We start from the raw sequence: 115,343 nt of genomic DNA on the forward strand, positions 1-115,343 counted from the left end.
ATTTGCTATGTGAAAGTAGGACATTACCAGGCTCCAAATAAGAGAAACCCGTTACAGCGATGTGACGGGTTTTTTGGTGTTTGGGATTTAATAAAAAAACCAAGACCCCATGCCGAACTCAGTAGTGGCCGCTCTCGTACATCCTATGCTCCATGGCATTCGTATTTCTATACATCAAACAAAACAGCTCGAAGGCGAGCCCCGCACAAGGCCGCCCCGACACAATAATATTATCCCATTTGCTATGTGGCTCTCTAGCGCTTTGGGCACTACGACATTCTACTGCGTTGTCGCTACGAAGTAGCGCACCGACTCCAAATACAAGCAAGCCCGACTCAAAAGAGCCGGGCTTTTTTACGTCTGCAGAAAAGTGAAAATACGGGTTCGAGGTATAAGGGTAAATGTGAGCCTAAGGCTTAACGATGATCCTTAGCACTTTCTTATTTCACGTGCTGGATTGCCGGCAACCACGGTATTTGATGCAATGCTCTTAGTTACCACTGAACCCGCACCAACAACAGTGTTATCACCAATGGTAACACCAGCTAACACAATAACTCCCGCGCCAATCCACACGTTATTGCCAATGATTATCGGTGCTGCAAAGTTTTCTTTATTGAGCCGCTCTATGGGGTTCACAGCATGCGAAACTGCTAATAGCTGAACATTGGGGCCAATTAAGCAGTCACTACCAATCGTAATCACACCTTCATTAATTGGTGCATCTAATACAGTGCAGTTAATGTTTATAAAAGTACGATCACCAATTTGTATTTGACTACCATAGTCACAATGAAAGCCCGCTTCAATAATTACTCCATCACCACAGTGTGAGCATAATTCTTTTATTCGCTTTAAATTACCTTTACTGGGGCTTTTATTAAATAAGCGGCAAATTTCGTGCACAGTTTTACGCTGCGCTAGATTCTCTTTACTAATACTATTAAATGACTGCATATCAATTTTGTTTAACTTAAATAATGGTGCCTAGCTTAACCTACTTTAAGCATGATGATAATTTGAATAAAACTGCTTTATTTTTATGCATTCACTTGCCATTTATTATGTTTCGTTTAAAATCCTCTAACTTTCGAAACGAAACTTAATGGCAGTTACTTAATGACCAAACGAAACACCCAGCAACGCCGTCATCTGATCCTTAGCCAAGTAAATGAGCTTGGTGAAGTGGCCGTTGAGACTCTTGCTGAACAGTTTCAAACATCAGAAGTAACCATTCGAAAAGACTTAACCGCGCTTGAGAAAAGTGGCTTGTTGCTGCGCCGTTATGGTGGAGCTATTGCGCTACCAAAAGAGATAGTAAGCGATGAGATCGATTCTAAGCGCAAAGTAGCAATTGCTAAGGCAGCAGCGGCGCTTATAAAAGATCATAACCGCATTATTATTGACAGCGGCCGGACTACTGCAGCGATGATCCCTGAGTTGGCTACCAAGCAGGGGTTAGTTGTTATGACTAACGCAATTAAAGTGGCAACACGTTTATTAGCACTTGAAAACGAGCCAACCCTTTTGATGACAGGTGGCACGTGGGATCCGCATTCAGAATCGTTTCAAGGGCAAGTAGCCGAAAATGTACTATGCTCATATGATTTTGATCAGCTGTTCATTGGTGCCGATGGCATTGATGTAGCGCGAGGAACAACCACGTTTAATGAACTTGTTGGGCTAAGCCAAGTGATGGCTAAAGCGGCGCGCGAAGTTATTGTGCTGGTTGAGTCAGAAAAGATTGGCCGAAAAATACCAAATTTAGAATTACCGTGGCAAACAGTTACCACATTAATAACGGACAGTGGCTTAGCGCATGATAAACGCGCGGCGATTGAGGCATGTGGTGTAAAACTAATTTGCGCAGAGATTATGGAATAGCAACTACATCGTGAGTTGCTAGAATTAAAAAATTAATGGAGACACTATGTGTGGAATCGTTGGGGCTGTTGCAGAACGTCCAGTAAATAAAATCTTAGTTGAAGGCCTTAAGCGTCTTGAGTACCGTGGTTATGACTCAGCAGGTGTAGCTTTACTTGAAGGCAATACTCTTAATACAGTTAAAGCAGTAGGTAAGGTTGTAAACTTAGAGTCAGCACTTGAACAAGCTGGTGTTAGCGGTCACACAGGTATTGCACACACTCGTTGGGCAACTCATGGCGGTGTAACTGAAGCCAATGCTCACCCACATGTTTCAAGCAATCAATTAGCGCTTGTACATAATGGTATCATTGAAAACCACGCAAGCTTGCGTGCAGCACTTAAAGGTGACGGTTACGAGTTTTTATCAGACACCGACACTGAAGTCATGGTGCATTTAATTCATCAGTTACGTCAGCAGCACACGACTTTATTAGCGTCAGTTCAAGCAGCTGTTAAACAGTTTGAAGGCGCATTTGGTACCGTTGTGTTTGATAAAGCGAATGATAACGAAATTATTGTAGCGCGCTCAGGCAGCCCGTTAGTTATTGGTTTAGGCCTTGGTGAAAACTTTATTGCCTCTGATCAGCTTGCATTATTACCGGTGACTCGCAGCTTTATTTTCTTAGAAGAAGGTGACGTAGCGCGCATTACGCGCGACACCGTAGAAATTTTTGATGCCGATGGTAACGCGGTTGAGCGTGAAGTTGTTGAATCAAACATCACACAAGATGCATCAGGCAAAGGTGATTACCGTCACTACATGCTTAAGGAAATTTATGAACAGCCACTTGCAGTACGTAACACCCTTGAAGGACGTTTAAACGACGACCGCGTAGCGATTGATGCCTTTGGCGACAGTGCACAGCAAATATTTAAAGACGTAAAACACGTACAAATTATTGCCTGTGGAACGTCATACCACTCAGGTATGGTTGCTCGTTACTGGCTTGAGCAATTTGCAGGTGTTAGCTGTAACGTAGAAATTGCCTCTGAGTTCCGTTACCGTCAATCGTTTGTACACGAAAATAGTCTGCTAGTAACGATTTCACAGTCAGGTGAAACGGCTGATACTTTAGCTGCACTGCGTTTAGCTAAAGAGCAAGGCTATATGGGGTCAATGACTATTTGTAACGTACCAGGCTCATCGCTTGTACGAGAATCAGACCTTGCCTTTATGACCAAAGCTGGTGCTGAAATTGGTGTAGCCTCTACTAAAGCATTTACTACGCAGCTTGTTGGTTTGTTAATGCTTACTGCGTCTATTGCGCAAGAAAAAGGCTTAGATCAAAGCACGATTGTTAACGCTATTAAACTGCTACCAGCTAAATTAGAGGAAACGCTATTGTTGGCTGATGGTATTGCAGACCTTGCAGAAGAGTTTGCTGATAAACACCACTCACTGTTTTTAGGTCGCGGGTCGCAATACCCAATCGCGATGGAAGGCGCACTTAAGCTTAAAGAGATTTCATACATTCACGCTGAAGCATACGCAGCAGGTGAGCTTAAACACGGCCCATTAGCACTCATTGATGCCGACATGCCAATTATTGTTGTAGCACCAAACAACGAATTGCTTGAAAAGCTTAAATCAAACGTAGAAGAAGTACGTGCACGTGGTGGCATCATCTATGTATTCGCTGATAAAGATTCACACTTTGAGTCAGACGACACCATGCGTGTGATCAACGTAAACCACGTAGATGACGTAATTGCCCCTGTTGTATATACAATTCCACTACAGTTACTATCGTACTATGTAGCGGTCATTAAAGGCACTGACGTTGACCAACCACGTAACTTAGCAAAATCGGTTACAGTTGAGTAAAATCAACAGGTTATAGGTTTTGATTAATGTTAAAAAAGCGCTTAAGGCGCTTTTTTTGTGCCTGAAACTCTGTTAGCTTAAGTAACTTATTATCTTATTCTCTAAGGGATTAGTCATGCGCTTATTAACCGTTATTTGTTTTGTTAGCTTTTTTGCTTTTAGTTCACAAAGTGCCTTTGCACAATCTGACACTAAACAGCAAAGTACAGATTACTCTGTGCACACGCACACTATTAAATCGGCTGTTTTAAACGAAGAACGCACAGTTGTCGTGCAATTGCCTAAAAGCTATCAATCTGAGCCAAATAAGGTATATCCAGTTATTTATCGCTTAGATGGAGCGGGTAATATACCGCTTGCTAGTGCTGTCATTGAGCGCTTGCAAAATGCTAATCGTGCGCCTGAGGTAATTATTGTCGCTATTGAAAACACTAATCGACTTAGAGATATGTATCCTACAGTGAATGAGGAGCCACAAGGTCCTGTCGGTGAAGGGGGCGGCTCCGCAAAATTTTTAGCGTTCTTTGAACAAGAGCTCATTCCTTTAGTTAATAAAAACTATCGCACGCATGACTATAAGGTTATTGCTGGCGCATCTGCTGGTGGTGTATTTGCGTTGTATGCTTTGCAGGCAAAGCCCGAACTATTTCAAGCGCATATTGCATATAGCCCTGCGGTTTGGTGGAACTATGGCGCAATGGTAAAAAGTACAAAATCGTTTATAGCTAAAACGAAAGGCCTGAATAACTACGTTTATACTAATATCGGCGAAGAAGCCGGCATAATGCGTGAAAGGTACGATGAATTACAGCAATCACTGCAATCGTCTGAAGTACGGGGCTTACGCTTTTTTAATGATGCGTTTGATGGCATCTCGCATGGTTTAACTTCTGCTGCAGGGGCATTTAATGCCTTTTACAACCTGTTTTTACCTAAACATATGCCCATAAGTGCTTTAACTGACGATGTTGCCTCTATTGATGCTTATTACCAAAATTTATCTCAACAATGGGGCGATCAGGTATCTCCACCAGATCGCGCTGTTAGATTACTTGGTTACAACCTAACGGACAGCAAGCAGTTTAACCGCGCTATAGAGGTGTTTAAATACAATATAAAAAACCACCCAAAATCAGTTAGTGCGATCTCTGCTTTATCTTATGGCTATGAGATGCAAGGTAATATTAGTCAAGCGCTGGCTCATATGGAATCTGCTTTAGCCATTGCAGATGACTCATACCCTTATATAAATTACTTAAAAGAAACAAAAGCTAGGTTACAGGTAGAGCTAGATAAGCGTAACTAGGGTTTTTAGTTACTGTTAAATAAAAATGACGCGCAAGCGTCTTTTTATTACCTGTAGCTAAATATTATTTAAATCACTAACCTCTACTTAATAGTTGCTAAATACGCTAAAATTACAGGCTATTTTTAGCAATGAGCCCGCACCTTTTATGACCTCAGCCGCAAATCCTAGTAATTTCAACGAACTTGGCCTTATTCCAGAGCTAATTGCTCGTTTGTCTGATCTTGAATACTCGCAACCTACGCCGATTCAGGCAAAAGCAATTCCAAGTATCTTGGCGGGGAGTGACTTAATTGCGGGGGCAAATACCGGCTCAGGTAAAACAGCAACCTTTGCTTTGCCTATGCTACAAACGCTATTTTTAGCAAAAGGCGCGAATAAAACGCCGAGCAAAGGTAACTTTGTTTCAGGGCTAATTTTAGTGCCTACTCGTGAGCTGGCAACGCAGGTGGCTGATAGTGTTAAATCATACTCTGCAAACTTTAATGGCGCGATTAAAACGGTAGCGGTGTTTGGCGGTGTATCGGTTAATACCCAAATGCAGGCACTACGTGGCGGTGCCGATATTATCGTGGCAACCCCTGGACGTTTGCTTGATTTGATCTCAAGTAATGCCATTAAGCTGGATAAAGTTTCAACCTTAGTGCTTGACGAAGCTGACCGCATGTTAAGCCTTGGCTTTACTGAAGAGCTTGCTGAGCTATTGGCATTAATGCCGGCTAAAAAGCAAACCATGTTGTTTTCAGCGACTTTCCCAGAGCAAGTAACGCTTTTAACGCAAGAGCTGTTAAATAATCCGGTTGAAATACAAGTTCAAAGTAAAGACGAAAGCACCTTAGTACAGCGCGTATTTACAGTTAATAAAGGCGAAAAAACCACGGTTTTAGCGCATTTAATTAAGCAGCACAAATGGCGCCAAGCGCTGATATTTGTCAACGCTAAAAAAGATTGTGAGCACTTAGCCAGCAAGCTTGAAAAGCGCGGCGTGAATGCGCAAGTGTTCCATGGTGATAAAGGCCAAAGCGAGCGTTCTCGGGTAATAGAAAAGTTTAAAGCGGGCGAAATAGAAGTACTAATTGCCACCGACATTGCAGCCCGTGGTTTAGATATTGAAAAGCTACCAGTAGTAATTAACTTTAACTTACCACGCAGCCCCGCTGATTACATGCACCGTATTGGCCGAAGCGGCCGTGCCGGCGAAGTCGGTTTAGCGTTATCGTTAATTGATTATGAAGACTTCCATCACTTTAGAATTATTGAAAAGAAAAACAAACTACGTTTAGAGCGCGAAGAGGTTACAGGCTTTGCAGTAAATCAAGCCAACCTTGATGCCGCACAAGCACTTAAAAATGATAAGCCAATGGCAAAGCCTGAAGGCACAGGTAAGAAAAAGAAGAAAAACAAATCCAACCAAGAAGATGACGTATGGAGCGGCTGGAGAAAAAGATAAGCCTTAATACATATAAGTCATTAAACTCGAATTATTAAAAACCCTGCAAATTTGCAGGGTTTTTTATTGGTATTAGCTTGTTTAGCTATGCAGCAAATTAAAACTTAGAAGGTGCTGGTGGTATCACTAAGGGTTGTTTAGGATTTTCTTTAAGCTCCTTTAATAACTCTTGTACAGCACGCTCTATTGATGGGTCTTGGCCTTTATAAATAAGCTCAGGACGATCGATTACTTTAATATCTGGTGCAACACCTTCGTTTTCTATGATCCAGTTACCTTTTGTATCTAAAATACGGAATGTAGCAGCAATTACTTGCCCGCCGTCTACAAGGCTTGGGTTACCAGAAATACCAATTAAACCACCCCATGTACGGGTACCAATTAGCTTACCTAGACCAGCTTGGCGGAAGTAGTAAGGAATTGCGTCACCACCAGAACTTGAATAGCCATTTATTAGCATGGCTTTAGGACCATTGTGTGCAAACTGCGGTGTTTTAGTTGGTTCTACACCACGGCGTTTCCAATAGTTAAGCGGTTTACGCGCAAGCCAGGTGATCATATGCTCAGGAATAAAACCGCCGCCATTGTAACGGTCATCAATAATCATGGCGTCTTTGGTTGTTTGCGGCATGTAGTTTTTAAACATGGCGCGGTTACCCTCATAGGCTGTATTTGGCAGGTGCACATAGCCAATACGCCCACTTGATAGCTTATCAACGTAGGCTGCACGCGAATTAACCCAGTTTAAATAACGTAGGCCTTGCTCACTTGCTATCGGTTTTACAGTTATTTGCCATGCGCCTTTGCTACGCGGCTTGTTGTTTAGCACTAGCTCTACTTGCTCGCCTTGGGTGTTTTCAAGGAGTTCGTAAAAGTTAGCAACGTCTTTTACTGAGCGGCCATTTACCGTAATAATGTAATCGCCGTTATGTGCTTTTACACCTGTGGTGCCAAGCGGTGAACGGAAATCGTCATGCCAGTTTTCACCTTTAAAGATTTGTTCTATTTTTACATAACCAGATGGGTCGCTTGCAAGCTTAGCGCCTAATAAACCATGGTTTTTACGCTCTGCTTTAGGCATATCACCCGACTGCACATAAATATGGCCAGAGTTAATTTCACCGGCAATTTCGCTAAGAACATAATCAAGGTCGCTACGATGGCTAATGGCATCAGCCATAGGTTGGTATTTAGCTAAAATAGCATCCCAATCTTGTCCGTGATGGTTTTCGTCGTAGAACCAATCGCGCAGTGTGCGCCAACCTTCTACATACATTTGTTGCCACTCTGCTTGCGGATTAATTTTAAGCGTCATTTTGCTTAAATCGAGCTTATTTGCGTCTAAATCTTGTTTTGGCTTAGGTTCAATTAAGCTGTAACCGCCATCTGTATGTACAAGTAGGTGTTCGCTATTGCTTGAAATGGTGTAATTACTAACGCCTTTGGCGACTATTTCTAGCTCACTGTTGTGATCGGTGCCTATTAGCTGTAAACCGCCATTAGCAAGAGTCAGTACGCCGTCTTTTACTGCGGTTAAGCCACGGTAATCGCCCGCAGGGGCATTAAGTGCGGTAACACGTTGCATAAAGTCATTGCTTTGCAGTGCATTTTTAACTTTTTTGTCGTCTTCTTTTTCATCTTCTTTATCTTGGACAATCGTGGCTTCGTCACTTTGTAAGGCAATAAGCGGTTTAACACTATCGTTTACTGCAGCTGCATAAATACGAGTTGCACGATTAAACATGTAATCAAACTCGTAGCTACTAAATGCCAGGTTAAAGTCGCGCTCTGAGCTAAAGTAAAGATATTGACCATCAGGCGAAAAAGTAGGGTTTTGCTCATTACTCATTTCGTCTGTTAAGCGCGTTACCTTTTTCTTTTTAAGGTTGTAGTGCCATAGCGAGGTATAACGGTTTTCATTATTTTTAACAAATACAATGTCTTGGCTGTTAGGCGACCAAGTATATTGAGTAATGCCGTCTTCGTCGTAAATACCGGTATCAATTTTGTGTTGCTTGCCCGATTTTGCATCTAACCACCAAAGTGTGTTGTTTTTATCTGAAAACAACAATTTAGAGCTATCTGGTGACCAAATAGGCGTAAAGCGCCAAATAGTGCCATTGCTAGTGAGTTGCTTAATAGCATTATTTTTACTGCGATCTTTTAAGTAAATTTCGTACTCGCCGCTTTCATCGCTCATGTAGGCTATGTAGCGCCCATTTGGTGACCAGCTTGCATCTATTTCGCGGCTTTTTTCTGTGTAAGATAAGTTGCGTGTAGGCCCTTGTTTAATTGGTACACTAAACAACTCACCACGGGCAGTAAATACAGCACGTTTACCATCGTGAGAGAGCGACATAGAATCAATAAAATCGCTAACATTTTTGCTATACGGCATTGCGTATTGGCGCACGCCAGCAATGTTAATGCTTAGCTTAGCGCTTTTTTGTGTTTTTGCGTCAAAGCGATATAAATAACCGCCGTTTTCATAAACAATCGCATTTGGGCCAGCTGAAGGCCAAAGTACGTCAAAGTTTTTATAGTTGGTAAGTTTTTTTGGTTCGCTGCCTTTGCGGTACTGGTAAAGGTTTAGCGTGTAATCACGGTCAGACACAAAGTAAATATTGTCACCAACCCAAGTTGGTTGCTGGTCGGTTGCACGGTTTGTAGTTAGTTGTTCTGAGGTGTTTTTTTCTAAATCATAAATCCATACATCTTGCGCACGACCACCACGAGTACGTTTCCACGTACGAAACTCTCGGTCAATTGGCGTATAAACATACTTGCTGCCATCTGGAGATAGCATGCCGCCACCAGTTTCTGGAATCGCTAATGGCTGTTCAAGTCCGCCATCTGCAGGAACCATGTAAGGGCGGCCCATACGTTTTCCCCATGGTGTGCGGTTAGCTCTAAATACCACATTTTTACCATCGGCGGTCCAATCTAAAACGCGGTAATCAAAACCTCCACGCGGTGGCATTGGGCCAACGTCATTATAATAAGTAAGTTGCTTTAGGTTTGAACCGTCACTGTTGATCACATAAATTTGTCGGCTACCGTTATACTCGGCTGAAAATGCAATGCGCTTACCGTCAGGGGAAAACTTAGGAAATGTTTCAAAGCCAATATGGTCGGTTAAGCGTTTGCTTTCGCCTGTTTGCGTATTCGCAATATAAATATCGCCACTGTAGACAAAGGTAACGGTTTGGTTATGGATATCTGGAAAGCGGAGTAAACGAGTGTCTTTAGTCTCATAGGCCGATACACCCGGCGCGATTGCTGCAGCCAAGGCAAGAGCCAATGTTGTTAGTTTTTTCATGGAATTACATCCTATATTAATAGCTATCCCATCATAACAATAAGGTGAAAAATAGCGATGCACTTACGATAAAAGGTCTGTTACAAAATGTGAATAAAAAAGGTTGGCAAAAAGCGCCAACCTTTAAGTAAATACAGATATAAAATTAATGTTCGTGTGCGTGTTCTTCCTCTTGTGCAATACCTAACCAAGTGATCGCGGCTGGTGGGAATGTAAGTTCTAGTTCACCTTCAATTTCTAAGTTTTCTAGGTGTACTTGCACAACGTGTTGGGCTATTGGGTCGGCTACGTAAGCAAACTGACCATTTTGCGCTACTGTCATACTAAACTTCATGCCTTCAGGCATTGTTGTTACATCTTCTTGTGTAATATCAACTTGACCTGTTAGCTCCCAGTGTATGTGATCGTCGTGCGCATGCGCCTCAAGCACGTTTAAAAAACCAAGGCTGTCTAAAACTAAAAAGTGCTCACCGTTGGCAGAAAAAGAGTAAGAAATAGCGCTTGCGCCATCGGCTAGTTGCCATTCAAATTCTTCCATTTCAGCTTTCGCAGGATTTATACTCACAATCACAGCAGGGCCGCCGCCGTGACCTGATGCAACACCAATAAAGGTTTCGCTGCCCTCATGGCCGTATATACTACCAATGCGTAAGTCGCCGACGGCATCAATATTTATTACTTTTTCAGCGTGGTATTCGTCATCATGCTGGTGGGCTAATAGCACACCGTCACTACAGCCGAACGCTACGTAATCATGGTTTTGTGCTGCGCCGTGCAAATCAGGGCATGTTAACTCTAACGTTTGTTCAAGTTCGTATTCGCCATCATGAAAGTGATAAACACCTACCTGATCCGGCAAAATTTTAGCGTTTGATGAGCTCTGTGCATCATCGCGACGAATGGTCGCTAATAAATGCTCTCCACGAGGTTCTGCTACACCATGCATATTAATGTCGTAACTAATACCAGGTAAGGTCGCTGTTGCGTTTGTTATGTCGTTATCTGTTAATACTTTAACAGACGCAGTTGTGCCTGATGCTGCATCACCATCGTAAAATACCGCTAATTTACCATCGTGCTTTACCAAGTGAGTAGGGCGACTGCCGCTAGTTAGCTCATAACTGCTAAACTCAGGGCTTTGTTCGTAATCATGAAGGTGTGCGCCGTGATCTTCACGCCATAAGCCACCGTCTATAAAGCCGAGGTAATCTTGAGCGCGGCTAGCAATCACGGCATAACGAAAGTCAGGCGACGACGATAGCGTGTTTGAATCATTAGTAAGAGTGAATGTATCAAGAAGCTCATTGTCGTCTAAGTCGAAAAAGTTCGCTTCGTTGCTATCGCCAGCAAGTATCGCAAGCCTACCTAATGAATCAATAGTGTATTCATCACCGTGGTCGCCACCATCGCCATGATCGTGGCCGTCATCAGGTACTTCTATTGGGTCTTTTTCGACAATGTTTGTTTCTGCATCACCACAAGCGGTGATTAATGTGCTGCTTATTGCCAATGCAATTAATTTTAATTTGAATAGTTTAGTCATGTTAATTTCCTTTATTTATAATTTTTTAGCGCTTAAAAGTAACCGCGAATACCTAGTGCAAAGCTACGACCTGGACGTGGCGCTATACTCTTTAAAAATGAGCTATGCACGCGCGCTTCTGTGTCTGTTAAGTTAGTGCCTCGTAGATACACAGACACATCTTGATTTAGCACTGATAAGTCATATGAAACGCTGGCATCAAGCATGGTGTAGCCGTTTGTGGTTGTTTCTTCTGGCGCGGTACGGTCTTGCTCTTGATAACGAGTTGCGTGAAGGTGCGCACTCAGCTTATTTGTTTGGTAGCTAAACTCAGTACCGAATCGCAATGGTGGTGTACGGGGTAAATCGCCACCGTCTTTAAGGCGTGCACGAACGTAATCTGAGAATAAATCTACTTTAAATTCATTGGTTAACTGCCATGCAAATTGGGCTTCAAAGCCATGCAAAATTACGTCATCTGTTTTAAATAAATAAACAGGGAGTTCAGAAGAGTGGTCGTGTTCGTGGGCGTGATCATGGCCGTCTTCATCACCGTGGTCGTGGCCGCTTTCGGCGAATAGGCCTGTGTCGATTTGGTAATAATAATTGTCTACTTGGTTGTAGAAAGCATTAAGAATGAAACCGATATCACCTTGGGTTTTACGAAACGTTAAATCAATATTGTTTGCTGTTTCTAGGTCAAGCGCTTGCTCAGATAAACCAAAATGGCCGTCTTCATGAATATCAAATAGTGCGCCTACTTCATAAGTACCAGTTCCAATGTGAGGGCCGAATGATAATAGCTCAGACACCGAAGGAGCACGCTCAGAACGAGATACCGACAAGCCTAAGTTGTAACTAGGTGCGAAATCCCACACAACACCTGTTGATAAACTGACAGGAGTGAATTCTTGTTCTACGTCAAATACGCGAGTATTGCCGGCATGTTCTTCATGAGCATGATCGTCATGAACACCGGTGTCATCGTGTGCGTGTGCATCAATGTTAGGTAGTAACACGTTATCAGCATCGATGGTTACCCGTTCAACTCGGCCACCTAATTGCACTAAAAAGTCACCAAAGTGTTTTTCTTCCATTAGTGCTATAGCAAAGCTTTGTGTTTGTGACGGTGGTGTGAATGCCTCTGAGCCTTGCGCTTCAACATCACTGTGTTTGTAATGAAAGCTCAAACCACCATTCCACTGCGCAAACGGGTTATGCATTAAGTCTACGCGTAACTCATTGGTTTCATTTTCAAACGTGGTACCCACTGCGCCATGTTCAATTTCAGCATGTTCGTAATCTGTAAAACCTGCGCGCAGGTTTACTCTATTAAGCCATTTGTTATCAAGGTTATATTCACCTAGCAACTGCACTTTAGTTTGCTCTAAGTCGGCATATACGCTTTCCTCAGCGCTATTAACATCTTCGCCACCATGGGTGTGGCCTGGAATGCCGTATTGACGATTAAATTGCTCAACAGCTATACCTACAAAACCTTGGTCAAATAGATAGCTAGTACCTAAGGTAAAGCCGTCAGACTCTTCATTACTATTTGCAACGGTGTAATCGCCACTATGTTCTTCATGGTCATCGTGGGCTAATTCAGCGGCCACGGGTATTTGATAGTCATCAGCTTCACGCCAAAAGGCATCAGCATAAAATGCAAAAGAATCAGTTCCTGTAGTGGCGTTAAACGAGGCGATTTTTTGATTATCAACAGAGTTGTGCTCTACATTCCACTCACCGCGAGTAGTGCTATCTGTTGGCACGCGATCATCAACTACATTAACCACACCACCAATGGCGCCGCTGCCATAAAATAATGTGGCAGGACCACGTAATACTTCGATTTGCTTTGCGGTTGATGCCTCTGATGCGACTGAGTGATCAGGGCCAACGCGCGAAACATCACTGACATCAAGACCATTTTGAGTAATTAGAACACGCGGCCCACTTAAGCCACGAATAATAGGTGTACTGGCTACTTTTGCATGAAAGTTAGTATTAACCCCCGGGAGTTTTTCAAGGCTATCGCCAAGGGTTGCAGCTTGCTGCCGTCTTAATTGTTCGCCAGATAATACGCTAACGGGAGACGCGGATTCCATTGCCGACATGTGAATAGGCGTCGCTTCAATATCAATTACTTCAATAGGTGAACGTTCTAAGTTAAAGGTAATTGATTGGCTTTTATCATCACTAAATGTGATATCTCGATGCAGATGGGCATAACCAGGGGCGGTAATATGAAGTTCTTTTAAACCACTTTTTAAATCAGTTATTACGAACTTACCGCTTGCATCTGTTACTGCTGTTATATCTGAGCCTTCAACTTCTACAGTTGCGTTGGTCACCACTTTACCTTGGTTGTTTAGAACAACACCTTCGATGGTATTTGCAAGCGTATTTGTTGGTAGTAGGGCTGCTATAAACAAAGCTAATTGAGATTTTCGTGTCATTTGAATTCCTTTACGAATGTTATATTGTATCAATTGTGCTTGAAATGTTATACTGTATCAATAGTTAATTAACTAAAAATCACTCAGGATATATAATTTGGCTGCTTCATCTACATAATTTAAATTAAATTTATTTAAATTCAGTGCTTTAAGTGTTTCTGTCATTGTTTAGGTGTTGTTCGTGGGGGATCTGTTTGCTGTAAAGCAAAAGTTAGTTGTTACATTTATTTAGCTCTAGTTAATAAATTTTTAGGTAAAACCACAGCGGAGGCATTGAGCAACAAGGATGGCAAAGTTAAAACATCAGCCCACTACATTAGAGTGGGTAATATGAATAAGCAGCAATTTAAAGAGATGATGGGTTTTGCGATAAAAAGATGTGAAGCTTTTGAAAAAAAATTAACGCCAAAACGTCAGCAGGTATTTGAAATTCTATTGAAAGCAAATAAACCTTTGTCTGCTTATGAGTTAACAGATCAATTTAATAAGCAAATAAATACACCGATTTTGGCAATGTCCGTTTATCGGATATTAGGTTTTTTAGAGTCGGTAGGTCTGGTACATAGATTAAAGTTAGAAAATAAGTTTATACCGTGCAGTCACGTTAATGATGATAGAGAGCATCAACTATCGATGTTTTTAATTTGTAGCTCTTGTAATAAAGCAAGTGAGGTGAATGACCTTAACAATTCGGTTAAATCTTTGTTTAGGGAACTGAAAATGAAAGGGTTTACGCCAGCAACTTCGCAATTAGAAATCTCAGGTGTTTGTTTTGGGTGCCAGCAAAGTACCGCTAACACAATTAAAAAGAAGGATAAATAATGAAGCTGACTCAAACGACAGCAGACAAGTTTGCCATTGGGCTTTCGTTAATGTGCACGGTACATTGTTTTGCAACACCGGTTATTTTAGCGCTGTTGCCAAGCTTTGCTGTACTACAAATAAATGGTGAACAGTTTCACTTATGGGTTCTTGCTGCAGTATTACCAACAAGCTTATTAGCTTTAAGCTTAGGCTGTAAAAAGCACAAACGTACACGTTATATGGCGTGTGGAGTTGTTGGTTTAGCTTTTTTGATAATTGCAGTATTGCTAGGTCAAGAAGAGGCCGAAAAAGTGCTCACTTTAATTGGCTCCGCTTTTATCGCATTAGCCCATTGGTTTAACTACCAACAGTGTTTTAAAAAAAATAACGAAAAATGCCGCTGTTCAGGTGATAAATCAGACCAACTTGTTTAACACTGCCAGTGTTAAACATAGCGACTATGTGGCATTGTAATTATAAATATCGTTTTTTAGGTAAACTAATTTAGTGAATACTGCTTTAAAGCTTTTGCTGTTACTTTGTGTTTTCATCTGTTTTAAATTAAGCGCAAATACCCCTTACGAAATCCCTAGAAGCAGTGTTATTGAACTCACCGATCCTGCTACCAAGCGGGTGTACCCTACTTTTATTCAGCTACCTAAGTCATATGCAAAGGAGCCTAATAAAACATATCCAGTTATTTACTTAACCGATGCGCCGTACACGTTTCCTATAGTGGCAGGGGCTACACGGTTTCCTATGAATAGCGGCAAAATGCAACAGGCTATTATTGTGGCGATTGGCTATGAAAAAGACTCGAGAGGATCTAATAGTCGAATTAGGGATTACACACCGACTCAATCCCTGAGCTGGAAAAAACAAACCGGTAACGCTAAAAATCATGCACTGTTTTTAAAAAATACTGTGCTGCCGTTTATCGAAAAAAGTTACCGAGCAAGCAATACGCAAAGAACGTATATAGGTAACTCGCTAGGCGGCTTATTTGGCGCGACTATTTTATTTATAGCACCTGATTTATTTAGCAATTATATTATTGGCAGCCCGTCAGTTTGGTTTGATAACAATGCACTGCTAGCGTTAAAAGTGAATAAGCCCCAAATGCCAATAAAGGTTTATGTATCTGTTGGGGCAAAGGAAACTCTAGCCTTTGGTGAAGGGCAAAATATGGTTGAAGGCGCAGCGCAACTTGTGCAAAAAATTAACGCGCTTAATAGTGATAATATAAAATTAAAAAGTGTTGTTATTGAGGGAGCGCAGCATGCCACCGCATTCCCAACCACCGCAATACAAGGGCTCGATTGGGTATTGGGAAGCAGTCAATAAGCTCAAAAGGGGTTCTCGATACTTTTGTAGTTAAATAAGCGATATTAAAGCGCTTTAATATCGCTTTTCCACTTTACCAGCGCTTTTATGAATTCGGGGCCAATACCACAGCAGCCGCCAATAATTGTTGCGCCTAGGCTATGCCATTGCTTTGCAAACGCTACATACTCTGCGGGTGATAAGTCGCGGTAACCTTGCGAGCCTTCATTGGCTTTATAATCGCTGGCGATTGGTGTAAAACCATTTGCAAAGACCCCTAAATCAACATTTTTATTCTGCTGTTTTAGTACGCGATTAGTGTCGCGTAGCGCTTGTTCAATAACCTCAGGGATAGAGCAGTTAAAGAATATGCCCGCTATATTATGTTCGAGTAATGCTAAGATAGCGTCGGATACTAATTCACCAGAGCGCAATGTCGCTTGTTCGCTTACTTCATCATTTAAGGTAAATGCGTAATAACATGGTTTGTTTGAATTCTTAAGCACCCTTGCCATAACCCGCGCTTCTTCAATGTTTGATATGGTTTCACCAATCCAAACATCGACATATTCGTCTTGTGCTTTATACAGGGTATTTAAAATAGTAAATGCGCGTTCACTTTGGAAAAAATCAGCACGGTACGATCCAAATGCGGGTGGCAATGAACCCGCAACTAGCACGTTTTGATTAGTGTTTTGAGCTGCTTTTTTTGCAATTACAGCAGCTTGCTGTGCAAGTGCTGCACCTTGTGCTTGGTAAAGCGTTTCACCTAAATGAAAGGGGACACACGCATAGCTATTTACCGTAATAATTTCTGCCCCCGCATTTATAAAAGCTTGATGCGCTTGAGTTACGCATTGCGGTGCTTCTATTAAAGCTTGCGCACTCCAAAGTGGCTGTGAAAATGGCGCGCCCATGCGTTTAAGTTCACGCCCCATACCGCCATCTAATATTATTAACTTGCTCATAATGGACTTCTATACGTCTAAATAATTAAAGCTATTCAAACATACTTTTTGAAAATTCATAATGAAACTTCATCAGGTTGAGTATGAAAAAAGTTCAACATGTTAAAGCTGTTTTTAAAAGGCACAAAAAAAGCGACTACCCAGTAAGGTGTCGCTTTTCTTTTTACAAGTAAGCTATTACTTGTAAAACGCTTCTACAGTGCCTTTTACTTTCATAAGTAATGGCTGGCCGCGACGGTCTAGCGCTTTAGGTGCCGCTACTTTTATCCAACCTTCGCTGATGCAGTATTCTTCAACGTCAAAACGCTCTTTACCGTTAAGTGTAATACCGATTTCATGCTCAAATACTTCTTCTACATAAAATTTGCTACGTGGGTTGATAGACAGTTGATTTGGTAATTCTGGTTTGTTTGTATCAGTCATATTGGTGATCTGCGTTGAATTAATTATGCGCTATTGTAGGCAATAGCTGGCTTATGCTCAAGCACGACATTCATAAACTGAGCGGCTTTTAGTTTTATCGTTATATGTTTGAGCTTATTGCCTCAGCGGTGCTGTGAGCCAGCTCTATAAAAGCGGCTGTTGCGGCACTTTGGTAAGCATCTTGTCGCTGTAATAACACAGCGGTACGTTTTAATAATGAAGGTGCAAGAGTAATGGCAACTAACTCTTCGTGTTTACTCGCTATGTTAGAGGGAAGCAAAGTAGCTAGTTGTGTATGGCGCACTATTTCAATAACGGCACTGAGTGAATTGGCTTCCATAAGTACATTAGGCTGCACCTTGTGTTGGCGACAATGACGTTCAATTTGTTCGCGAGTTGCAAACTCATTACTGAGCAGCACCAGTGATTGTTCATTTAAAGTGCTCAGGTCAATACGGTGTTTGCTAGCTAAAGCATGGTGTTTATTTACTACTAAAGCGAGTGTCTCTTGTAATAAAGTTTGGGCGTGTATGTCTGCACTATGGTTGCCTTCAAAGGCTATACCTACATCAAACTCATCATCTAACAAACGATTTTCCATGCGTTCTTGCGACATCTCTTCCATGCTTAAGGTGATGTTGGGGTAGTGCTGATGAAATGCGTTGACTAATGGCCCAATAAAATAAGTAGTAAACGTCGGCGTAATAGCCACTCGCAATGACCCCCGGCTGAGGTTTTGTACATCATGAATCGCCCGCTTACCTTCTTCTAAATCCTGCAAGGCTCTGTGTGCATAACGAGCATATACCTCACCCGCATCGGTTAACTTTACGCTGCGCCCTGAGCGGTCAAATAAAGGTGCACCGAGGGTTTCTTCAAGCTGTTTAATTTGTTGCGACAACGCAGGTTGAGACACATATAAGGACGCTGCTGCTTTGGTGAAGTTTTTGTGCTTGGCAACGGCCAAAAAGTAATTGATGTGGCGAAGTATCATAGTTAACTATAAGTATTTCTTATCGGCATCATAATATACCAGTCTTTTACCTTATTAAAAAGCGGGCGTAATATTCATCTCATCGACAATATAGAGACACCCGTTATGAAAGATATCATTGAAGGTTTTTTAAAGTTTCAAAGTGATGCATACCCAGAGCGTGCCGATTTATTTAAAAATTTGGCTACTAAGCAAAATCCACGGACTTTGTTTATTTCATGTTCTGATAGTCGTTTAGTGCCTGAGCTCGTAACACAACGTGAACCTGGTGGATTATTTGTTATTCGCAATGCCGGAAACATCGTCCCATCTTACGGGCCTGAGCCTGGCGGGGTTTCTGCATCAGTTGAATATGCAGTTACTGCACTGCAAGTAACCGATGTGGTTATTTGCGGCCATTCTGATTGCGGAGCAATGACGGCAATAGCAACCTGTAAGTGCATGGATCACATGCCTGCTGTTGGCAGTTGGCTGCGTTACGCCGACTCAGCTCGCATTGTTAATGAAGCGCGCAATCACGCAAATGAACGTGAGCGCATTGAAGCTATGGTACGCGAAAACGTTATCGCACAACTTGAAAACATTAAAACCCATCCATCGGTGCGTCTTGCGCTTGGCGAAGGTCGCTTGGCATTACATGGCTGGGTTTATGATATCGAATCTGGCGGCATTGAAGCTTTAAATGGCGCAACGAATACGTTTGTTTCCCTTGCCGAACATACCGATGTTCGTGCATATCCAATTCAGCTTCCTGTAGCTGTTTAACCAACCATTGTAAGAGGTACTATTATGATCCAATCTCAAGTGAGCAACACGGCGCGCCTAGCATTAACCGATATAATTATTGCTGCAAAAGCAGAAAAAAATCTGTCGTTTGAACAAATTGCAGAGGGCACAGGTTTAAGCGACGTTTACGTGACGGCGGCTTTATTAGGCCAGCACCCATTGCCTGCAGAAGCCGCTGAAAAAGTGGCACAAACGCTGGGCCTTGATGCAAGTGCGGTTGAGTTACTTAAAGCTATTCCACTACGTGGTAGTGTCGAAAACAATATGCCAACTGATCCGACTATTTACCGTTTTTATGAAATGATGCAAGTATACGGTACAACGTTTAAGGCATTAGTTCATGAGCAGTTTGGCGACGGTATTATTAGTGCAATTAATTTTAAAGTAGATATGAAAAAAGTTGAAGATCCTGAAGGTGGCTCACGTGCTGTAATTACGCTTGATGGTAAGTTCTTACCTTACAAGCCTTTCTAAACGCTTTATAATATTTTGTATATAAACAGTCGGCGCTAAGCGCCGGCTTTTTTTGGTTATTAAGGATGGTTTTTATTGATGAGTAATCACAGCACTTCTACTTCTTCTTATGCATCGGCGCTTTCGCTTTTTTGGCCAATGTTAATCATTGCTGTGCTCGCAATGACCTTACGACCCACGCTTACCTCTACCGGCCCATTACTTGAAGAAATTCGTTTAAGCACTGGGCTTGGTTTACAAGGGGCGTCTTTGTTAACCGTACTCCCTATGTTTTGTATGGGCGTGTTTCCATTATTGCTTCCTTGGCTTGGGCGTTATTTAAGTGAAAATGCGTGGATTGCTGGTGGATTGTTTGCAATTGCATTAGCTGGTTTTTGGCGTTTGTGGCTTGGCAGTAGTTGGGCGTTAATAATCAGTGCGTTATTAGGCGGTACAGGCATTGCAATAGTGCAAGCGATGGCTCCAGGAGTGGTTAAACGTTGGTATCCACAGCGAGTTCCTTTAGCTATGGGGGTATATTCTGCCTCACTTATGGCAGGCGGTGGTATAGCTGCAATATTAACACCGCGAGTGGCGGTGCATTATGGCAGTTGGCAAGCAGGGCTTGGAGTGTGGCTTATCATTCCTGTTATTGCTCTGTTGCTTTGGTGGTTAAGGCCGCAGGAGCCGATGGACGCAAAGCATAATAGTATTAAGCTTAATTTATTTTTTAACCAGCGAGCATGGTTACTTGCTGCCTATTTTGGATTCGCTAATGGCGGCTACGCGTGCATGATTGCTTGGTTACCTAGTTACGCTCAGGATTTAGGATGGAGTGCACAAAATAGTGGGGAGCTTATTGGCGTTATGACTGTTTTTCAGGTAATTGGTGCATTGGGCGCACCGGTACTTTCAGCAAACCGCTTAGACAGGCGACCTTGGTTATTTTTTGCTGTTGCGATTCAGCTAATAGGTTTTATAGGATTAATATTGATGCCCGACTCTATGATGAACGTTTGGGTGGGGATGATAGGGTGTGGTTTAGGTGCTTGTTTTTCGCTAACACTCACCGTGGCGCTCGATCACTTGTCTAATCCAAAATTGGCAGGTGTACTCACTGCGTTTGTCCAAGGTGTTGGTTTTATTATTACCGCTATCGTACCTTATATAGCAGGTGTTTTACTCGATGTTACTGCACGCTATCAAGCATCTTGGTTTATGTTGGTGATAACGCTAATTGCAATGCTGTTTATGACAATCCGATTTGCTCCTGCAACGTATGCAAAGGCTATAAATATTACCCATTAACTTTTTAATGGGATTTAAGCTTTTTTAAATCCCATCCCCTTTCACTTTATTCTGCGTTTTATTGCCACCGTCATTTTTTCTTCATCAAAATTACCTTTATTAGTCATATCTCTTTTTTAGAGTACAGCGGTTGATGTTTTTTGTGTTCACACTTTTAAAAATAACCACTACATAATGGGAATTACGGATGAAAATTAAAAAAGTTGCTGCGGCAATCGCACTAACCTGTGCGTTTAGTGCCGTTAGTCATGCCAATGTTTTACCGCAAAGTCAAAAAGACAGCAGCTGGTACAGCGCTGCCCAAGCAAAACTAACAACAAAAACAACGCAAGCGCAGGCAATTAAAAATACTAAAGCTAAAAATGTTATTTTATTTGTAGGCGATGGCATGGGTATTTCTACCTTAACGGCAGCGCGTATTTTACAAGGTCAACGCAATAACCAGCTTGGCGAAGAAGGCTATTTAAGCTTTGAGCAGTTCCCTTATTCTGCGCAAGTTAAAACCTATAATGTGGATGCACAAACGCCAGACTCTGCAGGCACCATGACGGCCATGATCTCAGGTGTAAAAACCGATGTGGGTGTTATTGGTGTTGATGAAGATATTGAGCGCGGTGAGTGCTCAACGGTGGCTGGTAATGAGTTACTTACAGCCACTGAGCTTGCTGAAATTAAAGGCCTAGCAACAGGAATTATCTCTACTGCCCGCATTACCCATGCAACGCCTGCGGCAACCTATGCTAAATCGGCTGATCGCAACTGGGAAGATATCTCAGACATGCCTGAGGCAGCAGTGAATGCTGGCTGTGAAGATATTGCCTCACAGCTGGTTAATTTTGAAAAAAACCTAGAAGCACGCTTTGTCGGAACCGATGTTGATGGCTTAGATTTTGTGATGGGTGGCGGCCGTCGTCACTTTTTACCAAAAGAGGCCGCGGCAAATTCTACTGACGCTATGAGCGCCGTAGAAGGCGATCGTACCGATGAGCGTAACCTTGTTACTGAGTGGCAAACACAGTATCCAAATGGCACTTATGTGATGGATGAAGCCGGTTTTAATAGCATTGCCGATGACGCCACTAAAGTATTTGGTTTATTTAATGAATCGCACATGCAATACGAAGCTGACCGTGCAAACGATATAGCAGGCGAGCCATCGCTTACCGATATGACCACCAAAGCCATTGATGTGCTGGGTAAAAACGAAAAAGGCTTTTTCTTAACAGTTGAGTCGGGGCGCATTGACCATGCTCACCATGCGGGTAACGCATACAATGCACTTAACGACACCATTGAATTTGCAAAAGCAGTACAAGCTGCCGTTGATAACACCAATCCAGAAGAAACCCTTATTTTAGTTACAGCTGACCACAGCCATGTATTTACTATTGCAGGGTACCCTAAACGTGGTAACCCAATTTTAGGTAAAGTGGTTGCTGTAGGGCAAACTACACCAACGCTAGCTGCTGATAACATGCCATACACCACAGTAGGTTATGCAAATGGCCTCGGTTTTAGAAACTTAATCGATGAAACGGATGCGGACGCAAGCTATGAAACAGCTGCGGTTGCAGGACGTGTTGAGCTAAATGGTGTTGATACAACAACGCCAGGTTTTCACCAAGAAACCACGGTACCACTGAGCTCTGAAACACACGCAGGTGAAGATATTTCACTGCATGCAACCGGACCGGGTGCTCACCTAGCTCAAGGTGTTATTGAGCAAAACGTTGTATTTCATTTAATTAATCAAGCTCTTGAACTAACTCAGCAATAATGGCGGCTCACATGAATAAATTAACAGTACTTTCTTTAGCAGTAATGGTCGCATTAACGGGGTGTTCGAGTGATGACGACAAAAACAGCAATAATATTTTAGCGGTAGATAACCAAATCGCAGTAGGCTCAGCACAGTGTGTTAATGGCGGCGTAGAAACACAAAGCGGTGTTGATACCAATACAAACGGGCAATTAGAGAGCAACGAAGTAACGCACACTAACTTAGTCTGTAACGACCCAGCCACCTCATTAACGAGTGAGCAGCTGGCGTCTCTTAGCAATAACGTATGGTTTAGTGATGCACAAACTAAGCTCGCCGGCGCGCAAGATGCTGCAAGTAAAGTGGTAACTGAATCGGGTAAAGCTAAAAATGTGATCTTGTTTGTTGGCGATGGAATGGGTATTTCTACTGTGACAGCTGCCCGTATTTTAGCGGGGCAATTACAGGGTGAAATGGGTGAAGATCACCAATTAAGCTTTGAAACCATGCCGTACTCTGGGTTTGTAAAAACCTATAACGTGGATGCACAAACGCCAGATTCTGCCGGTACAATGACGGCAATGGCCTCAGGTGTAAAAACCGATGTGGGTGTAATTGGTATAGACGAAGCGGTTGAACGTGGTAGTTGTGCATCAGGCAAAGGACATGAGCTTGTTACATCATTAGAGTTGGCTGAGATTGCCGGTAAGTCTACGGGTATTGTTTCTACTGCACGTATTACCCATGCAACACCTGCGGCAACCTACGCTAAATCGGCAGACCGTAACTGGGAAGATATTTCAGATATGCCTGCTTCTGAGTCAGCTAATTGTGAAGATATTGCCTCACAGCTGGTTAACTTTGAAAAGAACCTAGAAGCACGTTTTAGTGGTATTGATGTAGACGGAATTGAAGTGGTTATGGGTGGCGGGCGTCGTCACTTTTTACCAAAAGATGCCGCGTTTAACTCAGCTGATGCTGTTAGTGCTGTAGAGGGCGATCGTACAGATAATCGCGACTTAACCGCCGAGTGGAAAACGCAATATCCAAATGGTGCTTATGTGATGGATCAAGCGGGTTTTGCTGCTATTGATGCAACCACAACTGAGCGTGTATTTGGTTTATTTAATGAATCTCACATGCAGTACGAAGCCGACCGTGGCAATGATATTGCAGGCGAGCCTTCATTATCACAAATGACCGAAAAAGCGATTGATGTGCTTGATAACAACGATAAAGGCTTTTTCTTAACGGTTGAGTCGGGACGTATTGACCACGCGCATCATGCGGGTAATGCATACAACGCACTGAACGATACTGTAGAGCTGGCTAAAGCAGTAAAAGTAGCGATGGAAAACACCAACCCAGAAGAGACGCTAATTGTAGTGACAGCCGATCACAGTCACGTATTTACCATTGCGGGCTACCCTAAACGCGGTAACCCAATTTTAGGTAAAGTGGTTGGTGTAGGGCAAACAGAGCCCAGCCTTGCTGCCGACGATATGCCTTATACTACAGTTGGTTACACTAATGGTTTAGGCTACAGAGACCTAGGTGCAGAAACCGATGCTGATGCATCTTACTTAGCAGCACCCGTTACAGGGCGTGTTGATTTAAGTAATGTTGATACTACAACGCCAGGTTTTCACCAAGAGGCACTTGTGCCACTATCATCAGAAACTCACGCAGGCGAAGATGTAGGTGTGTATGCAATGGGCCCTGGGGCGCATTTAGTAACAGGTACTAATGAGCAAAGCTTTTTATTCCATGTTATGGACTTTGCCGCTGACTTTGTAAAAGCCGCGGATGAAAAAGTAGCGCAATAAACCTTGCGATATAAAACAACCCGCACACTGTGCGGGTTTTTTATGTCATTAAACTGCCATTATTTTTGGTTATGTTAAAGGCAATTAAGCTAAAAGCGATTAACTAAAGAGATAGCCCAATGAAAAAAGTATTTTTAATAATGAGCGCATTATTTAGCGCAAGCAGCTTTGCTGAGCAGTGCGATATAAATCCACAGGTATTAAAAGCCACTTACACTATTATTAATAAGGCTCCACAAGCGCTTAAAAATAATAAGGCAAACAGCCAAACTCTCACCCTTTGGCGAAATGAGCAACAAGTGGCGCACCAAAGCCAAGTTATAACAGAGCTTTGGCAGCATACGAGCAACAATCAAATACGGCCTATTCGTTATTTTAATGCGCAGCAGCGCGGTATTGAATATCAGCCCTCAGAGGTGCAAGGAGTGCAAAACTGGAGTGCAAAAGTACAGCTGGTAGATAATCATCTTATTGAAAAAATGACATTAGTGAGCACCGAAGGCGAAGGCTGCAACGAAATAAAAAATTACAGCTTAGAAGAAAATAACTCTCAGTATAACTTGGCATTTTTTACCCATTCAAAACTGGTAAAAACATTTAGTATTAGTAACCTAGCGAATAAAGCAAGCACGTCACTTAGCTTAGACGCGGTGCAAAATGACACACCAGCGATTAAGGCTCAGTTTGCAAAATGGGATAACTTTCAAACCACCGACTATGCCGACATTGGCGATAACGAAAGCGACCCATTTTTAGCAAAAATGATTAACCTAGGCTTTATAGAGCACGGCGCCACCGGTTTTTATAATCCTCAAGGTGAGGCTATTCAAGGTGGGCATCATCATTAGGTCGTTTTTTAGGCTTAGCAGAGTCTTCTGTTAAGCCATTTTCATAATCGTTTGCATCACAGGTATTTAAATTTTGCTGTGCTTGCTTATCTTGCTGTAATACCTGTTTTAAATCTTCCATACGTTGGCGTACTGCAACGCCGTAGCTGGCATCATCTCCCCAAAGCTCAGAAAGTTGTAACACAGATGCACGGTCATGATCCCTAAATAATTTACCAGCACGCTCAGCGTCTTCTTTGCTATTGCCAAGTAGCTGCAGTGACTCTATGGCTAAGTTAATGGCTGAGTCGACGGTTTCGCGGTTAAACGCATCCACTTTTAGATTCAGTAGTTGATACGCATGGCGACGATCGATTGCGCGCGCCACTATTTTTAATTGTGGGTAGTTTTTATGTGCAAGCTTAATAATTTCAATGGTTTTATCTGGGTTATCAATTGCAACAACCAGCATTTGTGCAGTATGCGCGCCTGCGGCTTCAAGCAGTTCTTGGCGAGCAGCATCACCGTAAAATACGGTGTTACCAAAGCGGCGCAGCAGTTCTATTTGGCTTGGGCTGTGATCAAGTACGGTAATTTCATAGCCTTGTGCATGTAATAAACGTCCCATAATTTGCCCAAAGCGGCCATAGCCCGCAATAATTACGTGTTTAGCGGTATTTATTTGTTCTGGTTTATCAAACTCAGGCTTAGTGCTACTACTGCGTTTTTGTATTTGCTCATACAGCATCAGTAATAAAGGAGCTATCAACATAGATACCGCAACCACTAAGGTCACTAGACTGGTTTGTTCTGGGGTTAAAATACTTAATGTGGTGGTCACGCTTAAAAGTACAAAAGCAAATTCACCACCTTGTGCTAGTGCCAATGTAAACAATAGTTTTTGCTTTGAGCTAATTTTAAATGTGACAGCAAGGGCAAACAAAATGCAGGCTTTAATGACAATTAATAAGGCAACTAAAGCAACCACGGTACTAAATTGATTAAATAATAGCTCAAAATTAATTGAAGCCCCTACAGTGATAAAAAATAGTCCTAGCAATAGGCCTTTAAAGGGCTCTATGTCGGCTTCTAATTCGTGTCTAAATTCACTTTCGGCCAATACTACACCGGCTAAAAAAGTACCTAAAGCAGGTGATAGGCCAATACTGTGCATTACAAGCGAAATAGCCACGACTAAAAACAATGCAAAAATAGTGAATATTTCACGCATGTGAGTTTGTGCGATGTATCTAAACAGTGGTGCCGACACATATTTACCGCCAGCAATGATAGCGGCAATAACGCCAACAGAGACGCCTACTTGTTGCCAAACAGGCCAGCCTGCAATGATTGAATCGCTAATTTGTTTTGAGCTACTTGGTGCAGCAAACGCGAGTAAGGGGAGTAGCGCTAAAATAGGAATAATGGCAATATCTTGAAATAATAAAACCGAAAATGCATTTTGCCCAGCTTCTTGCTTTAACCAGCCTTTTTCTTCGAGGCTTTGCAATACAATCGCGGTAGAAGAAAGTGCCAGCATTAAACCAATGGCCAATGCGGTTTGCCAATGCATGGTAAAAAACCAATAACAAAAGGCAAAAATAACCGCCGCAGTTAGCACCACCTGTAAGCCACCAAGCCCTAAAATAGAGTGCCGAAGCTTCCATAGTCGTGAGGGTTGTAGTTCAAGTCCGACCAAAAATAGCATCATCACTACGCCAAATTCGGCAAAGTGCATTACATCGGTTTGATCCCCTACGACTCCCAATGCATAGGGACCAATCATTATGCCAGCAATTAAATAACCCAGTACTGATCCTAAGCCAAGTCGTTTGGCAATAGGAACAGCCACAATGGCGGCGGCTAAATAAATTAAAGCAATTTCTAACACGCGTTTATCCTAATAATTTCAAGACATTTAGCATGGCTTAGGTGTTAGTAAAATACAATAACTGATGTAGTGAACAGCCATTTATTTCGCTTTATTAGTGTATTAGCGGTCTAATTTTACAGTGCCTGAAATATTATCAATACTGACATCACCCGAGCCTGCTTCTGTAATAGTTAGCGCTTTAGCGTAATTAACGCGAATATCGCCAGAGCCATCTTCAATCGTCACGCTTGAGCCAATATGTTCAATCAACATATCTCCTGAGTTATCGTCTACGGTGACTGCGCCTTTAATATGTTTAATAGTTATGCCGCCCGAGCCATCTTCAACATTTAATACGCCTGTTACGTTAGTCACTTGCATTTCGCCAGAGCCATCTTCAATAGCGACATTACCACTGACATTATCAATATCAATGCTGCCTGAGCCGTCATTTAATGCTAAGTCGCCGACCACATTTTTTACGTAAATACTGCCCGAGCCATCGTCAATATTTAGGTTTTTAGCACCATTGATAGATAAGCTGCCAGAACCATCTTTTACATCAATATTGCTTTGCATCTCGTTAATAACAATATCGCCTGAGCCGTCGTTAATATCTAAATTTAGGGTGTTAGGTACGGTAACAACTAAATTGATACTTGGTGATTGCCCGCTGTAAAAGCTAATCCCATTATTACTTTTATTTTGTGCAACAAGTTTTGCTTGTGTACCGCTTTTCTCAAGGGTGAGTTCGTATTCATCGTCAATGTCGTCGGTGTAAATGATGGCATCAACGCTAATATTGGTTGCAGTATTAGAGCCCTGAATATCGAGCGAACCGGCACCACTTAATATCGTTAAGTACTCAAGGTTATTGCTTGGTAGTGAAAGCTGCTGGGTTTGTTTAACTGATGCGACACTGGGCGATATGTGAAATACACAACCGCTGAGTAATAAAATGCCACTAATTAATGAAACGGGCTTAGTGAAGTTGAATAGAGTTGATGCGCTCATGTTTAGTCCTTTGATATTGATTATTTTAGTTAATATACAAAGTATAGAGCAAAATTGAGGCCGAAATGTAAGTTGTTGTTTTATATGAGGTGGCAGCAGTAATTAAAAAGTTAAAATGCCAAAATATGGTTAAAAATACTAAATGTTAATAAAAAGGATGCACACTGCATCCTTTTGTAATTACTCGATTGTTAATGGGCGTTTTACTTAAAAATTGTAAGTAATGTTACCGTATAAAAAGCGCCCATCTAAACTGTAGGGTGTGTAAGGCGTGTACGGAAATATTTGGCCAAAGTTAGAGTAGCCAATATTATCTACCGTTGCTTGAGGGTACTGATCGAACAAGTTATTTGCACCCACTGCAAATTTCCACGCTTCGTTAGGACGATAAGCGACTTCTAAATCAGCAATCCATTTAGCATCTAAATATTCATCACCCTCGCTGGTGGTTGAAATATCTGCCACTTCCCCATAGCGAGTTGCACGCAAGGTTGTTTGCAATTGGTTAAAGCTCCAAACAGCCGATAGGTTTAACTTGTTATCGGGTGTGCCTTGCTCAAAACGGCCTACTTCACGACGGGCAAATACCACGTAGTCATCGCCTAAAGAATTTAGCTCGCTCGGGTTTGCATCTACATGAGTCACTTCGGTATCGTTAATGTTTGCCGCCGCATTTAAGCGCACATCACCCAATGTATTTAAATCAAGTGTGTACGTTGCCACAATATCAACACCTTGCGTGCGCGAATTGATGGCGTTGGTAAAGTAACGAACACTTTCGGTATTTAGCTCGCCAGCATTAGCTAGAATTTGCTGCACAGCGTTACCGCTTAAGTTTTCAGAGAGTACAATCCGGTCATCAATATCAATGCGGTACGCATCAACTGTTAAGCTAAAGCCACCTTGAGTGTAAACAAATCCAGCGGTAACGTTAACTGAGTCTTCTGCATCGAGCTGTTTTGCACCTAACGCTTGCGCTGCAGGAGCAGAGCTTGGGAATAGACCAACTTCAAAAGGCTGGTTATTTTCGAGAATAGTCGATATTTGACGGTACGAGCTTTGTGCAAGTGACGGCGCACGAAAGCCAGTACTTGCCGCACCACGTAACGATAGGTTGTCGTTAATACTGTAACGCGTGGCTAATTTTGAAGTAAATGTGTTACCAAAATCGCTGTAATCTTCATAGCGACTGGCTAAAACAACATTCCATTTATCAGTTAAGTAAGTATCAAATTCAGCAAATACAGCAACATTATGACGACTTTTATTGGTTGCGCTTTGCGGCCCAAACCCAGGAAGCACTTGCGCACCGCCAGCAGCAATTGGGTTGCCGTTGTTATCAAGCGCAGTAATATAAGAGGCTTCTTCGCCTTGCTCTATTTTATAGCTTTCACGGCGGTATTCAGCACCAATAGTGAAAAACACATCATCGGGTAAACCAAAATCAACGCTGGTATAGGCATCAAAGTTAACTAAAAACTGATCGTAAACCATGGCGCCGTTATCAAACTCAGTTTGGCTGTTAGTACCTAACGAAGTATTTAGGCTATTTACAACCCCTAAACCAAAGTCATTTCGGCCGTAGTTGGTGCTTACATCCCAAGTCCAGTCGCCACTATCGCCTTGTAAACCAAGTGCCAGCGAGTAATCTTTTACGTCGGTAGCAATTTGTGGCAAAAAGCCATTAGGGTATAGCTCTAAAACATTGCGGCTGTCTTTTGCACGACGGTAAAATCCGCCCGAGTTACCTTCACGCTCTGAATAGCTACCAAACGAATAAACATTAAAGCCATTCTCTAAATCGTATCCCATATTGTAAAACAAAGCGTAGTCTTCCAACGCTGCTTTACCAAAACGGTGATTGTAGCGATCAATTGTAAATTCGCGTGGGTCTAGGCTGCCATCATCTAGGCGGCTGTATTGTTCGCGCGGATCAAAACCAGAGCGTTGAGTTGAGTCGTTATCACGGTATTCAATTGATACATTTACAAAACCATTGTCTGTTAATGAAAAACCTGAGTTTGCGCTAATTGTGCGGGTATTACCGTCGTTAACGTGACGATCGTCGCCTAAATTAAATGCAAGGTTGCCGTTATCATCCGCATAAGTGCTATTTAGTTGCGGTACACCTGCCATTTGGCTGTCGTATTGGCCATAAGTTACACTAACACTGCCGCCTTCGGTGGCATCTTTTAAAACAATATTGATTACTCCCGCAATGGCGTCAGAGCCATATTGTGCTGCAGCCCCATCGCGCAGTACTTCAACACGCTTAATTGCAGAGGTTGGGATCATGTTTAAATCAACCGCGGTAGAGCCGCGACCAACCGTACCCCCTAAGTTTAATAACGCACCAGAGTGGCGACGCTTACCGTTAATAAGGACTAAGGTGTGATCGGGTGCAAGGCCTCTTAAAACCGCTGGGCGAGCATGATCGGTGCCATCAGAGAGTGTGGCACTTGGGTAGTTAAAGCTCGGGACTTGGTTAGCGAGCACTTGGCTAATTTCAAGTTGCCCCGTACTTGCCATATCGTCACTGCTAATAATATCTACAGGCACAGTACTTTGCGCAATACTACGCAAACTGCGACGCGTGCCTGTTACTGAAATTACTTCGATATTTTCTTCGACTTGGTTAGTTTGCTCAGCCGCATTAGCAGCTGAAAAAGAGGCGCTAAGTGCGGTGGAAATAGCCAAGCTAAGTGCTAATTTTTTATTAGCTGATAAATGCTGAAAAGTCATTAAGCGTGCCTTGAAGATTTTGAAAAGGGCGCATCATATATAAGCGGCTAGTGCATCGCAAAGATCTAAATTGACTAAGTTATTCAACTATTTTCATAAAAATAAGTGATCGGAATAATAGATTGAAACAGGAACAGACAAGGAGGCTAAAATATAGGATTATGCTTATTTAGGCAGCGAAAATGACTAACTTGGTTTAAAGCTTTGCTAAAGGGTTTAAATTATAAAGAAGCTACAGGCCAAACGATTAATGTGGCCTGTAGGGAATTAAAAAGTTATTCAGGTGCTACTTCAAGGGTGGTAAATAATACATAGCGGCTGGCGTCTACATCTTTTTCGTTTACTGTCACTTTTTGAGAGGTTTCGATTAGGTATAGGCCTGGCTCTTTCCACGTTGTGCTAAACATGCCGTTTTTGTCGGTCGTTACTTTTATTTCGCCACGTTCGTTACGGTAGCGTGTATCGCCTTTTAAAATGCTAACTTCAATGCCTTCGCCAACCGGCTTTCCATCGCTTATTAGCTGAAAGCGCGCTTGCTCGCCAACAAATAAATCGTTTGGATGCGTTGGGCCGCTAAGCTCTAAGCCTTGACCTAATTGTGCTGGTTTAGAGGTACCATTATGACTAACAAAGGTATCAACAGTAGAGATGGTTTTAATTGTAGTGATGTCGCTGGCGTCTTTAGGTAGATTGGCATCTGCTTTTTTGGCGAATACACGGCTTCGCTCACCTGCTGTATTTTTGTAGAATGTCATGTACATAGGTTTTTGCGTCATCGCAATATGATAGGTGCCTTGTTGCTGAAGTTTTACTGCAGTAGAGCTTTTGCGTTGTAGGTAATAGGCACGAATGGTATCGGTAACTTGCTCGCCATTTGGGGCAAGTGCCATAAGCAGAGTATCGTCGTATTCAGCGCCTTTTGTGCTTGGACGAAATGCTTTATCAGGTGCAAAAATTTCGTTAGAAATACTCGCATCAATCATTACATAATGGGCTTTATCCCCTGATAGCGAGGTATGCGAAGGTAGTAACCAGCGGCCATGTGCACTTGCAGCTGTTGATACCAGCGCTGATAAACTCAGTGCGCCAATGAGTGCTGTTTTTAATAAATTAACGTTCATTATTTTTCCTTTAAATTTGAATGATAAGTAGGGACTACCTAGCGGATACAGTGACAAAGCTGGTTGAAAATTCGTTTTTACCATCAATGGTTATTTTTCCTGATTGGGTTAAATCAAGCTCAATACGGCTGTAATCACGCCCGCCTTCTTCACGAACAACTTCAACATTTAACAGGTATTTTCCTGCGATAACTGATTTGCCATTAAGATCGTTTCCGTCCCAATTAATGGTATAAGTGCCTGCGCGTTTGGTTGCGCTACTAACCCCATCGAAGTTTGCATCACTTTTACCTGCTTTACGCCACCATTGGCGTAGGTCTTTAAACCATTCCGCTTTTTGTACCCAAAGCGCTAACGTTGTGACATGTTTTCGCTCTGGTGTTTCGAGCCAAACTGCAACATAAGGGCGATGATAGGGCTGCACATCTAACTCAGGTAGAGTTAATTCGATTTCTAATTGGGGCGATTGCGCTGCCACCGAAGTGTGAAAACACACGGCAATTAACAACAATACGGTGCTAATTAAAGATTTAAACTTGAACATTAAAACACTCCTTTAATTTGTGGAACCCAGCATAAATAAATAACCAATGGTGTTGCGATTCCTAATACGGTTATCCATATTCCTGCTAAGCGTTTTTTTCTGTTTTGAAATAAAATAATCATGCCGGTGATGGCAAATAGAATCATCAGCACCGCTGATATATCAATAACCCAGCTCCATACCTCTCCTGAATGACGACCTTTGTGCAAATCGCTGATAACACTTAAAAAACCACCGGTTTGATAATCGAGCAACAATTCGCCACTGATAAAATCAAACTCTGCGTAGGCATAGCCTGCTGGTAATGGGTAGTCGAGCATAACCAGTGAATCTTGCTTTTCCCATTCAATGCTTTTCACTTTATTAAGCCCATAGTGTTTGGCTAAGTAAGCTTCTATTTGTGGATAAATAGCAGGCAGGCTATTTAATTGTGTATTTGCTTGAGTAAGCAGATCTTGGGGGATTTGGACCGTAATTTGGCCATTGTTTTTATCGTTTTTTAACCAGTCAACATGGTTTAGCACTATACCGCTTACACAAAATAGAATAAGTAAAAAAAACAAAGCGGTGGAAATATAGATATGTAGAGTACGACTTGTACTATATAAAGTGCGTTTATTAACAAAGGGCATAAAAGGTACAAACTTATTTAATTTATACGGATGATAATGATTTGCATTAGCTGTTACAAATTTATTTACCAAACTTTACACTTTATTTTTTAGGAGGAGCTGAGGGCTTAGAAATTAAGTAAGCCATAACCAGCACTTCAACAACAGCCACTAGGGCAATAATCCAAGCTGGAGGGCTGTTGTATAATAAAAATATAAAGCCTATTAGCATACCTATACCCGCAGCATACTTTGCCTTTACAGGAACCACTTGATGGGCGCGCCAATGTTGTAATGTTGTGCCAAAGCGAGGGTGGTTTAATAGCCAAGACTCAAGCGCCGCGGATGAGCGAGCAAAACAGGCTAAGGCTAAAATTAAAAACGGCGTGGTTGGCATAACCGGTAGGGCAACACCAATAATGCCCAGTAATACACACAGTAGCCCCAGCAATTTAAAGCCGAAATTTTTATAATAAATAAAAACGTTTTTTATGCTCACTTTAGCTCTTTTTTAATTAATTAAACGGTAAAAGGGTAAGCTAATTAAAAGGTAAAATGAAGAGAAAATGGCTTAGTTGCATGTTATCAACTAAGCCATTTAGGGTTAGCAAAGGAAAAGAATTTCCTGATTGCACTACCTATTAAAAGTAATAGCCTAAATTAATATTAAAACGGCGCTCGGTATCGCCATCACCAATAATGGTACCGCCAATAAAGGGTTGATTGCGGGCTTGTACGAAATCAACATAACTAAAGAATCCGCCAGCAGTAATACTCATACCGGTTACATTCATCCAAGTATTGGCGCTATTATCTGACTTGTTGTAGATGATCCCATAGTCGTTATAAAACTGCAGGTTGGTAACTGGGCCCCACTCTATTGCGTAGTCATAGGCAATATTAAAGTTGGTCATTGTGGCTTGGCTCGATACACTGTCATAATAATCAAAAGCACCCACCGCAAAGCGGTTATTACCATCGTATAAATCGTAGTCATATTCACCGTGTTGCAATTGAATATTCCAGTTATTAATGTTGCTGTTTAAGTGAACAGCCCAAGCACTGTAATTACCAGCGCGGTCTTCACCGTCGTGAAGTCCGCCACTGAGTAACGATACCCCGATGTCAGTGGTGATATTTTTACTATGCTCAAGCTGATAAGTAGCGCGACCAGCAAAGGTGTTGTATTCACCAAGCTGCTTTGATGGTTCAGCATAGATGCCTTCATCTGCAGGACGACTACCAACAATATCATAAGAGTAACGATGATTTTTGTCTGATGCTGAGCCATCAACTCCACCCAGTTCATCATTTTTGAAAAAGCCTAAATCAAGTGTCCAGTTGTCTTTAAGTTTGCGCTTAGCAACCACACCTAAATCAAAATCATCTTCTAGGCCAACATAGTAGTTAGTGCTAAAAAAGTAGCTGTGAGAATTATAAGGACCGTTACCAAACGGCACGGCTGTTATGCCTGCCTGAGCTTCCCAGCCATCAATAAATTCGTACCCTAAGTAAGCGTACTTTACGACAGTCATATAATCGTAAAAGCGTATTTCACCATTGACTGAAATATCATTAATTTCGCCAGAGACATTTAACCGGAAAATATCAAAATCAAAGTCACCACCGCGATCTTCATTGTCTTCATCGTAAGAGTTTATACCGTAGTTAGCGCGAATAGCACCTCCTACCTTTATTCCAGATGATTGCTTTTCTTGCTGTGCAGTATCTGTAGAAGTAGCTTGCAACTGTTTACTAACTTGGTCTACTTGCTGAGACTTTTTTTCAGCGAGTTTGCTTTCAAGTTTATCTACTTGTTGCTTTAACTGCGTTAATTGGCTTTGGAGAGGTTGAAGATTTGATGCATAAGAATTGCTAGCAACACCACTTAAAATTAATGCGAGTGTTAGTTTTGAGAGTTTAGTCATAATAGCCGTTTTGATTGTGATTAAAAAATTAAAGGCGCAACAATGCGCCTCTTAGTGTGGAAAAAGGAGAAAATGGCAGACTAATTTAGTTTATTGTTTTTATACTGCGTTTTATTCTTTAGAAGTTTGAAACAGTGCGCCTACTTCTAAAAGAGGAGAGGCATCTAGCTTATCTGCATCCATCATTGCGGCAATACGTTGCATTGATGAAAGTAGTAGGCTCTGTTCCCATTCAGCAAGCGCTGAAAATTTTTCGATAAAGTGTTCTTGCAAGGGCTGGGGCGCTTTTTCGAGTAATTCTTTACCTTGTTCAGTAAGGTATAAGCTGACCCGGCGTTTGTCCATTTGACTACGAACGCGTGTTACCAAATTCTTGCTTTCTATTCGGTCAAGAATATTTGTGACCGTTGCCGGACTTAAATTGACGTTTTGCGCAATACGACTGGCGGTAATACCATCAGTTTGAGACACTTCTTGCATAATAAGCAGTTGTGGTCCAGTTAAACCCGCTGTTTTATTAAGTTGTTTTGAATGTAAGTCAATCGCACGGATCACCTTGCGTAAAGAAACTAGTAACTCGTCATATTTTTGCATTTGTTTGTCTCATGAAAGGCGAATCAGTTGCCGTAATCACGAAATGTTACACATCAAATAAATTGAATTCAAATGATATATGTTATTTTTGCCAGCTATTATTAGTTTTTATTGACTTTTATTAATTTGAGCAGTAATTAAAATGGCATTTATTATCTTTATTTTATTAAAAGTTAATAACACTCTGTTTGCTAAGGCTGCGCACCTTACGTAAGTTAAAAGCGATACGCAAGCCACAGGTTTAAAACTTTAGTCGTAATTGAGCCGTTGATATGGCATAAAAATATAGTAACTAACTCAATTTAAATAACTATTCTATGTAGCTTATGCTTTAAGCATGCATTATTGTTTGTGTACAGTAACCTGAACTCAGGTTAAGTACTAAAAAATTAGTCTCAGTGTTAAAGGAAATAAAATGCAATTATCACCCTCAGTATGTATTGAGCGTACACATAGCGGTTTGGAATTTATTAGTATTAATAGTCGCCAATGTAAGGCGAAGATATTTTTACAAGGTGGGCAAATAACTGAGTTTACACCCAAAGGTAAATTGCCACTATTGTGGGTGTCTGGGGATGAAACCTTTAGCGAAGGGAAGGGCATTCGTGGCGGTATTCCTATTTGCTGGCCTTGGTTTGGTCAACATGAAAATAAAGACTTTCCAGCACATGGTTTTGCGCGCACGCACGTATGGCAAGCCGATGAAGTGCATGAAACCGAGAACGAGATTACTGTTAGTCTTAAATTACCAATGAAGCAGATAGATTCTACCTTTTGGCCTCATCAATCTTCTTTAAGGGTTGAGTTTATTTTATCTGAGCAGTTAGAGGTGCGTTTAACCACCTGTAATTTAGGTAACACCCCATTTAGTTATACACAGGCGCTGCATACTTACTTTCCAACTGATGATATTAATAATACTCGCGTAACAGGGCTGCAAGGGGCGCAATACATAGAATTTGGCCAAGGGCCTTATCAGCAAAGTGATGTGGTTGGTTTTACCCGTGAAACCGATATGGTTTATACCCAAGCCGCGGCTGTGCAAACCATTGAAACTCCTCAAGGGATGATCAGCGTTAGCAGAGAAAACTCGCGCTCGTGCGTGTTATGGAATCCATGGATTGAAAAATCAAAGAGGCTATCAAATTTTGCCGATGATGATTATAAAAGCATGTTATGCCTAGAGGCTGCGAATGTACTTGAAGATGCGGTTACGCTTGAACCAAAACAAAGTCATACCCTAGTAACAACAATTAAGTGGCTTGGCTAAGCCTACCATACGCGTAATGGAGCAAAGTGTGTTTACTAATCAACAAATAACCGACCTACCGCAACATAAAAGCATAGTGTTTGAGCCGCTTGCGGACAAAGCATTGTTGCATGCACAATTGAATTGGTTGTTATTTTTCATTCCTTTTTGCTTAGTACTAGCGGCTGTTTGCTATTTTAATACAGACTTTGCTGCTATGGCGCAAGGTTACTTATTGGTTGCTGTTCCGCTATTAATTTTACTGTGTATGTTATATAGCGTGTTTAGCATAAAATTACAGGGCAGCGCGTTGCGTACCCACGATATTGCTTTTAAAAAAGGCATTATTTGGCAGCAGGTGACAATTTTACCGTTAGCGCGTGTGCAGCATATTGAAATACACCGTGGGCCCATAGAGCGAAAGCTTAGTTTAGCCAGTTTAAGACTTTATAGCGCCGGCGGTATGAGTGCCGATTTACAAATTAGCGGCCTGACTCACGAAAAATGCAAAAATATTCGTCAGTTTGTACAAAGCTATCGCCACGATGAAACCGCAAGCGAGGTAGCTGCCAGTGAGTGTTGATGCTGCGCAAATAACGTCACCTTCACTTAACTGGCAAAAAGTGTCGCCCTGGGCGCTGGCTTATTTTGTGATGCATTTTAGTGTGCGCTTCATAAAAGACGGCTTATTTAATTTACTGCCCGTGTTGGTGGTATTTGTTACCCAAGTAGAAAATAAACTATTTTGGGGGCAAGTTGGGCTCGCGGTTGCTTTGACTTCATTGCTTGCCTATTGTTTTTTGTATTACCGTAGTTTTCGTTTTTGTATTACTGACGAGCATGAAATTTTACTTAATAAAGGCGTATTTAAAAAAGAGCGACTTACCTTAAAATTTTCTCGAGTGCAAAACGTAAATATAGCGGAGCCATTTTACTTCACCCCCATAGGGTTAGTTAATTGTATTTTTGATGCGGCAGGCAGTGTTGCTCAAGAAGCTGTTTTGCCAGGGGTAACTAAAGATTACGCGCAACAAATGCGTAAACGAGTGTTTGACTATAAAGCGCAGCAGCAACCATCAGTAGAGCTCGCTGATACAGCGCAATCTCATATTGAAGAGCAGAGCGAAAATAGTTTAGTTATCACCAATAAAGAAATTGCTAAATTTGGTTTAATGTCGAATATGGCCATTTTAGCACTTGCGGCAATTGCCCCTTTTATGAATGTGGCCATCGACTTTTTAGAGCAGCAGTTCATAACAAGAATAGAGGGTTTTTATCAGCAAGAGCTAGGTATGATGGCTAATGCAGCGGTATTTGCAGTAATTACTTTGATTTTTGTATTGGTATTTATTGCGGTGTTTTTATCGGTGACTATGTCGCTCATTCGTTTTTATAACTATCAGCTTTACTTCAAAAATAATAAATTCAAACGTATTGCAGGGCTGTTAGAGCGTCATCAACTATCAATTAGTTTAGACAAAGTACAGTCAATCGTTATTAAGCAAAACCTAGTTGCTAGGCTATTAAAACGCTTTACTGTGGAGTGTTTGCAAGCCAGTAGCGGCGGTGCTGCAAGCATGGCGAAAAAGAATAAACAAACCTTAGTGCTGCCTGTGCTCACGCAGGAGCAAGTTGATAATGTGTGTCAGTGGATTTATCCGTGGTTTGACAGTAAAAAGCTGGCATTCAATGCGGTAGAAAGGGCGTTGTTATATAAAAACACGGTGTTTTATGCTTTGCTACCGAGCGTTGCTTCTGGTTTTTTTATTAGCTTTATGCAACTTAATATATTAATTGCATTAGCATTATTCTTGGTATTAGCCGCGTTAGTGTTTTTATCTTATAAACGTTATGGATATTACCTTCATCAACAAGATGGGCGTTTTTATTTGGTGGTACGCAAAGGTATGATTGGTGTGCATTACCGGGTATTTGAGCTGTACAAAGCACAAAGCGCTCGCAGTGTGAGCACCTTTTTTATGCGTCGTTCTGGCTTAAAAAGCCTGTATATACAACTTGCTGCGGGCGGTGCGTACGTCCCATATTTAAAACAGCAAGATGCTGACTTCATTATAGATTTTACACTTATGCAGGCTGAGTCAGACCCTCGCAGTTGGATGTAACTTCCTTTGTTCAAAACTCAGATTAAATAATAAAGCGGGTGTAAATACACATTTGCACATGCTTTATTACACTTTTTTACTGCCCGTTTTTTCCATTTGATAATACTCTAAACATTATCAAATGTACTATTTAAGGGATTATTGTGAAAAAGTCACTCATTGCATCAGCCTTATTATTGGCTGCACCTAGCTTTGCTGCTAATTGGCAAACCATTCATACCGAGCATTTTAATGTTCACTTTAGTAGTGAGCATACTGATTTTGCTAAATCGACTGCTGTGGAGCTGGAAATTGTTCGCACTAAAGTGCTTGAGCAACAAAACCGTGCGCTTGATAAAATCGTCGATGTGGTGGTGTTTGACCCTCTAAATGCAGCGAATGGCTTTGCCTTACCAACCTCTAATAATCCTGTTATGGCGCTTTTTACTACGCCACCGCAGTCGGATACCGTGATATCAAATTCATCGGGTTGGCAGCAATTGTTGGTGCTGCACGAATACATTCATTTAGTCCATTTAGCGCAGCCAACCCGTAACGACTGGCAGCAAAAGATTCGCGGTGTATGGGATATATACGATTTAACCTATGGTGATACACCGCGCTGGGTAGCCGAAGGGTACGCCACTTTAATCGAATCAAAAATGACAGGTCGAGGGCGCTTATTTGATAACTATGCTGAGGCAATACTTAGAGAGTTTGCTCAGCAGGGAGCGCTTCCCACCTATGGGCAACTAAATAGCGATGAGGGCTTTATGGCGGGCTCTATGGCATATTTAATGGGAAGTCGTTTTTTATATTGGCTAGAGCAAAATTACTCAGAGCAGCTACTCGATAATGTATGGGTTCGTATGCGAGCAGTGAAATCACGAGATTTTGACGACGCATTTTCTGGTGTATTTGGGCAAAGCGCTGCAAGGTTATATCGTCGATTTATTGCAGAGTATACCTATAAAGCGATGCAACAAGAGCAAACCGAATCACCACTTAATAGCAAGCTTTGGTTAGAACTTGATTTATACGCTAGCAATCCAGCTCTTTCAAATGATGGTAGCAAAATTGCGATAGTTGAACGTGATGAAAAGAGTAAAACAAAACTAATAATTTACAGTACAGAAGACAACACCAAAGCACGAGATAAGTTTACTAAGGTGCAAAAGGAGCTCCTAGAGAACGATAAGCAAGATGTTCCTGATACCCCGCCAATCGTGTTTAAGCGCGAACAAAAACAAGTACTAAATCAAATTAATCGCGCAGGTATTGCTAACCCGCAATGGGTAAATAACAACACACTTTATTTTAATGCCTACAGTAGTGAAGGATCGGGAACTTATAACAAAGTGTCTGACATTTTTAGCTACAACACCGACACTGGCAACATAGAGCAACTTACAGAGCTGGCCGGTATTCGCCGTTTTAGTGTTACCCGTGATGGTGAAACACTTTACGGTGAGCAAATAAGAGCTGGGTATTCTGAATTAGTAAAAGTCGATCTTAATACACAAACAATCACGCCATTTTTTACTAAGAGCTTAAAAACAAGTTATGATTACCCGACTCTGAACCCCGATGAAACAAAATTAGCTTACTTATCAGCATCATTAAACGAAAATTGGCAGTTGTATATACAAGACTTAAACGGTGATGCCAGGCGGTCAATCCCAATGCCTAACGGGTATCAGTATTTAAGTCAGCCGAGTTTCAGTCAAGATGGGGAATCTATCTATTTTGTTGCTGGCCTAAATAATAAAACTGATATTTATAATTATCATATAAAAAATAACACCCTCACACGCTTAACTAACGGGCAAGAAGCGCTCGCATACCCGATTGAGGCTGAAGATGGCTCACTACTTTATTTCTCTATTAATGCCGATGGCCCTGATGTAAAAACGCTAACAACAAAAAACCGCACAGCCGTGACTGATTTCGCTGTAAACAGTGAAGCTCCATTGTTGATGGTAAATAAGCATACCCTGCCACCGGCAAAAATATATACCGATGAGATAGCAGAACAAAGCGATTACGCAGTACTTGATCAGCAAGCGACGTTTGCCTTGGGATCTCAGTATTATTCAGCGTCAACCAGTTTGCTAAGTGTAGGTATAAAAAGTAGCGACCTATTAAAACAACTTGATTTACAAGCGGGTTATAACATTGATTTGCATGACGGTGCATTACATGGCGGCTTTATACAAGCAAAATACAATGCGTTAAATACAAAGTTTAAGCTTGCGCTATTTGATTATAATTTGGATACATCACATCAATATCAACCTAGCTTAAACGCTGATATTGAAGCCCGAGGTGGTTATGCTGCAGTAAGCCACCCATTGAAATTTGGCCAGTTACATTTAACCCCAGAATTGGCCTATAACTATACAGATTATAAAAATAGCCATAAAAATTGGACACGGTTGAGTATTGCTCAAAGCTGGCAACATGACCGCCAAGCATTTGCTATTGGGCAGAGTATTTATGCCAGCATTTATGATGGGCAGAATCACAGTAGTCATTGGCAAGGTTATGACTTGGCAGCAAAAATATTTGGTAAAGCGTTTGATATACCACTTTTTGTTAACTTTGAGCAAAAGCAAAGAGATGACAGTAGCCTGACATTAGGCGGCTTTAGTTCTAATTTAATTAATCAGCAGCAAAGTAGTGAATTTGTGCTTGCTGCTGAACTGCCTTTTTATAGTGCAACCACTGAGCGCTACCAAGGGTATGGTGGTGGCGTTAGCTTTAAAGAGGGGATGCCTTGGCTTTATTACAAACAACATCAATTAGATAGCAACGTTTATGCACAAAGTTACGGCTTAAAATACCAAGATGACTTTAGCTTTGGTATGGGGCCTGCGGGCGTTAATGACTTAACCTTTGATATGGGGTTGTCGCGAGTAGAAGGTGACAGCTTTGAAGATGAAATGCGCGCGTGGTTAAGCTTTTACTATTCATTGTAAAAGCCTATTTGACCTGAGTCCTGTTTAAAAGCGTTACTACCCAGAACTCAGGCTATTTAGCTAGGTTACTCATTGCCTCTTAAGGATAGTAACTTAGCTTGATAAAGGTTTAGCCTTTGTTCATTTCGTTCAAGCTTAATTGCTTTTTCAAGCAGAGTTTTAGTTTGTTGATAATACCCTTGCTGATGGCGAATTTTTGCAAGCTCTAAGTATAACTCAGCAATATAAGGTGCTTTTGTAATGGCTAGATCAATACGGTTTTTGGCTTTGTAAAGCTGCCCTGTATGCAAGTCATTTTTAGCCATAGCTAATAGCTCGTAAGGGTCTTTTTCTTTATAAAAAAGCTCTTTATCCAGTTGTGATATAAGTTGTTTATCACCTAATTGTTCAGCTAAGCTTTGATAATTGGTTAGTAGGTTAATACTTGTAAAATCGTTCTCTATCGCTGCTTGATATATACTTTTTGCGCTTTGCGAATCCCCTATTCTTCTATGTAACACTGCCGCTAAGTTAAAAAGCTCAGGATCTTTAGGTGTATACTTATTGGCTTTTAATATATTTGAATATGCTAAATCATAGTCTTTAACAGCTAATGCAGCTGCAGCTAAATTACTATAAAACTTAGAAATTAAATCATTGATGTCAGCACTGCCAGAATACATACTCCCTCTGCTTGGGAAATAGTCTATTAATGAGCCCGGCCTTACAAAGGAAATTATATTTGGATCTTTTTTAGTGTCATTTTCTTCTGGGGCATATACTTTAGTTCTAAAGTGTTTTGCTACATAAACGAGGTTATCTTCTTTTGCGTAAACAGGCTGGCTGGTTACTTCTTGAAAGCTTGTTTCTAAACCTAAAAGCTCAGCATAACTTTGTGTTAATACTGCTAAGCTTAAACAGTTGCCATGCCCGTGATCTAGTGCCTGCATTGAAGTTAATGTATCACCATGATAACTAAAGTCGGAGAGTTTATTTTCTAGATAGTTATAAACAATTATATCCATGCGTATTTTGGATGCTTGCTGCTTTGCAACAAAAGCTAAAAACTTTGATTTTTCAGCTTCAGGAAGCTTAAAAAGCTCATCCTTAGAGACAGTCTCTTGTGTTTTAAATAAGTTATGGTTTAGCAAAGGGGGAAGCTTTAGTTGAGGCTGAACTTGAGGCGCTCTTGTACTTGAGCATCCTGCTACCGATAAAAAACCTATGACTATCAAGATTGTTTTTATTTTCATAAACCACTCCATTGTTTGAATTAACATTATACTGAAGTGGTATGTTTATCAAGCATTCGCATTTCGTCGTTGAGTTAAGCGATTTTTGTGTGATTGCTTTTTACGTTTGCGGCGGGTAAGCCATAAATAAAAACCTGTTCCTGCAAGCCATACAGGGCTTAACCCTATAATACACCATAGTATTTTACTGATAAGCCCAGCAAAATAACCAAAGTGTAGTTTTCTAAAACTGTCTATTACTTGCCAACCAGCACCAGCCTCTCGAATATCCCAGTTAGCCATGTGTTCACCTGTTTGCTTATCATAGGTTATGGTATTGGCATATTCACTGGTAAGTGGATTACTGGTATTTACTTCGCCATAAAGAGTGATATTTTCATCGGGCTCTCGTGGAAAAACTAAAAAAGTTGTATTAAAAGTGGGTATTTGCAGCTTGCTATCATTAAGAATCCGCTCAAAAGAGATGTCGTCACTATATAATTTATTTGTAATAGTGTGGTGCTCTTCTTCTGCGTGTTCTATTACTTCGTGATACCACACTGCACCATTAAAATAACCACCTGTAATCGCTAAAACGAGAAGAATAGGTGAGCCTAAAACACCGGTCATCTTATGAATGTCACTGAGTACTATTTGTAACGTTGCGCGCCAGCGTACGCTAAATAGTCGCTGCCAAAATTTACGGTAAATAATTAAGCCGGTAATGCCCAGAGTTAATAAAAATAAAGCAAAAAAGAACCCTAATACGGTACCTGTTTGCCCAGGTAAGCTTTTTAAGTCGTTAAGTAAAAAGGTGTAATGGAGCTCTAAAAACCAGTCGGTAAAATAATGAGTTGTGCTTACGGGTTCTGATAAAACTTCTCCCGTGTATTGGTCTAAATGCAACTTATACCAATTGTCAGTGCCACGCTTAACCAAATAAAGCCGGTCGGCGGTGGTGTTATTAAAAAGCTCCCAACTTCCGACTACATACTCAGGAAAGGCTGCTTCGGCTTTATCTATTAATGAGTCCATAGGTAAGCGAGCAGCTTGCTGCTGTACCACAAAGTGTTTGTCAGGCATCAGTAAGCCGTCTATTTCACTTTTAAACACTAAAACACTGCCAGTAATGCTAATAACAATTAACGGAATAATGGCAATTAGCGCCAACCAACTATGAATTTTAAACAGTGTTTTTCTCATTATTTTAGCTTGTATGTTAAATTACACGTATGCGCATGATAACAGTTATCATTTGTATTGCAATTAGTTGAAGTGGCGTGCTGTGAAGTTTTAGTAACGGTTTTTGTATACTCAAGTTGCCATCACTAAAAACTAAAGTAAGCATGAAGCTTGTATAAAACCTAGCCAGCCCTACAATGCGCGCACACAAATAAAGCCTTTAAAAACAGATGTTTAAAAAATGTTTTATTTCTTCCTTTTTATTAACAACAATGTAACGAGCGAGGTTTGCTTTGGCGTATTATTTGCCTATTTTGTCAGTGTTTATTTTGGTTTTTAGTTTTTTACCGTTACTTAATAAAATTATTAAAAACCGCAGTGTATCGGGTGTATCACTGCTAATGATGACATTTGGTTTAGCGCAAAGTGTGTACTTTATTAGCTACAATCTTTATTTTGCTCGCTTTTATATTGCCTTGCCGTTTTTTGCGACAGGATTGTTGAGTGGTTTAATTTTATACTTTTTTGCCCGTTATAATGCCGCTAAACGTCAGAAGCTGCAGTTACTTGGCATGCTTAGCTTTTCGTTATTACCTTTTTTGTTGCTGTTAAACCCTAACCTAGATACTGCCTCTGTGCTAAACGGCTTAACTTATGTGGGCTTAATTATGAGTTCGGTTCGGGTTATGCCACAAACCTATAAAACACTGCGAACAGGGAATATTAGTAACCTGAGTGCGCGCTATTTTAGTTTGCAATTTATAGCAGGTATCTGTGGTTTGTTTGCAGAGCTAGCCATGCCAGTGCAAAGTACTTCGCATATATTAATGTTTATTATGATATTGCTTACTAATGCGCTGCAATTTGCGTGTATGCAGTATTATCGCGTACGTCCTGTGTTGGCATAAAATTATAGTGACCGTTAATTTCATTTGTGGCACTTTGAGTGACCAATAAATAAAAAGTGTCCACTATGAAATTAACTATCCATCAAATCGATGCGTTCAGCAGTGAACTGTTTAAAGGTAATTATGCTGCCGTGATCCCATTGGAGTCTTGGCTTAGTGATGATCTTATGCTGAATATAGCTTCGGAAAACAATGTGTCTGAAACCGCTTTTACTTGTCAGTCGCCAGATGGAAGCTTTGCGATACGTTGGTTTTCGCCATTAATGGAGATTGATTTTTGCGGCCATGCTACTTTAGCGGCGGCCTATGTGCTTTGTGAGCAACATAGTATATCGCAGGTGTGCTTTAGCGCAGAGGCGGTGGGCAAACTGATTGTTAATAAAAATAACGATGGCAGCTTTGCTATGACCTTTCCTAAACAAGCCCCTGAAGAGGTTCAGCTCATCCCTGATGCTCTATTAGCTGGCCTGTCTATACAACCTGTTAAAGTGCTGAAAAACCGCCAAGCTTATTTTGCTATTTATGATAATGAGCAGCAGGTTGTAGATCTGAAAACAACCAATGAACAACTAAAAAAATTAGCCCCATTAGATGTGGTTGCAACAGCACCGAGTGTTGAGTATGACTTTATTTCTCGTTATTTTTGGCCTGCCAGTGGGGGTGATGAAGACTTTGTAACCGGCTCAATTCATACTGGGCTTGCCCCTTATTGGGCAGGGCAGTTTGGAAAAAATTCTCTCAGTGCTTATCAAGCCTCACAACGAGGTGGGAAGCTACACTGTGAAGTGGGTAATACAACAGTGACATTAACGGGTCATGCCGTAAGGTACCTTAAAGGCACTATTTACCTTTGAGTTAGTGTAAAAAAGGCCACGTATAACGTGGCCTTGGTTTACTCAGTGTTATTTACGCTTCTAGCGCTTTGCTAATTAAGCGGTCGATATATTTTTTATGTGCTTTGGTTGCGGTATCAGCGCCCCATGCAACCTTTTTATCTGCTATTTGAGTTAGCTGATATAGCGCGGCTGTTTTCGCTAAGTTATCGTATTTACTTGCTTTTTCTAGGCCTGCAATCGCAATTAACTGATTAACATATTCAATCTGTAAATTATGACTGACTGAATTAGCGGTTTTACTATCAACAAAGATACTTGCAGTTAAATCCTCCATAAATTGCGTAAGGCTGTATTCATTACCATATAAAGCAGTATCTGAAATACGCAGTAACACAGCAGGATGTAGTAGTTGCGCTAGTACACTCTTTTGCATACCTAAAATCATTTTATGCGGTTTAGGGTCTTCGTTTTTACCGTAATGATTAAACCCACGACGCTGCTGCTGCATAAAGTTATACAATGGCTGCATGCTTTGCAGTACATTTGGAGCAAACACGTACTCAGCTAAAATAGCCATTGCTTGGGTTTGACGCTCAAGTGGTACCGGTGTAAAAGGCTTTGCTGCATTTTCATCGCCCACGACGGCACGCTCTACATACACGCCACCAATTTGACGAGATACCACGCCTGCTTGTGCACGATACTGGCCAAATAGGCTGTTAGCTGAAGTAACAAGCTGTTGGTAAGACTCACCTTTTACTGTAGCTTTGTCTTTAAGTTCTGCAAAGAGCGTATTGATCAGTGCCATTCTATCTGCGCCGTAAGCTGCAGGGTTAGACGACAAGTCACCTATCATCACGCGAGGGTCTATATGGCGTCCAGGGGCACGCATGTCGTCGGCATCGTTACCAAAGGCCAGTGCATGTTCGCTTGAGCGAGCGAGTATTTTATCAAGGCGAGCTTGCTCTGCTGCTTCATCTTTAAGTGCTGCGCTGTAGCCGTAATTTATTGCCCAATCATCGTATGGACCTGGTTTAGTTTGGAAAATATCGCCTTGAGTCACACCCGTTGGCGCTATATTTGCTGGCGCATAGTCCATTACCGAGCCGGTAACTATGCCTTGGGTTTTACTTTTGTCGTGAACTTCTTTCTCATCCCACAAAATAGAAGACTTCATGTTGTGATTAAGACCTAGAGTATGCCCTACTTCATGTAAAACCAGCTGAGTTAAGCCTTGGCGTAACATTTGGGTATCTTCAATATCAGCGCCATTTGCTAAGCCCTTGGCCATTATTAGGCTTTGCTGTAATTCATGACCTAAAGAGCAATTGAGTTCTGAATAGTTGGTTGGCTGTGTATGGCTCATCGTGCCTTGAGTATACAGTGTGTCGTATATCCAGCGGTTTTTCATAAATACAAACTCAAGCATAATGTCTGAGCCTAAAATTTCACCGGTTAACGGGTTCGCTAATGCTGGCCCATACCCACCAAACGGTGGTTTGGGTGATGAAGTCCAACGTAGTACGTTATAGTTAATATCGCCGGCATCCCAATCGGCATCGTCAGGTTGTATTTTTACTTCGAGCGCATTTTTAAAGCCTGCTTTTTCAAATGAGGTGTTCCAAGCAAGTACGGCATCACGCACGGTGTCACGCCATTCAACCGGTGTGGTGTTTTCTATCCACCAGGTAATCGGTTTTACTGGTTCTGAAAGTGCAGCGTTTGGATCTTTCTTTTGTAAATCCCAGCGCTTAATGACATCTTGGTATGGCGCCCAGTCGGTTGACGTCATTTTATCAAACTGATTGGTGAAATAACCAATACGTGCATCATCAAAGCGAGGTTGGTAATTGTTTTCTGGTAAAGCCACAAATGAATGTTGTACTTTTACCGACACACTTCGGGGGTCGCTTATCGCACCTGAACCTCGAACGGTTGGGCTGCTATTGGTAAAAACATAATCAACAACCACATCTAGGTTGTTAGGATAAGGACGCTGTTTGATGATGCGTGATTTTTTATCGTCTAATTTACCTAATTTAAAACGCTTTTTAGCATTTTTATCGTTCGGGTTAGGCGTAGGAGACACTTTATGTAGCGCTTCACTTAAAAAAAGCTTATTTACATTAAAGGCTATTTTACCTTCTTCTTGTTTTTCTATTTTTATACTTGCAAGCACGGCTTCGCTGATATTAGCTTCACTGGCTTTGGCAAGTGCGCTATTTTCGTTAAATAAGTAGCGAGGGGTTTTACTAATAATATCAATACGATCAAAGTATTTTCTAAATTCAATCAGCTTTGTTTCACGATACGACCCACGAAAATGACCCGCATCAGTTACACCATCAATGGTATGCGCAAAGTACACAAAAGGCGTATCGAGCTGTGATTCGTTTATCACCATTAAGTGATCGCCGGTTTTTTCATCTTGGTAAAGATTAAAAATACCCGCAAATTCGGTTTGCCCTTTAATCATTTCAGTTAATGTTTGTGGTTTCTTTTCTTCTTTTTTTTCTGCTGCAACAGCATAGCTGCCACCAAGCGCTATACTCAGCGCCAAGGTAAGTGTGGTTAATTTCATCGTTTAGTCTTTTTTAGTTGTTAATGTAATTTTACTGTACGGTGTGTCATGCTTTTTCGCACAGTATGATTAATAAATACTAACCTAAAGTGATTAGCTTTATGATTTATAATGGTAAAAGATTGTAACAATACATTTATAAAGCGGCTTAACAGTGCTTTTGACTTACCTTTTATTTGCTGAAGAAGACCTTATTTATACCTTTTTGTAACAGTTGCTTACAAATGTCACGTTAATGTTTCATTAAGCTTTGGTATCATAGTGCTAATAGTAATTTGGGAGAAATAAACAGATGCAAGGTAATGTACTTAGATGGGCTTTTCCATTTGTAGCACTGGCATTAGGTGTTGCTGGTTTTGTTGCAATTAATGCGATTGCAAAAGAGTCAGACAAAAAAGAAGTCATAGACACTCGACCAACGGTGCAAGTTGAAGCCGTTTCCGCTAACGATCATCAAGTTATCATTAATAGTTATGGTGAAGTGCAGCCACTAGAAAATACCCAACTTTCAGCGCAAGTGTCAGGTGAAGTCGTCAGCTGGCATCCAAGCTTTGTGGCGGGTGGTGTTGTGGGTCGCGGCGAAACCTTATTTACTATTGAAAAAGATAACTACGAGGCTGCGGTATTGCAAGCTGAAGCTGAACTTGCCCGCGCTCAAGCGATGTTAATTGAAGAGCAAGCGCAAGCCAAAGTCGCAGAAGACGAAGCAAAACGTTTCCCAAATAAAGCACGTACAGATTTATTTTTACGCAAACCACAAGTGCTGAGTGCGCAAGCATCAGTTAAGTCGGCGCAAGCAGCATTAAAAAGAGCCCAACGCGATTTAGACAATTGTGAAATCACCGCACCTTACGATGCATTAGTGGTTAGTCGGAATGTGGGGGTTGGCCAGTTTGTTAGTATGGGCGCTCAAGTTGCCGAGCTGAATAATATTGAAACCGCTGAAGTGATTATTCCGATCGCAGGTTTTGACAGTGTGTTTTTACCTGAGCGCGTTAAAGGGGTAATGGCAACCGTTATCAAAACAGGATTCAATGGGTTTACTCGCCAAGCAGTAATAGACCGCGATTTAGGGATTGTTGATAACGCGACTCGCATGAGCAGTTTAGTGGTAAGAATTGAAGATCCTTACGGACTTACTAATCAGCAGCCTGCAATTAAATTTGGCACTTATGTACAAGTAAACTTTGCCGGCACTATGCTCAATAATATTTATCGTTTACCGCAAGAGTTAGTAAATAACCAAACCGTGTGGATAGTTAATGATGAGCAACAGTTAGAGCCGCGTAAAGTAAAAGTGATTCGTGAAGAAGGCGAATATTTTTATATTAGCGATGGCTTACAAGCCAACGATAAGCTCGTTACCACCTTACCGGAATACCCTCAAAAAGGCATGGCAGTAAAAATAGCCGGTTTAACAGAGACTAAAAATACAGATGCAGCAGAAAATGCATCCACTGAAAAACTTTAAGGTAGGGTGAGTTATGAATAACACAGAACAGCCCAATACAACCAAACAAACAGGGTTAATTGCGTATTTTGCTAACAACTCTGTTGCTGCCAATTTAATGATGTTTTTTATTATTGTAATGGGGCTTATAAGCTACTTTACTATTCAGCGACAAATGTTCCCTAATATAGAAGTTAACTATATTACTGTAAATGCAAACTACCCGGGGGCGTCGCCACAAGAAATTGAAGAAAGTATCTTAATAAAAATTGAAGAGTCGCTAAAAGATATAACTGAGATAAAAAAAGGGGTATATCGCGCTTTTCGTAATGGGGGTTCTGCCAGCCTTGAAATTAATACTGACGCAGAGCTTACCGACGTTCTCGATAAGGTAAAACTGCGAGTAGATGGTATCGCGACTTTTCCTGCAGGAATGGAGCCGGTTACCATTAGTCAAATAGAGTTTCGCCAAGATGTAATTGGCATGACGCTCGTGGCTGACCTACCGCTAAATGAGCTTAAGCCTATCGCAAATCAGGTTGAAGATGAACTCTTGCAGTTATCGAATGTATCTTTAGTGGTAAACGATGTGCCACTGGATGAAATTGCCATAGAAATAGAGCCCGATACATTGCGCCAATATAATTTAACTTTATCGGATGTAGCAAATGCGGTACGTCGTTATTCGGCTAACTTTTCAGCCGGACAATTAAAAACTGATGCGGGTGTTATTTCGGTTCGAGTAGAAAATCAGTTTTATTCTGGTGAAGAGTTTAGGCAAATTCCGGTAAAAATTGGCGCCAATGGTGCCAAAGTGTTGCTACAAGATATTGCTATAATCAAAGATCAGTTCGTTGAAGGTGAGCGTTACTTTAAATTTAATGGCGAAAACGCAGTTTATTTATCGGTAAAAGCCACCGAAGATCAAAACATTATTCCGGTGGCCGATTCGGTTAAAGCGTATATTGATCAAAAAAATAAAGAACTGCCATTGGGTGTACGTATAGAGCCGCTAATGGACTTTACTTACTATCTAAATGCACGCTTAGACATGATGAAAGCTAATTTGCTGCAAGGTGCAATTTTAGTCGCTATTATGCTTTCGTTATTTTTACGTTTTAAGCTCGCACTGTGGGTAATGATTGGTTTACCAGTGTGCTTTTTAGGTGCGATGATGCTGATGCCGTTATTTGGTATCACAATTAATATTGTGTCTTTATTTGCCTTTATTATGGTGCTGGGGATTGTGGTGGACGATGCCATTGTCATAGGTGAAAGTGCCTACACCGAAATAGAAAAAAAAGGCGGCGGTGTTGTTAATGTGGTTAATGGCGCTAAACGAGTGGCAACCCCTGCCACATTTGGTGTACTAACAACCATTGCGGTATTTGCGCCGTTTACGCTTTCAAGCGGCCCTGAAAGTTCCTTTTTTATAGGTATTTCAGTGGTGGTGATTTTATGTTTAATATTTAGCTTGATTGAATCTAAGCTGATATTACCGGCACACATTGCGCATACTCACTTTTCTCCTATTAACCCTGACGGTTGGCGAGCACGCTTTAATAAACGCTTTTTTGGCTTTGTAAATGGGCCGTATAGGCAGTTTATTGTTAATTGTATAAAGTGGCGTTGGACGGTGCTGTTTAGTTTTATTGCGCTACTAATTTTCACCTTTGCGTTAATATCGTCTAATCAGGTGAGAATGATCCCATCGCCTAAAGTGCCGCATGACTTCCCGCAAATTAATGTTGAGATGAACGATAACGTATCAGACATCCAAACTATTAATGCTATTCGCCAAATCGAAGCCATGGTGCTTGAAATAGATAAGCAAACCGAGCGCGAAGAAGGGCAAAAGATGATTCGCGATGTATTGGTATTTAACCAAGGTCGTACAGAGGCGCAGTTATTAGCGCCATTGGTTGATGAAGATTTACGCCCTTATAATGCCTTTGAGCTTTCGCGCCGCTGGCGTGAAGCGATGCCTAATATTGCGGGCGTTAAATCGTTAACTATTCAGGATGATGTTGGCGGTGGAGGTGGCGGCGGTAACGGTGAGTTTGGTTACTTACTGTATGGCTCTGATATCGATACATTGAATGAAGCAGGGCGTCGCTTTATTGGATTATTGCAGCAGCAAGAAGGCTTATTTGATATAAGCTCTACCATTGACCCTGCTAGCAAAGAAGTACAAATGAGCTTAAAACCAGTCGCCTTTGACTTAGGGTTAGATTTGGCCTCAATTGCAAATCAAGTCGGTGCCAGTTTTTATGGTGGCGAGGCGCAACGTGTTATTCGTCGCGGTGAAGAAGTACGGGTGATGGTACGTTACCCTAAGCTTACTCGCGAAGCGTTTTCATCGCTTAAACACGCGGTTATCACCACGCCCCAAGGCAAAGAAGTATTGCTAGGAGATGTGGTTGAGTTAACTGAAACCCCTGGTATTAGTTATATTCGTCGTGAAGGCGGTTATCGCACTGTTTATGTGTATGGCAACATTGATGAGGAAGTGATTGAGCCAGGCGAAGTGGTTAAGCAAGTAAAAGAAAATTTACTACCACAACTGTTGGACGAATACCCAAGTGTTAAGTCAGAACTAGGTGGCGCAATTGAAGAACAACAGGCGCAAGCTAATGAGCAACTGCTATTTTTTGCTGGTGGTATGATTTTAGTTTATATACTACTTGCCGTACCGTTAAAAAGTTACTCACAACCTCTCATTGTAATGTCGGTTATTCCATTTAGTTTAACGGGGGCAATATGGGGTCATTTTTGGTTTGGTTTAGATATTAGCTTAATGTCGGGCTTTGGTTTAATTGCTGCTGCAGGGGTGGTTATTAACGACTCCTTAGTGATGACTGATTTTATTAATCAGGCGCGTCGTGCTGGTATCAGTATAAAAGATGCGGTTATTGAAGCAGGCTGTGCACGTTTTAGGCCCATATTACTTACCTCAATTACGACCTTTGCAGGGGTATTGCCGATTATGTTTGAAACCAGTTTACAAGCCAAATTTGTAATACCTATGGCGGTAGCTCTGGGCTTTGCGGTTATGTTTGCAACACTGATCACCCTTATTTTGGTGCCGTGTTTGTATATTATTTTAACCGATATAGGCGCGCTATTTAAGCGCCCGTTCGCAAGTAAAAAAGCGAGCGTAAGTTAACATCACCCAGATCATGTAGCTGAAAAAAGCCAACCGTTTATAAAGCGGTTGGCTTTTTTGTTTTATGCTCATTAGTGCAAACTTTAGTATTGTTTTTAAACTCTGGTTACATTCTTTTGTTTGATTATTGCAACATTGCGAATTACAATCAGTCGGTATTGGTATTACACAATGGTTTTTAACCTAATACTTTAGTTAACGCATATTAGCTCACGAGCTAGTTTGCCTGTTGAAAGCCATATGTTATGGGCGACGTTTGACTCTTTAAGGTGTTGCAGTGTTTATACATTCATCATTAACGTGTGGAGAATGGTTAACTATTGGTTGTCTTGGGCTCGATCAGTATAGCCAGCTCTTTGTTGGTGATACGGTTAGTGTGAGCTTTTACGATGAGCATGGCGAATTAACTCAGCTAGCGTTTGATTATGAAATACTCTCTCCAGAGCAGGGCGAACCGCATGCTTGGAGTTTGCTGGTGGTTGAGCATATTAATATGCATATTCCGCTTGTGTGCGCTGGCAGAATGACAGAGCAAGGATTGGTGGTTGCGTACCGACATAACAAAATATTTGCACTTGAAAGCAGTGGTATTTGTAGCGCGGTGGTTCACTTTAATCGCGCTGAAAAAAATAAAAAATTAATCACAGTCAATAGCCTTGGATACGACGCGGTTTATCCTCAAAATGGCGATATGTACAGTGCGGGCACCAAAGTATTACAGCCAAAAACAGGGCATATATACCAGTGTAAGGCATGGCCATTTAGTGAGTTTTGCCGTGTGAATGAGAATAGCGCTATGTTTGAGCCAGGCGTTGGTGAAAGCTGGGCGATGGCTTGGCAGCAAATACAGTAAATCAACTTCCCTTAGGTATAACGACAACAATAAAAATTCTCGTAGTTTTTAGTTATCGAATTTATACCGCTTTAGCCCACTCAACTATGAGTGGGCTTTTTTATTTTTATGATAAACTGACCGCCATTGTTATTTTTTAAGCGGTTTTTTTGTGTCTTCTTCTGATTATTCTTTAAGCTTATTACCTAATTTCCCTGTTGCTAAAAAGCAAGCTCATGCGCTGACTACTCATGCTAAAACACGCAGTGATGATTATTATTGGATGCGCGATGATGAGCGACAAAATGCCGATATACTCGCACATTTAGCGCAAGAAAATGCCTATTGTGATGCACAATTAGCTGCCATTAAGCCACTACAAAATACATTATTTGAGGAGCTTAAAGGTCGTATTGTAAAAGACGATAACACTGTACCGGTAAAAGACGGCCAGTATTGGTATCACTCAGAGGTTCGCGGAGATGATGAATATGCGCGTCATTATCGCAGCCGCAGTATGGCAATGGCTGATAAAGAACTACTACTTGATGTTAATGAACTTGCCAATGGCTATGAATTTTATGAGTTAGGGGAAGTGGCACTGAGCCCCAACGAGCAATTAATGGCTTACTCTGAAGATACCGACGGCAGACGTATATACACAGTACGGTTTAAAGATTTAAGCAGCAATAAAATGCTCGACGATGTACTTGAGATTACCGAGGGGCAAGTTGTTTGGGCGAACGACAATAAAACCGTATTTTATGTAAAAAAGGATTTAAAAACCTTATTGGGTTATCAAGTTTTTAGACATGAACTAGGGACTGAGCAACACCAAGATGTACTGGTATACGAAGAGCAAGACAGCAGCTTTTTTATGGGCTTAGGTAAAAGCCGTGATGAAAGCTTAATTATTATTGATTTGGCGAGCACAGAAACTAACGACATGTGGGTGCTTGATGCCAATCAACCGCAAGGTGAGTTTACCGCTTTAATGCCGCGCGAAGAGGGGCATGAATTTGATATCGATAAGCTTGGTGATATTTTTTATATAGTAACTAACTGGCAGGCCAAAAACTTTAGATTAATGACCGCAACAAGCGACACCATTGCTGATAAAAACCAGTGGCAAACACATACCCCTCACCGTGAAACTGTATTATTAGAAGGCGTTGAACTATTTAACGACTTTTTAGTGCTTAGCGAGCGCGAACAAGGCCAAGCACGCTTTGTTGTGGTTAATAAAAACGGCGAGCGAATGAACCTTGAGTTTGATGATCCTTGTTACTACGCCGCTATTGCGATGAACCCAGAGCCAAGTGTAACCCATGCACGCATTTACTATTCAAGCTTAACAACGCCAGGCTCGCTCTATAATGTTGATTTAACCACAGGCGAAAAAACCTTACTTAAACAACAAAAAGTACTCGGTGATTTTAACGCAGAAGACTACCAGTCAGAGCGACTTATGATAAGTGCCCGTGATGGGGTAAAAGTGCCGGTGTCGTTGGTATATCGTAAAGATAGCTTCAAAAAAGATGGCTCAAATCCGTTGTTTCAATATGGTTATGGCGCGTATGGTATCACCATAGATCCTAGTTTTTCGAGTACATCACTGAGTTTACTAGACCGTGGCTTTGTCTATGCGATTGCGCATGTGCGTGGAAGCGAAATGCTAGGACGTTCATGGTACGAACATGGTAAAAAACAGCATAAACAAAATAGCTTTAATGACTTTATAGATGTAACCAAAGCGCTCACAGAGCAAGGATACGGCAACAAAAGTAAAGTGTTTGCCTCTGGTGGCAGTGCTGGGGGGTTATTAATGGGAGCTGTGGTAAATCAAGCGCCTGAGCTTTACTGTGGAGTGGGCTGCCATGTGCCATTTTTAGATGTGCTCACCACAATGTTAGATGAAAGCATTCCGCTTACAACAAATGAGTATGATGAATGGGGTAACCCAAACGACCCCCATTTTTACGACATTATTGAAGCGTATTCACCGTACGACAATATTAGTGCGCAACACTACCCCAATATACTGGTGACAACCGGCTTGCACGACTCACAAGTACAGTATTGGGAACCAATGAAATGGGTGGCTAAAATGCGTGAATATAAAACCGATGATAATATTTTAGTGTTTAAAACCGACATGGATGCAGGACATGGTGGGGCATCGGGTCGCTTTAAGAGCTTAGAAGAAAAAGCGCTAGAAATGGCCTTTTTTATCGCTTTGTCATAGCCCGTAAATGATTTTTACAAAAAAGCCTCAGTAATAACTGAGGCTTTCTATTTTTTAAAATAACTTAATCTAGGTAGGCTTTTAACATCCACACTAGTTTTTCTTGCTCTTTAATGTAGTCACTCATTAATGACGCGGTACCTTCATCATCAGCTTCAGCGGCTTGTGCAAGAATATCGCGCTGCATTTTAATTAAGCTGCTGTATCCGGCAAGTAAGTTCTCTACTGCGGTTACGCCGTCGCTGATCCCTTTTGCTTCTTTAATTTCACTTACTTCTAAGTAATCTGAAAATGCATGTAGCGGTGCACCATCAAGCGTTAAAATACGTTCTGCGATTTCATCTACTTTTAACAGTAGTAAGTTATAAATTTCTTCAAACTTTAAATGTAATTCAAAAAAGTTTCGGCCTTTAATATTCCAGTGAAAACCGCGCGCATTCATATATTGAATTTGATAGCTGCTTAAAAGCGTATTCAGTGACTTAATAATATCTTCACTTTTTGTACTGTTTAAACCAATTGCATTTACTTGCGACATACATTGCTCCTTAAAGAACCGTTTTATGAATTTGTTTACACCTTGCTCAATACAGTCAGTATTACCTAAGATGGTGTATTAATAAAATCGTTTATACATATTGGTGTCATAGCTAAAAGCTATCACCGTAGCTCGACTTTTTAAATAAGTTAGCTAACGCTGTTCAATAGATATGGGTTGTGTTTATAAAAATACTACCTTGAGCAGCGAAATTGTTTATTTTGTGAGTACAAAATATGATCTAAAACAAGCTTTTGACAGGCGCAGCGCACACTTATTTTATTTATTGATGTAGGTCAAAAAACGCTCATAAGTAAAGCGCATAATCACTATAACCCAACTTGATAGAGATCACTTTATTGAGTTAAGGGGCTACTTGATTAGATGCGGAGAGAAATTATGGAAGCTAAAACACGTAAAGAAAATAAAGCTGAACTCATCGTTATTGGTATTGCTTTGCTAGGGTTTGTATTAGGGTTAGTTGCGCACTTAGCGGGTGCAAGTTTTGCAAACTCTGATGCCTTTGGCTATATTGCTGCACCAATGCCCTTAGTGCTAGGTATTATATTTTTGATCAGCTACAAAGTGGCGGCTGCAGCCGAGGACTAAATGTCCTCATTCAAGCGCTCAAGAATATAATTAACGACTTGGCGTGAGTAAATCATACTGGTATGGCTTAAGTGAAATACCTTATGTTCGGCCATACCCTTTAGCTTGGTTTCATCTAATAATACGGTGCCATCAGAGCGGCTGCCTTTTACAATGAGTGGCATTAAGCCAATCGGTAAGTCGCCGGCAATGCTATATAGCTTGGCTTTAAAAGGCCAATCACCATTCTTAGAGAGTAAAAATTCAACACTATTTTTTAATAATAGCTCGAACCCTTTTTGCTGCATTTTTTCAGCAATATGGCTGCCAGTATGTGGCGTTCCTAAGGTGATTACCTTTTCAACATGATGACTTGGCGCTGAGTTTGCCTCTAAATAGGCGCGAGCAACTAAGCCCCCCATAGAGTGACACACTAAAGCAGAAGGCTCGTTGCCAATAAATTCATCTATTTGCGAAAAAATAGCATCCCGATTAGGGTCACGCGTATTGTAGGTAAGGTTTAAAACTTTCACCCCCGACTCCTCCAAGCGTGAGCACAACGGGCGCATAACCAAGCCAGACATATATAAGCCATGTAAAACAATCACGTGTTTAACTTTCATACGCCCCCTAATACCAATTTTATTAAAAACATGATCATTCTAGCGTATTAAATAATCCGCTACCTACGTTAAAAATTATTTATATAGAACAACTATATGTCACAATTTTCGCCTTGTTACCGACTTATTTACTTGTCGCTATAATAGATAACTAATTTAATGCAATTGGTATAACCTATTCTAGTTACATTAATTGCTGAGGTTTTATCTCAATGTTAGTGGTGTCGGTATTAACCCAAACTTCACCATCTTGAATGGTAATAGCCAATTTAATATTACGATCAACCAACGCAGCTAATAACTGAGTAGCAGCATAATCAAGGCTAAAAATGCTTAAGTTTTTAAACTCGTACAATTTAGGCTGATGCTTTTGCCACCAAATAGCTTGGTTATTCTCGCCATAGGTATATAAAATTACTTTTTTAGCTTTATTACAGGCTTTTTTAAGGCGCTTTTCATCTGGTAACCCCAGCTCAATCCACAGCTCTATTTCTTCACTGTAATTGACATGCCAAAGCTCCGGCTCATCATCAGCGCTTAACCCTTTGGTAAACTCTAAACCATCACAGCTATTAAGTGCAAAAGCGAGTAAGCGGATCATCAACCGCTGATCTGTTTCTGATGGGTGTTGTGCCAAGGTCAGGTGAAAGTCTTGGTATACGTGACGGTCCATATCGCTAAGCGATAACTGCGCCTTCATGATGGTAGATTTGAGAGCCATAGTGTCTTATATGAAAAAATTTGCGTCAGTATAGCGCAATTAAATGAATTGCCAGTTAAAATAGCTACAAATTATATGTTAGGAGTTAAAAAATGGCTATCCAGTGGTTCCCTGGGCACATGAATAAAGCCCGAAATGAAATTAAAGAAATAATGCCACAAATGGATGTGATCATTGAAGTGCTAGATGCGCGCATTCCTTACAGTAGCGAAAACCCGATGGTGGCTACCTTACGAGAAGGTAAGCCGGTCATCAAAATTCTCAATAAAGCCGATTTAGCTGATCCTAAAATGACGCAAACCTGGAAAGACTATTTTGAGCAAGAAAATGGCGTAAAAGCCATTGCGTTTGGTAACGATAAAGCCGCAGAAGTGCATCGAATTAATGAGCTGTGTAAAAAGTTAGTGCCGCATAAAGTCGGTGCCGATAAGCAAATTAAAGCCATGATCATGGGTATTCCTAACGTAGGTAAATCGACGCTCATAAATGTGCTTGCTGGGCGTATAGTGGCTAAAACGGGTAACGAGCCTGCAGTTACTAAGGCGCAGCAACGTATTAAACTTGATGATGGCATTATGCTTTACGATACGCCAGGGATGCTGTGGCCAAAAGTAGAGAACGAAAACTCAGGTTATCGTTTAGGCGCAACCGGTGCGATACGTGATACCGCTATTGAGTACGAAGAAGTGGCAAGTTACACCGCTGAGTATTTATTGCATGCTTATCCTGAGCTTTTAAAAGCGCGCTATAAATTAGATGAACTGCCAGAAAGCGATTGGGAGTTTGTTGAAATGGCGGGTAAAAAGCGCGGCTGTATTCGCGGTGGTAACCAAATCGATACGTATAAAATGTCGGAAATTCTAATTAATGAATTACGAGATGGCATTATCGGTCGTATTACCATGGAAACACCTGCCATGCGTGAAGAAGAAGAAATAATGGTGGCTGGATTGCGCGCGGCAGCAGAGGCGAAAAAGCAAGCCAAAGAAGAAGAGAAAAAACAACGCCGAGCACGTGCACGAAAAAACCGTCGTTAATTTATAAAAGCGCAGGTTAAGGCCTTACGCACTAAATTACAGACATAAAAAAAGCCCGTAAGGGCTTTTTTAGTTTCATATCTACCGTCACCGATATGAGCAATGTAGCAAGTAAATGAGTAGGGCGGAAACAGGTCATAAACAGCAAGGGGCGTTGTGGTTTATAACAGGTTTCCATAGCTGTTAACGTGCGCCACACGTTGTTTCAGGGTCGAGAAACAAATGAACTTTTCCGTCACAAGAAGTATGCTTCGTCTTGTTGATAGTGATTATCAATTAGATTTAAATAACTGTCAACACCTAAATGCAAATAATTCTTATTTTACCTTTTTGTTCATTTATAGCACTAAAGTAAGTGCTGCTTTTTGCTATACATCCCCTTATGCTAAGTTAAGTATTATAAAAATAATAACAAGAACAAAAATATGTTTTCAATTTGGTTTATTAGCCTTATTGCTGTGGTGTATCTAGGGATATTATTTGCAGTTGCGGGCTGGGCGGATAGGCGTAAGGTGCTTCCTTTTAAAGGTTTAACCTACGGGCTGTCATTGGGTGTTTATTGTACCTCATGGGCTTTTTACGGCACCACAGCACAAGCGGCTAGTAATGGCTGGTGGTTGGCACCTACCTATGCGGGCACGATTATATTATTTATTTTTGGCTGGCAGCTGTATTGTCGTATTGCGCATATTTGTCGACAGCAAAAGCTTACCTCTATGGCTGACTTTATTGCTACTCGCTATGGGCAGTCGTCGAGTTTGTCAGGGCTTATCTCACTTATTTCAGTGATAGCAATTGTACCGTATATTTCTTTACAACTTAGTGCGACCGCACAAAGTATTAATTTACTCACCGACCGAGCCCCCACTCAAAGTAACCAAGTATGGGCAGACAGTACGTTTTATATTACGTTATTGCTGGCTTTATTTGCTATTTTATTTGGCGCTCGCAGGCTTAAGCCCAGTGAGCATAACCCCGGGTTAATTGCCAGTATTGCCTTTGAATCAATTGTTAAGTTACTTGCCTTTATTGCGGTGGGCTTGTATGTGTGTTTTTCTATATTTGATAGCCCTATAGCTCTGTATGAACAGGCGCAAGCGCTAAACATACCAACACACGTTGCCGCGACTCAAAGCCCCGTTTATGTTTATGTTGCACATACCTTGTTGGGGATACTGGCAACGTTATGTTTGCCGCGTCAGTTTCATATGAGCTTTATTGAAAACAATAACAATAATGAGCTGGCAATCGCTCGCTGGTTATTTCCGTTGTATTTATTACTGATTAACTTATTTATTTTACCTATAGCTTACGCTGGACTGGTTTATTTTAGTGATAGTAGCGTTGGTCAAGATACCTTCGTATTAGCGCTGCCAATGGCGACAGATAATAGCGGGGTAACCTTACTGGCCTTTTTAGGTGGCTTTTCAGCGGCCACAAGTATGGTGATTGTGTCGGCAATTGTGCTGTCGGTGATGATCACTAATGATTTTATTAATCAGTTTATTTTGCGTCGCTCACAGTTAACGTCAAGCAGCCGAGGATTGGATAAAAACAACTTATTGCATGCGCGTAAAATTGTAATTGTACTTATTTTATTACTCAGCTATTTCACTCATAGAGTGCTTGCAGAAACCACCACACTTGCAACCGTTGGGCTTATGTCGTTTACCTTGGTTGCGCAATTTGCTCCTGCGATGATTATTGGTTTATGGTGGCGCCACGCATCGTGTCGTGGTGCACAGCTCGGTATTTTAAGTGGCTTTGTAATTTGGGGTTACACTTTACTGCTACCTAATTTAGCCAGTGGTTTTGGCAGCCAAAGTAGTTGGTTAATAGAAGGGCCATGGCAAGTTGCTTGGTTAGCGCCCACTAATTTACTTTCATTGAATTTAGAAAGTATTAGCCAATCATTACTGTTGTCGTTAGGGGTTAATACGTTAGTGTATTTGCTTGTACCACTATTTAGTCGTGCAACGCTTGCTGAGCGCCTGCAAAGCAATAAGTTCATATCTCAATTAAACGACTCGCGATTAAACACCACATTGCAGCCACTCAATTATGAAGATTTAGGGGCATTATTACAGCGTTTTGCTGAAAAAGACGCGAGCCATTCTTTAGTGCAGCAGTATTTTCCGCATGACAAAAGCCAATGGAAACGTATCGCTAATGTTGAGCTTGAGTTATTAGTTGAGCGTGAAATGTCAGCGGTTATTGGTGGTGCATCAGCACGGCTAATTTTAGATGTAGCGAAAAATGAGCAGCGCCAGCCTTTAGAGCAAGTTGCTGAGTTTGTCGATGAAGCTAGCCAAGTGCTTAAATTTAATCGTGATTTACTGCAATCTACCATTGAAAACATTCAACAAGGTATTAGCGTAGTAGATAGTGAGTTGCGTTTGGTGGCATGGAATCAAGGCTATAAGCACATGTTTAATTACCCCGATAGTGCTTTATATATAGGCCGACCCGTTGCCGATATTATTCGCTTTAACGCTGAGCGAGGCTTATTTCGTGGTGAGGATATTAATACAGAAGTCGATAAGCGTTTAGCCTATTTAAAACAAGGCAGCGCGTATAAATATCAACGCGCACATAGTGATGGCCGAGTATTTGAAATGCAAGGAAATCCCTTGCCTGGTGGCGGGTTTGTAACGACCTACACCGACATAAGTGAGTTTGTAAAACAACAAAAAGCACTCACCGAAGCGAATGTTAGTCTTGAAGAAAAAGTGGCTACGCGCACTGCCGCATTAACACAGGCTAACCAAGCGCTTTCTAAAGCAAAGCAAGTAGCAGAGCAGGCAACAGTAAGTAAAACGCGTTTTTTTGCCGCAGCGAGTCACGATTTATTGCAGCCATTTAATGCCGCAAGTTTATTTTGTTCGCTAATGAACGAAAAAGCCCAAGATACTGAGCTTAAAGATCTAGCTATGAATATTAAAAATTCCTTAGCAAGTGCAGAAGAGCTACTTTCGAGTATTTTAGAGTTAACTAAACTCGATTCAGGTTCGTTTAAAGTACAGTTAACGGAATTTAATGTGAGTAGTTTAATAGAGCCACTGCGTAATGATTATTTAGCACTAGCTCAAGAAAAAGGCCTCGGTTTTATCGTTGAGTCGTGCGATGCGCGAATTTATACCGACAAAGCATTACTTAAGCGTGTACTAAGAAACTTACTTAGTAATGCTATACGCTACACAGAGTATGGTGAAGTACGTTTAAAAGTTTTACTTGATGAACATCATGTATCGTTTGTGATTGAAGATACAGGCATAGGCATTGCTACCAGTGATCAGCAGAGTATTTATCAAGAATTTAAGCAGCTGGGCGATAAACCTAACGCCGAGGGATTAGGATTGGGGCTTTCTATCACCAAACGTATTTGTGATTTATTAAATATTCCTTTGGTAATGGGCTCTCAGCTTAATAAAGGCACTCAATTTACTTTAACCATGCCATGCAAACCTAGTTTAAAAACACCAGCCACTGCGCATGTACCTGCCAATTCAGAAACTGAATTGGGTCGTTTATGTATTTGGCTTGTGGATAACGATCGTAATGTACTTGAAGCGCTAAAACAGTTGCTAGAAAACTGGGGCTGTGAAATTGCCACCGCCACTAACTTAATTGAACTTGAGCAACTCAAAGCAGAAAATACACTACCACAACTACTTATTGTTGATTATCAATTGGATGATGGTGTAACGGGGCTTGAGGTGATTGAACAAGCAGGATTAATGACGTTGCCTGCCATTGTTAATACTGCAAACCACGATGAGCAAATACGCGAGCGCGTACTTGATGCAGGTTATCCTTTATTGTACAAACCACTTAAAGCACCGGCATTAAAAAGAATGATAAAACGACTAACTTTACTTTAAGGTAAGTGGGTTAATAACACACCAGAGCCTTGTTTTTCATGATTTTTAGCTATGTTTGAATCACTAATTGCGGGTGAAAGGCATGACTTGCTAATTATTATCGATTAATTAAACTTACTCGATAACATATCACAGGCTTGCTGATAATGTTGCCAGTAGCCAATACTCTTACTATTGAGTGGTTGGCGAATTTGCACTTTGCTAGCAGTAGCCGAGGCGCTGTTGCTTTTATAAAACGCTAAACAGCTGGGCTGCCATTGTAAATTACAAAAATTAAATAATGTTTGAGTTTGCAAGGTGGCATCTGTTACTAGCTCTTCATAGTGTTGAATCATTACATTATTAGGATACTTTTTCTGAAAGTGGTTGATAAGTAACTTATAATCTTGATAAAAATGAGCAATATCTTGTAAGTCATAGCTGTAATGATGAAATGCACTGTGCGGGCTATATAGCTGCCTGTAATTTGCAATACAGCTATCCACAGGATCGCGCAGCATACAGACTATTTTTGCCTCTGGAAACGCAGCTAAAATAAAATCAATAAAGTAAAAATTAAAGGGTTGCTTGTCACAGCTTCTAGGTGAAGTCATCATGCTTTCGCAGCGCGATTGGTAGCCATTTAAGGGGTTATCAAGCGTAAACTTTTGAAATGCCTGCTCAATCATACGGATATCTAAAACATATTTTGACGCCGCAGTGCTTTGTAGTAGCTGTGCAATGTCATTTAGCTCCCCAAGGCCGGTCACCTCGGTACTTTGATTAATAATTTTTTCTACTAATGTGGTGCCTGAGCGAGGCATACCCATGACAAATATGGGTGAGAAGTCAGCGTTTTTTGCTGTTAATTGAATCTTTTCACTTAATGCTATTAATTGTTGGCAAAATATTTGGTGTTTGCTGGCTTCATAGTTTATCTGATGTTTTATAGCCAATTTACTATCACGAAAGTAACTAAAAGCTTGTTCATAATCACCAATATGTTCGTGATTTAGTGCCAAACTGTGATAAATCATTTGCTGTTCTGTTGCAGTTAAGCTACTACTAAGTCGTTTTTTTAGTTCGGTAATATGTGTTTTTGCTTCAGTTGAGGTATTTAGTTCTGCAAGAGAGTAATGTGCTTGAAAGTAACTTGGCTCGCGTTTTATAAGCGCTAATAATAGCGTTTTTGCGTGATCTAATTGGCCATTTATTTTATAGGCAATGGCTAAGTTGTAATTAATTTTGGGGTGTGTAGGTGCGGCTTCATAAGCTATTTTTTGCCATGCTAAAGCATGTTCATAGTCACCAAGTCGAGTCGCTATATTAGCTAAGGTATCCCACTCTAGAGGCCCATAACCTTGATACTTGATAGCTTCCTGATAGTAACTGGTCGCCATTGTTACGTCACCCTTTAGTATCATTAGCTTAGATAAATGCAGCACATATAAAGGATGGTTATTGATTGTTAAGGCTTTTTCTATCAGTTGTATGGCTTTGTAGTTGTTGCCTGCAGCAATATTCACTTCGGCTAGTAGGTAATAGCAAAAATGGTCTGTCGCATCGTACTGTAATTGCTTAACTAGCAGTTGGTGAGCGGCGGATAACTGGTTATTGTTTATTGCTGTAAATACCTGTTTTTTTAACTGATGTTGATGTGCTGTTAGCATAAATAACCTTAACGAGAGGTAATAATAAAGCCTTGCTGATTATCAACAAGGCTTTTAACTATCGCTCAGTTTTATAGTTCAAAGTTATAAGTAAACTTCATACCAATAGTGCGAGGAGTTGTTGTATAGTGAGCGTATACGCGTTGTAATTCAGGTAACGCTTTATTCGCGCCAGAGGTCGACATACCAGCCCATGACTTATCACGGCGTACCGAAGTAAAAGCATACTTATCGAACAAGTTGTCGATATATAATGTAGCTGACCACATATCACCTGTTAACTTAGCTGATAAGTTGCTTAATGAATAGCCAGCTAATGTCTCACCATCGTCTCTTAAGCCCACTTTGGTAATCATATCGCTTTGTGCAGTCATACCGTAGTTAACGCTCAGTAGTTTATCGTCTAGCACATCTTGCTCATAACGAAGGCCGAATGAAAACTGATGCTCAGGGGCGCCGGGTAATCGATCCCCATTCATAGCGCCAATGCCAATACCAAATAAATCTGGTGCATCTTCAGTTAGTTCTGCTTTTGCATAAGCGTAAGTCGCATAAGCTGTCCAGTGATCGCCAATGATTGCACGAGATGAAATTTCTACGCCTTTTGAGTTTGCTGAGCCTGCATTTGATGTAATAAGCTCTTGGCCATTAACAGTAGAGCTACCCACTTGGGCGTCATTCCAGTCAACATTAAAGAGTGCAGCATTAAAGTGCAATCGATTTCTGAGCCAGGTTGATTTAAAGCCAAGTTCATAGTTTACCGTAGTATCAGCCTTATAGTCTTCTTCACTTGGAAGAGCACAAACAATTTGCTGTTCTGGTAACACATCTGGACACGGCGCAATACCATTACCGCCACCAATTCGAAACCCTTCACTGACAGTAAAGTAAGCGAGTACACCAGAATCAAACGTATAGTTTGCATTAAATTTAAATAGATTACCGTTATCATTGGCGCTAACATTTTCCATCTCAATTTGGTCAAGAGACGAGAAATTGCCAGAATAAAGTGGTGTAGCTGACCCTGCATTGGTGGAGATATCATATTCATATAAACGCGCGCCCAAAGTGATATCAAACTGATCAGTAAAGCTATAGCCAGCCTCACCAAATAATGCTTTTTCTGTTATTTCTGAATTACTGAGGGCGATATATTCTAGATCTTTTTGTACGTTCGCAATACCACCGCCCCAAAAGTCAGTTAAGCCTGGGGTATATTCGCGGTCATCTGATAAGTTTTCTTGCTTATTATAGTAGCCGCCTACAATCCAACTTAATGGGCCCTCTGAAGCCGATACTAAACGCAATTCTTGAGTGAAGTTATCTTGATCTGAAGTATCTAAAGTTTGACCAACAAATGCAGGAAAATCAGCGTAACCAGTCCAAATATCATAAAGTAAGTCGGTTTGATCTCGCTGCCCAGACTGCTCATAGCTTGACCAACCAGAGGCTGATACAAGTTCAGCAAAGCCTAAATCAGCTTTGATTTCTAAGCTAAGTAAATCGTTTTCTTGCTCGCCCGGTTCAAGCACGCGAGCTGCGTTTTCATATTTACCTACAGTACCTTGAAGTGCGCTGCTATTTGCTAATGCGCCATATTGTGACGTTGAGTTGCCGCCATTTTCTTGTTTTTGATAAAAGTAATTGAGTGTTGCATCAATTGATGAGTTTGGCTGCCAACGAACAGAAAAGCGTCCCGTAGTGATTTGCTCATCGTTAACGTCATTAACGCGTTGTAAGTTTTCATCAATATCATCTTGGTTTGTAAAATCTGGATTAGGGTTTGAGACCCCTGGGTTTCGTACTACGTATTTATAATCAATATAACCAGGTCTGTCATAATGATTAACGCTGGCACGAACGGCTAATACGTCATCGATAAGCGGGGTATTAAATACCAGACCAAACTCACCCCCAGTATCATCGCTTTCATTAATTGCGAATAAATCGCCACTCACGCTACCTTCAGTAATGTCTAATTGTGGTTGCTTTAATAAATAGCGTATAGCACCACCTAAAGTACCAGCACCATATAAGGTACCTTGCGGGCCAATTAATACTTCGACTCGATCAATATCAGTCAAGCGAAGATTAATATTAAGCGGTATTTCACCAACATAAGTAGCTACAGTGCCCCCATCAGAGCCGCGATCTGACGAGTTAGTATTTAAACCTCGAACAATAATTGGAGAGCCTTCACGACCACCTTGATCTGAAACTGTTAGGCCTGGGACCCAACGAGCTACATCTTCTAAATCACCAATGTTTTGATCCTTTATGACATCACTATTAAGCGCTGTAATATTTAAAGGAGCCTCTTGAATTGAACCTGAGCGACGTGTAGCAGTAACCTCAATCTGTTCAATTTCTTTATCAACTTTAGGCTTTTCTTCTGCTGAGGCATGATAAGAGGTGATTAATTGAGTTGTAATTGCGCAAGCAAGAATTTTTCTTTTAAACTTTTTCATTTTGACCCTGTGAATGTTTGTTTGATTATTGTTTTATATCAAGAAAGCATGTTAATGAGGTGTAATCAAGTGCGGCGGGTGTGGCTTTAAAATCAATATTCATTAATCTAGAGAGGTTATTCATTAAAAAGGTTTTTTTCGGTGTTTTTTAGTTTTTTATTGCATAAAAATATCAACATGAAATTTTTTAAATTTGGTTTGTTTTTTGCAACTTTACATCATTTGTTAACTTTTTGGTTGGCGCGTTTGGTGGGCAGTACAGTCCGCATATGAGCCAGCTAGTTGCCAGTGCTAATGTATGTATTAATAATTTCAGCTAGACAGCCTTAAAAAAGATTATAAAGAAATACTTAAAGTGTATTAATTTATATTAGCTCGCCTCTAACTTACCAACTTGAGATAGCTGATTAAACAAAATGCCTGCTTGGGTACGGTTATACACATTCAGCTTTCGCAAAATGGCCGATACATGTTGTTTTATGGTGGTTTCTTGAATCGACATTTCAAAGGCAATTTGTTTGTTCAAGAGCCCGTCGGCTATCATCGCGAGTACACGGTATTGCTGTGGAGTGAGTTTTTCTAGGTTGCGGGCAAAATTGCTCTGTTCGTCATTAACAACCACATCAGTTAAGTCAATATCTGTTGGCAACCAGGAGTCTCCATTGAGTACATGTTCAATGGCTTCACTGATCACATCAAGGGATGATGACTTTGGAATATAGCCTGCAGCACCTAAGCTCATGGCTTGTTTTATGATAGTGGGGGTTTCGTTAGCCGATACCATAATAATTAATATATCAGGGTATTGATTTCTTAGTTGCGAGAGCGCTTGTAAACCATTGGCGCCAGGAATTGTTAAATCTAAAAATATCAGCTCTATCTCGGGGTGTGATTTTAATAAGCTAAACAAACCGTCGATATCGCTGGTTTCTTTTATATATTGTTCTGGTACTGAAGTCGCTGCTGCTTGACGTAGCGCACTTCTGAATAAAGGGTGGTCATCAGCAATTATGGTATTCACAGCACAAGCCATTTCAAATAGTCTCCAATGCATTAAGTTATATGTGATTTTGCGATGTGAAACAAGGTTTGTCTGTGGGGATATACAGACAAACCTTAACGCTTAAATTAAATTTTAAAAACGATAGCCCACAGTGAGTGATATTGTGCGGGGGTCACCGTAATAACCAATTAAGGTATTATCGCCACCAAGACCCGGTGTGTATTTGCTGGTATCAGTTGGATCTGACGGGTCGGGTGCTACAAACTGGTAACCTCCAATCATGTATTCTTCATCGGTTAAGTTTTTACCATAAATACCCGCAGTCCAATGGCCATCTGCGCTATACCAAGTAACACCAATATTTAATAATCCGTAGGCGTCTTGTGTTAAGAGGCTATCTTCTTCGAATAACGCATAATCACCGCGATGGTAATAATTACCGTTTATAACGAAGTCGCCCATTTCTGTGTATAAACGATAGGTAGCGCCCAAGTTAAAAGTTAGATCTGGGGTGTTTGAAACACTAAAACGGTCTGATTTATCAAATGTTTCACCGGTATCAGGATTGGTATCAATTACATTTTCAAAACTACTGTCGATGTAACCTATTGACGCGTCAAAAGTTAGTGCATCGTTTGCAACATAGCTAAGTTCTAATTCAACGCCATCAGACTTAGACTCGCCAATATTACCTAAGCGCTGGTTTAAATCGGCGGCGCTGTCACCGGGTAATACCGATATGTACTGACGGTCTTTATGATCAAGTGTGAATACAGTTAAATTGGCGCGTAAATTATCATTCCATTCGCTTTTCATGCCTAACTCAATAGAGTCAACCACTTCGGGCCTTGCTGCAGGTTCTGCTGTTGTAGCTCGTGGATTAAATGTCCCTGACTTAAACCCTTGCGAGTAACTAGCAAAAAACATGATGTCGTTATTATATTGATATTCAACACCCGCACGAGGTGTAAAGCGTGACCAATCTTCGCTGTCATCAAGTACCGTAGGCACGAGTTGTCCTTCTGGGCGAACATAACCCGGGATCCAACCTGATTCAGGGTAAACAATGTCAAAAATAAGACCATTATTTACAACCGCTTCTTTGCTGTCTTTGGTATAGCGCGCGCCAAGTGTCATTGACCATTTTTCATCAAAGTCGTAGCTTCCTTGTATATATGCCGCTTTACTGGTGGAATTGCTGCAACCGCTTACTTCACGCGTAAGCCCTGGGGCACCTAAACTTTGACCAAGCACACCTAATATTGCTTCAAACTGGCCACACGATTCGCCATCATAGTAATATAAGCCCGATACTAATTTGTAGTTATCGCCACTGTGATTTAGCTGCAACTCATGCGTGGTTTGTTCATCGTCATAAATGGCTGGAACATCAAAAATAGGTAAAGAGGTATTATCAAAGTCGATATTGGTTGGTGAATAGCTTTCTCTTGTTGCTGCAACGTATTTAATGCTGGTGTTTGCGCTCATATCCCAGCGAGCAGTTAAGCTCATACCTTCAAGCTCTACTTTGTTCCATGTAGGTAAACTAGTATAAGAGTCATACACGCTATCGGGTACAGGCGCATTCGTTAACAAGCTTGGAAGTAAGCGATACCCGCCTTTCGCGTTGGAGTCATCATCAGTTTTATCCCACGCAAAACGAAAGAATAAGTCATCGGTAGGGGTGTACTCTAACGTAACCCGTGCTGCGGTAACATCTTTGTTATAGTTTTCGCGGTCTTGATTATCAAGCGCTGACGTTAAAAATTCACCATAGCCATCACGGTTCAATGTGGCAAAACCAAAACCAACATAGAGTTTTTCGTCAATAAGCGGGAGCTGCCCAGTGACTTTTAAATCTTTTTGGCTGTAGCTGCCTACGGTGCCTTGAATATTTAGCGTTGCATCTCCGCTCATTTCTTTGGTGACATACTTTACTGCACCACCAATAGTGTTTTTGCCATATAGCGTACCTTGTGGGCCACGTAACACCTCAATTTGTTGTACATCAAGTAAGTCGAGCACGGCACCTTGCGGGCGGGCGATGTATACATCATCAATGTAAATACCTACGCCAGGTTCATAGCCCCAAAGCGGGTCTTGCTGACCTACACCGCGAATAAACGCAGTGATGGTAGAGTTAGTGCCTCGGCTTGATTGTAGCGTAGTGTTGGGTGAAAACTGCTGTACTTCAGTCATTACGCTGATGCCGTTTTCTGCTAATTCCTGTGCGCCAATTGAGGTCACCGCAACCGGAACTTCTTGTAAGTTTTCAACGGTTTTGCGAGCGGTTACTTCTATTCGCTCTAACTCTGCTTTTTTTACTTTAGGCGCTTGTTCAGCTGCCACACATGTTGCACTTAATAAGGCGAGTGAAACAGCGAGTGTAACGGGTGTGATATTTTGTTTGAGCTTTATCATTGGTGTGTTCCTGTTGTTATTAGTTGATTATTTGTTTGCTCATGTCACCTGCACTTAATGTAGAAGGTAGTGTTAAAAAATGAATTAGTACCATAGTGCTATAAAAGCTTAACACCTTGACTTATATGATTTTTATGTAAGTTTTATAACGTATAGTACCTTAGTGCTATGTCTTTATTTGCGCTGAGCGATAAAACTAACAACAGTTACTGCGATGTCACCTCATCTGGGTAATAACAATAATTATAGGAATGTCTATGCTGAGCATGATAGGGCTGTTAGGCGGTTTAATACTGCTGATAATTTTAACTTTGCGCGGGGTCAATTTATTTATTGCCGCGCCAATATGTGCATTGTTGGTGGCACTAACAAGCGGGATGGCTATATTCCCGGTGACTGCCGACAGTAATTTTATTAACGCGTACATGGATGGCTTTGCTGGATTTTTAAGTGCATGGTTTTTTATGTTTTTACTGGGCTCGTTGTTCGGTAAGTTTATGGAAGATACTGGTGCAGCAGATAGTGTAGCCAGTTACATTGTTGGCAAGTTAGGTATGAAGCATGCGGTGCTGGCGGTGGTGATTGCTTGTGCCGTGCTGACTTATGGCGGAGTCAGTGTATTTATTGTGGCGTTTTCGGTTTACCCGATGGCGCTCAGTTTATTTAAAGATGCCGATTTGCCGCGGCGCTTTATACCCGCAACATTAGCGTTTGGCTCAGTGACATTCACTATGACCTCTGCGGGCTCGCCTGAAATTCAAAATTGGATACCCGTAAAGTATTTAGGTACCTCACCCTATGCGGCATGGGAAGTAAGCTTAGTAGTGGCCATTTTTATGGCAACAGTCGGTTACTTTTGGCTAAATAAAATGATTAAAAAGGCGGTTGCCAAAGGTGAGCGTTTTGATGCTAGAGAAGACGACCCAATTATTTTAGAGCGTGAACGCCCTCATCCAATCACCGGCGTAATTCCTTTGCTGGTGGTGCTACTCTTATCATTTATGTTGCATGATGTTTTACAACAAACCGCACTAATTGTGGCGTTGCTTGGTGGTGTTTTAAGTATTGTGGTCATCAATTATAAGTATTTTCATAACATGGCAAATGCCATCAATATGGGGACCACTGGCGCCTTAGTTGCTATAGGTAACACTGCTGCTGTAGTAGGGTTTGGCGCAGTGGCTAAAGTATCACCGGCGTTTATTGCTGCTGTTGATGCTATGACTCATATGCCAGGTAATGAGTTAGTGGGGGCTGCTGTTGCCGTGAGCGTAATAGCCGGATTAACGGGCTCAGCATCCGGCGGGCAAGCGATTGCACTACCGCTTGTGGCTCCAGGATATTTGGATATGGGGGTTAATCCAGAGCAATTACACAGAGTGGTTGCTATTAGTTCTGGTGCATTAGACAGCCTGCCACATAATGGTTACGTGGTCACAACTATACGTGCCATTTGTAAAGAAACACATCAACGCGCTTATTGGCCATTAGCCGCATTGACGGTGGTTATCCCATTGGTTGGGGTGGCTCTTGCGCTGAGCTTATTCATCACTTTTTAAGGAATTGCAATGAAAACAATATTAATAATAGGGTTGCTGTTTTTATTTAGTAGTACGGTGTCTGGCGCTGATAAAGCCGAGCCATTACTAGTAGAAAAGCAACATTTCAGCACAGAAAACTTCACAACGGTTTCGGGTACAACATTGCCACAGGTTGATATTGGTTGGGAAAGTTATGGTGAGCTTAACAAAGCCAAAGATAATGTAATCTTGATCACTCATTATTTTTCAGGAACCTCTCATGCAGCAGGTAAATATTCAGCCGACGACGCCGTAGCAGGGTACTGGGATGCGTTAATTGGCCCAGGAAAAGCCATAGATACTAACAAGTATTTTGTGATCAGCTCTGACACCTTAGTCAATGCTAATTGGCATGATCCACACGTAATCACTACGGGGCCTGCATCAATTAACCCTGCGACAGGTAAACCTTATGGCTTGGATTTTCCAGTGGTCACTATTACTGATTTTGTTAACGTACAAAAACGCTTATTAGAGAGTTTGGGCATTACTAAATTACATGCCGTGATGGGCGCATCTATGGGCTCTTTTCAGGCGCTAGAGTGGGCAACGCGTTATCCAGATCAGGTTGAACGCCTAATCCATGTTATTGGTGCAGCAACCATGGATGCATGGACTGTCGCTGCGCTTGAAAAATGGGCACTCCCCATTCGTTTAGATAAAAACTGGCAGCAAGGTAATTACTACGACAAGGAGCGCCCATTAGATGGACTTGCTGCAACCATGCTAAATATTACCCAAGATGCGATGCATCCAATTATTTATAACGCTAGCTTCCCTGACTTTAACGTACTTGATGAAGGCGCGTTAAAAGACATTCGTACCTTACCTAAGTTAAACCAAGTACTAGCACAGCGTGCAATGGCGCGTGCAAAAACCCAAGATGCAAATCATGTATTGTATTTGGTACGGGCATCACAACTGTTTACTGCCGGTATGGAAGGCAACTTAAGCGCAGCACTTAAAAAAATTAGCGCTAAAACACTGTTATTGCCTGCAACCAATGATTTACTGCTACGCCCTGAAAATATGCGCACTGTATATGAGTCAATGAAGTCGCTGGGGAAAGAGGTTCAGCTTTCTGAAATTGAAGGCGGCTGGGGGCATCTCGATGGAATTTTTTCAATCTCGCCTAAAGCGCAGCTGATCAGTGAATTTTTAGAGGAGTAGCAGTATGAGTAAAAACGTATTAATCACCGGCGCGGCTAGTGGTATAGGGCTACACATTGCTGAGCAGCTAGCCCGAGCTGGGCATAGCATTATTGTGACCGACCTTAATGAACAGGTAGCTCAACAAGCCGCGCAAAAAATAGTTAATCAGGGCGGTAACGCTCAGGGCTATGCATTGAATGTGGCAGATAGCCAAGCGATTGAAGATTTTTTTAGCACCTTTACGCTACCTGTGGATGTATTAATTAATAATGCAGGAATACAGCATGTAGCGAAATTAGAAGACTTTCCTGCAGATAAGTGGCTGCTTTTACAGCAAGTGATGTTGGTAGGTCCCGCAATGATGACTAAAGCGGTACTGCCACGCATGCGTGAGCAAGATTTTGGCCGCATTATTAATATAGGTTCTATTCACGCCATGGTGGCCTCTAAGTATAAATCTGCTTATATCGCCGCGAAGCATGGCTTAATTGGCTTTGCTAAAACCATGGCATTAGAAACAGGTGATGCCAATATTACTATTAATACAGTGTGCCCAGCGTATGTAAAAACGCCATTAGTGGAGCAGCAAATTGCCGCACAAGCCAAAGAGCATGGTATTTCTGAGCAACAAGTAATTGACACCATTATGCTGGCACCCATGCCGAAAAAGGCATTTATCGGCTTAGACGAAATCTTGCATACCGTGAGTTTTTTAATGGCAGATGCTGCACGCAACATAACCGCTCAAGCAATCGCTATTGATGGCGGTTGGACTGCACAATAGGAGGAGCCAATGGCAGGTTTTGATAAAGTAGTAACAAGCTACAGTGACGCTATGACTGGGCTTGAAGATGGCATGACCGTGATTGCTGGTGGTTTTGGTTTGTGTGGTATTCCTGAAGGCTTGATTGCACAAATTAAACGCCAAGGGACACGTAATTTAACCGTAGTATCTAATAATTGTGGTGTTGATGGTTTTGGGCTTGGATTGTTACTTGAAGACAAGCAAATTAGCAAAATGATTGCCTCGTATGTGGGCGAAAATGCGTTATTTGAGCAGCAGTTACTAAGTGGCGAGTTAGATGTTGAACTAACGCCACAAGGGACGCTAGCCGAAAAAATGCGCGCAGGCGGCGCCGGAATTCCAGCGTTTTATACCGCAACGGGTGTCGGTACGCCTGTGGCTGAAGGTAAAGAAACCCGTTCAATCAAGGGGCGCGAATATTTATTAGAGCCCAGTATAATCGGTGACTTTGCCATTGTTAAAGCATGGAAAGCGGATCGCTACGGTAACTGTATTTATCGTCATACAGCGATGAACTTTAATCCTATGGCAGCCACCGCTGGTAAAATTACCGTATTAGAGGTTGAAGAAATTGTCGAGCCCGGAGAGCTTGAGCCAAGCCAAATTCATACGCCAGGTATTTATATCGATCGCGTTATTAAAGGTGAGTTTGAAAAGCGTATTGAAAAAACCACTACTCGAGCGGCAAAGTCCTAAGGAGCACATAATGGCATTAACACGAGAGCAAATAGCAAAACGCGTGGCAATGGAATTACAAGATGGCTACTACGTTAACTTAGGAATAGGGATACCTACATTGGTGGCCAATTATGTGCCTAAGGGCATTGAGGTAATGCTGCAATCAGAAAATGGGTTACTGGGCATGGGGCCCTATCCTACCGCTGAAAATGTAGATGCCGATATGATCAACGCAGGAAAAGAAACAGTAACCGCAGCTACGGGTGCCGCTATTTTTAGCTCTGCTGAGAGCTTTGCCATGATCCGTGGTGGCCACGTTGATTTAACCGTGCTGGGTGCGTTTGAAGTGGACCAAAGCGGCAACATTGCCAGTTGGATGATCCCTAATAAATTGGTCAAAGGTATGGGCGGGGCGATGGATTTAGTGGCGGGGGCAAAAAACATTATTTGCACTATGACCCATGCTAATAAACACGGTGAATCAAAGCTACTGAATGAATGCAACCTACCGTTAACCGGTGTTGGTTGTATCAATAAAGTAATTACTGATTTGGCTCTATTAGAAATAAAAGATGGCGCTTTTCATTTATTAGAATGTGCACCCGGTGTGACTATTGATGAAATCAAAGCCAAAACTGCGGGTAATTTAGTTATTAGCGACAAAGTCAAAACTATGAGTTTTGAGTGATTTTACTAACGATTTGCATGGGGCAAAATAATTGTATTTGCTTCATGCCATTACTCAGTTGCGCTTTTGATGTTCAACAATGACGCTGATAAAGACTTAAGTCGTTTAAATACAGTTTATAATATGCCTCTTTTAAGCCCATCTCATACCTCAAAATATCTTTAAAGCAAGTTTTTTATAAATTGATTGCATTTTAAGCGACTTCTATGGTGATGTTCGCTTTAAGTAATGCTATACTCCCGCCGAATAATTTATCGACTTTATTAAGAGTAAAATTAATGGCAGATTTATCGAAGTACAGAAACATTGGTATTTTCGCGCACGTTGATGCGGGTAAAACCACAACTACTGAGCGTATCCTAAAGCTTACAGGTACTATCCATAAAACAGGTGAGGTTCATGATGGTGAATCTACAACTGACTTCATGGAACAAGAAGCTGAGCGCGGTATTACTATCCAGTCTGCGGCAGTAAGCTGTTTCTGGAAAGATCACCGTTTTAACGTTATCGATACTCCTGGACACGTTGACTTCACCGTTGAAGTTTACCGTTCACTTAAAGTATTAGATGGCGGTGTGGGTGTATTCTGTGGTTCTGGTGGTGTTGAGCCACAATCAGAAACTAACTGGCGCTACGCGAATGAGTCAGGTGTTGCACGTATCATCTTCGTAAACAAATTAGACCGTATGGGTGCTGATTTTTTCCGTGTAACAGCGCAAGTACAAAAAGTACTTGGTGCTAATCCACTTATCATGACTTTACCAATCGGTATCGAAGATGAGTTCTGTGGTGTTGTTGATGTTTTAAACAAAAAAGCATACATCTGGGATGAGACAGGTCTTCCAGAAAACTACACTATTGAAGACGTTCCTGCAGACATGGTAGAGAAAACTGATGAATACCATGAATTGCTTATCGAAACTGCTGTAGAGCAAGACGATGACCTAATGGAAGCGTACATGGAAGGTGAAATCCCTTCAATCGAAGACATCAAGCGTTGTATCCGTAAAGGTACTCGTGACCTTGCGTTCTTCCCTACATTCTGTGGTTCTGCATTCAAAAACAAAGGTATGCAACTTGTACTTGACGCAGTAGTAGATTACCTACCTGCTCCTACAGAAGTTGATCCTCAACCTCTTATGGATGAAGAAGGTAACGAAAACGGCGAGCATGCAATCGTATCTGCTGACGAACCTTTCAAAGCGTTAGCATTTAAGATCATGGATGACCGTTTCGGTGCATTAACATTCGTACGTATCTACTCTGGTGTGCTTAACAAGGGTGACACTATCCTTAATGCATTTACTGGTAAAACTGAGCGTGTTGGCCGTATGGTTGAGATGCAAGCAGATGAGCGTAAAGAGCTTACTTCAGCGCAAGCGGGCGATATCATCGCTATCGTTGGTATGAAGAACGTGCAAACTGGTCACACTCTTTGTGATCCTAAGCACCCAGTAACACTTGAGCCAATGGTATTCCCAACTCCAGTAATCTCGATTGCTGTACAGCCTAAAGATAAAGGCGGTAATGAGAAAATGGGTGTTGCTATCGGTAAAATGGTTGCAGAAGATCCATCTTTCCAAGTTGAAACTGATGAAGATTCAGGTGAAACTATCCTTAAAGGTATGGGTGAGCTTCACTTAGATATCAAAGTAGATATCCTTAAGCGTACTTACGGTGTAGACCTTATCGTTGGTCAACCACAGGTTGCTTACCGTGAAACTATCACTCGTGAAATCGAAGATAGCTACACGCATAAGAAACAATCTGGTGGTTCTGGTCAATTCGGTAAAATCGATTACCGTATCAAGCCTGGCGAAGTGGGTTCTGGTTTCACGTTCACATCTTCAGTTGTTGGTGGTAACGTACCTAAAGAATTCTGGCCTGCAGTTGAGAAAGGCTTTAAGTCAATGATGAACGAAGGTGTTCTAGCTGGCTTCCCAGTACTTGACGTTGAAGTTGAACTTTTCGACGGTGGCTTCCACGCCGTGGATTCATCAGCAATCGCATTCGAAATCGCTGCTAAAGGCGCTTTCCGTCAGTCTATCCCTAAAGCGGGTGCACAACTTCTTGAGCCAATCATGAAAGTTGACGTGTTCACGCCAGAAGATCACGTAGGTGACGTAATCGGTGACCTTAACCGTCGTCGTGGTATGTTAAGCGACCAAGAAGCTGGTTTAACTGGCGTTCGCATTAAAGCAGACGTACCGTTATCAGAAATGTTCGGTTACATCGGTTCACTACGTACAATGACATCAGGTCGTGGTCAGTTCTCTATGGAGTTCTCACACTACGCACCATGTCCACAAAACGTAGCTGACACAGTAATCGCTGCAGAAAAAGAGAAAAAAGCAGCTAAGTAATTAGCACTTTAACTCTTTAAAAAAACCCGCACTTGTTGCGGGTTTTTTATTGTCTGAAGGTTATTAAGCTCGAAAATTAAAACGTGCGGTCATAAAAAAGGAGCAACAGTTAGTTGCTCCTTTTTTATTTATTATGACTATACCAATCTTCAAAATAGCTGACTTAATTAAGCGAATTGGTATTAATTTAGCTTATTAGCTGTTTTTGTGATGAGTGCTTTAAACTTCTTACGATGTGATTCACTACTAAAGCTCTGAATAGGCATGGTTACTTTATGTTCTTGTGGTAACAGCGGTATTGCTGTTGAATAACGCCCTACAGGTGGAACGGTTATCTCTTTGAGGTGTACTTTAAGTGCCGCTAATGTTGCATCATTATCGACTTCACTCGGGCAGAGAAAAATCCCCCATTGTCTGAGCTTAACGCCTAGCTTGATACTACTTGAATAGCGCACAATAGGTGCAGCGAGTATGAGCCCTAATAAAATAGGAGATAACCACCAAAAAAAGACTGGCGTAAAGTAATAAGCAACGCTACCCCATACAATGGCAATCAGCGAAGAAAGCAATGTATAACTAAACGCTTCTTTCCATGGCACCATTCTGCCTTCACGCGGTTGAGCGTCCCATTTTACTTTTTTACCTAAAAATACACAGACTACAAAATATGCATGAAAAACCATCATTAATGGTGCCACAATAATGGCAAACACGGTTTCAATTATAGACCCTAAAGTAAGTTTTAATGCACCACCAAAGCGCTGCTTACGGTGTACTAAGGTAACAATCACGCCCATGAGTTTAGGCAATAATAAAATAATGATAGTTAGGTAAAGTAATGAGTCAATGAGTTCTGTTTTGGCTATTTGCCAAGTTGGAAATAGTTGATAGGCGCGATTAAAATAGACATCGCTATTTAAAGCGCGTGTTACCGCATCTATGGTACTTAACGCCAGCATAGATAACCAAATGAGTGATGATATATACGCGGTTGCACCCAGTAAAAAATGCAGCTTACTCATTAGCTTTAATTTTGCTGATGATAATAAGCCAAGGTGTTGAATATTACCTTGAACCCAGCGTCTATCGCGTACAGCATAATCTAATATGTTGCTCGGAACTTCCTCGTAACTGCCTTCAATATCGGCAAGTAATAATACGTCCCAATTCGCGCTATGTAATAAAGAGGCTTCCACAAAATCATGACTTAAAATTTCACCACCAAAAGGCGCTTTACCTTTTAGTGTTGGCAAGCCACAGCAATCAATAAATGCTTTGACGCGAATAATGGCATTATGGCCCCAGTAATTGGCTTTGTCGGTCTGCCAAAAAGCAGAGCCGGTAGCTAACATTGGACTATAAAGAATTGAAGCGAACTGTAAAAAGCGTCCAAAAAAGGTATCTTGGCGCACAGGAATAGGGATAGTCTGAATCAATCCCGCTTGTGGATTATTTAGCATACTGGTAGTGAGCTCTAGCATGCATTGGCCAGTCATTACACTATCGGCATCCAATACAATCATATGCTCGTATTGGCTACCCCAGCGCTCACAAAAGTCGGTTAAGTTACCTACTTTACGATGTTTGTTATCTTCACGGCGACGATAAAATACCTGCTTTGCAGTATCACCTAAGCGCTCACATAACGCATGCCATGCACTTAATTCATTACTAGCAATAGCTGTATCTTGTGTATCGCTTAGTAAATAAAAATCAAAGTGTTTTAATTGCCCAGTTGCTTTTAATGATTGTAAGCTGACTTCAAAGCCTGCAATCACTCTGTGCGTATCTTCGTTATATATAGGCATAACCACAGCTGTTTTTTGCTGTGATAGTGCTTCACTGTTAATAGAGACCGGCTTTATTTTTTTAAGTGTGAGTGGATCTATCCGAAATAGCTGCAGTATAAAACCAATACAACCACTACAAAATGCGGTGACTATCCACGCAAAAGTAATAGAAAATAAAGCAAGAAGTGCATACTCAAGCAAGGTCATGCCATTTGAGTTTAAAATTTCAAACATAATTGAAATGCCATAGCCTGAAAGACCAATAGCAGCAATAGCAAATAACCACACACGAAGTGTTTTAAAAGGCATCGGCGTGCCTGTGCTTTGTTTACTTGATGTCATTTGGATACCAAACATAGCTCCATACCTCGCTCACTTCTTTATTACGTAGCTTTAGCGATAAACGCATATCTACAGGATCACTACCTTGGGGAGCGACTTTAAAAGCAACACGCCAACCTAATGATTTTGGTAATTTTTGCACTGTAATATCGCGGGCTTCACCGGTAGTCAGCTGAAGATCTGCGCTAAGTGCTAATTTTGCTGATAACTGATTGATATCAGGGCCGGTAAAGTCAACAGTAAATTGACGATGGCTTTTCGGCGGTGGATTATCTTCACCAGGTAATGCGGCACTACCAATACGCGTTCTAGCTACATTGGCCAAATTATTTTGGCTTAGATAATCATTAAACGTCGTCATCTTATAGCTAAACTTTAATGCCTCTCCAGCTTTGAACGGCTTTTCAGGAACCCAATAACTTACAATATTATCGTTTGTTTCAGTATCTGTTGGAATTTCTACTAGCTCAACACGGCCATTGCCCCATTCACCTTGTGGTTCTATCCAAAGGCTAGGGCGGTCATGGTAATGCGCTTCGATATCAAAGTAGTTATTAAAGTCACGGTCACGCTGCACAAGGCCAAAGCCTTTTGGATTCTCATATGAAAAAGAGGTTACACTGAGTTGGGATGGATTATTAAGCGGACGCCATACCCAATTACTCTCTTGTGACTGCGTGAGCAAACCATCTGAATCATGTACTTCAGGGCGGTAATCATCAAAAAACTTAGTGCTATTTTCACCGTGATAAAACATGCTCGTTAATGGCGCTATACCTAGCTTTTTAACATCTTTACGCGCAAAAATTTGCATGTCGACGTTAACACGTGTCTGTGTGTTTGGGTCTATTTCAAACTTGTAGGCTCCCGCTACCGATGGGCTATCGAGTAAAGCAAAAATAGTAATATTAGTTTGCTCTGGTGTTGGTTTTACTAACCAAAACTCTTTGAATGAAGGAAACTCTTCACCAGATGTTTGTGCGGTATCAATTGCCAATCCGCGTGCTGATAAGCCATAAACTTGATTAGGTCCAACTAGGCGAAAATAAGAAGCGCCCTGAAACACCATAATTTCATCTTTATAGTCATCGTTATTTAGTGGGTAGTGCAATCTAAAACCAGCATGCCCTAACTGTGTACCTTCAACACTTTTCGCTATTTCATCTTTTAGGTGTGCTGCTGTTCCATCATATTGATAAAAGTCTGTGCTAAATGGGAGACGGCTAAGCTTGGCATCTTGATCAACGATATTGATTTTGACTGGGGTTTTATATAAAAAACCTGGGTGAAATAGTTGCAGCTCATAAAGCCCTTCATCTTTCCATACCGATTGATCGTGTTTGAAGCGGATTGAGCGGTAGTCTTGATAATCAATACTATTAAGCGCTTCTATTTGTATGTTTTTAGGTGCAATGTAATCTTGCTCAGCAAGCTTTTTAGCACGCGCACTTATCACATCAAATAAGCTGCCTTGTGGTATTGCCGCTTCTAATGAGGTTGCTGCAATGGCGTTGTTCGTTCCCCACAGTGAAAAAACTATCAACATCCCTACCAAAGGTTTAAAAGCCCTTTGACAAGTTGATATAAGGTGAATGCGTTCTTTCATTTTGAATCCTTTATAAAAATATATTTACAGCGAGAGTAACGTCTATCTCAATGGTTTTTATATGGGTTAGCAGGACTGGGCAATTATCGTTTTAGCGCAGGTGTAGTAACGCAGCTTCACACTTTGTATTTATTAAACAATAAATGAAAGGTGTGAAATTTGATAAAGGCCATATCAAGGTTTGCATAGATAGTAAGCAATGTTTGCTGAAGCTTGTCTGAATTACATTTGTATAAAAAATAAAAAAGCCGCGAAAGCGGCTTTTGAGTAACTATATAGATATTTTAGGTCACAATACCTAATTGTTAACCGACTAATTAAGCTTAATCAGCATACTTTGTTGCTTTGTACGTTAATTTAACATTACCAAAAGGAATGGCGCCGTTTACACGCACTCGCCACTTACCTTCTTTAGGGTTGGTAAATGAACAGCTTTCACTATTACCGAAGCTTATTGAGGCGCAATCTTTTCTGAAAAGAGTCGGGTTTCTTTTATGGCGTACAAATAAGTTTGCATCACCCCAGCCACCGTCAAGGCTAACCGTTAGCTCGTCATAACCTTGTGGGATTTCAAAGCTGTAGCTTTTCCACCAAAACCACCCGCCAATATTATTAATTTCGCCAATAATTACTTCAGGTTCTGGCTCAGGTGGCGCGATAATGGTCGAGCGAATATCGACAATAACAGGGTCATGATCTGACGCTCTGTAAGGACCTTGAGCATATAAGGTTGATTGTTGTGCGTCAGATTTAAACTCAACGTTATAATCAAGCGAGATAGGCTCATCGGCATTAATGTGCCAATCGGTTGCACTGACTACTTTATTTAATAAGCTTGGACTGACTAGGGCGTGATCTAAACTACCCGCTCGGCCAGAAAAGCTATAAGAGTAACCTAAAGTGTTGCCATCTAGCTCAGCAACCACATTTTTAAGGCCTTTATCAGCAAATGCACGGATAGGATCTTCCATTGCATAGGCGTTCATGTCGCCAACAAGAATGATATCTTCATCATCAACCCCTGTTGGTTTGCTATTTAACCAATCAGCAAATGCATTGGCGCCAGCAGTTCGAATTTCGTTCCAACATGCTTGGCCGTCATTTTGATCAGCGTTTCCACCTGTTGCACTTCCACAACCACCTTTAGATTTTAAGTGAGCAACGGCAACAGTAAAGACTTCTTCTGTCTCTAAAGACTTAAAGCTTTGCGCAATAGGTGCGCGATTGCTGTAGTCAAAAGGCGCGTCAGTTGTAATCGCTGCTGTTCCTACTTGCTGTACTTTATCAGCACGATAAATAAGCGCGGTAGTAATAGCGTCGGTGCCGATTTTATCAACGCCAAAGTCCACAAATGCATATTGATTTTGACTGTCGGCATCATTAAGTGCATTTACTAAGCTTGCAACTGCGCTAAATTCGCCAAAGCCGTCATTTTCAATTTCCATTAAGCCAATCACATCAGCTTGCATAGCACTGATAGCACTAACTAGTTTGGCCTGCTGACGAATTAATTCTACTTCTGAGTCAGCGCCTCGGCTAGTTGGGAAACCGCCGCCTTGGCCGTCGCCATTAAAGTAGTTAAGTACGTTAAAGCTGGCAACACGTAAATCAGCGTCAGGGTTTAACTCTGGTGCATCGGTACGCGGATTCGTTGCTATAAACTGAGGTGTGACCGTTGGGTGAATACGGTAAGTGCTAAAACTGTACGCTAGGGCGCCAGTAACGGTATTTACTGTATCGCCAGTACGCAGCGTATTCTCTGCTGATAATCCAGGTACAGGGTAAGCAATAGGGTCGCGATTTTGACGAGTTGAGCCATCATCTACGAGTATTTTTTTAGTTAGATTTTGCGCTTCAACCGCATTTGCTGCCGCACCAGGAAGTGCAACTTGTGTCCCTTGATATAAACGTTCGGTGGCAAGCTCTAATTCACCGTAACGACCTAAACCATAGTTATTCGTGACAACTAATGGCTGCTCTAGGGTCACCAACATACCTTCAAATGCTTCTAACTCACTTTGATCGATAACGGGTAAAGTGATTTTAGTCGGATAAGCTGAAAGGCCGGTATCACAAATAGCAACTTGGCTAACATTACCAATTTGGGTGGCATCAAAGTACTCTTCAACAGTACCTTGTACGCGAACATGGTCGCCAACATTAACATCAGTATTGGTAAAGTAAACAAATACACCTTCAGAAGTAAGGGGATTTGCATCTTCATCACTATTAAGTGAATTTACAAAAAAGCCTTTGAGCTGATCATCTGCTTGGAAATCAGCTGTCACAACGCCTTCAAATTCAACCACAGTGTTAACCAGTGGACTGCTTGCGCCTTCACCTTGAATACTGCTAATTAATGTTTTATCAGCGCCACATAGTAAGGGATCTTCAGGTTCTGGCTCAGGATCTGGATTAGGTGAAGAATTCCCTGCAAAGATACCTAGATCACTAAAATCATCTTGATCAAATTGCAGCCATAGCTCACTTGGATTAAAAGCGCCATCGGCATCAGTGCGTCCGTTTAATTGAGTTTCTTTACGGCGCAGTGTTTTATTTTGTGTTTGTACGCCACCTTCAGACCAAAATGAACCTGGATCTACGCCGCGTTGACCAAAGCTATCAATAACGGTTGAGCCTTGCGTAAGTACCAGTGCGTCATCACCATTAAAGTTAGTGACGGCGCTGAGTTGATCCGCTTTTTCTTTTAATTCAACTGAAGCATTACCATTAACAATGACATAAGTGCTATTAGCAGCAAGTTCACCGGTTAAATCGAGCGTATTGTTTGCCTCTGTATTGCCATTTGAATAGAGACTTAGGGTGTAGCCATCCAATGACAGTGGGGTTGTCGAATTATTAAATAGTTCTACTGCTTTATTATAGCTACTGCCCTCTACGTATTCTGATATAACGAGGTTAGCGGTAGCGGGTGCACTGAGGCTTGCTAACACAAGCGCCAATGGCGTTATTTTTGTTTTCAACATTATTATTTTTTCCCGTGTTTTTGTTTCCCCAAATGGGACGCTTAGTGTAATGAAAAATGATTACAAATAGAATACAGAATGTTAACAATATTAAGTTTTGTTATTTTTTGAGGTAGAACGTACAGTTGTGTGTTTGGTTTTAGGTAAGGCAGAGCCTGTGTAGTGTGATTACTATCTATAAAAATAGGGGGTAACGCTGCATAAATGCCAACTATGTGTTGTTCTTAAACATAAAAAAGGGCAATAAAGCCCTTTTATATCAATATGCTTTTATTACTTATTTAAATAGCGGGCTGCCTGCTTTGCAAAGTAAGTCAGAATGCCATCAGCACCTGCACGTTTAAATGCTAATAGAGACTCCATAATAGTGGCTTCCTCACTCAGCCAGCCGTTATCAATAGCGGCTTTATGCATCGCGTACTCACCACTTACCTGATAAGCAAATGTTGGTACACCAAATTCATCTTTAACGCGGCGTACAATGTCTAAATAAGGCATACCTGGCTTAACCATTACCATATCGGCGCCTTCTTGCAAATCAAGAGCCACTTCGCGAATAGCTTCATCAGAGTTGGCAGGATCCATTTGGTAAGTTTTTTTATCAGCGCCTTTTAAGTTTCCTGCTGAACCGACAGCATCTCTAAATGGGCCATAGTAGCTTGATGCATACTTTGCTGAATAGGCCATAATGCGAGTGTGAATAAAGCCATCGGCTTCAAGGGCTTCACGAATTGCACCAATACGCCCATCCATCATGTCTGATGGGGCAACAACATCAGCACCTGCATGTGCGTGTGATAGCGCCTGCTTAACTAAAATTTCGGTAGTGACGTCATTAATTACATAACCTGCATCATCAATAATGCCGTCTTGACCATGCACAGTAAATGGGTCAAGTGCAACATCGGTGATCACGCCAAGCTCTGGAAAGGTTTCTTTTAATGCGCGTACAGTTCTTTGTGCTAAGCCATCATCGTTATACGCTTCTTCAGCGAGTAGAGACTTTTTATCTGCAGGCGTAACAGGGAAAATAGCAAGCGCAGGGACGCCTAAATCAACTAATTCTTTAGCTTCTTCTAGCAGTAAATCAATTGATAAACGTTCAATGCCGGGCATCGATTCAATGCTTTCACGACGGTTTTTACCTTCAAGCACAAAAACAGGATAAATAAGATCATTAACACTCAGCTGGTTTTCAGCCATAAGGCGACGAGAGAAATCATTACGGCGCATTCTACGCATGCGAGTATATGGGAAAAGGTCTAGTCCAGATTGGGCCATAAGTTATACGCTCCTACTGTGAGATTGGAAAATTAACCACTTGATTGCGGCCATGTTGTTTTGCTAGATAGAGTGCCTTATCGGCACGCTCAGTAAATGTTTCAGGGTTATGAACATCATCGGCAATATGAGTATAAACACCGGCACTAATGGTGTATTTAATCGTAGTACCTGCAACACTGACAGTGTTTTTTTCTATTGCGCACCGTATTTGCTCGGCAATAGCTAACGCACCTTGATTATTAGTATTGGGTAGCAGGACGACAAATTCTTCACCACCATAACGCGCCACTTCATCAAGAGGACGTTTTAATTGTTGTTTAATAACATCACAGACTGCTCGAATTACCTGATCGCCGGTTAAGTGGCCATACGTATCGTTGATTGCTTTAAACTTATCTATATCAAGCATAATGATGCTCAAGGGTGTTTGCTCACGGCGTGAACGGCGAATTTCCATGATTATTTTTTTATCAAAAAAGCGTCTATTTTTTACCCCTGTTAGAGCATCTTCCATATTGAGTTGTTCAAGCTCGCGGTTTTTATCTTCAAGTTCCCTAAGTGTGACTTGTAACTCAAAGGTGCGCTCATCAACTTGGTTTTCAAGTTCATGACGAGTGCGCTCTTGTAATTCAATCCGCTCATTTAAGAGCGCATCTTGCGCTGCACTTTTTGCAATCAACGCCTGTTGCGTTGTGACTTGCTCATCGCGTTGTAATATAAATAATTTTATGACGGTGTAGCTTAAGCAAAATGAGCAGCTTAATGAGGCTGCGAAGGTGAGTATTAAGCTGGATCTAGTGACGGTATACAGGCCTGTTAACGCAACGGAAAAATGAATGACTACAATTAAAAAGAACCCGAGTGCCATAAATAGAGATTTATTGGGGCTCGTGGGGTTTTTTCGTAGGTAAAATAATGTTGTGACAACATGATAACTTAAAATGACAGGAATGCTTAAAATAGCAAACAAAGCCACGCTTGGAGTAGGCAGCAACCCTATAAGTACAATAACCAATGCATATAAGGTGGTAATTATTGTTTGCCCTTTAACTAAGTTGGATTTAATGGGTATGCAAACATGGCGCTGTAAAGGAAGAAACAATACCGTGATCAGCATTAGCAAAATAGGCAGCATTAACTGTTGCAAGGCTGCTATGCTTGGGGGGGCATAACGAAACCCAAACCCGCCTAAATATGCTAAAAATAGGCTAAGCATCAGTGTAATCACACCGGCATAGGCAAAATAATGTTTACGTGAAAAAGCAAATAAAACCAAGCTACTGATAGCCAAAGAAAAAATAAATCCAATCAGTAATCCATAGTGCAAGTTAAGCATACTTTTATGGGCTAATAATGTATCTTGTTGCCATAAGGTGAGGGGGACGCGAAGCCCGATTCCCGCATTATTATTAACGTTAAGATAAACGGTGGTTTCGCTGTTAGCGGGAAGTGTTAATTTAACCAACAAAGACTCACTTTTAATCGCTCTATCAGATAAAGGAAGAGCATCACCAAGATGTTCCGATTTTAGTTGCTTCTCACCCATAAAGTGGTACAGGTATACATTGTTTAGAAGTGGGTTATCTAACGATAAAATTGGCTCTGTTGGCTTATTAAGATAATTATTTAGTTGAAATTGAATCCACACAGGGCGAGTTTCAAGACCTAAATTAAGCGGTTTATTATTAAGTGACTGCCATTGTTGTAAGTTGCTTTGTTGTGCATCTTCTAGTGAGTTGGGGGTAAACGAATAATGAATCGACTCTATTTTTTTTGAGCTAAATTCGCTATTTATATCAATTGCAGTTGCAGGGAAACAGGATGTAAAAAACACCATGATGAATGCCAGCAAGGTGCTAAAGATGCGCATTATTTTTTCTCTAATCCAAATAAGCGATTAAAGTTTTCACGAGTATGTTTTGCCACTTCAGATGCCGGAATGCCATAAAGTTGAGCAAGCGTGTCACACACATAATGCAGCAATGCTGGCTCGTTTCGTCTTGATTTTGGCTTTGGTTTAACTGTACGAGGAATTAAAAAAGGCGAATCGGTTTCTATTAATAAACGTTCAATAGGAATACTCGGTATAAGTTGTTGTAACTCCTCGCCACGTCTTTCGTCACATACCCAGCCGGTAATACCAATATAAAGTCCTAAGTTTAAGTAACCTGAGAGTGCTTGTGCATTACCTGTAAAGCAGTGCAGTACACCGCGAACAGTAAATTCTTTTAAAATAGTGAGCATATCCTCACTGGCATCACGTTCATGCAAATAAACAGGCAAGTTGAGTTTTTCAGCTAATGCGAGCTGACGACGCAAAACAGCACGTTGTATATCTCTAGGGGAAAAGTCGCGATTGTAATCTAGTCCGCATTCACCTATGGCAATAACCTGCTCATTTTGAGCAAGCTGAGTGAGTTGTTGCTCAAGCTCAGGGGTTGCTGTTTTAGCGTCATGAGGGTGAATACCAGCGGTAGCATATTGATTATAGTGCGCAGCAAGTGCTAATGATTCTTCACTGGAGCTGATATCACAGCCAATAATCAGCATTTGGTTTACGCCCGCATCTTTTGCTTTGGCGAGCACCTCTTGATGCTGACCATCAAATTGATGATTAGTTAAATTTACGCCAGCATCAATTAACGTGTATTGCATTACTGAGTACGTTTTACACGAATTGAACGGTTTTGATCTGCTTTTTTAAGTAAAAAAGAGTTGAATACGCCACGGCTAATAATAACAGTATCGCCTTCGTCTAATCTTAAGCTATCTGAACCAATTTGACGCCATTGCTGGTTATTTTCTAAGGTAATGATTAGCTCACCATAAGGTGCTTTTTTAACAGATGAAATCATTGACGTAATAGACTCTTCACCATTTTCCGCAATTTCTTTATGCTCTAAACCAAACTCTTTTGCTTTAGTGGCCACAGGCGCTGTTGCAGCGGGAGCCTCAGCTTTTACATTTGTTTGTGCCGATTTGCTTAGCTGGCTTTGTGCTGGTTGTGTTAATGACTTTCCGGCAATGGTGTTGTCGTAGCAGAGTAAACGATTAAAGTCGTTTTCAATAAAACTACAGGCTTGCAAAGCTTGCTCATTAATAGGAGTAGCGGCTAAAACCGGTACGCTGACTAAAGCGAGTAAAGAAAGTAAATGCTTGTTCATATTATTCCTCAGATTCTTGTTGTGGTTTTGCGGTATAAAATTTAGCTAAAATTAAACCAAGCTCAAATAAAAGCAGCATAGGTAGTGCCAATAGGGTTTGTGAAAGCACATCAGGAGGCGTTAAAAACATTGCCACTACAAATACGCCAACCACTATATAGGGACGCTTTTCTTTTAGACTTTGTGTGGTTGTTGCACCGCTCCAGCAGAGCAACATAATTGCAACTGGGATTTCAAATGCGATCCCAAAAGCAAAAAACAGCTTGAGCACAAAGCCTAAATAACTACTTATATCGGGCGCAAGCGTCATCATTTGCGGCCCTACACTGGTGAAAAACCCTAAAATTATAGGTAGCACCACAAAGTAACAAAAAGCAATGCCACTATAAAATAAGATAATACTGGAAGCCAATATGGGCATCAGCATTTTCTTTTCATGTTGATATAAACCCGGGGCTATAAACCCCCAAATTTGATGCAAAATCCAAGGAATGGCAGCAAATAAAGCAACAAACAACGTCAGCTTAAAAGGGGCAAAAAACGGTGCAGTAACATCCGTTGCAATCATAGTGGCTGTACTAGGTAAATGAGCAACTAACGGAGCAGCTACAAAGGTATAAATATCGTTTGCAAAGTAAATTAAGCCAATAAAAATCACTAAAATACTTAATAACGATTTAATTAGCCGGTCACGCAATTCAATTAAATGAGCGACAAACCCTGATTTTACTTCCTCAGTCATTGTGTTTTATACCGTGTATTAAGTGCATGAAAAAAAGAGAGTGCTATGTTCACTTTGAGTCATCTGTTTGTTGGCTATTTGATGCTGGCGTTTGATTTTTTTTATAGCTATGGGTGACTGATTGCGCCGCTTGTTGTAGCTCAGAAACAGAGTTTTGTAGGTCAGGACTTAAATCTTTAAGGCCTTGTTGCTCTGCTTTTTTTAGATTTTCGTGTAGTTCATACACACGAAGCTCCTCGCTCACCTCCGCTTTTACGGAATTGGCCATTGCTTTAGCTGTTTTAACCCAACGGCTTACGGTTCTAATAGCAACAGGTAAGCGCTCAGGACCAAGCACCACCAAACCGACAATAAATACAACAACAAGCTCCCACATTCCCATGCTGGTTAAACCTTGTCGTTGTCTTTAGTTTTGCTAGTTGTACTTGAATCGATAGGTGTTGATTCTGCTGATTTTTCAATGTGTTCTGTTTTATTTTCGCTGGCTTGTTTTTCAGCGCTTTGCTCATCCGACATCGCTTTTTTAAAACCTTTAACTGCGCCGCCTAAATCACCACCGATACCGCGTAGCTTTTTGGTACCAAATAAAAGTACAATGATTGCAAGTACAATTAATAGCTGCCAAATACTAATACCACCAAACCCCATGGTTTTCTCCTGCTTTTAAAGCCGTTAATATTAAGATTAAATGCTGATTATACGCCCACAGCGGTAAATAGCACTTAGTTTATGCGCGGCGCCAAGCCGCTATAAAGCCAACTACAGCACAGCCTAAGACAACGCCAGCAGCCATTAAGTTGTGTTGTAAATAAAATAATGCTGAAACAATCATCGCTGCACTACTAAAAAGTCCTAAAACCAAGGGCTTATGTGAAACCGTTGATGTTGGAGGTTGTGCGTGCGGTGCTCGTTTTAAATTTTGATAAATTAAATCAGGCAACTCAGGCATTTTTTCTGCCCAAAACGGTAAGTTTGCATACATTTGCTTTAGTACAGAAAGCGGGCCAACCTGTTGTTTTACCCAGTCTTCTAAAAACGGTTTTGCGGTTTTCCACAAATCTAGTTGTGGATAAAGCTGGCGACCTAAGCCTTCAACATACAACAAGGTTTTTTGTAATAATACGAGTTGTGGTTGAACCTGCATATTAAAACGACGTGCGGTATTAAATAAATTAACCAGTACATGGCCAAATGATATTTCAGCAAGTGGTTTATTAAAAATGGGCTCGCAAACGGTACGAATGGCAAATTCAAACTCTTCAATGCTGGTATCGGGCGGCACCCATCCTGAATCAACATGTAGCTGAGCTACTTGGCGGTAGTCACGATTAAAAAAGGCAATAAAGTTTTCAGCTAAATAGCGTTTATCTTCTTTGTTAAGTGTTCCCACAATGCCGCAATCTATGCCAATATATTTAGGATTATGCGGGTTTTCGCGCGACACAAAAATATTGCCAGGGTGCATATCTGCATGAAAAAAACTATCGCGGAATACTTGAGTAAAAAACACTTCCACTCCGCGCTCTGCTAATAACTTCATATTGGTATTTTGTGCCATCAGTGCTTCAGTATCTGACACCGGAATACCGTAAATTCGCTCCATAACCAGCACATTATTGCGGCTGTAGTCACTGTATACTGTTGGAATATATAGCGATTCTGAGCCTTCAAAATTACGCTTTAATTGAATGCCGTTAGCACCCTCACGCATTAAGTCGAGTTCATCGAGTAATGTTTTTTTATACTCTTTAACCACTTCTACAGGGCGTAAGCGTTTCGCTTCATTAATTAACTTACCAACAACTTTAGCTAATTTTTCCATTAAGGCTAAGTCGGCGTTGATTTGTTGCTCAATATTAGGGCGAATAACTTTAATAACAACATCTTGCGATTCGCCCTGCGCGTCAACGAGGGTGGCAGTATGCACTTGAGCAATTGAGGCCGATGCCAAGGGGGTTTGTGAAAACTCGCTAAATAGCTGGCTAATATCATCTATTTCTAATGCTTTTTCGATGATCTTTTGCGCTAATTCACCTTCAAAAGGTTCTACCTGATCTTGTAAAAATGCTAACTCTAGCGCGATATCGTGGGGTAACAAGTCACGACGGGTTGAGAGCATTTGGCCAAATTTTATCCACACCGGGCCAAGTTGTTGCAGCGCTAAACGAAGTCTTAAGCCCGGGGGTTTATTTTTGTGTTGGTTGCGCAACCAAAACAAACTTCCTCGTGCAAGTTTAGCAAACCAAGGTACTTTGTGTTTTGGAATAAGCTCATCGAGTCCGTAGCTAAGCAGGGTTTTAGTTATGTAATACAGTCGGGCAGTTGACACAAAAAATCCTTAGCGCGTTAAAGTGCTTTAATTAGGGCGTTAATGCGTTGCTCAATGGCAGCAACTTGGCTTTTTAGTGCTCTATTTTGTTGTTTAAATTGCGCAAGCTCTAATGGGTGAATTGTAATTGCCAATTCATCTTGGAACAGGCTAATCAAGGTGCTATCGAGCTGTGATTTTGCTTTTTTACCTTGCTGCTTAAACGACTGAAAGTGCAAATAAAGTTGTTGTGCAGGTGCATCCCCAACATACTTTGCTAGTTGCTCTGGCCAATCAATATCTAAACTTGAAAAGGCGGAGCTATAATTTTGAGCTATGTTTAAATCCCCTTGCAAATCAAGTTTGTCTTGACGTATAAGCTGGGTAAGCATGGCTGGATTTTTAAGAGCTAACAAAGTGTTTATATTGGCACTGATCATACAGTCAGCGTCAGCATGTGCTAATGCAGTGTAAAGATGTAGCTGCTGATTGGCATAAGTAATGGCTATTTTTTGCTGCCAATCTCTAACTTCAACTAATAAACGCTGATGTTCTACCGCTTTTAGCTTATCGACTAAGCTCGGGTCGAGTTTAAGCGCTTGATTTAATACTTGTTCAATAAGCGAAAGCACAAAGCTCGGTAGCATAAAAAAACTGCTTTCAGCCGATTGTTCTTTATTGTTTTCTTCAAGCGCCATAAATTACTAACCTTAGTATTTAAACCCACGGTGAAGTGCAACAATGCCGCCTGTAAGGTTTTGATAAGTCGCTTGTTCAAATCCTGCTTCGACCATCATCGCTTTTAGCGTTTCTTGATCTGGGTGCATACGAATTGACTCAGCTAAATATTGGTATGATTCACTGTCGTTAGCAACCAACTTACCCATAGTAGGTAAAATGTTGAAAGAGTAAAAGTCATACGCTTTGCTCAACAATTCTTGCTCTGGTTTTGAAAACTCAAGAATGAGTAAACGACCACCTGGCTTTAAAATACGATACATAGAGCGCAACGCTTTATTTTGATCCGTCACATTACGTAAACCAAAAGCAATCGTAATTAAATCAAAGCTATTATCAGGGAAAGGCAAGGCTTCGGCATTCATTTGTACGTAATCAATGTTGCCTACAAGGCCTAAGTTATGCAGCTTTTCGCGGCCTACTTTTAACATTGAAGAGTTTATATCACCTAAAACAACCTGACCGGTTTCGCCAACAAGCTGGCTAAACTTTGCAGTTAAATCGCCAGTACCACCGGCTAAATCTAATACATGATGACCTTTACGAATACCTGAGCTGGCAATTGTTTGACGTTTCCATAAACGATGAATACCAAAAGACATGAGATCATTCATAACATCGTATTTTGTCGCAACAGAATGAAATACATCAGCAACCATAGAAGCTTTTTCGGTTTCGGCAACAGTTTTATAGCCAAAATGCGTGGTCTTTTCAGGGTTCTCGTTCATGATTAATCTCTATCGTGGTAATAAAGACTAGTGTACTTGATTGTGCACCAAGGGTGCAATTTGAATATGATTTATCAGTTAATTTTATTGTTTGAACAGTGTACTGGGTTATTGAGAAGAGCGTGACTTAAAAGCGGCGTTTGAGGCACTTTTAACCAGCTGGTTAAAGTCGCCTTGTTGTTGCTCAGTGATCCCTAGTGAGAGAGAAATGGGGGGTAGTTTTAGATCGCTTTTTGAACTAATAAAACGTAGCTTTTCAACTCCGCTTATCACTTTTTGTGCAATAAGGTTAGCGGTTTCGGGTTCTATGTTAGCAAGTAAAACGATGAATTGATCTTTTGCAGAGCGCCCAGCTAAGCCACTTTGCGAAACATATTTTTGCACTTGCTTAGCCACTTTATTTAAAATCACTTCGCCAATGGCATCGCCAAAATTATTAATAAAATGCTCTAAATTATCAATTTGAATGGCAATAGCTGAGATTGATTTGTCTTGTTTTAACCATAACTGTGTTTGTTTGGTTAAATAATGGCGTTTATATAAGCCAGTTTGTGGGTCAATCACATGTTGTTTGCGTAAGGTATTAAGTTGTTTTTTAGTTGCTTCGTGTAGTTTTTTGGCCTGACTTAGTTGGTGTTTAAATTGTGCTTGTTGCGTTAATAAAAGCTGAGTTTGTTCATTAAGCCTTTCTAAAGCAATACGGCTGTTGCCAATATTATTTTCATCTAGAGAGTGCATACAGTCATTAACATGACCTGCAAAGTCATTTAGCTTTTTTTCGGTCTGTTGAGCATTTTGCGATAGTGAATTGATCACGCCATTGACGTTTTCAATCATTGCTACTTCGGTTTTATGCCCTTGATTTAAATATTCAAAATAGAGTTGTTCAATAAACAGCTCATCAATATTTTGATGGGCATCTATGGCATCATCAATGGCATTATTAAGCGCAAAATGGATTTTACTAATGTATGTATACACAACTTGAAAATTTAAGGGGGTAGGAGGCAAAACATGATGCTCTAAAAACATACATACTTTTGTCATTTTTTCTTGTGCTAAAGCCATGGAATCATGGAACATCATTTGCAATTACCAACCAAATACGCATAAATGCTGATTTATAAAACTCGTCCAATGAGGCAATTTGCTTCCAAGCAACGATACAATAATCATTATATCCGTTATTTAAAAGTAAAATGAGTCGGAGTTGGCTAAAATAGCACTATAATTTCAATAACCGTTGTTTTTCTGAGCAATTACTCTAAGTTATTTATAGTTTTGTATTAACTTAAGTTAATACAATGTCTCACGGGCGTATATTTTGCGCAGTTGGTCGTATATCTATTTGCTATTTATCTAGGCTACGATAGGTTTATCACATCTGTAATATTACTAAGATCACTCACTATGAATTTATCTCTTTCAAAACAAATGCGTCTTTCCTTATTAAGTGTCACTTTAGTGTGCTCACTAAGCGCGTGTCAGCTCACCGCAATTAATGCGGATCAACAATTTACGCAAGCGGCTGAAAATATCGTACAGCATCGCCAAAATGTTAGCCCGTATAGTAACCCCGAAGGAGTTGATTGCTACTTATTACCTAATTTGTCAGCTGAATTTTTAGCGCAGCAATATCAAAAAAACACCCAGTTATTAGCAGATTTAGATGCCATAGATGTAAGTAAGCTCAGTGATGAAAACCAAATTAACTACAGTATTATTCGAGCGCAAGTGCAAAATAGTGTTGATGAATATGTATTTAATACGCACTACATGCCTTTAACGTCAGAATATGGATTCCATTCAAGCCTATCGTTTATTGTTAATAGCTCTGATTATAAAACTGCACAAGATTATCAACACTATTTAAAGCGATTACAGCAAGTGCCGCGCTTTTTTGAGCAAAACATAGGTTGGATGCGCAAAGGATTAGAGGTTGGTTTAACTCAACCCAAAGCGGTGTTAATTGGTTATCAAGACTCGATTACTGCTTACATTGTTGATGACGTCACACAATCTGAATTTTATAAGCCATTTTTAAACAATACCGCGGGTTTAAGTGATAGTGAATTTGCAGATTTGCAACAACAAGCTAAAGCAATTATCAGTAGCCAAGTTATTAATGCCTACAAAGACTACTTAACTTTTTTTAATAACGAATACTTACCAGGCGCACGTAGTGATATTGGTATTTCGTCAACACCGAATGGTGAGGCCTTTTATGCAAATCGTGCTAAATATTACACCACCACACAAATGACCCCAAAAGAAATACATGAGCTGGGTTTAGCGGAGGTTGCGCGCATTCGTAGTGAAATGGAAGCGGTTATTAAAGAAGTAGGTTTTAAAGGCACGTTTGCAGAATTTATCCACTTTTTACGAACAGATTCGCAGTTTTACGCCACAACGCCTGAACAATTATTAAAAGAGGCCGCGTATATTGCAAAAAAAATGGATGCGCAGTTGCCTAAATTATTTCATACCTTACCGCGCAAACCTTATGGTGTAGCGCCGGTGCCTGCCAATATTGCTCCTAAGTACACTACTGGGCGCTATTCAGGTTCGAGCCGTGATGATCAAGCCGGCTTTTATTGGGTGAATACCTACGCTTTAGATAAACGACCACTCTATGCTTTAGAAGCATTAACTTTGCACGAAGCTGTTCCGGGTCATCATTTACAAATATCACTCAATGCAGAACTTGAAAGCTTACCTAGCTATCGCCGTGACGCGTATTTATCAGCGTTTGGTGAGGGCTGGGGACTGTATTCAGAGTACTTAGGCGTTGAAGCGGGTTTTTATCAAGACCCGTACAGCAACTTTGGTCGTTTAACCTACGAAATGTGGCGTGCTGCACGTTTAGTGGTTGATACGGGTATGCATATGTACGGCTGGAGTCGTGAGCGTGCAATGAATTTTATGGCCGATAATACGGCGCTTTCATTACATAATGTAAAAACAGAAACCGATCGTTATATTTCATGGCCAGCTCAAGCGTTGTCATACAAAATTGGTGAGTTAACAATTAAACGTCTGCGTGCAGAGGCCGAGCAAGCATTAGGTCAGCAGTTTGATATTCGTGAGTTTCATCATCAAATATTGCGCCATGGTTCAGTGCCTTTGTCGGTGCTTGAGCAGCAAATACGTTTGTATATACAAGCAGAATTAGCAAAAACAGATAGCTAATAGCGCATTATTTTGAAACTATAAAAGCGTGGTGTTATTTAATGACATCACGCTTTTTTAGCATTTAAGGATAAGTAATGAGTCAATTTATAATGTTCAGTATCGATGTGTTTGCCAGCTTATTTATTGTTGTATTTGGATTGCTGGTTATATTAATTGCTATTTTTTATGTTCGAGATGTTACCCAAACAAAGCATGCTATTAGGCGTAATTATCCAGTAATTGGACGTTTTCGGTACTTTTTTGAACGCCAAGGTGAGTTTTTTCGTCAGTATTTCTTTGCTCTCGACCGTGAAGAAATGCCCTTTAATCGCGCCGAACGCAGTTGGGTATATCGGGCTGCTAAAGATGTTGATCATACGGCTGCTTTTGGTTCAACCCAAAGCTTAGAAACGACAGGCACCGTAATGTTTATGAACTGCGCATTTCCTACCTTAGATGAAGAAGCCCTAGCGCCTAGCAATGTAACGCTTGGGCCTTATTGTAAATTTCCTTACACCACAAATTCGTTATTTAATATATCGGGCATGAGCTTTGGCGCGTTATCCAGTCCTGCTGTACGTGCACTCTCAAAGGGGGCAAAATTAGCCGGTTGTTGGATGAACACGGGGGAAGGCGGACTTAGTCCGTATCACTTAGAAGGTGGTGCCGATATCGTGTTTCAAATTGGTACGGCTAAATATGGTGTACGCGACGAGCAGGGAAATTTAAGCACAGAAAAACTAAAAGCCGTTGCTGCACACCCAGCAGTTAAAATGTTTGAGCTGAAAATGAGCCAAGGTGCCAAGCCAGGTAAAGGCGGTATGTTACCTGGGCGAAAAGTGAATGCTGAAATTGCTAAAATAAGAGGCATACCTGAGGGGCAGGATTCAATTAGCCCAAATGGGCACCCAGAAATAAAAAATCCAAACGATATTTTAGACATGCTCACCACGATAAGAAGTACAACCGGTAAACCGACAGGCTTTAAAGCGGTAATTGGTGAACATGCTTGGTTAGAAAGTTTATTTGCCGAGATAAATCATCGTGGTATTGAGTCTGCACCCGACTTCATTACCATAGATAGTGCTGATGGTGGTACCGGCGCTGCGCCTCAGTCTTTACTCGATTCGGTGGGGTTACCGCTAAAAGAAAGTCTTCCTTTAGTTATTCAGTTACTAAAAAAGCATGGCCTTAGAGAGCGAGTTAAAATTATTGTCTCTGGCAAATTAATTGTGCCCTCAAAAGTTGCGTGGGCATTAGCACTAGGTGCCGACTTTGTTGTGTCTGCACGTGGACATATGTTTGCACTAGGCTGCATTCAGGCTATGCAATGTAATAAAGATACCTGCCCCACAGGAATTACTACGCATAATGAACGTTTACAACGCGGCTTGAATGTTGAAGATAAAGCGCAGCGGGTCGCGAATTATAATAAATACATTCATTACGGTGCGGGGCTTATTGCACATTCTTGTGGCGTTACCAGTGCTCGCGAATTAAAACGCAAACATGTGCGTATAGTGCAAGAAAGTGGTCTTTCTGAGCCACTAGATAAAATGTACGAGCACTATCATTAAATATAGCTTAAAAGGCGCTTAAAGCGCCTTTTTTAATAAAATAAAGACTTAGTTTAGGGTCAAACAGACCCTAATTTAAATGGCTTATTAGCAAGCTGAAAAACGCGTCTTTAGTATCGCAAGTGTGGGCATTTAAAATCAATTGCTCACCCAGTGCTAATGTTTGTTTTTGTACGTTTAACCGTGCGGCCTCATCGGTAATGCCTTCTATATCAATTACATTAGCAAGGCCTATAGTGCGTCTAATTAGCTCTATGCCACAGTAGCCAATAGCATCTTGTAAAACATGTTTCATAAAATACTCTGCGTAGCCTGAAGCTTTAAGTGTCTCATCAGTTGTTTGCTTATTTATGAGCTCAAACCACTGTTGTTCAAATGTGGCGTAGCATTCAACCAATGTACTTAATAAATGGGTTTGATAATTACGACGTGCTACAAAGTCGTCAATGCGACCGTGCTGAGCACAGTAATTTAGTAGTAAGTTACCGATAAAAGATCCAATATCAAAGCCAATAGGGCCAAAAAAGCCAAACTCAGGGTCGATCATTTTAGTGGTAGTTTGATTAACAAAAATACTTCCGCTGTGCATATCGCCATGCAACAAGGTTTGTGGGTTCGATAAAAAGTTAGCTTTTAGCTTTGCTACTTCAGGTTTTAATGCCCCGTTTTTACGAATAGCCTCAACTTCAGTTTGTAATTGTGCCGGATAGTTGTTGCGTTCATGCTCTGTGTACGGATCGCTAAAAAATAAATCTTCAGTAATTTGGCACAATTCAGGGTTAGTAAATTGGCTAATACGTGCTTTTTTATCTTGCGCTAATAAATAAAAGTCAGAGTTATAAAAGCCCGTTTGGCTTAAATACACAGCTACGTGGTGAGCAAGGTTTGGAAATTGTTCAGCATTATTTTGCGCTGTTCGCAAAATTTGCATATCACCTAAATCTTCTAAAATGGTCAGGGCTAAGTCTTTATTGTAATGTAAAACAGTAACCGTATGCGCAGGGCAAATAGTCCCATGATTAAGTAAAACTTCTGCCTCAATGCGTGCCCTATCAAGTGTTAATGGCCACGACTCACCTACACAACGCGCATACGGTAAAGCTTGCTTTAATATAATACTGTTGTTTAGCTCATCCGTAATTCTAAATACTAAGTTGAGATTACCGTCACCAAATTCATAAGCGGTAAGCGCTTGCCCCGGCTTAAAAAAGTCGTATTGATTAGATTCAATTAATGAATTGATGTAATTAATAGCGTGCTGTGCATTAAAAGCAACATAGTTAGTCATGGTTTTATTCTCAATAAAGATGCATTTAAGCATTCTATACCTTTAAATGTTTAGATGTCTATAAGTCTAACTTGAGAGTTCTTCAAAGTGGTGTAAAATAATCCTACGCACTTCTAATCTTTTGAGCCTTATGCAAAATTTAATCGCAAGCAGTTTAAAATATGAAAATAGTACGCTGAGCGTACTTGATCAATATTTGCTTCCTCATCAACAAGTGTGGCATGAATGCCACAATGTAGAGACCATGAAAGAGCTGATCATCAGCTTAAAAGTGCGTGGTGCGCCACTTATAGGCTTAGGGGCCAGTTTATTAATTGCTTATTTAGCTGAGCAAGGTATGGCTAGAGACGCGCTTGCAACCGCCATAAATGAGCTAGAAGCCACTCGCCCAACTGCGGTTAATTTAATGCATTGTATGGCGGCGTTGCGCCAAGCGCTTAAACAAACTGATTATGTTGCCAGTATTGTTGCAACGGCTGAGCAGTTATTTATTGAAGATATTGAGCTATGTGAGCGCATGGCAACGCGTGGTGCCGAGCTAATAAATAGTGGCGACAATATATTAACTCACTGTAATACAGGCGCTTTAGCCACTGCGGGCATAGGAACGGCATTGGGTGTTATTTATAAAGCACAACAAGTCCATGGCAATGTTCATGTATGGGTGGATGAAACGCGGCCCTTACTGCAAGGCGGACGTTTAACCGCGTTTGAGTTGGAGCGTTGGCAAATACCTTACACCCTAATTTGCGATAACATGGCGGCCAGTTTAATGGCTGCAGGTAAGGTAGATAAAATTGTTGTAGGGGCTGATCGTATTGCTGCTAATGGCGACTTTGCCAATAAAGTCGGTACTTATAATTTAGCGGTGCTTGCGCACTATCATAATATTCCATTTTATGTGGTGGCACCGGTTACTACGCTTGATGTAAAGACTGCCCAAGGTAGCGATATAGAAATAGAGCAACGTAATCCACAAGAAGTGCGTGGTGTTAGTGGTAGTTTTGGCGAGGCATTGTGGGCTCCCACTAATGCTAATGTATATAACCCCGCATTTGACGTAACCCCCGCAAAGTTGGTTACTGGGTGGGTGTTAGATACCGGTGTTTATAACCAGCAACAAGTACTAATGGGTAAACTTAAAGATCTAACTCAATAATATGCGACTGAACTCTGAAAGAAACTCAGAGGTGCTATTGAGGTAGTTGGGGTAGGCTTTTTCTATTGATTTCAAGTCGCTCCCAGCTACTAGAAGCACGTTATTGTGGGTTTGTTTTTCTTGTTCGGCGTAATGTGTTAGCGCTTCTTGTTTTTTATTTTCTGCATATAAAAAGACTCGACCCATTTGTGTTTCGGTGTTGTGAACGAGTAAGGCAAAGCCAGTGTCTTTCGATTTATTTTTAATTTCGTCGACTTGGAATGCACGATTAAATGCATCAAGTTTATGAAATGCGGCTAGTTTTTTGTTTAGTGCCGAAAGCTCATCAACAAAGCTCTGCGATTGTTGTGAACTTAATTGATTTGAGCCATCTTTGACTGCTAGGAACTCACCCATGATAAAAAATAATCGCCTCCAATCAGTGTCAGCTGCTTGGGGATTAGTTTTTAGTGTTTCTTTTTCAATAATATCTACAATTTCAACTGTGGTAGCCCAAAGGTGCTGAAGCCTAGTGCGTAACTGAACTTCAATTTGAAAGCCTTTATAATCGTGAGATTCTAAATTGTTATAACTTTTATAAACACGATGAATACCTCTGTAGCCTGTCGCTTTTGGCTTCTCAATATAATCATATGATTTAACGCTATGAACTGCTTTACTCGAGTCTAAACTGGCGTTGAGTTGATATAAATGCTCTAGATTATCTAAGATTACTCGGCAGCCGCCTATATCGTGCATTCGCTTCAAATTTATTGCGTTTTCACTCTTACCATCTAAAGAAGCTCTTTGTAGCTTATCAATAATAGTTGGCAAGCGCTTTAAGCGTCTAACTATGGTTGCCGATTCTAGCAAATGAAGTTTTTTTACATGTTTCCATACGAGGTTTTTAATAATAGTCAGCGGGTATAAATGTGCTGCACGATAGTTTTGTACAACCTCTATTGCAAAGTCAAAATCACCTTCATTTTTACGAAAAATACGACCAGCCTTTTCAACTTGCTTACGTGAGTAGGCGAGTTGTTGTTTAGACTTTTGATATTGTTCGTTAACCATTAGAAAGCTACTCTTTATCAGCTATATTGCTAAAAATAATATTACAGAGTTAAGTGATTGAAGTCATCCTGCAAATAAATTTGTTTTATTTTGTTATATGTATAAATACACTTATAGAAAATCTAGTTTCAGCATGCGTGCGCTGAGCTCTATTAATTGAGAAAGGGAAATTGCTCTGCAATCGATGATTCTGTGCTTTGTGCTACCCAACCTTGTGTATTGTTAAATAGACGAATAGCGGTAAATTCTGGGTCGCTACCCATATCAAACCAATGAGGGGTCAGTTCAGGTACTGAGATCAAATCGCCTTGTTGGCAAAGTACTTGGTACACTTTACTGCCAATGTGTAAGCAAAATAACCCTTGGCCTTTGACAAAAAAGCGTACTTCGTCTTCGCTGTGAGTGTGTTCAAATAAAAATTTTTTGCGCAATTCTGAAACATCAGGGTTGCCTTTAGCCAGCGATATAACGTCAACAGTTTGATAGCCGCCTTGCTGTTTTAAGCGTTCAATATCGCCGCTGTAGGCAGTTAAAATATCATCATTGCTGGTGCTTTCAGTGATCTCGGTATTTGCCTGCCATTGCTCAAAACGCACATTAACCTTAGCAAGTTCAGCGGTAATACGTTGAACGTCGCTACTGGTCAGCAGTGCATTAGTGGCGTCAGAATCTGCAAAAATAGTGAGTTGGCTCATGCTAAATGCTCCGCTTTAAATTGGCTAAAATCGTTAATGTAGCTGTGCTTTGATGAGCTTTCTTGCCCATCGCGAATTAAATGTAAAGTTTTAAGCCCAGCGGTTTTTGCAGCATCAAGCTCTGCAACTACATCACTTAAAAACAATACTTCGTCTGGGTTAAAAGGCAATTGCGTTATTATGTTTTCATAGGCGCTTGGCGCTTGTTTGGCGCCTACTTTGGTATCAAAGTAATCACTAAATAGTGGGCGAATATCGCCAAAGTCAGAATACTGAAAAATTAAATGCTGTGCTTTCACAGAGCCCGACGAATAAACGTATAACTGTTGGCCAGCTTGCTTTTGTTGTTGTAAAAATTGATAAGCATCTGGGTATAAGTGACCAGTAAAATCACCGTTTTCATAGCCTGTTTGCCAAATTAAACCTTGTAATTGCTTAAGTGGCGTTATTTTTTTATCTTCTTCAATCCAAGTAAGTAAAGTGCTAATAACGGTGTCGATATTGGCATTAGGCTCGTTAATTTCAGCTTTTACAGCGCTAATTTGTTCTGCTACTTCAGGCTGTTCTGTGTGACCGCGCACAAATGCAGGCAGTTGTTGTGCGGCATAAGGAAATAGCACATCTTTTACAAACGAAATACGCGTAATAGTGCCTTCAATATCAGTTAGCAATGCTTTGATCATAGTGCGGTTCCTGTTATTTTTAAGCGTTCTAGCTCGCAACTAAATAAAAACTCTAATGCCTCTAAATGGCGGCGAACTTCATCAATGTTACGGCCAACAGCATATAAACCATGACCTCTGATCAATACGGCATGCTTAATTGGTGAGTGTAAGTGATGGTCGCTCACAAGTAGGCTTAAACGGTCTATATCTTGATCGTTATCGAAAATAGGGATGGCCAGTGATTCTAAGTGCGATGTAATACCGCTGAGCGCTTTTTGCATCTCGTAGCCGGTTAGTTCAAGCTGATGGCGTTGAATAATATTTGAAAGTACAGTTGCCGCTACCGAGTGAGTATGCAAAACATATTGCGCGTCAGGAATAAGTTGATACAAGCTCAAATGCAGTTGTGTTTCGGCTGAGGGTTTTATTGCCCCTGCAACACGCTCACCTAAATGATTTAATTGTAGAAAATGCTCAGGCATTAACGCGCCTTTGTCCTGGCCACTGGCTGTGACTACAAAGCCCGTGCTGGTGCGGGCTGAAAAGTTTCCACCTGTTGCGGGTACCCAACCTTTTTGACTGACCCATTTTCCGGCTTCAATAAGTTCTGAAATAGCGGTATTGTTTTGCATACATTCCTCACTAATGAGCATAAAGCTATTTGTTTTAGACGGCTATACTTCTGTTTTAAGCAATGATAGCATCGCTTTGGGCGTAAAACCATCATTAAGGGTAACCAGTGTTTGAAAGTAAATTGCCAAATTTAGGCACCAGTATTTTTAGTCAAATGACTGCTTTAGCAAATCAATTCGAAGCGATTAATTTATCGCAGGGTTTTCCTGAGTTTGATGCGCCTGAGCTACTTAAAAAACAGCTTAATCATTATGTGCTTGAAGGAGTTAATCAATATTCACCTTCATCTGGTGTACCGCGCCTGCAGCAACAGATTGCCCAGTTAGCAAAACGAAAATATGCGGTTGAAATAGATGCCGCGCAGCAAGTAACGGTAACCTCAGGGGCAACCGAGGCGCTGTTTGTTGCCATTCAAGCGCTAGTGCGCGAAGGTGATGAAGTCATTGTATTTGACCCTGCTTATGACTCTTACCAGCCAGCGATTGAATTGGCCGGTGGTAAGTCAGTTAATATAGCTCTGCATGCTCCGAGTTATGTAATTGACTGGCAAACGGTGGCTGCGGCTATTAATAGCAAAACGCGGGCTATTATTATCAACACTCCACATAACCCAAGTGGTAAAACGTTAAAACAGCACGATATTAATGCCCTAAAAGCCTTAATCATCGAGCATGATTTATACCTGATAAGTGATGAAGTATACGAGCATATTACTTTTGATAAGCAACCACATTTAAGTGTGTTACGAGATGAGGAATTGTTTGCTCGCAGCTTTGTGATCTCAAGCTTTGGCAAGACTTTTCATAGCACTGGTTGGAAAATGGGTTACTGCATCGCCCCCGCTACACTTGCGGTCGAGTTTCGTAAAATTCACCAATATGTGACTTTTTCAAGCTTCACGCCTGCGCAACATGCACTCGCCGATATGTTAGAACAGCAAGGTGAGCATGTGGATGCGCTAAGTGAGTTTTATCAACAAAAACGCGATGTGCTAAGTAATGCTCTACAAGATAGCCGCTTTAGCATTTTACCAAGTGAAGGCACCTACTTTTTACTGCTTGATTACAGTGATGTATCGGATTTAAATGACGTAGAATTTTGCCAATGGTTAGCAGAACAAGCAGGCGTTGCAGCCATTCCACTGAGCGTGTTTTATCAGCAACCAAGCAATGATAAAGTTATTCGTTTATGTTTTGCTAAAAATGATCAAACCTTAATAGAGGCGGCACATATTTTATGTCAACTTTAACCTTAGCATTATTACAAAGCTCGCTGCATTGGCTCGATAAAAAAGCCAATTTAGCGATGTTTGAAAAACAGCTTGCTAACATCACTAATCAACTTGATTTAATTGTACTTCCTGAAACCTTTGCCACTGGATTTGCGGTTAACCTTGACTGTGGCGACGCTGAAAATGGCTCAGTACTGAGTTGGCTCAAGGCACAGGCGAAGCACTATAATGCGGTAATTGCAGGCTCGGTATTGGTAACCCAAGGAAGTAAAAAAGCGAATCGGTTTTACTGGGTACAACCAAATGGAGAAGTGAGCTACTACGATAAACGGCACTTATTTTGTTTAGGTAACGAAGGCGAGTTTGTAGTGGCAGGACAAACGCGTGAAGTGTTTGAACTTAATGGGTTTAAAATATTGCCACAAGTATGCTACGACTTACGGTTTCCGGTGTTTCAGCGCAATAACAATGACTACGATGTGATGATAAATATTGCCAATTGGCCAGCAGCAAGGCGCAATGTATGGGACACTTTATTAATGGCACGAGCAATGGAAAACCTATGCTACGTGGTTGGCGTAAACCGGGTTGGTGAAGATGGCAATGGTATTGCCCACAGTGGTGGAACTGCAGTGTATGACTTTAAAGGTGAGCCACTGATTAAAGCGAATGACGACCAGCAAGCACTACTAACAATCACGTTAAATAAAGCGCCGCTTGATGAGTTTAGAGCTAAATTTCCAGCACATTTAGATGCCGATGCTTTTACATTGGTATAAATTAGCGCCCAGCCGATAAAGTGCTAAAATAGCCGCTGATATTTTTATTGGCGGCTTTATGAATACAACCCTTATTACACCGGTAATTTTAGCTGGCGGTATTGGCACACGGCTTTGGCCGCTGTCGCGCCAAGCAATGCCAAAGCAGTTTTTATCTTTGCTTGATAATAAAAACCAGCAGTCGTTATTGCAAAGCACGTTAGTGCGTGTTGCAACTGAGGACTTTAATCCCGCTATTTTGGTCTGTAATGAGCAGCATCGATTTATTGCCGCGCAGCAGGCAGCATTTGCAAAGCCCCATGCCATAGTACTTGAGCCAGAAGGCAAAAATACCGCACCAGCCATTGCCCTTGCCGCGCACTATGCATTAAAAAATAATATTACTGGTCCCTTGTTGGTGATGCCTGCCGATCATTATATTGAAGATTTTACGCCATTAACTGCTCAGTTATCTGATGCGGTGACACTGGCTGAGCAAGGTAAATTAGTTACATTTTCAATTACGCCAACAGAGCCGCATACCGGTTATGGCTATATCAAACAGGGCGCAGCAATTACAGGTACTGCTTGCTTTGAGGTAGACCAGTTTAAAGAAAAACCTGATTTAGCAACTGCATTAACCTATTTAACTGAGGGCGGTTATAGTTGGAACAGTGGCATGTTTTTATTTACTCCCGCTGCATATCTAAAAGAGCTGGAACGCTTTGCGCCAAAAATAGCTAAAAGTGTTGCTAGTGCCACTGATTTTAAACAAGACTTAGCGTTTACAAGAGCAAATACTCATGCACTTGAATCTTGCCCAAGTGACTCGATTGATTATGCTATTTTAGAGCGTAGTAATAATGTGGTGGTAATGCCCGTTGCATTAAATTGGAGCGATGTGGGTAGTTTTTCTGCACTCGCAGCGTTGAGTAAAAAAGATCCACAGGGTAATAGCCCACATCAAGAACATATCGCCCAAAACAGTAGTAACAACTTAGTTATTAGCGAAGATAGACACACAATAGCGACGTTAGGAGTAAGCGATTTAGCAATTATTCATACCCACGACGCCACTTTAATTGCTGATCAAAATGCGCTTGATGCTCTCCCGTTATTACTCAAGCAATTGGCATCAACACATAACAACAAACTGACACACCATCAGGTGGTTTACCGCCCTTGGGGAAATTATCGTACGCTGGTAGAAAGTATCGGTTTTAAAGTAAAAAAAATAACCGTTAATAGTGGGGCTAGGCTCTCAACGCAGCGTCATCAGCATCGCGCTGAGCATTGGGTGGTAGTATCAGGCACTGCAGATATATGTATTGACCAGCAAAGCTTAACGCTGACCCACGACCAATCTTGTTATATTGCAGCAAAACAGCTGCACAGTTTAGCGAATAATCAGCCCGAGCCCTTAATTGTGATTGAAGTGCAAACGGGCGCTATATTAGATGAAAGCGATATAGAGCGATTTGACGATATATACGGCAGAAAATAACAGTATAAATAGTGAAAATACTTAATTATTTGTCACTGCAGTAAAACTTGGTAGCCCGTAGCCCGTAGCCCGTAGCCCGTTTTTACCCTAGTCCTTGCCGTACATACTTTAAATACGCCTCTAAACTGTGTTGCCACAGTGTGCTGGCTTCATTTAACGAGTTATTTAATGGTTTTTTATCTAGTAAGCGTCGCTCAATTTTTTTCAGTGCTAGTCCATAGCTATTAAAACCAAGTTGCATAGCGGTGCTAGCTTGGCGATGTAATAACTTAATGCATTGCTCGGGGTCTTGCTCTAATAAAGCTTGGCAACGGCTCAGCTTATTACGAGCAGAAAGAATAAATTCATTATAGATAGAAGATACTTCATCAATACTAAAAGAGCTTGTCAGGGTGTCTGTTGCGGTTTCATCGTATAACGTATCAATCAGCTCGACGGCAATATTAGCTGTTTGTGTTGACTGTGAATCACTCAATGCTTGGCGGAGTTTCTCTTGCTTTAATGGCTTGCCAACAATGTCTTTAATACCCAGTGCTAAGTATTCTTTTATTTCATCAGGGCTCAAACTGGCAGTAAAGGCCAGCACCGGCGTTCGCTGATTTTTATGCTCCACCCGTTTGAGAGTTTTTAGTACCTGTTGCCCTGTTAAATCGGGTAAGTTCATATCAAGTAGCACCACATCAAAGTGGTATTTTTTCATCAACTCAATCGCACTTTTGCCATCTTTAGCGAGCTTAATTTTATGCTCGTCGTCAGCCATAAATTCAACAGCTATTTTTTGGTTTAAATCTAAATCTTCAACGAGTAACACATCAAGCCCAGTTAAATAATCCTTACTTTGGTGGCGTTGCTCTACAAGGCTAAGCTCACCAATGGCTAACGTCATGTTAAAGCTAAAGACACTGCCTACTCCCAGCTCACTGGTAATTTCTAGCTGGCTATTAATTTTATCGAGAAGGCGACTGGTTATAGCTAGTCCTAGGCCTGTTCCGCCTTTTTCTTTACCGGCACTGCTTTGAATGTAGGGCTCAGTTAAATAATCAATTTCATCTTTTTCAATACCAGGGCCTGAATCGAGTACGCTTACTTTAAGGGTATGATCTAGCTGGGTTTCATTAATTAAGTCTATTTGTACTTTTACCATCCCCGTATCGGTAAATTTAATCGCATTACCTACAAGGTTAATAATAATTTGTCTGAGTTTTTGTTGGTCGCAGTAGTAACAGGCTTTGTCGGGGATATTACAGGCGAGCTCAAATTTAAGTTGTTTTTGTTCGGCCAGAGGGCTTAACAGCAAACATAAGTTTTGCAGCCACGTTTTAAACTCTATGTCTTCTTCGTACAGGGCTTCGTCGTGCTGATCTAAGCTTGCATATTCCAGCACTTTATCTACCAGTAAGTTGAGTGACTCAGCTGAGTTGATAATGGCCTCACAATAGGCTTTGTTACGGCTGTCGCTGGTTTGATTTAATACCAGTTGTGCACTGCCTAATATGCCGTTTAGTGGTGTGCGTATTTCATGACTGATGGTGGATAAAAACAGTCCGCGAATTTCTAAATCTTTATGAGCTTTTTCGGTGAGTTTATTAAGTCGTAATTCCCTGCGCTCATTACATAACAACGCCATACCTGCAGCATAGAACATGGGGGCAATAACACTATTTAAAAATAACAGTGAGTTAAACCATGAATTTAAAATGGCATCCTGTTGTGCAATGTCATCCATAAATAGGCTTCGGGTAATAAAACTTGCTGCAACTAAAGTTAAAATAATTATGTAAACAATACTGGCGTTAGGGTAGGGTTTTCGCGCATATTTTATAAATATAAATAATAAAAAAGTGGCCTCTACAATATGCTGCAGATCAGAAATATATACCCGTGAGCGCATTGAGGGCTGTAAAAATGTGAAATAAACAAGCAGCAAAGCGCTGAGCGCTGTAAATAGGCAAACAAACTTAAGGCCACGACCATGATAATTTAAAAATTGACTCAGTGACAAACAATGCACAATAGAAGCTAAAAACATCATGTTATTAGCAAGGGTAATGGCAATCTGATCAGGAATTTTGCCTATTAGCGCAAAACTAACAATGGCAGCTAATAGCAGTAAAGGATAAAAAATATAAAGTAACGTGCCGGGAACATGCTTATTGGTACGCCAGGTTAAAAAGTTCAGTAGCGTCATCACTGTCATAACGGCGATACTGGCAAAATAAAGCGTAAATGAGTCGAGCATTAAGACCCCAACAGCGTTTTTTAAAGAAGATATAAAAACAGGCACTTAAAGTGCCTGTATGGTATTTATTCAAACAAACGTTAACGAATTTCGTCAGGAATGTTTTGTTGTGCCCAAGAAAGTAATTCAATACGGTTACGACATTTAGTTTTTCTAAATGCACTGTATAAATGAGTTTTAACCGTATGCGGGCTAATACTTAACTCTTCAGCAATTTCTTTATTTTTAGAACCATTACTCATTAACGAGATAATTGCTTTTTCACGCTTCGTTAGCTTTATTGGTTCAATATCACCATCAGTTAGTTTATGCAGGGCGTCTTTATTAAATTGCAGCATGCGGTTAAGCGCATTACACATAATGTCACGACGATACCAAAGCTGATCTTCGAGTAATAAACGAATCCCTTTCATGAGTACATCGGCATTATCAGTGGTGTAAAATACACCACGAATACCGCTAAGCAATGCGCGATTAGCAAGCTCTGGGTTTTCATCTAAATTGAACAACACAATATCGCACTTGATGCGTAAATTAACGAGTTGCTCTTTTAGCTTTGTCCATGCGTCTTTACTTGATGTTTCAATGAACAATAAGCGAGTACCTACCGGAACATCTAAAATATTTGTACCCGTAGTTACGTCAAGGCCTTGCGTTTTTAACAATGGCTCTAAAACGTTAATACCAATAGTGTTAATTGGTTCTTCATCTAACAACAAAAAGGCTGAACTGCTCATGTTTTTTTACTCTTTTATAAAGCTGGCTAATTAATTTTACCACAATCCCTACACACCTTTTGTATTAGAAAATCATTATTTCACTGGAGAAAAGGTGCGATTTCCGATTATTTAAACATAAAATGTTGCAAATAAGTAATTGTTTTTTTTCGTGTAGTAAGAAAAACGCCGTATTTTTGATTTTTTTAAACTAATCTAAGATTTAACTAAGCACTATAGCGCCGTTTTTTTAGTTTCTTGGTATGGAGGCCAGCCCATTTCTTTACCTGCGAGCATATGTAAATGTATGTGATACACAGTTTGGCCACCATGTTCATTACAGTTCATCACAACGCGGTAGCCGTCATCGCTAAAGTTGTGTTGCTTGGCCAGTTTTGCGGCGACCGTGTATAAATTACCAATTAAATGTGAGTTTTCATTATTTATATCATTTATAGTGGCAATTGGTTGCTTGGGAATAATTAATACATGAAATGGCGCTTGAGGATTAATGTCTTTAAACGCCAGCGTGTCATCGTCTTCGTAAATAATGTCGGCTGGAATTTCGCGATTAATAATTTTAGTAAAAATAGTCTCTTGGCTCATAATGATGACTCTAATTTATTTGATTAATATATGTGTCACTAATGACAAATTTTGCTAGCAGTGTCAAACTGAAATCAACTAAAGGAGTAATTATGCGTAAATCAATATTATTAGGCAGTGTAGCGGCGCTCTTAGTGAGTGCATCGAGTTTGGCAGAAAATATTCACTTTCCTGAGGAATTTGTTCCTTTGCAAGTGGGTGAACGAATAATTGAAAGTTCGCTTTTTAGTCGTGTTGATGATGTTGAATTAGCACCGGGTACTTATCAGCTAAAACTTAAATACACAGATTTATATGATTTAGGTTATGACGATCATGAAGTGATTGAATCAGAACCTTTTTGGGTGAATGTAACCATTGAAGCGGGTAAAGATTACACCTTAGTATTTAATCGTGCTGAAAATGCGGTAGCGGCAAAAGTATTTGCTGAGGCACCGCAAGTGAGTTTAAAAGCAAAAGGCAGCACCTTAGCTAAGCCATTAAATATTATTGCCGAACGACAAGTTCAAAGCGCACAGTTTAAACAGCAAACAACAGCAATCCCAGCGGGCCCGCAAAAACCGAGTCGTCCCATTAAACCGATTACGCCAATTAATGGAAAAGGCATGCCAAGTGCGGCAAATATGCTCGAGTTTTGGTGGCAACAAGCAACGCTCGCTGAAAGGCAGGCTTTTTTAGATAAAGTAACAAAATAATTAAGCATTAAAAAAGGGCCAAATTGGCCCTTTTTAGTTTATTGGTAACGCTATTATTTATTCAAATAACGCGTCAATGGTACCTTGTGCAAGTGGGTGATAACCCGGACGTGCTTTTAAGTACACGCTTTGTGCCCAGTCTTTTTTACCATGTGTAATAAGTGCTTTGTAAAGTGGCACTATTAGCTTACGACGACCAATACCCGATAAGTGTTTATCAAGCGCAGGGTAAATCGGTTGGTAACCGTTACCCACTGCTAGCATGTACCATGCAAATGCGCGTTCTGCGTTAGTTGATTGGGTTAAGTTAAACTCGCCGTCTAATTCAGTCATTTTTTCAATGCTTAAATCGCGCGGTAGGTTATTTAAAAAGTGCAGCCACTCATGCACTGTCCAATTTGCAGTAGGTAATTGTGCGGCAGTTGTATCCCCCTTTAACCATGCTTGTGTTGCAGCATCTACTTTATCGAACGCATCAGAGGTAGGGTTAGGTGCATCACTTGGTAAACCAGGCTCAAAAATCCACTCGTTCACTTTATCCATGCTAACTACACCAGGGTACTTTTCAATTAAGTTAGCTTTGATGTAAGTCACAAATTGCGCAGTGGTTAGCGATTTAAACGCAAATTCATTAAAGTAAGTTTTAACAAAGTCATCAAACTTATCACGGCCATATTTTTCTTCTAGGTAGATTAAAAATAGCTGACCCTTTGTGTAAGGCACTGAGCTAAACGCATCATCCGGATCGCGGCCATTAAGTTTTAAATTAAGGCGAGTGTCTGGTGCATCAATGGTTTTAAGTTGCGCACGCAGGCCAGCTGCATCAAGCGCTTGCTCCATTACTGCACGGTCGCGACCAAATACTTCTTCCATAATGCGGTTTTCAACGTAAGAGGTAAATCCTTCGTTTAACCATAAGTCTTCCCATGTGGCATTGGTTACTAAGTTACCAGACCAAGAGTGAGCAAGCTCATGTGCAATCAGGTTAACGAGGCTTTTATCGCCAGCAACAACGGTTGGGGTAATAAATGATAGACGCGGGTTTTCCATGCCACCAAATGGGAAGCTAGGCGGTAGCATAAGTAAGTCATAGCGACCCCAAGCATATTCACCATACATCGCATTGGTTTTGTCGATCATCGCTTGGGTGTCATTAAATTCAGCAACTGAGGCATCCAAAATAGTCGGTTCAGCAAAAATACCGGTTTGTTTAGACATCGCTTTAAATTCTAAGTTACCAGCACCAATCGCAATTAAGTAAGGCGAAATTGCTTGTGGCATATTGAAGTGGTAATCACCGTCTTTATAAAGGGCATCTTTATTATCGGCACTCATTACCGCACGCACATCTTCAGGGGTATGAATACGTGCAGAATAAGTCACACGCATTGCCGGTGTATCTTGCACAGGGATCCAACTACGTGCATGTATCGCTTGCGATTGACTATACATAAACGGGTGCGTTTTACTGGCTGTTTGCTCTGGCGTTAACCACTGTAAGCCCGACGCTTCTGGGCGACTGTTGTAGTAAATACGGACTTTTTCAGCTTGGCTTTTAAATGTAATGGTTAGTTTTGAGCCTTTAACATCGTCGCGATTAGCAAGGTTAAAACTGGCTTTATACCAATTGCCATTAGCTGTTTGATACATCACTTTATCAATATCAAGATCGCGGGTATCAAGTACTAGCTTTGTGCTTTTCGCGTTTTGCCATTGTAGCGTATGCTCAACAAAACCTTCTAATTGCTTGTCGGCAAAGTCGATGTCTAAATCAAGGTTTAAATGCGTGGTGATAACATCATCAAGGTTGGCGTAGGAATTTTGATCAATAGCGCTAGCCATTGCTTGCGAGCACATACCGGCCATAGCGAGGCTTAAAAAAAGAGGTTTGATTTTCATAATTACCTTGAGTACAAATAAAAAAGTACCCGTTTTATAACATGATTGCCACAGTGGGTTGAACAATTTTTACAAGCTGATGCGCAATTTGCGACGATGAGTTAAACTAGAGCGATTAATTACTGGTACCTTTAGGACCCTTGTGGCGCACTCATTACAACCCCTACATACATTTGCATTAAGTAGCCAATGCCAAAATTTTATTGAGATCACCGACTCAGCGCAGCTTCAAACTCAGAGCTTTAACGCGCCTTTTTGTCTGTTAGGGGAGGGCAGTAATACCATTTTTTTAAATGATTATGCTGGCACGGTTATTAAAATGGCGACCCAAGGAATTAATATTACTGAACGGGAAAATGATTTTTTAGTCAGTGCGGCTGCCGGTGAAAATTGGCATCAATTAGTGACTTACTTGCTTGAGCAAAGCATAGCAGGGTTTGAAAATTTAGCACTCATACCTGGCACAGTCGGTGCTGCGCCAGTGCAAAATATTGGTGCCTACGGTGTAGAAATAGCACAATTTATAGAAGCTGTTGACTATTTTGATATTAATAGCAACTGCTTCAAATCTTTAACTAATCAGCAATGCCACTTTGCTTATCGTGAATCGGTTTTTAAACACGCGTTAAAAAATAAAGCGGTGATCACCCAAGTGCACTTTAAACTGCCAAAAATATGGCAACCAGTACTCAGTTATGGATCGCTACAACAACTAAAAAATCCGACGCCACAGCAAGTATGTGAGCAGGTGATACAAACACGCAATAGCAAACTCCCAGACCCTTATAAACTAGCTAATGCTGGGAGTTTTTTTAAAAACCCCATTATTACGAATGCTGCGTTAGTGCCGTTACTTGCGCAGTTTCCTGAGTTACCTCATTACCCACACGGAGCTGGTCATCATAAAGTCGCAGCGGGATGGTTAATAGAACAAGCGGGGTTAAAGGGATATAAGATTGCCGGTATTGAAGTGCATCAGCAGCAAGCTTTGGTGCTCGTTAACCATGGTCACAGTACAGGGGATGATTTGATCAGCATGATCACCCATATTCAAAACACCGTTTTAGCGCGCTATAACATAAGCTTAGAACACGAAGTGCGGTTAATTGATCAACACAATGAATG

At 41.0% G+C, this 115,343-nt stretch carries 89 protein-coding genes (1 of these 89 running past the window's edge); 40 read left to right on the forward strand and 49 right to left on the reverse strand.

The window, feature by feature from the left end; genetic code table 11:
- Positions 1 to 429 precede the first annotated feature (429 nt).
- Entirely contained in the window at positions 430 to 957 is a 528-nt protein-coding gene (locus A9479_RS02880) for a sugar O-acetyltransferase (RefSeq protein ID WP_064662650.1), read from the reverse strand.
- A 162-nt stretch (positions 958 to 1,119) separates the two neighbouring features.
- Between A9479_RS02880 and A9479_RS02885 the strand changes: the two genes are divergently transcribed.
- From A9479_RS02885 to A9479_RS02900, 4 genes are all read left to right on the forward strand, one after another.
- On the forward strand, positions 1,120 to 1,884 hold the full coding sequence (locus A9479_RS02885) for a DeoR/GlpR family DNA-binding transcription regulator (protein ID WP_064662651.1): 765 nt from the start codon (positions 1,120 to 1,122) through the stop codon (positions 1,882 to 1,884).
- 46 nt (positions 1,885 to 1,930) lie between these two features.
- Positions 1,931 to 3,751: a glutamine--fructose-6-phosphate transaminase (isomerizing) gene (gene glmS, locus A9479_RS02890; protein ID WP_008112790.1), complete on the forward strand. Its 1,821-nt coding sequence runs from the start codon at positions 1,931 to 1,933 to the stop codon at positions 3,749 to 3,751.
- A 115-nt stretch (positions 3,752 to 3,866) separates the two neighbouring features.
- Entirely contained in the window at positions 3,867 to 5,057 is a 1,191-nt protein-coding gene (locus A9479_RS02895; protein ID WP_064662652.1) for an alpha/beta hydrolase-fold protein, read from the forward strand.
- Positions 5,058 to 5,205: 148 nt separating this feature from the next.
- Entirely contained in the window at positions 5,206 to 6,507 is a 1,302-nt protein-coding gene (locus A9479_RS02900; protein WP_064662653.1) for a DEAD/DEAH box helicase, read from the forward strand.
- A gap of 97 nt (positions 6,508 to 6,604) precedes the next feature.
- On the opposite strand, the gene A9479_RS02905 is transcribed toward A9479_RS02900, so the two are convergent.
- The 3 genes from A9479_RS02905 to A9479_RS02915 all read right to left on the reverse strand — a co-directional run bounded on the left by A9479_RS02905 (position 6,605) and on the right by A9479_RS02915 (position 13,807).
- Entirely contained in the window at positions 6,605 to 9,826 is a 3,222-nt protein-coding gene (locus A9479_RS02905; RefSeq protein WP_082918294.1) for a S41 family peptidase, read from the reverse strand.
- A 145-nt stretch (positions 9,827 to 9,971) separates the two neighbouring features.
- Positions 9,972 to 11,369, reverse strand: a complete 1,398-nt coding sequence (locus A9479_RS02910) for a hypothetical protein (RefSeq protein WP_064662654.1) — start codon at positions 11,367 to 11,369, stop codon at positions 9,972 to 9,974.
- A gap of 32 nt (positions 11,370 to 11,401) precedes the next feature.
- Positions 11,402 to 13,807, reverse strand: coding sequence for a TonB-dependent receptor (locus tag A9479_RS02915; protein WP_064662655.1), 2,406 nt, complete (start codon positions 13,805 to 13,807; stop codon positions 11,402 to 11,404).
- Positions 13,808 to 14,137: 330 nt separating this feature from the next.
- Here A9479_RS02915 and A9479_RS02920 point away from each other — a divergent pair, with 330 nt between their 5' ends.
- The 3 genes from A9479_RS02920 (at position 14,138) to A9479_RS02930 (ending at position 15,955) form a co-directional block, all read left to right on the forward strand.
- Positions 14,138 to 14,629, forward strand: coding sequence for a Fur family transcriptional regulator (locus A9479_RS02920; protein WP_033103593.1), 492 nt, complete (start codon positions 14,138 to 14,140; stop codon positions 14,627 to 14,629).
- A complete protein-coding gene (locus A9479_RS02925; protein ID WP_064662656.1) occupies positions 14,629 to 15,045 on the forward strand; it encodes a MerC domain-containing protein in 417 nt (138 codons plus the stop codon). Before A9479_RS02920 ends, A9479_RS02925 begins: the two co-directional genes overlap by 1 nt.
- Positions 15,046 to 15,118: 73 nt before the next feature.
- Positions 15,119 to 15,955: an alpha/beta hydrolase gene (locus tag A9479_RS02930; RefSeq protein ID WP_064662657.1), complete on the forward strand. Its 837-nt coding sequence runs from the start codon at positions 15,119 to 15,121 to the stop codon at positions 15,953 to 15,955.
- A gap of 44 nt (positions 15,956 to 15,999) precedes the next feature.
- On the opposite strand, the gene A9479_RS02935 is transcribed toward A9479_RS02930, so the two are convergent.
- The 3 genes from A9479_RS02935 to cynR form a co-directional block, all read right to left on the reverse strand.
- The gene (locus A9479_RS02935) at positions 16,000 to 16,902 is read right to left on the reverse strand and encodes a homocysteine S-methyltransferase family protein (protein ID WP_064662658.1); all 903 of its coding nucleotides are present in this window, start codon (positions 16,900 to 16,902) and stop codon (positions 16,000 to 16,002) included.
- Positions 16,903 to 17,079: 177 nt separating this feature from the next.
- Positions 17,080 to 17,325: a DUF3297 family protein gene (locus A9479_RS02940; protein ID WP_008112798.1), complete on the reverse strand. Its 246-nt coding sequence runs from the start codon at positions 17,323 to 17,325 to the stop codon at positions 17,080 to 17,082.
- A 100-nt stretch (positions 17,326 to 17,425) separates the two neighbouring features.
- A complete protein-coding gene (gene cynR, locus A9479_RS02945) occupies positions 17,426 to 18,319 on the reverse strand; it encodes a transcriptional regulator CynR (protein WP_016898996.1) in 894 nt (297 codons plus the stop codon).
- A 105-nt stretch (positions 18,320 to 18,424) separates the two neighbouring features.
- On the opposite strand from cynR, the gene A9479_RS02950 reads away from it, so the two are divergent.
- From A9479_RS02950 to A9479_RS02975, 6 genes are all read left to right on the forward strand, one after another.
- Positions 18,425 to 19,084, forward strand: a complete 660-nt coding sequence (locus A9479_RS02950) for a carbonic anhydrase (protein WP_064662659.1) — start codon at positions 18,425 to 18,427, stop codon at positions 19,082 to 19,084.
- A 24-nt stretch (positions 19,085 to 19,108) separates the two neighbouring features.
- Positions 19,109 to 19,579: a cyanase gene (gene cynS / locus A9479_RS02955; RefSeq protein ID WP_028834723.1), complete on the forward strand. Its 471-nt coding sequence runs from the start codon at positions 19,109 to 19,111 to the stop codon at positions 19,577 to 19,579.
- A gap of 78 nt (positions 19,580 to 19,657) precedes the next feature.
- Positions 19,658 to 20,866, forward strand: coding sequence for a CynX/NimT family MFS transporter (locus tag A9479_RS02960; RefSeq protein WP_064662660.1), 1,209 nt, complete (start codon positions 19,658 to 19,660; stop codon positions 20,864 to 20,866).
- A gap of 187 nt (positions 20,867 to 21,053) precedes the next feature.
- Positions 21,054 to 22,643, forward strand: a complete 1,590-nt coding sequence (locus A9479_RS02965) for an alkaline phosphatase (RefSeq protein ID WP_028834721.1) — start codon at positions 21,054 to 21,056, stop codon at positions 22,641 to 22,643.
- Between the two features lie 11 nt (positions 22,644 to 22,654).
- Complete coding sequence (locus A9479_RS02970) at positions 22,655 to 24,451, forward strand: alkaline phosphatase (RefSeq protein ID WP_064662703.1); 1,797 nt, start codon at positions 22,655 to 22,657, stop codon at positions 24,449 to 24,451.
- Positions 24,452 to 24,570: 119 nt separating this feature from the next.
- The gene (locus A9479_RS02975) at positions 24,571 to 25,299 is read left to right on the forward strand and encodes a hypothetical protein (protein WP_064662661.1); all 729 of its coding nucleotides are present in this window, start codon (positions 24,571 to 24,573) and stop codon (positions 25,297 to 25,299) included.
- Here the strand turns inward: A9479_RS02975 and A9479_RS02980 are convergent.
- From A9479_RS02980 to A9479_RS03020, 9 genes are all read right to left on the reverse strand, one after another.
- Complete coding sequence (locus A9479_RS02980) at positions 25,274 to 27,169, reverse strand: monovalent cation:proton antiporter-2 (CPA2) family protein (RefSeq protein WP_064662662.1); 1,896 nt, start codon at positions 27,167 to 27,169, stop codon at positions 25,274 to 25,276. The genes A9479_RS02975 and A9479_RS02980 overlap by 26 nt on opposite strands.
- Before the next feature lie 102 nt (positions 27,170 to 27,271).
- The gene (locus A9479_RS02985) at positions 27,272 to 28,165 is read right to left on the reverse strand and encodes a hypothetical protein (RefSeq protein WP_064662663.1); all 894 of its coding nucleotides are present in this window, start codon (positions 28,163 to 28,165) and stop codon (positions 27,272 to 27,274) included.
- 207 nt (positions 28,166 to 28,372) lie between these two features.
- On the reverse strand, positions 28,373 to 30,907 hold the full coding sequence (locus A9479_RS02990) for a TonB-dependent siderophore receptor (protein ID WP_064662664.1): 2,535 nt from the start codon (positions 30,905 to 30,907) through the stop codon (positions 28,373 to 28,375).
- A gap of 275 nt (positions 30,908 to 31,182) precedes the next feature.
- Positions 31,183 to 32,028, reverse strand: coding sequence for a DUF4198 domain-containing protein (locus A9479_RS02995; protein ID WP_064662665.1), 846 nt, complete (start codon positions 32,026 to 32,028; stop codon positions 31,183 to 31,185).
- A gap of 34 nt (positions 32,029 to 32,062) precedes the next feature.
- Complete coding sequence (locus tag A9479_RS03000; RefSeq protein ID WP_016899010.1) at positions 32,063 to 32,572, reverse strand: DUF2271 domain-containing protein; 510 nt, start codon at positions 32,570 to 32,572, stop codon at positions 32,063 to 32,065.
- Positions 32,572 to 33,204: a PepSY-associated TM helix domain-containing protein gene (locus A9479_RS03005; RefSeq protein ID WP_013466239.1), complete on the reverse strand. Its 633-nt coding sequence runs from the start codon at positions 33,202 to 33,204 to the stop codon at positions 32,572 to 32,574. Before A9479_RS03005 ends, A9479_RS03000 begins: the two co-directional genes overlap by 1 nt.
- Positions 33,205 to 33,286: 82 nt before the next feature.
- Positions 33,287 to 33,682, reverse strand: coding sequence for a YbaN family protein (locus A9479_RS03010; protein ID WP_033103568.1), 396 nt, complete (start codon positions 33,680 to 33,682; stop codon positions 33,287 to 33,289).
- Positions 33,683 to 33,824: 142 nt separating this feature from the next.
- Positions 33,825 to 35,111: a porin gene (locus A9479_RS03015; RefSeq protein ID WP_064662666.1), complete on the reverse strand. Its 1,287-nt coding sequence runs from the start codon at positions 35,109 to 35,111 to the stop codon at positions 33,825 to 33,827.
- Positions 35,112 to 35,222: 111 nt separating this feature from the next.
- Entirely contained in the window at positions 35,223 to 35,705 is a 483-nt protein-coding gene (locus A9479_RS03020; RefSeq protein ID WP_016899014.1) for a MarR family winged helix-turn-helix transcriptional regulator, read from the reverse strand.
- A 415-nt stretch (positions 35,706 to 36,120) separates the two neighbouring features.
- On the opposite strand from A9479_RS03020, the gene A9479_RS03025 reads away from it, so the two are divergent.
- The 4 genes from A9479_RS03025 (at position 36,121) to A9479_RS03040 (ending at position 42,034) form a co-directional block, all read left to right on the forward strand.
- On the forward strand, positions 36,121 to 36,975 hold the full coding sequence (locus tag A9479_RS03025) for a D-hexose-6-phosphate mutarotase (protein ID WP_008466787.1): 855 nt from the start codon (positions 36,121 to 36,123) through the stop codon (positions 36,973 to 36,975).
- A 16-nt stretch (positions 36,976 to 36,991) separates the two neighbouring features.
- Entirely contained in the window at positions 36,992 to 37,537 is a 546-nt protein-coding gene (locus A9479_RS03030) for a PH domain-containing protein (protein WP_064662667.1), read from the forward strand.
- Positions 37,527 to 39,077 carry a PH domain-containing protein gene (locus A9479_RS03035; RefSeq protein WP_033103565.1) on the forward strand — a complete coding sequence of 517 codons (1,551 nt, stop codon included), beginning with the start codon at positions 37,527 to 37,529 and terminating at the stop codon, positions 39,075 to 39,077. Before A9479_RS03030 ends, A9479_RS03035 begins: the two co-directional genes overlap by 11 nt.
- Before the next feature lie 143 nt (positions 39,078 to 39,220).
- Positions 39,221 to 42,034, forward strand: coding sequence for a PD40 domain-containing protein (locus A9479_RS03040; protein WP_064662668.1), 2,814 nt, complete (start codon positions 39,221 to 39,223; stop codon positions 42,032 to 42,034).
- Between the two features lie 65 nt (positions 42,035 to 42,099).
- Here the strand turns inward: A9479_RS03040 and A9479_RS03045 are convergent, their stop codons facing one another.
- Both A9479_RS03045 and A9479_RS03050 read right to left on the reverse strand, forming a co-directional pair.
- Positions 42,100 to 43,266, reverse strand: a complete 1,167-nt coding sequence (locus tag A9479_RS03045; RefSeq protein ID WP_064662669.1) for a lipopolysaccharide assembly protein LapB — start codon at positions 43,264 to 43,266, stop codon at positions 42,100 to 42,102.
- 48 nt (positions 43,267 to 43,314) lie between these two features.
- The gene (locus tag A9479_RS03050) at positions 43,315 to 44,448 is read right to left on the reverse strand and encodes a PepSY domain-containing protein (RefSeq protein ID WP_064662670.1); all 1,134 of its coding nucleotides are present in this window, start codon (positions 44,446 to 44,448) and stop codon (positions 43,315 to 43,317) included.
- Between the two features lie 272 nt (positions 44,449 to 44,720).
- Here A9479_RS03050 and A9479_RS03055 point away from each other — a divergent pair, with 272 nt between their 5' ends.
- Positions 44,721 to 45,335, forward strand: coding sequence for a PQ-loop domain-containing transporter (locus A9479_RS03055; RefSeq protein ID WP_016899022.1), 615 nt, complete (start codon positions 44,721 to 44,723; stop codon positions 45,333 to 45,335).
- Between the two features lie 65 nt (positions 45,336 to 45,400).
- Positions 45,401 to 46,189, forward strand: a complete 789-nt coding sequence (locus A9479_RS03060; RefSeq protein ID WP_064662671.1) for a PhzF family phenazine biosynthesis protein — start codon at positions 45,401 to 45,403, stop codon at positions 46,187 to 46,189.
- 52 nt (positions 46,190 to 46,241) lie between these two features.
- Here the strand turns inward: A9479_RS03060 and A9479_RS03065 are convergent, their stop codons facing one another.
- Positions 46,242 to 48,752, reverse strand: a complete 2,511-nt coding sequence (locus tag A9479_RS03065; RefSeq protein ID WP_064662672.1) for a zinc-dependent metalloprotease — start codon at positions 48,750 to 48,752, stop codon at positions 46,242 to 46,244.
- A 292-nt stretch (positions 48,753 to 49,044) separates the two neighbouring features.
- Here A9479_RS03065 and A9479_RS03070 point away from each other — a divergent pair, with 292 nt between their 5' ends.
- The 4 genes from A9479_RS03070 to A9479_RS03085 all read left to right on the forward strand — a co-directional run bounded on the left by A9479_RS03070 (position 49,045) and on the right by A9479_RS03085 (position 56,445).
- Positions 49,045 to 50,223, forward strand: coding sequence for an efflux RND transporter periplasmic adaptor subunit (locus tag A9479_RS03070; protein ID WP_013466227.1), 1,179 nt, complete (start codon positions 49,045 to 49,047; stop codon positions 50,221 to 50,223).
- A gap of 13 nt (positions 50,224 to 50,236) precedes the next feature.
- On the forward strand, positions 50,237 to 53,368 hold the full coding sequence (locus tag A9479_RS03075) for an efflux RND transporter permease subunit (protein ID WP_013466226.1): 3,132 nt from the start codon (positions 50,237 to 50,239) through the stop codon (positions 53,366 to 53,368).
- Between the two features lie 277 nt (positions 53,369 to 53,645).
- Positions 53,646 to 54,221 (forward strand): hypothetical protein, encoded by a 576-nt coding sequence (locus A9479_RS03080; RefSeq protein ID WP_013466224.1) that lies wholly within the window; start codon positions 53,646 to 53,648, stop codon positions 54,219 to 54,221.
- A 151-nt stretch (positions 54,222 to 54,372) separates the two neighbouring features.
- Positions 54,373 to 56,445: a S9 family peptidase gene (locus A9479_RS03085; RefSeq protein ID WP_064662673.1), complete on the forward strand. Its 2,073-nt coding sequence runs from the start codon at positions 54,373 to 54,375 to the stop codon at positions 56,443 to 56,445.
- A gap of 64 nt (positions 56,446 to 56,509) precedes the next feature.
- Here the strand turns inward: A9479_RS03085 and A9479_RS03090 are convergent, their stop codons facing one another.
- A complete protein-coding gene (locus A9479_RS03090) occupies positions 56,510 to 56,983 on the reverse strand; it encodes a Dps family protein (RefSeq protein WP_008112861.1) in 474 nt (157 codons plus the stop codon).
- 399 nt (positions 56,984 to 57,382) lie between these two features.
- Here A9479_RS03090 and A9479_RS03095 point away from each other — a divergent pair, with 399 nt between their 5' ends.
- Positions 57,383 to 57,592: a hypothetical protein gene (locus tag A9479_RS03095; protein WP_016899028.1), complete on the forward strand. Its 210-nt coding sequence runs from the start codon at positions 57,383 to 57,385 to the stop codon at positions 57,590 to 57,592.
- Here the strand turns inward: A9479_RS03095 and A9479_RS03100 are convergent.
- On the reverse strand, positions 57,589 to 58,194 hold the full coding sequence (locus A9479_RS03100) for an alpha/beta hydrolase (protein WP_028834704.1): 606 nt from the start codon (positions 58,192 to 58,194) through the stop codon (positions 57,589 to 57,591). The two genes, A9479_RS03095 and A9479_RS03100, sit on opposite strands and share 4 nt — an antisense overlap.
- A 184-nt stretch (positions 58,195 to 58,378) precedes the next feature.
- The gene (locus A9479_RS03105; RefSeq protein WP_024602252.1) at positions 58,379 to 58,915 is read right to left on the reverse strand and encodes a YaeQ family protein; all 537 of its coding nucleotides are present in this window, start codon (positions 58,913 to 58,915) and stop codon (positions 58,379 to 58,381) included.
- A 92-nt stretch (positions 58,916 to 59,007) separates the two neighbouring features.
- On the opposite strand from A9479_RS03105, the gene ylqF reads away from it, so the two are divergent.
- Positions 59,008 to 59,952, forward strand: a complete 945-nt coding sequence (gene ylqF / locus A9479_RS03110) for a ribosome biogenesis GTPase YlqF (protein WP_008465001.1) — start codon at positions 59,008 to 59,010, stop codon at positions 59,950 to 59,952.
- A gap of 425 nt (positions 59,953 to 60,377) precedes the next feature.
- The gene (locus A9479_RS03115; protein WP_064662674.1) at positions 60,378 to 63,833 is read left to right on the forward strand and encodes a PAS domain-containing hybrid sensor histidine kinase/response regulator; all 3,456 of its coding nucleotides are present in this window, start codon (positions 60,378 to 60,380) and stop codon (positions 63,831 to 63,833) included.
- 104 nt (positions 63,834 to 63,937) lie between these two features.
- Here A9479_RS03115 and A9479_RS03120 read toward each other — a convergent pair whose 3' ends face one another.
- From A9479_RS03120 to A9479_RS03135, 4 genes are all read right to left on the reverse strand, one after another.
- Complete coding sequence (locus tag A9479_RS03120) at positions 63,938 to 65,482, reverse strand: sulfotransferase (RefSeq protein WP_064662675.1); 1,545 nt, start codon at positions 65,480 to 65,482, stop codon at positions 63,938 to 63,940.
- Positions 65,483 to 65,553: 71 nt separating this feature from the next.
- Positions 65,554 to 67,950, reverse strand: coding sequence for a TonB-dependent receptor (locus tag A9479_RS03125; protein ID WP_016899050.1), 2,397 nt, complete (start codon positions 67,948 to 67,950; stop codon positions 65,554 to 65,556).
- Between the two features lie 370 nt (positions 67,951 to 68,320).
- The gene (locus A9479_RS03130) at positions 68,321 to 68,983 is read right to left on the reverse strand and encodes a response regulator transcription factor (RefSeq protein WP_010392247.1); all 663 of its coding nucleotides are present in this window, start codon (positions 68,981 to 68,983) and stop codon (positions 68,321 to 68,323) included.
- A 102-nt stretch (positions 68,984 to 69,085) separates the two neighbouring features.
- Positions 69,086 to 71,374, reverse strand: coding sequence for a TonB-dependent receptor (locus A9479_RS03135; RefSeq protein WP_064662676.1), 2,289 nt, complete (start codon positions 71,372 to 71,374; stop codon positions 69,086 to 69,088).
- Between the two features lie 257 nt (positions 71,375 to 71,631).
- Between A9479_RS03135 and A9479_RS03140 the strand changes: the two genes are divergently transcribed.
- From A9479_RS03140 to fusA, 6 genes are all read left to right on the forward strand, one after another.
- Positions 71,632 to 72,933, forward strand: coding sequence for a GntP family permease (locus A9479_RS03140; protein WP_064662677.1), 1,302 nt, complete (start codon positions 71,632 to 71,634; stop codon positions 72,931 to 72,933).
- Positions 72,934 to 72,942: 9 nt separating this feature from the next.
- Positions 72,943 to 74,124 (forward strand): homoserine O-acetyltransferase, encoded by a 1,182-nt coding sequence (locus tag A9479_RS03145; protein ID WP_058155376.1) that lies wholly within the window; start codon positions 72,943 to 72,945, stop codon positions 74,122 to 74,124.
- A gap of 4 nt (positions 74,125 to 74,128) precedes the next feature.
- The gene (locus A9479_RS03150) at positions 74,129 to 74,890 is read left to right on the forward strand and encodes a 3-hydroxybutyrate dehydrogenase (RefSeq protein WP_064662678.1); all 762 of its coding nucleotides are present in this window, start codon (positions 74,129 to 74,131) and stop codon (positions 74,888 to 74,890) included.
- Positions 74,891 to 74,899: 9 nt separating this feature from the next.
- A complete protein-coding gene (locus tag A9479_RS03155; RefSeq protein WP_064662679.1) occupies positions 74,900 to 75,607 on the forward strand; it encodes a CoA transferase subunit A in 708 nt (235 codons plus the stop codon).
- A 10-nt stretch (positions 75,608 to 75,617) separates the two neighbouring features.
- Positions 75,618 to 76,277 carry a 3-oxoacid CoA-transferase subunit B gene (locus tag A9479_RS03160; RefSeq protein WP_028834696.1) on the forward strand — a complete coding sequence of 220 codons (660 nt, stop codon included), beginning with the start codon at positions 75,618 to 75,620 and terminating at the stop codon, positions 76,275 to 76,277.
- 278 nt (positions 76,278 to 76,555) lie between these two features.
- Positions 76,556 to 78,640, forward strand: a complete 2,085-nt coding sequence (gene fusA, locus A9479_RS03165; RefSeq protein ID WP_064662704.1) for an elongation factor G — start codon at positions 76,556 to 76,558, stop codon at positions 78,638 to 78,640.
- Positions 78,641 to 78,822: 182 nt separating this feature from the next.
- Here fusA and mdoH read toward each other — a convergent pair whose 3' ends face one another.
- From mdoH to A9479_RS03235, 14 genes are all read right to left on the reverse strand, one after another.
- A complete protein-coding gene (mdoH, locus tag A9479_RS03170) occupies positions 78,823 to 80,787 on the reverse strand; it encodes a glucans biosynthesis glucosyltransferase MdoH (RefSeq protein ID WP_064662680.1) in 1,965 nt (654 codons plus the stop codon).
- Positions 80,759 to 82,378 (reverse strand): glucan biosynthesis protein G, encoded by a 1,620-nt coding sequence (locus A9479_RS03175; RefSeq protein WP_064662681.1) that lies wholly within the window; start codon positions 82,376 to 82,378, stop codon positions 80,759 to 80,761. Before A9479_RS03175 ends, mdoH begins: the two co-directional genes overlap by 29 nt.
- A 323-nt stretch (positions 82,379 to 82,701) precedes the next feature.
- Positions 82,702 to 85,365, reverse strand: coding sequence for an ExeM/NucH family extracellular endonuclease (locus A9479_RS03180; protein ID WP_064662682.1), 2,664 nt, complete (start codon positions 85,363 to 85,365; stop codon positions 82,702 to 82,704).
- Between the two features lie 273 nt (positions 85,366 to 85,638).
- On the reverse strand, positions 85,639 to 86,646 hold the full coding sequence (gene hemB / locus A9479_RS03185; protein ID WP_008108557.1) for a porphobilinogen synthase: 1,008 nt from the start codon (positions 86,644 to 86,646) through the stop codon (positions 85,639 to 85,641).
- Positions 86,647 to 86,659: 13 nt separating this feature from the next.
- Positions 86,660 to 88,519 carry a diguanylate cyclase gene (locus tag A9479_RS03190; RefSeq protein ID WP_064662683.1) on the reverse strand — a complete coding sequence of 620 codons (1,860 nt, stop codon included), beginning with the start codon at positions 88,517 to 88,519 and terminating at the stop codon, positions 86,660 to 86,662.
- A complete protein-coding gene (locus A9479_RS03195) occupies positions 88,519 to 89,304 on the reverse strand; it encodes a TatD family hydrolase (RefSeq protein ID WP_064662684.1) in 786 nt (261 codons plus the stop codon). The genes A9479_RS03190 and A9479_RS03195 overlap by 1 nt, the downstream gene beginning before the upstream one ends.
- Positions 89,304 to 89,813, reverse strand: coding sequence for a hypothetical protein (locus tag A9479_RS03200; RefSeq protein ID WP_064662685.1), 510 nt, complete (start codon positions 89,811 to 89,813; stop codon positions 89,304 to 89,306). The genes A9479_RS03195 and A9479_RS03200 overlap by 1 nt, the downstream gene beginning before the upstream one ends.
- Before the next feature lies 1 nt (position 89,814).
- Positions 89,815 to 90,555: a twin-arginine translocase subunit TatC gene (gene tatC, locus A9479_RS03205; protein WP_028834690.1), complete on the reverse strand. Its 741-nt coding sequence runs from the start codon at positions 90,553 to 90,555 to the stop codon at positions 89,815 to 89,817.
- Positions 90,556 to 90,604: 49 nt separating this feature from the next.
- A complete protein-coding gene (gene tatB / locus A9479_RS03210) occupies positions 90,605 to 90,937 on the reverse strand; it encodes a Sec-independent protein translocase protein TatB (RefSeq protein WP_064662686.1) in 333 nt (110 codons plus the stop codon).
- A 5-nt stretch (positions 90,938 to 90,942) separates the two neighbouring features.
- The gene (gene tatA / locus A9479_RS03215; RefSeq protein ID WP_013466200.1) at positions 90,943 to 91,203 is read right to left on the reverse strand and encodes a Sec-independent protein translocase subunit TatA; all 261 of its coding nucleotides are present in this window, start codon (positions 91,201 to 91,203) and stop codon (positions 90,943 to 90,945) included.
- Between the two features lie 79 nt (positions 91,204 to 91,282).
- Complete coding sequence (gene ubiB / locus A9479_RS03220) at positions 91,283 to 92,884, reverse strand: ubiquinone biosynthesis regulatory protein kinase UbiB (protein WP_028834688.1); 1,602 nt, start codon at positions 92,882 to 92,884, stop codon at positions 91,283 to 91,285.
- Between the two features lie 17 nt (positions 92,885 to 92,901).
- Positions 92,902 to 93,561 (reverse strand): SCP2 domain-containing protein, encoded by a 660-nt coding sequence (locus A9479_RS03225; RefSeq protein WP_013466198.1) that lies wholly within the window; start codon positions 93,559 to 93,561, stop codon positions 92,902 to 92,904.
- Between the two features lie 12 nt (positions 93,562 to 93,573).
- The gene (gene ubiE, locus A9479_RS03230) at positions 93,574 to 94,329 is read right to left on the reverse strand and encodes a bifunctional demethylmenaquinone methyltransferase/2-methoxy-6-polyprenyl-1,4-benzoquinol methylase UbiE (RefSeq protein ID WP_008108541.1); all 756 of its coding nucleotides are present in this window, start codon (positions 94,327 to 94,329) and stop codon (positions 93,574 to 93,576) included.
- 108 nt (positions 94,330 to 94,437) lie between these two features.
- A complete protein-coding gene (locus A9479_RS03235; RefSeq protein WP_064662687.1) occupies positions 94,438 to 95,397 on the reverse strand; it encodes a diguanylate cyclase in 960 nt (319 codons plus the stop codon).
- A gap of 342 nt (positions 95,398 to 95,739) precedes the next feature.
- Here A9479_RS03235 and A9479_RS03240 point away from each other — a divergent pair, with 342 nt between their 5' ends.
- Together A9479_RS03240 and A9479_RS03245 are read left to right on the forward strand one after the other, a co-directional pair.
- Positions 95,740 to 97,518, forward strand: coding sequence for a DUF885 family protein (locus A9479_RS03240; protein WP_064662688.1), 1,779 nt, complete (start codon positions 95,740 to 95,742; stop codon positions 97,516 to 97,518).
- A gap of 77 nt (positions 97,519 to 97,595) precedes the next feature.
- Positions 97,596 to 99,077 carry an FMN-binding glutamate synthase family protein gene (locus A9479_RS03245; protein ID WP_016899068.1) on the forward strand — a complete coding sequence of 494 codons (1,482 nt, stop codon included), beginning with the start codon at positions 97,596 to 97,598 and terminating at the stop codon, positions 99,075 to 99,077.
- Between the two features lie 70 nt (positions 99,078 to 99,147).
- On the opposite strand, the gene mtnK is transcribed toward A9479_RS03245, so the two are convergent.
- Complete coding sequence (mtnK, locus tag A9479_RS03250) at positions 99,148 to 100,365, reverse strand: S-methyl-5-thioribose kinase (RefSeq protein WP_064662705.1); 1,218 nt, start codon at positions 100,363 to 100,365, stop codon at positions 99,148 to 99,150.
- Between the two features lie 130 nt (positions 100,366 to 100,495).
- Here mtnK and mtnA point away from each other — a divergent pair, with 130 nt between their 5' ends.
- On the forward strand, positions 100,496 to 101,524 hold the full coding sequence (gene mtnA, locus A9479_RS03255) for an S-methyl-5-thioribose-1-phosphate isomerase (protein WP_064662689.1): 1,029 nt from the start codon (positions 100,496 to 100,498) through the stop codon (positions 101,522 to 101,524).
- On the opposite strand, the gene A9479_RS03260 is transcribed toward mtnA, so the two are convergent.
- The 4 genes from A9479_RS03260 to A9479_RS03275 form a co-directional block, all read right to left on the reverse strand.
- On the reverse strand, positions 101,513 to 102,577 hold the full coding sequence (locus A9479_RS03260) for a RelA/SpoT domain-containing protein (RefSeq protein WP_064662690.1): 1,065 nt from the start codon (positions 102,575 to 102,577) through the stop codon (positions 101,513 to 101,515). The two genes, mtnA and A9479_RS03260, sit on opposite strands and share 12 nt — an antisense overlap.
- A 152-nt stretch (positions 102,578 to 102,729) precedes the next feature.
- Entirely contained in the window at positions 102,730 to 103,272 is a 543-nt protein-coding gene (locus A9479_RS03265) for an acireductone dioxygenase (RefSeq protein WP_064662691.1), read from the reverse strand.
- Entirely contained in the window at positions 103,269 to 103,955 is a 687-nt protein-coding gene (gene mtnC, locus A9479_RS03270; protein WP_064662692.1) for an acireductone synthase, read from the reverse strand. The genes A9479_RS03265 and mtnC overlap by 4 nt, the downstream gene beginning before the upstream one ends.
- Positions 103,952 to 104,569 (reverse strand): methylthioribulose 1-phosphate dehydratase, encoded by a 618-nt coding sequence (locus tag A9479_RS03275; protein ID WP_036957053.1) that lies wholly within the window; start codon positions 104,567 to 104,569, stop codon positions 103,952 to 103,954. Before A9479_RS03275 ends, mtnC begins: the two co-directional genes overlap by 4 nt.
- 107 nt (positions 104,570 to 104,676) lie before the next feature.
- Here A9479_RS03275 and A9479_RS03280 point away from each other — a divergent pair, with 107 nt between their 5' ends.
- From A9479_RS03280 to A9479_RS03290, 3 genes are read left to right on the forward strand one after another with little or no spacing between them, the layout of a single operon-like run.
- Positions 104,677 to 105,819 carry a methionine aminotransferase gene (locus A9479_RS03280; RefSeq protein ID WP_064662693.1) on the forward strand — a complete coding sequence of 381 codons (1,143 nt, stop codon included), beginning with the start codon at positions 104,677 to 104,679 and terminating at the stop codon, positions 105,817 to 105,819.
- Positions 105,807 to 106,580 carry an amidohydrolase gene (locus A9479_RS03285; RefSeq protein ID WP_064662694.1) on the forward strand — a complete coding sequence of 258 codons (774 nt, stop codon included), beginning with the start codon at positions 105,807 to 105,809 and terminating at the stop codon, positions 106,578 to 106,580. The genes A9479_RS03280 and A9479_RS03285 overlap by 13 nt, the downstream gene beginning before the upstream one ends.
- A 58-nt stretch (positions 106,581 to 106,638) precedes the next feature.
- Entirely contained in the window at positions 106,639 to 108,063 is a 1,425-nt protein-coding gene (locus tag A9479_RS03290) for a mannose-1-phosphate guanylyltransferase/mannose-6-phosphate isomerase (RefSeq protein ID WP_064662695.1), read from the forward strand.
- Positions 108,064 to 108,145: 82 nt separating this feature from the next.
- Here A9479_RS03290 and A9479_RS03295 read toward each other — a convergent pair whose 3' ends face one another.
- The 3 genes from A9479_RS03295 to A9479_RS03305 form a co-directional block, all read right to left on the reverse strand.
- Positions 108,146 to 110,302 carry a response regulator gene (locus A9479_RS03295; RefSeq protein WP_033103589.1) on the reverse strand — a complete coding sequence of 719 codons (2,157 nt, stop codon included), beginning with the start codon at positions 110,300 to 110,302 and terminating at the stop codon, positions 108,146 to 108,148.
- An 80-nt stretch (positions 110,303 to 110,382) separates the two neighbouring features.
- Positions 110,383 to 111,039 (reverse strand): response regulator transcription factor, encoded by a 657-nt coding sequence (locus A9479_RS03300; RefSeq protein WP_008108518.1) that lies wholly within the window; start codon positions 111,037 to 111,039, stop codon positions 110,383 to 110,385.
- 213 nt (positions 111,040 to 111,252) lie between these two features.
- Positions 111,253 to 111,624: a histidine triad nucleotide-binding protein gene (locus A9479_RS03305; protein ID WP_064662696.1), complete on the reverse strand. Its 372-nt coding sequence runs from the start codon at positions 111,622 to 111,624 to the stop codon at positions 111,253 to 111,255.
- Between the two features lie 92 nt (positions 111,625 to 111,716).
- On the opposite strand from A9479_RS03305, the gene A9479_RS03310 reads away from it, so the two are divergent.
- On the forward strand, positions 111,717 to 112,319 hold the full coding sequence (locus tag A9479_RS03310; RefSeq protein WP_064662697.1) for a DUF2057 domain-containing protein: 603 nt from the start codon (positions 111,717 to 111,719) through the stop codon (positions 112,317 to 112,319).
- Positions 112,320 to 112,376: 57 nt separating this feature from the next.
- On the opposite strand, the gene A9479_RS03315 is transcribed toward A9479_RS03310, so the two are convergent.
- The gene (locus A9479_RS03315; protein ID WP_064662698.1) at positions 112,377 to 114,218 is read right to left on the reverse strand and encodes a M1 family metallopeptidase; all 1,842 of its coding nucleotides are present in this window, start codon (positions 114,216 to 114,218) and stop codon (positions 112,377 to 112,379) included.
- Positions 114,219 to 114,360: 142 nt separating this feature from the next.
- Between A9479_RS03315 and murB the strand changes: the two genes are divergently transcribed.
- Positions 114,361 to 115,343 carry the 5' portion of a UDP-N-acetylmuramate dehydrogenase gene (murB, locus tag A9479_RS03320; protein WP_064662699.1) on the forward strand. Its footprint extends 28 nt past the window's final position, so the window shows 983 of its 1,011 coding nt (coding positions 1-983); it begins with the start codon at positions 114,361 to 114,363; its stop codon lies beyond the right edge, outside the window.

The organism is Pseudoalteromonas sp. MQS005 (assembly GCF_001661605.1).
GTDB classification, from domain to species: Bacteria; Pseudomonadota; Gammaproteobacteria; order Enterobacterales; family Alteromonadaceae; genus Pseudoalteromonas; species Pseudoalteromonas tetraodonis.

Coding starts and splice junctions, on each gene's coding strand:
- A9479_RS02905 (WP_082918294.1), bottom strand. CDS start 9,826: ATGAAAAAACTAACAACATTGGCTCTTGCCTTGGCTGCAGCAATCGCG.
- A9479_RS02995 (WP_064662665.1), bottom strand. CDS start 32,028: ATGAACGTTAATTTATTAAAAACAGCACTCATTGGCGCACTGAGTTTA.
- fusA (WP_064662704.1), top strand. CDS start 76,556: ATGGCAGATTTATCGAAGTACAGAAACATTGGTATTTTCGCGCACGTT.
- A9479_RS03310 (WP_064662697.1), top strand. CDS start 111,717: ATGCGTAAATCAATATTATTAGGCAGTGTAGCGGCGCTCTTAGTGAGT.
- A9479_RS03235 (WP_064662687.1), bottom strand. CDS start 95,397: ATGGCTTTAGCACAAGAAAAAATGACAAAAGTATGTATGTTTTTAGAG.
- A9479_RS03160 (WP_028834696.1), top strand. CDS start 75,618: ATGGCATTAACACGAGAGCAAATAGCAAAACGCGTGGCAATGGAATTA.
- A9479_RS03045 (WP_064662669.1), bottom strand. CDS start 43,266: ATGAAAATAAAAACAATCTTGATAGTCATAGGTTTTTTATCGGTAGCA.
- A9479_RS02960 (WP_064662660.1), top strand. CDS start 19,658: ATGAGTAATCACAGCACTTCTACTTCTTCTTATGCATCGGCGCTTTCG.
- A9479_RS03115 (WP_064662674.1), top strand. CDS start 60,378: ATGTTTTCAATTTGGTTTATTAGCCTTATTGCTGTGGTGTATCTAGGG.
- A9479_RS02910 (WP_064662654.1), bottom strand. CDS start 11,369: ATGACTAAACTATTCAAATTAAAATTAATTGCATTGGCAATAAGCAGC.
- A9479_RS03175 (WP_064662681.1), bottom strand. CDS start 82,378: ATGAAAGAACGCATTCACCTTATATCAACTTGTCAAAGGGCTTTTAAA.
- A9479_RS03075 (WP_013466226.1), top strand. CDS start 50,237: ATGAATAACACAGAACAGCCCAATACAACCAAACAAACAGGGTTAATT.
- A9479_RS02895 (WP_064662652.1), top strand. CDS start 3,867: ATGCGCTTATTAACCGTTATTTGTTTTGTTAGCTTTTTTGCTTTTAGT.
- A9479_RS03070 (WP_013466227.1), top strand. CDS start 49,045: ATGCAAGGTAATGTACTTAGATGGGCTTTTCCATTTGTAGCACTGGCA.
- A9479_RS02950 (WP_064662659.1), top strand. CDS start 18,425: ATGAAAGATATCATTGAAGGTTTTTTAAAGTTTCAAAGTGATGCATAC.
- A9479_RS03225 (WP_013466198.1), bottom strand. CDS start 93,561: ATGGCGCTTGAAGAAAACAATAAAGAACAATCGGCTGAAAGCAGTTTT.
- A9479_RS02880 (WP_064662650.1), bottom strand. CDS start 957: ATGCAGTCATTTAATAGTATTAGTAAAGAGAATCTAGCGCAGCGTAAA.
- A9479_RS03135 (WP_064662676.1), bottom strand. CDS start 71,374: ATGATAAAGCTCAAACAAAATATCACACCCGTTACACTCGCTGTTTCA.
- A9479_RS02920 (WP_033103593.1), top strand. CDS start 14,138: ATGAATAAGCAGCAATTTAAAGAGATGATGGGTTTTGCGATAAAAAGA.
- ylqF (WP_008465001.1), top strand. CDS start 59,008: ATGGCTATCCAGTGGTTCCCTGGGCACATGAATAAAGCCCGAAATGAA.
- cynR (WP_016898996.1), bottom strand. CDS start 18,319: ATGATACTTCGCCACATCAATTACTTTTTGGCCGTTGCCAAGCACAAA.
- A9479_RS03275 (WP_036957053.1), bottom strand. CDS start 104,569: ATGCAAAACAATACCGCTATTTCAGAACTTATTGAAGCCGGAAAATGG.
- A9479_RS03005 (WP_013466239.1), bottom strand. CDS start 33,204: ATGCCCTTTGTTAATAAACGCACTTTATATAGTACAAGTCGTACTCTA.
- A9479_RS02925 (WP_064662656.1), top strand. CDS start 14,629: ATGAAGCTGACTCAAACGACAGCAGACAAGTTTGCCATTGGGCTTTCG.
- A9479_RS03155 (WP_064662679.1), top strand. CDS start 74,900: ATGGCAGGTTTTGATAAAGTAGTAACAAGCTACAGTGACGCTATGACT.
- A9479_RS03315 (WP_064662698.1), bottom strand. CDS start 114,218: ATGAAAATCAAACCTCTTTTTTTAAGCCTCGCTATGGCCGGTATGTGC.
- A9479_RS03265 (WP_064662691.1), bottom strand. CDS start 103,272: ATGAGCCAACTCACTATTTTTGCAGATTCTGACGCCACTAATGCACTG.
- mdoH (WP_064662680.1), bottom strand. CDS start 80,787: ATGTTTGGTATCCAAATGACATCAAGTAAACAAAGCACAGGCACGCCG.
- A9479_RS03300 (WP_008108518.1), bottom strand. CDS start 111,039: ATGAGCAGTTCAGCCTTTTTGTTGTTAGATGAAGAACCAATTAACACT.
- glmS (WP_008112790.1), top strand. CDS start 1,931: ATGTGTGGAATCGTTGGGGCTGTTGCAGAACGTCCAGTAAATAAAATC.
- mtnA (WP_064662689.1), top strand. CDS start 100,496: ATGCAAAATTTAATCGCAAGCAGTTTAAAATATGAAAATAGTACGCTG.
- A9479_RS03130 (WP_010392247.1), bottom strand. CDS start 68,983: ATGGCTTGTGCTGTGAATACCATAATTGCTGATGACCACCCTTTATTC.
- A9479_RS03140 (WP_064662677.1), top strand. CDS start 71,632: ATGCTGAGCATGATAGGGCTGTTAGGCGGTTTAATACTGCTGATAATT.
- A9479_RS03150 (WP_064662678.1), top strand. CDS start 74,129: ATGAGTAAAAACGTATTAATCACCGGCGCGGCTAGTGGTATAGGGCTA.
- A9479_RS02975 (WP_064662661.1), top strand. CDS start 24,571: ATGAAAAAAGTATTTTTAATAATGAGCGCATTATTTAGCGCAAGCAGC.
- A9479_RS03260 (WP_064662690.1), bottom strand. CDS start 102,577: ATGGTTAACGAACAATATCAAAAGTCTAAACAACAACTCGCCTACTCA.
- A9479_RS03295 (WP_033103589.1), bottom strand. CDS start 110,302: ATGCTCGACTCATTTACGCTTTATTTTGCCAGTATCGCCGTTATGACA.
- tatB (WP_064662686.1), bottom strand. CDS start 90,937: ATGGGAATGTGGGAGCTTGTTGTTGTATTTATTGTCGGTTTGGTGGTG.
- A9479_RS02965 (WP_028834721.1), top strand. CDS start 21,054: ATGAAAATTAAAAAAGTTGCTGCGGCAATCGCACTAACCTGTGCGTTT.
- A9479_RS03305 (WP_064662696.1), bottom strand. CDS start 111,624: ATGAGCCAAGAGACTATTTTTACTAAAATTATTAATCGCGAAATTCCA.
- A9479_RS02985 (WP_064662663.1), bottom strand. CDS start 28,165: ATGAGCGCATCAACTCTATTCAACTTCACTAAGCCCGTTTCATTAATT.
- A9479_RS02990 (WP_064662664.1), bottom strand. CDS start 30,907: ATGACTTTTCAGCATTTATCAGCTAATAAAAAATTAGCACTTAGCTTG.
- A9479_RS03200 (WP_064662685.1), bottom strand. CDS start 89,813: ATGAACAAGCATTTACTTTCTTTACTCGCTTTAGTCAGCGTACCGGTT.
- A9479_RS03190 (WP_064662683.1), bottom strand. CDS start 88,519: ATGCGCATCTTTAGCACCTTGCTGGCATTCATCATGGTGTTTTTTACA.
- A9479_RS03290 (WP_064662695.1), top strand. CDS start 106,639: ATGAATACAACCCTTATTACACCGGTAATTTTAGCTGGCGGTATTGGC.
- A9479_RS02940 (WP_008112798.1), bottom strand. CDS start 17,325: ATGACTGATACAAACAAACCAGAATTACCAAATCAACTGTCTATCAAC.
- mtnC (WP_064662692.1), bottom strand. CDS start 103,955: ATGATCAAAGCATTGCTAACTGATATTGAAGGCACTATTACGCGTATT.
- A9479_RS03025 (WP_008466787.1), top strand. CDS start 36,121: ATGCAATTATCACCCTCAGTATGTATTGAGCGTACACATAGCGGTTTG.
- A9479_RS02915 (WP_064662655.1), bottom strand. CDS start 13,807: ATGACACGAAAATCTCAATTAGCTTTGTTTATAGCAGCCCTACTACCA.
- A9479_RS03030 (WP_064662667.1), top strand. CDS start 36,992: ATGGAGCAAAGTGTGTTTACTAATCAACAAATAACCGACCTACCGCAA.
- A9479_RS03105 (WP_024602252.1), bottom strand. CDS start 58,915: ATGGCTCTCAAATCTACCATCATGAAGGCGCAGTTATCGCTTAGCGAT.
- A9479_RS03125 (WP_016899050.1), bottom strand. CDS start 67,950: ATGAAAAAGTTTAAAAGAAAAATTCTTGCTTGCGCAATTACAACTCAA.
- A9479_RS03245 (WP_016899068.1), top strand. CDS start 97,596: ATGAGTCAATTTATAATGTTCAGTATCGATGTGTTTGCCAGCTTATTT.
- A9479_RS03020 (WP_016899014.1), bottom strand. CDS start 35,705: ATGCAAAAATATGACGAGTTACTAGTTTCTTTACGCAAGGTGATCCGT.
- A9479_RS03240 (WP_064662688.1), top strand. CDS start 95,740: ATGAATTTATCTCTTTCAAAACAAATGCGTCTTTCCTTATTAAGTGTC.
- A9479_RS03100 (WP_028834704.1), bottom strand. CDS start 58,194: ATGAAAGTTAAACACGTGATTGTTTTACATGGCTTATATATGTCTGGC.
- A9479_RS03145 (WP_058155376.1), top strand. CDS start 72,943: ATGAAAACAATATTAATAATAGGGTTGCTGTTTTTATTTAGTAGTACG.
- A9479_RS03000 (WP_016899010.1), bottom strand. CDS start 32,572: ATGTTCAAGTTTAAATCTTTAATTAGCACCGTATTGTTGTTAATTGCC.
- hemB (WP_008108557.1), bottom strand. CDS start 86,646: ATGGCCCAATCTGGACTAGACCTTTTCCCATATACTCGCATGCGTAGA.
- A9479_RS03285 (WP_064662694.1), top strand. CDS start 105,807: ATGTCAACTTTAACCTTAGCATTATTACAAAGCTCGCTGCATTGGCTC.
- A9479_RS02935 (WP_064662658.1), bottom strand. CDS start 16,902: ATGAGCAAGTTAATAATATTAGATGGCGGTATGGGGCGTGAACTTAAA.
- A9479_RS03050 (WP_064662670.1), bottom strand. CDS start 44,448: ATGAGAAAAACACTGTTTAAAATTCATAGTTGGTTGGCGCTAATTGCC.
- A9479_RS03120 (WP_064662675.1), bottom strand. CDS start 65,482: ATGCTAACAGCACATCAACATCAGTTAAAAAAACAGGTATTTACAGCA.
- A9479_RS03180 (WP_064662682.1), bottom strand. CDS start 85,365: ATGTTGAAAACAAAAATAACGCCATTGGCGCTTGTGTTAGCAAGCCTC.
- A9479_RS03060 (WP_064662671.1), top strand. CDS start 45,401: ATGAAATTAACTATCCATCAAATCGATGCGTTCAGCAGTGAACTGTTT.
- mtnK (WP_064662705.1), bottom strand. CDS start 100,365: ATGACTAACTATGTTGCTTTTAATGCACAGCACGCTATTAATTACATC.
- cynS (WP_028834723.1), top strand. CDS start 19,109: ATGATCCAATCTCAAGTGAGCAACACGGCGCGCCTAGCATTAACCGAT.
- A9479_RS03015 (WP_064662666.1), bottom strand. CDS start 35,111: ATGACTAAACTCTCAAAACTAACACTCGCATTAATTTTAAGTGGTGTT.
- A9479_RS02885 (WP_064662651.1), top strand. CDS start 1,120: ATGACCAAACGAAACACCCAGCAACGCCGTCATCTGATCCTTAGCCAA.
- A9479_RS02900 (WP_064662653.1), top strand. CDS start 5,206: ATGACCTCAGCCGCAAATCCTAGTAATTTCAACGAACTTGGCCTTATT.
- tatC (WP_028834690.1), bottom strand. CDS start 90,555: ATGACTGAGGAAGTAAAATCAGGGTTTGTCGCTCATTTAATTGAATTG.
- A9479_RS03095 (WP_016899028.1), top strand. CDS start 57,383: ATGGAAGCTAAAACACGTAAAGAAAATAAAGCTGAACTCATCGTTATT.
- ubiE (WP_008108541.1), bottom strand. CDS start 94,329: ATGAACGAGAACCCTGAAAAGACCACGCATTTTGGCTATAAAACTGTT.
- A9479_RS03090 (WP_008112861.1), bottom strand. CDS start 56,983: ATGTCGCAAGTAAATGCAATTGGTTTAAACAGTACAAAAAGTGAAGAT.
- A9479_RS03065 (WP_064662672.1), bottom strand. CDS start 48,752: ATGAAATTAACCACACTTACCTTGGCGCTGAGTATAGCGCTTGGTGGC.
- tatA (WP_013466200.1), bottom strand. CDS start 91,203: ATGGGGTTTGGTGGTATTAGTATTTGGCAGCTATTAATTGTACTTGCA.
- A9479_RS02970 (WP_064662703.1), top strand. CDS start 22,655: ATGAATAAATTAACAGTACTTTCTTTAGCAGTAATGGTCGCATTAACG.
- A9479_RS03195 (WP_064662684.1), bottom strand. CDS start 89,304: ATGCAATACACGTTAATTGATGCTGGCGTAAATTTAACTAATCATCAA.